At 69.8% G+C, this 99,100-nt stretch carries 90 protein-coding genes and 1 riboswitch (1 of these 91 only partly in view); of the genes, 45 read left to right on the forward strand and 45 right to left on the reverse strand.

Annotated elements, in window-relative coordinates; translation table 11 throughout:
• From WG923_RS17785 to WG923_RS17835, 11 genes are all read right to left on the reverse strand, one after another.
• Window positions 1-2,474 carry the 5' portion of an efflux RND transporter permease subunit gene (locus tag WG923_RS17785; protein ID WP_340352319.1) on the reverse strand. Its footprint begins 766 nt before the window's first position, so only the first 2,474 of its 3,240 coding nucleotides appear in the window; it begins with the start codon at window positions 2,472-2,474; its stop codon lies off the left edge, out of view.
• Window positions 2,471-5,629, reverse strand: a complete 3,159-nt coding sequence (locus WG923_RS17790) for an efflux RND transporter permease subunit (RefSeq protein WP_340352320.1) — start codon at window positions 5,627-5,629, stop codon at window positions 2,471-2,473. Before WG923_RS17790 ends, WG923_RS17785 begins: the two co-directional genes overlap by 4 nt.
• 58 nt (window positions 5,630-5,687) lie before the next feature.
• A complete protein-coding gene (locus WG923_RS17795; RefSeq protein ID WP_340352321.1) occupies window positions 5,688-7,394 on the reverse strand; it encodes an efflux RND transporter periplasmic adaptor subunit in 1,707 nt (568 codons plus the stop codon).
• Window positions 7,395-7,620: 226 nt separating this feature from the next.
• Entirely contained in the window at window positions 7,621-8,262 is a 642-nt protein-coding gene (locus tag WG923_RS17800) for a class I SAM-dependent methyltransferase (protein ID WP_340352322.1), read from the reverse strand.
• A gap of 17 nt (window positions 8,263-8,279) precedes the next feature.
• Window positions 8,280-8,717 carry a universal stress protein gene (locus WG923_RS17805; protein WP_340352323.1) on the reverse strand — a complete coding sequence of 146 codons (438 nt, stop codon included), beginning with the start codon at window positions 8,715-8,717 and terminating at the stop codon, window positions 8,280-8,282.
• Window positions 8,718-8,839: 122 nt separating this feature from the next.
• A complete protein-coding gene (locus WG923_RS17810; protein ID WP_340352324.1) occupies window positions 8,840-10,294 on the reverse strand; it encodes a cobyric acid synthase in 1,455 nt (484 codons plus the stop codon).
• Window positions 10,291-11,067 (reverse strand): ABC transporter ATP-binding protein, encoded by a 777-nt coding sequence (locus WG923_RS17815; protein WP_340352325.1) that lies wholly within the window; start codon window positions 11,065-11,067, stop codon window positions 10,291-10,293. Before WG923_RS17815 ends, WG923_RS17810 begins: the two co-directional genes overlap by 4 nt.
• Complete coding sequence (locus WG923_RS17820; protein ID WP_340352326.1) at window positions 11,064-12,053, reverse strand: FecCD family ABC transporter permease; 990 nt, start codon at window positions 12,051-12,053, stop codon at window positions 11,064-11,066. The genes WG923_RS17815 and WG923_RS17820 overlap by 4 nt, the downstream gene beginning before the upstream one ends.
• Window positions 12,050-12,940 (reverse strand): ABC transporter substrate-binding protein, encoded by an 891-nt coding sequence (locus WG923_RS17825; protein ID WP_340352327.1) that lies wholly within the window; start codon window positions 12,938-12,940, stop codon window positions 12,050-12,052. Before WG923_RS17825 ends, WG923_RS17820 begins: the two co-directional genes overlap by 4 nt.
• A complete protein-coding gene (locus tag WG923_RS17830; RefSeq protein ID WP_340352328.1) occupies window positions 12,933-13,763 on the reverse strand; it encodes a cobalamin-binding protein in 831 nt (276 codons plus the stop codon). The genes WG923_RS17825 and WG923_RS17830 overlap by 8 nt, the downstream gene beginning before the upstream one ends.
• A 4-nt stretch (window positions 13,764-13,767) precedes the next feature.
• Window positions 13,768-15,597 carry a TonB-dependent receptor domain-containing protein gene (locus tag WG923_RS17835; protein WP_340352329.1) on the reverse strand — a complete coding sequence of 610 codons (1,830 nt, stop codon included), beginning with the start codon at window positions 15,595-15,597 and terminating at the stop codon, window positions 13,768-13,770.
• 79 nt (window positions 15,598-15,676) lie between these two features.
• Window positions 15,677-15,924: riboswitch (cobalamin riboswitch) on the reverse strand.
• Window positions 15,925-15,957: 33 nt separating this feature from the next.
• Here WG923_RS17835 and WG923_RS17840 point away from each other — a divergent pair.
• From WG923_RS17840 to WG923_RS17855, 4 genes are all read left to right on the forward strand, one after another.
• Complete coding sequence (locus WG923_RS17840) at window positions 15,958-16,170, forward strand: cell division protein ZapB (protein ID WP_201693096.1); 213 nt, start codon at window positions 15,958-15,960, stop codon at window positions 16,168-16,170.
• Window positions 16,167-16,511 carry a cell division protein ZapA gene (locus WG923_RS17845; protein WP_340352330.1) on the forward strand — a complete coding sequence of 115 codons (345 nt, stop codon included), beginning with the start codon at window positions 16,167-16,169 and terminating at the stop codon, window positions 16,509-16,511. Before WG923_RS17840 ends, WG923_RS17845 begins: the two co-directional genes overlap by 4 nt.
• A gap of 555 nt (window positions 16,512-17,066) precedes the next feature.
• On the forward strand, window positions 17,067-17,867 hold the full coding sequence (locus WG923_RS17850) for a sulfite exporter TauE/SafE family protein (RefSeq protein ID WP_340352331.1): 801 nt from the start codon (window positions 17,067-17,069) through the stop codon (window positions 17,865-17,867).
• 39 nt (window positions 17,868-17,906) lie between these two features.
• Complete coding sequence (locus tag WG923_RS17855; protein WP_340352409.1) at window positions 17,907-18,848, forward strand: methionyl-tRNA formyltransferase; 942 nt, start codon at window positions 17,907-17,909, stop codon at window positions 18,846-18,848.
• On the opposite strand, the gene WG923_RS17860 is transcribed toward WG923_RS17855, so the two are convergent.
• Window positions 18,799-19,761, reverse strand: a complete 963-nt coding sequence (locus WG923_RS17860; RefSeq protein WP_340352332.1) for a LysR family transcriptional regulator — start codon at window positions 19,759-19,761, stop codon at window positions 18,799-18,801. The genes WG923_RS17855 and WG923_RS17860 overlap by 50 nt on opposite strands.
• Before the next feature lie 112 nt (window positions 19,762-19,873).
• Here WG923_RS17860 and WG923_RS17865 point away from each other — a divergent pair, with 112 nt between their 5' ends.
• From WG923_RS17865 to oxlT, 6 genes are all read left to right on the forward strand, one after another.
• Window positions 19,874-20,098, forward strand: coding sequence for a hypothetical protein (locus tag WG923_RS17865; RefSeq protein ID WP_340352333.1), 225 nt, complete (start codon window positions 19,874-19,876; stop codon window positions 20,096-20,098).
• A gap of 402 nt (window positions 20,099-20,500) precedes the next feature.
• Window positions 20,501-21,487: a Bug family tripartite tricarboxylate transporter substrate binding protein gene (locus WG923_RS17870; protein WP_340352410.1), complete on the forward strand. Its 987-nt coding sequence runs from the start codon at window positions 20,501-20,503 to the stop codon at window positions 21,485-21,487.
• Window positions 21,488-21,588: 101 nt separating this feature from the next.
• Entirely contained in the window at window positions 21,589-22,113 is a 525-nt protein-coding gene (locus WG923_RS17875) for a tripartite tricarboxylate transporter TctB family protein (RefSeq protein ID WP_340352334.1), read from the forward strand.
• Window positions 22,114-22,146: 33 nt separating this feature from the next.
• Window positions 22,147-23,676, forward strand: coding sequence for a tripartite tricarboxylate transporter permease (locus WG923_RS17880; protein WP_340352335.1), 1,530 nt, complete (start codon window positions 22,147-22,149; stop codon window positions 23,674-23,676).
• A gap of 27 nt (window positions 23,677-23,703) precedes the next feature.
• Entirely contained in the window at window positions 23,704-24,537 is an 834-nt protein-coding gene (locus WG923_RS17885) for a cytidylate kinase family protein (RefSeq protein WP_340352336.1), read from the forward strand.
• A gap of 1,009 nt (window positions 24,538-25,546) precedes the next feature.
• A complete protein-coding gene (gene oxlT / locus WG923_RS17890; protein WP_445322943.1) occupies window positions 25,547-26,764 on the forward strand; it encodes an oxalate/formate MFS antiporter in 1,218 nt (405 codons plus the stop codon).
• A gap of 187 nt (window positions 26,765-26,951) precedes the next feature.
• On the opposite strand, the gene WG923_RS17895 is transcribed toward oxlT, so the two are convergent.
• Window positions 26,952-27,560, reverse strand: coding sequence for a Crp/Fnr family transcriptional regulator (locus WG923_RS17895; protein ID WP_340352338.1), 609 nt, complete (start codon window positions 27,558-27,560; stop codon window positions 26,952-26,954).
• A gap of 129 nt (window positions 27,561-27,689) precedes the next feature.
• Between WG923_RS17895 and oxc the strand changes: the two genes are divergently transcribed.
• The 6 genes from oxc to WG923_RS17925 all read left to right on the forward strand — a co-directional run bounded on the left by oxc (window position 27,690) and on the right by WG923_RS17925 (window position 38,075).
• The gene (oxc, locus tag WG923_RS17900; RefSeq protein WP_340352339.1) at window positions 27,690-29,420 is read left to right on the forward strand and encodes an oxalyl-CoA decarboxylase; all 1,731 of its coding nucleotides are present in this window, start codon (window positions 27,690-27,692) and stop codon (window positions 29,418-29,420) included.
• Between the two features lie 154 nt (window positions 29,421-29,574).
• A complete protein-coding gene (gene frc, locus WG923_RS17905; RefSeq protein ID WP_340352340.1) occupies window positions 29,575-30,822 on the forward strand; it encodes a formyl-CoA transferase in 1,248 nt (415 codons plus the stop codon).
• Between the two features lie 45 nt (window positions 30,823-30,867).
• Entirely contained in the window at window positions 30,868-33,015 is a 2,148-nt protein-coding gene (locus tag WG923_RS17910; protein WP_340352341.1) for an acetate--CoA ligase family protein, read from the forward strand.
• Window positions 33,016-33,025: 10 nt separating this feature from the next.
• The gene (locus tag WG923_RS17915; RefSeq protein WP_340352342.1) at window positions 33,026-34,744 is read left to right on the forward strand and encodes an NAD(P)H-dependent oxidoreductase subunit E; all 1,719 of its coding nucleotides are present in this window, start codon (window positions 33,026-33,028) and stop codon (window positions 34,742-34,744) included.
• A gap of 156 nt (window positions 34,745-34,900) precedes the next feature.
• Window positions 34,901-37,735, forward strand: a complete 2,835-nt coding sequence (fdhF, locus tag WG923_RS17920; protein WP_340352343.1) for a formate dehydrogenase subunit alpha — start codon at window positions 34,901-34,903, stop codon at window positions 37,733-37,735.
• Window positions 37,736-37,856: 121 nt separating this feature from the next.
• On the forward strand, window positions 37,857-38,075 hold the full coding sequence (locus tag WG923_RS17925) for a GDCCVxC domain-containing (seleno)protein (protein ID WP_340352344.1): 219 nt from the start codon (window positions 37,857-37,859) through the stop codon (window positions 38,073-38,075).
• Between the two features lie 49 nt (window positions 38,076-38,124).
• On the opposite strand, the gene WG923_RS17930 is transcribed toward WG923_RS17925, so the two are convergent.
• On the reverse strand, window positions 38,125-39,318 hold the full coding sequence (locus WG923_RS17930; protein WP_340352345.1) for a M20 aminoacylase family protein: 1,194 nt from the start codon (window positions 39,316-39,318) through the stop codon (window positions 38,125-38,127).
• 105 nt (window positions 39,319-39,423) lie between these two features.
• Between WG923_RS17930 and WG923_RS17935 the strand changes: the two genes are divergently transcribed.
• The 3 genes from WG923_RS17935 (at window position 39,424) to WG923_RS17945 (ending at window position 41,649) form a co-directional block, all read left to right on the forward strand.
• Window positions 39,424-39,912: a GNAT family N-acetyltransferase gene (locus WG923_RS17935; RefSeq protein WP_340352346.1), complete on the forward strand. Its 489-nt coding sequence runs from the start codon at window positions 39,424-39,426 to the stop codon at window positions 39,910-39,912.
• 214 nt (window positions 39,913-40,126) lie between these two features.
• Entirely contained in the window at window positions 40,127-40,351 is a 225-nt protein-coding gene (locus tag WG923_RS17940; RefSeq protein WP_340352347.1) for a cold-shock protein, read from the forward strand.
• A 413-nt stretch (window positions 40,352-40,764) separates the two neighbouring features.
• Window positions 40,765-41,649: a transglutaminase-like domain-containing protein gene (locus WG923_RS17945; protein ID WP_340352348.1), complete on the forward strand. Its 885-nt coding sequence runs from the start codon at window positions 40,765-40,767 to the stop codon at window positions 41,647-41,649.
• A 36-nt stretch (window positions 41,650-41,685) separates the two neighbouring features.
• Here the strand turns inward: WG923_RS17945 and WG923_RS17950 are convergent, their stop codons facing one another.
• The 6 genes from WG923_RS17950 to WG923_RS17975 are packed head-to-tail and all read right to left on the reverse strand — an operon-like array spanning window position 41,686 to window position 49,446.
• On the reverse strand, window positions 41,686-42,648 hold the full coding sequence (locus WG923_RS17950) for a tripartite tricarboxylate transporter substrate binding protein (protein ID WP_340352349.1): 963 nt from the start codon (window positions 42,646-42,648) through the stop codon (window positions 41,686-41,688).
• A gap of 32 nt (window positions 42,649-42,680) precedes the next feature.
• A complete protein-coding gene (locus WG923_RS17955; protein ID WP_340352350.1) occupies window positions 42,681-43,676 on the reverse strand; it encodes a Bug family tripartite tricarboxylate transporter substrate binding protein in 996 nt (331 codons plus the stop codon).
• A gap of 14 nt (window positions 43,677-43,690) precedes the next feature.
• Window positions 43,691-44,899, reverse strand: coding sequence for a CaiB/BaiF CoA transferase family protein (locus WG923_RS17960; protein WP_340352351.1), 1,209 nt, complete (start codon window positions 44,897-44,899; stop codon window positions 43,691-43,693).
• Window positions 44,896-46,080: an acyl-CoA dehydrogenase family protein gene (locus WG923_RS17965; RefSeq protein WP_340352352.1), complete on the reverse strand. Its 1,185-nt coding sequence runs from the start codon at window positions 46,078-46,080 to the stop codon at window positions 44,896-44,898. Before WG923_RS17965 ends, WG923_RS17960 begins: the two co-directional genes overlap by 4 nt.
• 13 nt (window positions 46,081-46,093) lie before the next feature.
• Entirely contained in the window at window positions 46,094-47,290 is a 1,197-nt protein-coding gene (locus WG923_RS17970) for an acyl-CoA dehydrogenase family protein (RefSeq protein WP_340352353.1), read from the reverse strand.
• Between the two features lie 23 nt (window positions 47,291-47,313).
• Window positions 47,314-49,446 carry a 3-hydroxyacyl-CoA dehydrogenase NAD-binding domain-containing protein gene (locus tag WG923_RS17975; RefSeq protein ID WP_340352354.1) on the reverse strand — a complete coding sequence of 711 codons (2,133 nt, stop codon included), beginning with the start codon at window positions 49,444-49,446 and terminating at the stop codon, window positions 47,314-47,316.
• Between the two features lie 105 nt (window positions 49,447-49,551).
• Between WG923_RS17975 and WG923_RS17980 the strand changes: the two genes are divergently transcribed.
• A complete protein-coding gene (locus WG923_RS17980; RefSeq protein ID WP_340352355.1) occupies window positions 49,552-50,442 on the forward strand; it encodes a LysR family transcriptional regulator in 891 nt (296 codons plus the stop codon).
• Between the two features lie 9 nt (window positions 50,443-50,451).
• Here WG923_RS17980 and WG923_RS17985 read toward each other — a convergent pair whose 3' ends face one another.
• The 9 genes from WG923_RS17985 to WG923_RS18025 form a co-directional block, all read right to left on the reverse strand.
• Window positions 50,452-50,796 (reverse strand): antibiotic biosynthesis monooxygenase family protein, encoded by a 345-nt coding sequence (locus WG923_RS17985; RefSeq protein ID WP_340352356.1) that lies wholly within the window; start codon window positions 50,794-50,796, stop codon window positions 50,452-50,454.
• Between the two features lie 126 nt (window positions 50,797-50,922).
• Entirely contained in the window at window positions 50,923-51,717 is a 795-nt protein-coding gene (locus WG923_RS17990) for an alpha/beta fold hydrolase (protein WP_340352357.1), read from the reverse strand.
• A 15-nt stretch (window positions 51,718-51,732) separates the two neighbouring features.
• A complete protein-coding gene (locus WG923_RS17995) occupies window positions 51,733-52,002 on the reverse strand; it encodes a hypothetical protein (RefSeq protein WP_340352358.1) in 270 nt (89 codons plus the stop codon).
• Window positions 52,003-52,107: 105 nt separating this feature from the next.
• Window positions 52,108-52,884 (reverse strand): enoyl-CoA hydratase/isomerase family protein, encoded by a 777-nt coding sequence (locus WG923_RS18000; RefSeq protein ID WP_340352359.1) that lies wholly within the window; start codon window positions 52,882-52,884, stop codon window positions 52,108-52,110.
• Between the two features lie 25 nt (window positions 52,885-52,909).
• Window positions 52,910-54,196: a TRAP transporter large permease gene (locus WG923_RS18005; RefSeq protein WP_340352360.1), complete on the reverse strand. Its 1,287-nt coding sequence runs from the start codon at window positions 54,194-54,196 to the stop codon at window positions 52,910-52,912.
• 10 nt (window positions 54,197-54,206) lie between these two features.
• Window positions 54,207-54,749 carry a TRAP transporter small permease gene (locus WG923_RS18010; protein ID WP_340352361.1) on the reverse strand — a complete coding sequence of 181 codons (543 nt, stop codon included), beginning with the start codon at window positions 54,747-54,749 and terminating at the stop codon, window positions 54,207-54,209.
• Window positions 54,750-54,766: 17 nt separating this feature from the next.
• On the reverse strand, window positions 54,767-55,750 hold the full coding sequence (locus tag WG923_RS18015) for a TRAP transporter substrate-binding protein (RefSeq protein ID WP_340352362.1): 984 nt from the start codon (window positions 55,748-55,750) through the stop codon (window positions 54,767-54,769).
• Window positions 55,751-56,002: 252 nt separating this feature from the next.
• Window positions 56,003-56,968: a Bug family tripartite tricarboxylate transporter substrate binding protein gene (locus WG923_RS18020; protein WP_340352363.1), complete on the reverse strand. Its 966-nt coding sequence runs from the start codon at window positions 56,966-56,968 to the stop codon at window positions 56,003-56,005.
• 57 nt (window positions 56,969-57,025) lie between these two features.
• The gene (locus WG923_RS18025; RefSeq protein ID WP_340352364.1) at window positions 57,026-58,255 is read right to left on the reverse strand and encodes a pyridoxal-phosphate-dependent aminotransferase family protein; all 1,230 of its coding nucleotides are present in this window, start codon (window positions 58,253-58,255) and stop codon (window positions 57,026-57,028) included.
• A gap of 115 nt (window positions 58,256-58,370) precedes the next feature.
• Here WG923_RS18025 and WG923_RS18030 point away from each other — a divergent pair, with 115 nt between their 5' ends.
• The 8 genes from WG923_RS18030 to WG923_RS18065 all read left to right on the forward strand — a co-directional run bounded on the left by WG923_RS18030 (window position 58,371) and on the right by WG923_RS18065 (window position 70,901).
• Window positions 58,371-59,051: a GntR family transcriptional regulator gene (locus tag WG923_RS18030; RefSeq protein WP_340352365.1), complete on the forward strand. Its 681-nt coding sequence runs from the start codon at window positions 58,371-58,373 to the stop codon at window positions 59,049-59,051.
• Complete coding sequence (locus tag WG923_RS18035) at window positions 59,048-62,170, forward strand: FAD-binding and (Fe-S)-binding domain-containing protein (protein WP_340352366.1); 3,123 nt, start codon at window positions 59,048-59,050, stop codon at window positions 62,168-62,170. Before WG923_RS18030 ends, WG923_RS18035 begins: the two co-directional genes overlap by 4 nt.
• Window positions 62,171-62,306: 136 nt before the next feature.
• Window positions 62,307-62,759 (forward strand): GNAT family N-acetyltransferase, encoded by a 453-nt coding sequence (locus tag WG923_RS18040; protein ID WP_340352367.1) that lies wholly within the window; start codon window positions 62,307-62,309, stop codon window positions 62,757-62,759.
• Complete coding sequence (locus WG923_RS18045) at window positions 62,756-64,999, forward strand: hybrid sensor histidine kinase/response regulator (protein WP_340352368.1); 2,244 nt, start codon at window positions 62,756-62,758, stop codon at window positions 64,997-64,999. The genes WG923_RS18040 and WG923_RS18045 overlap by 4 nt, the downstream gene beginning before the upstream one ends.
• Window positions 64,996-65,607, forward strand: a complete 612-nt coding sequence (locus tag WG923_RS18050; protein ID WP_340352369.1) for a hypothetical protein — start codon at window positions 64,996-64,998, stop codon at window positions 65,605-65,607. Before WG923_RS18045 ends, WG923_RS18050 begins: the two co-directional genes overlap by 4 nt.
• A 7-nt stretch (window positions 65,608-65,614) precedes the next feature.
• Window positions 65,615-66,886 (forward strand): 3-oxo-tetronate kinase, encoded by a 1,272-nt coding sequence (gene otnK / locus WG923_RS18055; protein WP_340352370.1) that lies wholly within the window; start codon window positions 65,615-65,617, stop codon window positions 66,884-66,886.
• Window positions 66,883-67,548, forward strand: coding sequence for a class II aldolase/adducin family protein (locus WG923_RS18060; protein ID WP_340352371.1), 666 nt, complete (start codon window positions 66,883-66,885; stop codon window positions 67,546-67,548). Before otnK ends, WG923_RS18060 begins: the two co-directional genes overlap by 4 nt.
• Before the next feature lie 557 nt (window positions 67,549-68,105).
• Window positions 68,106-70,901: a multicopper oxidase domain-containing protein gene (locus WG923_RS18065; RefSeq protein WP_340352372.1), complete on the forward strand. Its 2,796-nt coding sequence runs from the start codon at window positions 68,106-68,108 to the stop codon at window positions 70,899-70,901.
• Between the two features lie 69 nt (window positions 70,902-70,970).
• On the opposite strand, the gene WG923_RS18070 is transcribed toward WG923_RS18065, so the two are convergent.
• Together WG923_RS18070 and WG923_RS18075 are read right to left on the reverse strand one after the other, a co-directional pair.
• Complete coding sequence (locus WG923_RS18070; RefSeq protein ID WP_340352373.1) at window positions 70,971-71,600, reverse strand: response regulator transcription factor; 630 nt, start codon at window positions 71,598-71,600, stop codon at window positions 70,971-70,973.
• Complete coding sequence (locus tag WG923_RS18075) at window positions 71,597-72,958, reverse strand: ATP-binding protein (RefSeq protein WP_340352374.1); 1,362 nt, start codon at window positions 72,956-72,958, stop codon at window positions 71,597-71,599. The genes WG923_RS18070 and WG923_RS18075 overlap by 4 nt, the downstream gene beginning before the upstream one ends.
• A 212-nt stretch (window positions 72,959-73,170) precedes the next feature.
• Here WG923_RS18075 and pqqA point away from each other — a divergent pair, with 212 nt between their 5' ends.
• The 5 genes from pqqA to pqqE are packed head-to-tail and all read left to right on the forward strand — an operon-like array spanning window position 73,171 to window position 76,354.
• Complete coding sequence (gene pqqA / locus WG923_RS30435; RefSeq protein WP_445322944.1) at window positions 73,171-73,245, forward strand: pyrroloquinoline quinone precursor peptide PqqA; 75 nt, start codon at window positions 73,171-73,173, stop codon at window positions 73,243-73,245.
• 11 nt (window positions 73,246-73,256) lie between these two features.
• The gene (gene pqqB, locus WG923_RS18080; protein ID WP_340352375.1) at window positions 73,257-74,177 is read left to right on the forward strand and encodes a pyrroloquinoline quinone biosynthesis protein PqqB; all 921 of its coding nucleotides are present in this window, start codon (window positions 73,257-73,259) and stop codon (window positions 74,175-74,177) included.
• A gap of 22 nt (window positions 74,178-74,199) precedes the next feature.
• Window positions 74,200-74,943 carry a pyrroloquinoline-quinone synthase PqqC gene (gene pqqC, locus WG923_RS18085; protein ID WP_340352376.1) on the forward strand — a complete coding sequence of 248 codons (744 nt, stop codon included), beginning with the start codon at window positions 74,200-74,202 and terminating at the stop codon, window positions 74,941-74,943.
• A complete protein-coding gene (gene pqqD, locus WG923_RS18090; protein ID WP_340352377.1) occupies window positions 74,940-75,215 on the forward strand; it encodes a pyrroloquinoline quinone biosynthesis peptide chaperone PqqD in 276 nt (91 codons plus the stop codon). The genes pqqC and pqqD overlap by 4 nt, the downstream gene beginning before the upstream one ends.
• The gene (pqqE, locus tag WG923_RS18095; protein WP_340352378.1) at window positions 75,212-76,354 is read left to right on the forward strand and encodes a pyrroloquinoline quinone biosynthesis protein PqqE; all 1,143 of its coding nucleotides are present in this window, start codon (window positions 75,212-75,214) and stop codon (window positions 76,352-76,354) included. Before pqqD ends, pqqE begins: the two co-directional genes overlap by 4 nt.
• Here the strand turns inward: pqqE and WG923_RS18100 are convergent.
• The gene (locus WG923_RS18100) at window positions 76,333-76,470 is read right to left on the reverse strand and encodes a hypothetical protein (RefSeq protein ID WP_340352379.1); all 138 of its coding nucleotides are present in this window, start codon (window positions 76,468-76,470) and stop codon (window positions 76,333-76,335) included. The two genes, pqqE and WG923_RS18100, sit on opposite strands and share 22 nt — an antisense overlap.
• Window positions 76,471-76,726: 256 nt before the next feature.
• Here WG923_RS18100 and WG923_RS18105 point away from each other — a divergent pair, with 256 nt between their 5' ends.
• The 3 genes from WG923_RS18105 (at window position 76,727) to WG923_RS18115 (ending at window position 79,263) form a co-directional block, all read left to right on the forward strand.
• The gene (locus WG923_RS18105) at window positions 76,727-77,815 is read left to right on the forward strand and encodes a hypothetical protein (RefSeq protein ID WP_340352380.1); all 1,089 of its coding nucleotides are present in this window, start codon (window positions 76,727-76,729) and stop codon (window positions 77,813-77,815) included.
• A complete protein-coding gene (locus tag WG923_RS18110; RefSeq protein ID WP_340352381.1) occupies window positions 77,812-78,546 on the forward strand; it encodes a hypothetical protein in 735 nt (244 codons plus the stop codon). Before WG923_RS18105 ends, WG923_RS18110 begins: the two co-directional genes overlap by 4 nt.
• A 126-nt stretch (window positions 78,547-78,672) precedes the next feature.
• Window positions 78,673-79,263, forward strand: coding sequence for a hypothetical protein (locus tag WG923_RS18115; protein WP_340352382.1), 591 nt, complete (start codon window positions 78,673-78,675; stop codon window positions 79,261-79,263).
• A gap of 16 nt (window positions 79,264-79,279) precedes the next feature.
• On the opposite strand, the gene WG923_RS18120 is transcribed toward WG923_RS18115, so the two are convergent.
• Complete coding sequence (locus WG923_RS18120) at window positions 79,280-80,176, reverse strand: NAD(P)-dependent oxidoreductase (protein ID WP_340352383.1); 897 nt, start codon at window positions 80,174-80,176, stop codon at window positions 79,280-79,282.
• A 16-nt stretch (window positions 80,177-80,192) separates the two neighbouring features.
• Entirely contained in the window at window positions 80,193-81,092 is a 900-nt protein-coding gene (locus WG923_RS18125; RefSeq protein WP_340352384.1) for a LysR family transcriptional regulator, read from the reverse strand.
• Between the two features lie 77 nt (window positions 81,093-81,169).
• Here WG923_RS18125 and WG923_RS18130 point away from each other — a divergent pair, with 77 nt between their 5' ends.
• The 5 genes from WG923_RS18130 to WG923_RS18150 all read left to right on the forward strand — a co-directional run bounded on the left by WG923_RS18130 (window position 81,170) and on the right by WG923_RS18150 (window position 86,376).
• Window positions 81,170-82,408, forward strand: a complete 1,239-nt coding sequence (locus tag WG923_RS18130) for an alpha-hydroxy acid oxidase (RefSeq protein ID WP_340352385.1) — start codon at window positions 81,170-81,172, stop codon at window positions 82,406-82,408.
• A gap of 258 nt (window positions 82,409-82,666) precedes the next feature.
• Complete coding sequence (locus tag WG923_RS18135) at window positions 82,667-83,344, forward strand: RraA family protein (protein ID WP_340352386.1); 678 nt, start codon at window positions 82,667-82,669, stop codon at window positions 83,342-83,344.
• Between the two features lie 5 nt (window positions 83,345-83,349).
• Window positions 83,350-84,381: a hydroxyacid dehydrogenase gene (locus WG923_RS18140; protein ID WP_340352387.1), complete on the forward strand. Its 1,032-nt coding sequence runs from the start codon at window positions 83,350-83,352 to the stop codon at window positions 84,379-84,381.
• Between the two features lie 40 nt (window positions 84,382-84,421).
• Entirely contained in the window at window positions 84,422-85,411 is a 990-nt protein-coding gene (locus tag WG923_RS18145; protein ID WP_340352388.1) for a tripartite tricarboxylate transporter substrate binding protein, read from the forward strand.
• Window positions 85,408-86,376, forward strand: coding sequence for a Bug family tripartite tricarboxylate transporter substrate binding protein (locus WG923_RS18150; RefSeq protein WP_340352389.1), 969 nt, complete (start codon window positions 85,408-85,410; stop codon window positions 86,374-86,376). Before WG923_RS18145 ends, WG923_RS18150 begins: the two co-directional genes overlap by 4 nt.
• A gap of 32 nt (window positions 86,377-86,408) precedes the next feature.
• Here the strand turns inward: WG923_RS18150 and WG923_RS18155 are convergent, their stop codons facing one another.
• From WG923_RS18155 to WG923_RS18180, 6 genes are all read right to left on the reverse strand, one after another.
• Window positions 86,409-86,852, reverse strand: a complete 444-nt coding sequence (locus tag WG923_RS18155; protein ID WP_340352390.1) for a TA system VapC family ribonuclease toxin — start codon at window positions 86,850-86,852, stop codon at window positions 86,409-86,411.
• Between the two features lies 1 nt (window position 86,853).
• On the reverse strand, window positions 86,854-87,099 hold the full coding sequence (locus WG923_RS18160) for a CopG family transcriptional regulator (RefSeq protein ID WP_340352391.1): 246 nt from the start codon (window positions 87,097-87,099) through the stop codon (window positions 86,854-86,856).
• Between the two features lie 133 nt (window positions 87,100-87,232).
• Complete coding sequence (gene murQ, locus WG923_RS18165; RefSeq protein WP_340352392.1) at window positions 87,233-88,201, reverse strand: N-acetylmuramic acid 6-phosphate etherase; 969 nt, start codon at window positions 88,199-88,201, stop codon at window positions 87,233-87,235.
• A gap of 100 nt (window positions 88,202-88,301) precedes the next feature.
• The gene (locus WG923_RS18170; RefSeq protein ID WP_340352393.1) at window positions 88,302-89,612 is read right to left on the reverse strand and encodes an NAD(P)/FAD-dependent oxidoreductase; all 1,311 of its coding nucleotides are present in this window, start codon (window positions 89,610-89,612) and stop codon (window positions 88,302-88,304) included.
• Window positions 89,613-89,622: 10 nt separating this feature from the next.
• Window positions 89,623-91,041: a homospermidine synthase gene (locus WG923_RS18175; RefSeq protein ID WP_340352394.1), complete on the reverse strand. Its 1,419-nt coding sequence runs from the start codon at window positions 91,039-91,041 to the stop codon at window positions 89,623-89,625.
• Between the two features lie 74 nt (window positions 91,042-91,115).
• Window positions 91,116-91,838, reverse strand: coding sequence for a sulfite exporter TauE/SafE family protein (locus WG923_RS18180; protein ID WP_340352395.1), 723 nt, complete (start codon window positions 91,836-91,838; stop codon window positions 91,116-91,118).
• 100 nt (window positions 91,839-91,938) lie between these two features.
• Between WG923_RS18180 and WG923_RS18185 the strand changes: the two genes are divergently transcribed.
• Window positions 91,939-92,622: a c-type cytochrome gene (locus tag WG923_RS18185; protein WP_340352396.1), complete on the forward strand. Its 684-nt coding sequence runs from the start codon at window positions 91,939-91,941 to the stop codon at window positions 92,620-92,622.
• 19 nt (window positions 92,623-92,641) lie between these two features.
• On the opposite strand, the gene WG923_RS18190 is transcribed toward WG923_RS18185, so the two are convergent.
• Together WG923_RS18190 and WG923_RS18195 are read right to left on the reverse strand one after the other, a co-directional pair.
• Entirely contained in the window at window positions 92,642-93,121 is a 480-nt protein-coding gene (locus WG923_RS18190) for a HugZ family pyridoxamine 5'-phosphate oxidase (protein ID WP_340352397.1), read from the reverse strand.
• A 25-nt stretch (window positions 93,122-93,146) separates the two neighbouring features.
• Window positions 93,147-93,596 (reverse strand): hypothetical protein, encoded by a 450-nt coding sequence (locus WG923_RS18195; protein ID WP_340352398.1) that lies wholly within the window; start codon window positions 93,594-93,596, stop codon window positions 93,147-93,149.
• Between the two features lie 159 nt (window positions 93,597-93,755).
• On the opposite strand from WG923_RS18195, the gene WG923_RS18200 reads away from it, so the two are divergent.
• Window positions 93,756-95,417 (forward strand): sensor histidine kinase, encoded by a 1,662-nt coding sequence (locus WG923_RS18200; protein WP_340352399.1) that lies wholly within the window; start codon window positions 93,756-93,758, stop codon window positions 95,415-95,417.
• 28 nt (window positions 95,418-95,445) lie between these two features.
• On the opposite strand, the gene WG923_RS18205 is transcribed toward WG923_RS18200, so the two are convergent.
• Both WG923_RS18205 and hemN read right to left on the reverse strand, forming a co-directional pair.
• Window positions 95,446-96,126 carry a sulfite exporter TauE/SafE family protein gene (locus tag WG923_RS18205; protein ID WP_340352400.1) on the reverse strand — a complete coding sequence of 227 codons (681 nt, stop codon included), beginning with the start codon at window positions 96,124-96,126 and terminating at the stop codon, window positions 95,446-95,448.
• Window positions 96,126-97,511 (reverse strand): oxygen-independent coproporphyrinogen III oxidase, encoded by a 1,386-nt coding sequence (gene hemN, locus WG923_RS18210; protein ID WP_340352401.1) that lies wholly within the window; start codon window positions 97,509-97,511, stop codon window positions 96,126-96,128. The genes WG923_RS18205 and hemN overlap by 1 nt, the downstream gene beginning before the upstream one ends.
• A gap of 171 nt (window positions 97,512-97,682) precedes the next feature.
• Between hemN and fnr the strand changes: the two genes are divergently transcribed.
• Entirely contained in the window at window positions 97,683-98,405 is a 723-nt protein-coding gene (gene fnr, locus WG923_RS18215) for a fumarate/nitrate reduction transcriptional regulator Fnr (protein ID WP_340352402.1), read from the forward strand.
• Window positions 98,406-98,535: 130 nt separating this feature from the next.
• A complete protein-coding gene (locus WG923_RS18220; protein ID WP_340352403.1) occupies window positions 98,536-98,751 on the forward strand; it encodes a CsbD family protein in 216 nt (71 codons plus the stop codon).
• Window positions 98,752-98,881: 130 nt separating this feature from the next.
• Here WG923_RS18220 and WG923_RS18225 read toward each other — a convergent pair.
• A partial coding sequence (locus WG923_RS18225) for a hypothetical protein (RefSeq protein WP_340352404.1) occupies window positions 98,882-99,100 on the reverse strand: 219 nt, incomplete at its 5' end.

The following is a 99,100-nucleotide window of genomic DNA, read 5'->3' on the forward strand; positions in this document are numbered from 1 at the left end:
ACCATGTTCCTCGCCGCCGTGCTGAGCGCCTGGCCGCTGGAGACATCGCGCAGCCCGGGATTGACGCTGCTGCCGGTGACGGCCGCCGTCGTCGTGGCGGCGGTGGGGGTCGAGGCCTCCGCGTTCGTCGTCGCCGGCCCCGTGTTGCGCGCGGGCACGAAGATGTCCTTCAGCGCCTCGGGGCTGCGGATGTAGCGCGGCGCCAGCTGCATGATCACGCGGTACTGGTTCAGCTCGTCGTAGATGGTGGCGACCTGGCGCTGGCCGAAGGCGTTGTAGAGGGCGTTGTCGATGTCGCGCGAGCTGATGCCCATGCGCGCCGCGGTTTCCTTGTCGACGTCGACGAAGGTCTCGACGCCGTTTTCCTGCTGGTCGGTGTCGACGTCGGCCAGCGCCTCCTGGCGCTTCATCGCTTCGGCCAGCCGCGTCGCCCACAGCCGCAGGTCGGCGACGTTGTCGCTCTTGAGCGTGTACTGGTAGCTGCTGTTGCTCTGGCGGCCACCCATGCGCAGGTCCTGCACCGGGTTGAGGAACAGGCTCACGCCCGTCACGCGCGCCAGCTGCGGCCGCAGGCGCGCGATCACCGCCTGGCCGCGTTCGGCATTGCCGCCGCGCTTGAGGTTCACGAACATGAAGCCGCCGCCGGCGCGGCCGCCGCCGGTGAAGGCGACGACGGTGTCCACGGCCGGATCGTTGCGCACGATGTCCACCAGCTGGCGCAGCTTGTCCTGCATCTGCTGGAACGAGATGCTCTGGTCGGCGCGGATGCCGCCGTTGATCTGCCCGGTGTCCTGCTGCGGGAAGAATCCCTTGGGGATGCGCATGAACAGGAAGCCGTTCAGCCCGATCACCAGCACCAGGATCAGCAGCACCAGCCAGCGCGCCGCCAGCGCCCAGTCCAGGCTCGCCGCGTACGCCTGCTGCACCCAGCCGAAGCCGCGCTCGGCCCAGCGCGCGATGCGCCCCTGCCGGCGCTCGTGCGCCTCGGGATGCAGCAGCCACGCGCACATCATCGGCGTGGTGGTCAGCGAGATCACCAGCGAGATCATCACGGCGGCCGACAGCGTGATCGCGAACTCGCGGAACAGCCGGCCGGCCTGCCCGCCCATGAACAGCAGCGGGATGAAGACGGCGATCAGCGACACGCTGATCGACAGCACCGTGAAGCCGACCTCGCGCGCACCGCGCAGCGCCGCCTGGAAGCGATCCATGCCCGCCTCGATGTGGCGCGAGGTGTTCTCCAGCACCACGATCGCATCGTCCACCACGAAGCCGGTGGCCACCGTCAGCGCCATCAGCGACAGGTTGTTGAGCGAGAACCCCAGCAGGTGCATCACGCCGAAGGTGCCGAGCAGCGACACGATGGTGGCCACCGCGGGGATGAAGGTGGCGCGGGCGCTGCGCAGGAACAGGCTCACCACCAGCACGACCAGCAGGATCGAGATGCCGAGCGTGAGCTCCACCTCGTGCAGGGAGGCGCGGATCGAGTGCGTGCGGTCGGAGGCGACCTCCAGCGAGATGTCCCTGGGCAGGGCCTCCTGCAGCGAGGGCAGCAGCGATCGCACGCCGTCGACCGTCGCGATCACGTTGGCGCCCGCCTGCAGCGTCACCAGCACGATCACCGCGGGCCGGCCGTTGAACAGGCCCATGGTGTTGATGTTCTCGACACCGTCGCTCACCTCGGCGATGTCCGCCAGCCGCACCGCCGCGCCGTTGCGCCAGGCCACCACCATGTTGCGGTAGTCGGAGGCGGACTTGCCGTTGTTCGCCATGCCGGTGCCGGTGTAGATCTGCAGCCGCTGGCCTTCGATGTTGAGGTCGCCCTTGGGCCGGTTGGCGGTGCCGGCCTGCAGCGCCGCGCGCACGTCCTCCATCGCGATGCCGTAGCGGTTCAGGGCGAAGGGAATGAGCTCCACGCGCACGGCGGGCTGCGAGCCCCCGCCCAGTTCGACGTCGCCGACGCCGGGCACCTGCGCGATCTTCTGCTGCACGATGTTGGACACCGCGTCGTAGATCTGGCCCGGCGAGCGCGAGGGCGAGGTCAGCGCCAGGATCAGGACCGGCGCCGCGGAGGGATTCGCCTTGCGGTAGGTCGGGTTGCTGCGCAGGTTGGCCGGCAGGTCGGAGCGGGACGCGTTGATCGCGGCCTGCACCTCGCGCGCCGCCGCGTCGATGTTGCGGTTCAGGTCGAACTGCAGGGTGACGCGCGCATTGCCCGTGCCGCTGGTGGACGTGACCTCGTTGACGCCGGCGATGGTGGCCAGCCGCCGCTCCAGCGGGGTGGCGACGCTGGTCGCCATCGTCTGCGGACTGGCGCCGGGCAGGCTCGCGGAGACCGAGATCACCGGGAAGTCCACTTGCGGCAGCGAGGCCACGGGCAGCCGGAAGAAGGCGGCGATGCCGGCCAGCGCGAGCCAGACGGTGAGGAGCACCGTGCCGACCGGGCGGCGGACGAAGGGGGAGGAGAGGTTCATCGTGCCCCTTCGGGAGCGCCCCCACCCCTACCCTCCCCCAGAGGGGGAGGGAGATGTCTTGCTCCTTCCCCCTCTGGGGGAAGGCTGGGATGGGGGCTCTTGCGCCACCGCCGCCCCAGCCGGTCGAACCCGAGATAGATCACCGGCGTCGTGAACAGCGTCAGCAGCTGGCTCACGATCAGTCCGCCGAAGATCGCCAGGCCCAGCGGCCGCCGCAGTTCGGCGCCGGCGCCGAACCCCAGCATCAGCGGCACCGCGGCGAACAGCGCCGCCAGAGTCGTCATCAGGATCGGCCGGAAGCGCAGCAGCGCGGCCTGGTGGATCGCCTCGCGCGGCGGCTTGCCCTGCTCGCGCTCGGCGTCGAGGGCGAAGTCGATCATCATGATCGCGTTCTTCTTCACGATGCCGATCAGCAGGATGATGCCGATGATGCCGATCACCCCCAGGTCGTTGCCGGTGACCATCAGGGCCAGCAAGGCGCCCACGCCCGCCGAAGGCAGCGTGGAGAGGATCGTGAGCGGGTGCACGTAGCTCTCGTACAGCACCCCCAGCACGATGTAGACGCACACCACGGCCGCCAGGATCAGCCAGAGCTGGTTGCCCAGCGACGATTCGTACGCGCCTGCCGCGCCGAGGAAGGTCATGCTGACGGTGGGCGGCAGCTCCACGTCCTTCATCGCGGTGCGGATCACGTCGACGGCGGTGCCCAGCGCCACGCCCGGCGCGGCGTCGAAGCCGATGGTGGCCGCCGGGTACTGCGCCACGTGCGTGAGCTGCAGCGGCGCCCGCCGCTCGGAGATGCGCGCCACCGCCGTCAGCGGCGTGGGCTCGCCCGAGCTGCTGCGCAACTGGATGGAATCGAGCGCGTTGGCCTGCCCCGCGGTGTCGCCGCGCGCCTCCAGCACCACGCGGTACTGGTTGGTCTCGGTGAAGATGGTCGAGACGATGCGCTGGCCGAACGCGCTGTAGAGGGCCTCGTTGATGGTGGAGGCGTTGATGCCCAGGCGCGCCGCGGTGTCGCGGTCGACGTCGACGAACATGGCGGCGCCGCTGGCGCTGGCGTCGGTGGTGACGTTGGCCAGGCGCCGCTCCTGCCGCAGCCGGTCGACCACCCGGCGGGCGGACTCGTTCACGGTGGCCGCGTCGGCGCCTTCCAGCGAGAGCCGGTACTGCGTGGGGCCGCTCTCGGATTCGATCGTCAGGTCCTGCACCGGCTGCAGGAACAGGCGCACGCCCGCCACCTTCTGGCCGCGCTCGCGCAGCCCGTCCATCACCGCCTGCACCCCGGGGCGCGATTCCTTCAGGTTCACCAGCATGCGGCCGGTGTGCACCATGGTGTTGTTGGCCGCGTCCACGCCGACGAAGCTGGCGATGGATTCCACCGCGGGGTCCTCCAGCAGCACGCGGGCGACGTCCTGCTGCAGCGCCGCCATGCGCGGATAGGAGATCGACTGCGCCGCCTCCACGCGCACCTGCAGCTGCCCCGTGTCCTGGATCGGGAACAGCCCCTTGGGGATGGCGATGTACAGGATCACGGTGAAGACCAGCGTGGCGAGCGCGACGAGCAGCGTCGCCTTCTCCCGGTTCAGCACCCAGGTGAGCGCCGTGTCGTAGCGCGCGATCACGCGGTCGAAGCCGCGCTGGATGCGGCCGCCCAGGCCCTGCTCCGGCTCGTGGTGGCCCTTGAGCCAGCGGCCCGCCATCATCGGCACCAGCGTCAGCGAGACCACGGCGGAGATCAGGATGGTGATGGCCAGCGTGACCGCGAATTCGCGGAACAGCCGCCCGATCACGTCGCCCATGAACAGCAGCGGGATCAGCACCGCGACGAGGGAGACCGTCAGCGAGATGATGGTGAAGCCGATCTCCGTCGCCCCCTGCAGCGCGGCCTCCATGGGGCGCATGCCGTCCTCGATGTGGCGGGAGATGTTCTCGATCATCACGATCGCGTCGTCCACCACGAAGCCGGTCGCGATGGTCAGCGCCATCAGCGACAGGTTGTTGAGGCTGTATCCCAGCAGGTACATCACGCCGCAGGTGCCGATCAGCGAGATCGGCACCGCGAGGCTGGCGATCAGCGTGGCCCGCGGGCTGTGCAGGAAGAAGAAGATCACCAGCACCACCAGCAGCACCGCCAGCACCAGCTCGAACTGCACGTGGTGCACCGAGGAGCGGATGCCGGTGGTGCGGTCGGACAGCACGTCGACGCGGATCGATTCCGGCAGCCCCGCGGTGAGCTCGGGCAGGCGCTGCTTGATCGCGTCCACCGTGGCGATCACGTTGGCGCCGGGCTGGCGCTGCACGTTGAGGATGATGGCCGGCTGCAGGTTGGCCCAGGCGCCCAGTTTCACGTTCTCCGCGCTCTCGACCACCTGCGCCACGTCCGACAGGCGCACCGGCGCGCCGTTGCGGAAGGAGACGACCAGGTTGCCGTAGTCCTCGGCGGTGAGCAGCTGGTCGTTCGAGTTGATCGTGTAGGAGCGGGTCGGGCCGTCGATGCTGCCCTTGGCGGCGTTGGCGTTCGCCTGCCCGATCGACGTGCGCAGGTTGTCCAGCGTCAGGCCCAGGGTGGCGAGCGCGCGGCTGTCGGCCTGGATGCGCACGGCCGGCCGCTGCCCGCCCGAGAGCGTGACCAGGCCCACGCCGTTGACCTGGCTGATCTTCAGGGCCAGCCGCGTGTCCGCGATGTTGCGCACGTCGGTGAGCGGCAGCGTGTTCGAGCTCAAGGCCAGGGTGAGGACCGGCGCGTCGGCCGGATTGACCTTGGCGTAGACCGGCGGGGCAGGCAGGTCGGCGGGCAGCAGCGACGCGCCGGCGTTGATCGCCGCCTGCACCTGCTGCTCGGCGACGTCGAGCGCCAGGCCCAGCCCGAACTGCAGCGTGACGATCGAGACGCCGGCCGCGCTGGTCGAACTCATGCGCGACAGCCCCGGCATCTGGCCGAACTGGCGTTCCAGCGGCGCGGTGACTGTCTGCGCCATCACTTCGGGGCTGGCGCCCGGGTACAGCGTCTGCACCTGGATGGTCGGATAGTCCACCTGCGGCAGCGCGGACAGCGGCAGGAAGCGCAGCCCCACCAGGCCGGCCAGCACGATGGCCAGCATCAGCAGCGAGGTCGCGACCGGCCGCAGGATGAACGGGCGGGAGGGACTCATTCGCCCCCACCCCGGCCCTCTCCCGCCGGGAGAGGGTGAGAACGGCGCTGCGCGTGGCTCATGGCTGGTTGGGGGCGCCCGCGCCGGCCTCGCGCGCCTGGCGCCGCTGCTGCCGCCGCGCCTCGCGTTCCTCGGGGGAGAGCTTCTCGAATTCCGCCAGGCGCGCGGCACGCTCCTCGGGCGTCATGTTCTGGAAGCGGCGGCCGCCGGGGCCGGAAGCCGATGCGGTCGGCGAGGACGCGGCCGGGGACGGGGGTGCGCCGGCCGTGCGCGCGTTGACCGGGCCGGGCGCGCCGGCGAACGGGTTGGTCGCCTCGCGGGCGGGACTGGCGGCGGGGCGCCCCGCGCCAGGAGCCTGGGCGGCCGAAGCACCGGTGAAAGGCTGCGATGCCGCCGGCACCGCGCCGGACGCCGCACCGCCAGCCGGCACTGCGGCATCGCGCCGCCGCCGACCGCCGGCACCGCCCCCACCCGGCCCGGGCGCATCGCCCGGCAGCAGCACGCGCGAGCCGTCGCGCAGGCGGTCCGCGCCTTCGGTGATCACGCGCTCGCCGATCTGCAGGCCGCTCAGGATCTGCACCCGGTCGCCCAGGGGCTGGCCGCGCACCACGGAACGCTGCCTGACCGTGCGGTCTTCCTGCAGCACGAAGACGAACTCGCCGCCGCCGCCCTGCCGCACCGCGGTCACGGGCACCACGACGGCGTTCTGGATCGTGCGCACCTGCAGCTGCACGTTCACGAACTGGCTGGGAAAGAGCTGCTGGCGCGTGTTGTTGAAGCGCGCCTTGGCGCGCACGGTGCCGGTCTGCGTGTCGATCTGGTTGTCCAGCGAGGCGAAGGCCCCCGTATCGAGCAGCGTCGTGCGGGTGCGGTCGAAGGCGCGCACCTCCATGAAGGCGCCGGCGTTGTGCTGCAGCCAGGACGCGTGGTCCTGCGGGACCGCGAACTCGACGTCGATCGGCGTGATCTTGGTGATGGTCGCGATGCCGTTCGCATCGCCGGTGCTGACCTGGTTGCCCACGTCGACGGCGCGCAGGCCGACGCGGCCCTCGATCGGCGCCGTGATGCGCGTGTACGAGAGGTTCAGGCGCGCCGTGCCCTCGGCCGCCTTGTCCGACACCACCGAGGCTTCGAGCTGGTGCACGGTGGCGCGCTGCGTATCGACTTCCTGGCGCGCGATCGAGTCCTGCTTGAGCAGCGTTTCGAAGCGATCCAGCGTGACGCGCGCGGCGGCCAGCTGCGCCTCGTCGCGCATGCGCTGGCCCACGGCCTGCTGCAGCGCCATCTCGAAGGAGCGCGGGTCGATGGTGGCCAGCAGCTGCCCCTTGCGCACGGGCTGCCCCTCCTTGAACAGCACCTGCGTGAGCACGCCGCTGACCTGCGGCCGCACCCGCACCGTCGCCTGCGAGACCACCGTGCCGAGGGCCTCGAGGTTGACCGGGATGTCGGCCGCTTCGGCCGTCGCCACGCCCACGGTGGTGGCACCGCGCGCCCCCCCGCCACCCGGGCCGCCGGGACCTCCGCCGCCACCGCCGGCTCCGTTGCGGCCGCCGCCGCCACCGGGCCCGCGCTGCATCGCCGCGGTCTGCTCCGGCCGCGTCAGGTCCCAGGCCAGCCAGGCGAGTCCGGCCGCGACCACCAGCGCGATGACCGTGCCGATCACCGACGCACGGCGGCTCAGCTTGCGGCGCTGCGGCTGCGAGGGCCGCGGCGGCAAGGCACTGTCTTCGGGGGAGCTCGCCGGTGTGGCAGGCGGTGTGGGCATCGGCATCCTTGTCGTTCTGGCGCGGCGCGGGCAAGTTCAGCAGGCGCCGAGGGTGCCTGCGGATGGCTCATCCGGGCGACAGTGCCGGTCGCATGCCCGTGTAGGCGGGCTTCTGCTGTGCTCCGCCGCACGGCGCGACCCACAGCATGCGCCCGCCGCGTAACACCGCCGTGTGGTTTGTGTTGCGCGTGCGTGAAGTGTGCCGCATCCGCGGCCGGGCACGCCGCTACACCCGGCCGCAGGCGATGTAGAAGCCGCCGATGAGGGGCGAGCGCACCCGCACGTCGTGCAGCCGCGCGGTGAGCAGGCGCCAAGGCTGCTGCAGCCCGCCGAGGCAGCTGACCGAATACAGCGCGGCGCCCAGCACGAACAGGTTCACGGGCAGGCTCCAGGGCGGCCCCCATTGCAGGCCCGCGGCCACGACGCGCGCGCCGGGCTTGAGGTGCGCCAGCACGTTGTCCAGCGCCTCCTCGTCCTGCAGCACGTCGTGCGTGAAGTGGAACAGCGCGGCATCGGCGCGGCCGTGCAGCGCGGCGGCGTGCGCGGTGGCCTCCACCAGCGAGATGCCCGTCCAGTGATGGCGCTGGATGCGCAGTCGCGCCTGCGCCAGCATTTCCGGCGACGGGTCGATGCCGACGATGCGGCCGGCGGCGCCGATGCGTTCCTTCAGCGGCTGGAAGCTCAGGCCCGTGCCGCAGCCGACGTCGATCACCGTCGCACCCTCCGCCAGTTCGAGGCGCGCGATCGCGGCCCTGCGCACCGGCTCGAACGCGACCAGCTCGAAATCGTAGTGTTCGGCGCGCCGCCGGTACTGCGCGATCGCGAGGGCGGGGTCCGGCCGGCGGCCGGTGCCGCGGGAAAGATGCATGCGGCCGCCGTCGGGGCCTAGTGGATGATCACGACGAGCACGCTGCACGGCGCGTGCTCGATCAGCGCCCCCGAGATGGAGCCGCGCCACCAGCGCGCCGCCCAGCTGTCCAGGTGCTTGTGGCCGACGACGATCAGGTCGGCGCCGATCTTGCGCGCGTACTTGCCGATCTCGTCGATCGCCTCGCCGGTGACGACTTCGCCGCGGGCGGTGAAGCCCGCTTCGCTCAGGCGCCGCAGGCCGTCGTCGAGCACCGCGCGGTACTTCTTCTTCTCGCGCTCCTCGAGTTCCACGTCGTAGACGCCGCCCTCGAGCCCCACGAAGCTCATGGCCGACGGCATCACGGCGACGAGGTGCAGTTCCGAATTCGACCATTGCGCGAGTTCGCGCGACTCGAGCAGCGCCTTCTGGCCCGCATCGGAGCCGTCGTAAGCGAGCAGGATCTTCTTGTACATGTTGCAACGCCCCCAAAGACGCCGCGGCCCGGTGCCTTGGCTGGCCTAGTATGGACCGGGATTTCTTGCTTGGGTACCCCGCCGGATTACGGCGTTTCCCCTAGAAATCTGCCCCAGATCAATCAGCAGGCGATCAGGCCCGGCAACACGCCGGTGGCGAAATGGGCGTCGACGACATCCGCGAGCCGGTCGAACACCGTCTCCAGCGTCGGCACGCTCGCACCGAACAGCGCCTGCAGCACGCCCGCGTCCTCGAACAGGCCGTGCAGGTACACGCCCAGCACGTTGCCCTGCGCATTCGCCCAGCCCAGCCCCCGCGGCAGGGCGATGCGGCCGGCCGCCATCCCGGCGTGCTGCGCCGTCTGCCCGGTGTGGATCTCGTACCCCTGCACGTGCAGGCCGGAGAGCGCGGACCAGGCCCCGGCCAGCGGCTCGAAGGTGACCTCGGTGCGGCGCACGGTCTTGCTGCGCGCGAACTGCGTGACGAGCGGCAGCAGGCCGAGCCCCGGTGCATTGCCGGCGAAGTCGTCCGGATCGACGAGCGCTTCGCCCAGCACCTGCAAGCCGCCGCAGATGCCCAGCACCGGCCGGCCGGCATTCGCGTGGTCCGCGATGGCGCGCGCCAGTCCCCGCGCGCGCAGCCACTGCAGGTCGGCGGCGGTGTTCTTGGAGCCGGGCAGGATCACCCAGTCGGCGTCGGCCAGTTCGGCCGGCGTGCGCACCCAGCGCAGTTGCAGCCCGGGGATGTTCTTCAGCGGCTGGAACTCGTCGAGGTTGCTGATGCGCGGCCACGCCACGACCGCCACGCGCAGGCGCACCGCACCCGAAGCGCCACCGCGTTCCTCGAACACGCCGTCTTCTTCCGGCAGCCCGTGCTGCCACACCATGGGCAGCGTGGCGACCGTCGGCACGCCGGTCAGGCCTTCCAGCTGCGCCGGCCCCGGCTGCAGCAGGCCGGGATCGCCGCGGAAGCGATTGAGCACGAAGCCGCGCAGCAGCGCGCGCTGCTCCGGCGGCAGCAAGGCCCACGTACCGTACAAGTGGGCGAAGGCGCCGCCGCGGTCGATGTCGGTCACCAGCAGGCAGGCCGCCTGGGCGTGCGCGGCGACGCGCTGGTTCGCGATGTCGCTGTCCTGCAGGTTGATCTCCGCCGGCGAGCCCGCGCCCTCGATCACGACGACGTCGTTCTCCGCGCGCAGGGCATCGAGCGCGTCGCGCACCACCGGCCACACCAGCGCGCCGCGTTCGCGCCAGGGCATGGCGGTGAGCTGCGCATGCACCTGCCCGAGCAGCACGAGCTGGCTGTGGTCGTCGCGCTCGGGCTTGAGCAGGACCGGATTCATGCGCACATCGGGCGACGCGCGCGCCGCCAGCGCCTGGAAGTACTGCGCGCTGCCGATCTCGCCGAGGCCGCCCTCGAGTGTGGCGACGACGCGCGCGTTGTTGCTCATGTTCTGCGCCTTGAACGGCGCCACGCGCAGGCCCTGGCGGGCGTACCAGCGGCACAGCGCGGTGGCGAGCCAGCTCTTGCCGGCGCCGCTGCTGGTGCCCAGCACCATCACGCAGCGCGCCGTCATGGCGCCTCCTCCACCGGCAAGGCCACCCAGCGCCCCGCGACCGCATGCACCTTCAGCCGCCGCGCGAACACCGCCTCCAGCGCCCGGTGCGTGGCGGCATCCGCGGCGGCGCCGTGGTGCGCGACGCGGCCGGCCTCCAGCAGCACGATGTCGTCGGCCTGCAGCGCCAGCCCGATCTCGTGCAGCACGCTGACGGCGGTGCCGCCGCGGGCGACGTGCCGGCGCACGATCGCCAGCCAGTCGGCCTGGTGCGGCGGGTCCAGGTGCGACAGCGGCTCGTCCATCAGCAGCACGGGCGCCTGCACCGCCAGCGCCCGCGCGAGCAGCACCCGCTGGCGCTCGCCGCCCGACAGGTTGCCGAGCGCTCGCGCGCGCCAGTCCCAGCACTGCGTCTCCAGCATCGCGGCCTGCACCGCCGCGAGGTCGGCCGCGCTGGCGCCGCCCAGCCAGTCCTGGTGCGGCAGCCGTCCCAGCATCACGACGTCGTGCGCCAGCAGGTCTTCGGCGCCGGCGTCCCCCTGCCCCAGCCAGGCGATGGCGCGGGCGCGCTCGCGCACCGGCCAGCGCGCCGCCGGCCGCCCGAGGATGTCGATGCGCCCCTGCGCGGGGAGCAGTTGCGCCAGCGCCTTCAGCAAGGTCGTCTTGCCGGCGCCGTTGGGGCCCGCCAGCGCCGTCCAGCGCCCGGCCGGCAGCGCGAGCTCCACGTCGTGCAGCACCTCGCGCTCGCCCAGGCGCACGCGCAGGCCGCTGCAGCGCAGCGCCGGTTCGTTCACCGCGGCCTCCGCTGCATCAGCGCCAGCAGGTAGCCGCCACCCAGCACCGCGGTCACCACGCCCACCGGCAGCTCGCGCGGGGCGAGCAGCCAGCGCGCCAGCACGTCGGCGCCCAGCAGCAGCATGCCGCCGGCCAGCCCCGACAGGGGCACCAGCCAGCGATGGGTGGGCTTCGCGAGCGCCCGCACGAGATGCGGCGCCATCAGACCGATGAAGGCGACCAGGCCCACGTGCGCCACGGCCGCGCCGGTGCCCAGCGCGATCACGCCGACCAGCAGCAGCCGCACGCGCTCGAGCGGCACCCCGAGGCTGGCCGCCGTCGTCTCGCCGAGGGCCAGCGCGTCGAGCGCGCGGCTGGCGCCCAGCGCGACTCCCGCGCACCCCAGCAACACCACCACGAGCACGCCGGCGCTGGCCCAGCCCAGGAAGCCGGTCGTTCCCAGCAGGAAGGACTGCATGGTGCGCAGCAGCTCGGGCGCCAGGAAGATGACCAGCGAGGCAAGCGCGCCGAACACCATGCCGACGATCACGCCGGCCAGCAGCAGCCGCAGCGTGTGCTGCACGCCGCGCGCGAGCGCCAGCGTCAGCATCACGGCGCCCACCGCGCCGGCGAAGGCCGCGCCCGTGAGGCCCAGCGACGTCACCCACGGGGCCGAGGCCGCCGGTGCGGCGCCCAGCAGCACCAGCAGCAGGGCGACCCCCAGGGCGGCACCGGTGGAACTTCCGAGCAGGTAGGGATCGGCGAGCGGATTGCGGAACAGGCCTTGCGCCACGGCGCCCGACAGGCCCAGCAGCGCCCCCGCCGTCCACGCGCCCAGCGTGCGCGGCAGGCGGATCTCCCAGAGGATCATGAGGCCGGCGCCGGTCTCGTCCAGCAGGGGCTCCCAGCCCATGCTGCCCACTGCAACCCCCAGGGCCAGCAGGCCCGCGCTCGCGGCCAGCAGCCAGGCGGCCAGCCCCGCCGGCGCGCGCGGCGCCTGCGTCATCGACCGGGGCTCCCGGCACCGAGCCGGCCCTGCAGGCAGTCCGCCAGCAGGTGCGCGGCTTCGCCGAGCCGCGGGCCGGCGCGCATCAGCACGTTCATCTGGTCGGTGTCGAGCGCGCACACGCGGCCGCGGCGCAACGCCTCGATGCGCTGCCACGCCGGCCGCCCGCGCAGCGAGGCCGCATCGCCGCGGGCGACGATGATCACCTGCGGATCGGCCCGCACCACGAACTCGGGGTTGAGCTTCGGGAAGGGACCGAGCGTGGCGGGCACGATGTTCTCCGCGCCGAGGCGCACCAGCAGCTCGCCGATGAACGATCCTTCGCTCGCCGCGAAGGGCGCGCTGCCGACCTCGACGTACACGCGCGTGCCGCGCAAGGCCGGCGGCAGCTTCTGCGCCGCCACCTGCACTTCGCGGTTGATCGCCTGCCACACCGCCTCCGGATCGCCCGCCTCCAGCACGGGGCCGAGCACCTGCAGCACCCGCCGCACGTCGCGCAGCGTGCGCGGCTCCAGCGCGAGCACGGGCAGCCCCAGCGTCTGCAGGCGCGGCAGCACGCGCGAGGAGGTCGGGACCAGCACCAGGTCCGGCCGCAGCGCCACGATGCTCTCCACGCGCGCGTCCTCGAGTCCGCCCACGTGCGGCAGGGGAGCCACCGGCGGCGGCCAGTTGGAATAGTCGTCGACGCCCACCAGCCGGCCGCAGGCGCCGAGGGCACAGACGGTCTCGGTCAGCGAAGGCATGAGCGAGACGATGCGCTGCGGCGGCCGCGGGATCTGCACGCGCAGGCCGCGGTCGTCGATCGCCTCGACGGCGTGCGCCGCCGCCGCCGCGAGCGCCAGCAACAGCACGGCGAACCACGCGGCGACCCTCGAGCGTTCACGCATGGTGCTGCCCCCAATCCATCATGATGCGATGCAATTGCTCCACCCCATCGGTCAATGCCGCCGGCCCGGGCTGCAGGATGTCCGCGGACTTGATCTCGAACAGCTGGCCGTCCCGGACCGCCGGCACCTCGCCCCAGCCCGGGCGCGCCGCGACCTTCTCGCGCCGGAACTTCTTGCCGCACCAGGAGCCGATCACGATGTCGGGCTGGCGGCGCACGATCTCGGTGCCATCCGCGATGATGCGGTCCTTTCCGAGCGGCTGCAGCGAGAGCTCCGTAAAGATGTCGTCGCCGCCGGCGATGCCGACCAGCTCGGAGACCCAGCGGATCGCGCTGATGTGCGGCTCGTCCCACTCCTCGAAGTACACGCGCGGGCGGCGCGGCAGGCGGCGCGCGCCGTCCTCGATCTCCAGCAGCCGCGCGCGCATGCGCTCGAGCAAGGCGAGCCCTTCCGCGGCGCGGCCGACCATCGCCGCGACCTGGTAGAGCATGGAGAAGATCTCCTCGACGCTGCGCTGGTTGAAGATGGTCACCTGCACGCCGCGCCGGACCAGCGCGGCGGCGATGTCGGCCTGCAGGTCGGAAAAGCCGAACACGCAGTCCGGCTGCAGCTCCAGGATGCGCTCGATCTTCGCCGAAAGGAAGGCGCTGACCCTGGGCTTTTCGTCGCGCGCGCGGCGCGGCCGCACCGTGTAGCCGGAGATGCCGACGATGCGATCCTCCTCGCCAAGCAGGTACAGCCACTCGGTCGTCTCCTCCGTGAGGCACACGATGCGGCGTGGGCCGCGCGGGATGGCAGGCAGGGCGGGCTCTCCGTTCTTCATGCGTTCAGAGCTTCGGTTGCCACGTCACGCCCACGAAGACACCGCGGCCCGCCTGCCGGTACCCGAACACGGTTTCGTGGGCGCGGTCGAACACGTTCTCGATGCGGCCGAACGCCTTCACCTGCGGCGACACCGCGTAGGCCGCCGAGAGGTCCAGCACGCCATAGCCGGCCAGGCGCACCGGCGTGCCCTGGGCGCGGTCCTCGCGGTTGCCGCTGGCGCGCAGGTTGCCGCCCCATTGCCAGGCACCGAGCTCGCGCGTGACGCCCAGGTGGCCGAAGACGCGCGCGCGGCGCACCAGCCGCGCGTCGGTGTCGAGGTCGCGCGGGTCCTGCGCCGTGAGGCCGGCACGCACCGCGTAGTCGCGGACGCGGCCCGCATACGCCAGTTCCAGGCCGCGGTTGCGCGCCCGGCCCACGTTGATGCTGTGGAAGGCGGAATCGAAGCCGATCAGGTCGTGGAAGCGGTTGCGGAACAGCGTGGCACGCACTTCCTGCCCCCGCACCGCGTACTGCAGCGCGAGCTCCGTCGAACGCACGCGCTCGGGCCGCAGGTCGGGGTTGCCGATGCCGAAGGGGAAGAACAGGTCGTTGAAGCTGGGCGCGCGAAAGCCGGTCGAGACCGAGGCGCTGGCGCGCCAGGCCTGCGTGAGCTGGTACCCGTAGGCCGCGAGCCAGGTGTTCGCGCTGCCGAAGTCGCTGTAGCGGTCGTGCCGCGCGTTGAGCTGCAACTGGTGCCTGTCGTGGTCCAGCGCGTAGCCCAGGCGGGCGCTGTCGACGGTGCGCCGATCGCGGTCGTAGGGCGTGTCCGCGGCGATGTGCTGGCGCGTGTGCTCCAGGCCGGCGGTGACGCGGTGGCCGGGCGCGGCCTCCCATTCCGCCGCGAGCTGCCCGGCGTCGGAGCGCGAATTCACGAAGAACGGGAACGCGCCCTCGTTCGCATCGAGCTTGTCGACGGCACGCGTGAGCGCCGCGTCCACCCGCAGCGTGGGCGCCAGCCGCAAACGCGCGTCCAGCGTGCCTACCTGCTCCACGAAGCGCGAGGCGTCGCGCTGGGTCGCCGGCCCGAACTCGTTGTCGTATTCGATGCGGCCGCGCGCATCGCGCAGCCTCAGGCCGACGACGTGCGCGCCGACGTCCTGCGTGAGGGCCACGGACGCCGAGCGCCGCCGGTAGCCGTCGCGGTCCGGGTTCGTGCCGGGGATCTCCTCCTGCCGGATCGCGTTGAAGCCGCGGTCCCGCAGGCCGCCGACGCTGGCGCGCAGGCCGGTGCCGGAGGCGAGCTTGACCGAGCCGGTGGCGTTCGCGTCCACGAGCCCGCGCGAGCCCGCCTGCGCCGTCACGCTGGCGAACGGCGTGCCGGTGGGTTGCCGCGTGAAGACCTGGATCACGCCGCCGATCGCGGCGCTCCCGTACAGGCTGGAGACGTTGCCGCGCACGACCTCGATGCGCTCGACGTCGGCCAGCGGGATGTGCTCGATCGCCCCCAGGCCGAAGTTGAGGTTGTTGATCGGCACGCCGTCGACCAGCACCAGCGTGTGGCGCGGCTCGGCGCCGCGCAGGAACACGCCGGCGACGCTGCCCTGCGGGCCGGTCTGCGTCAGCTCGGCGCCGGTGAGCCGCCCCAGCAGCGTGGGCAGATCGGGCGTCTGCGCCTGTTCGATCTCGCGCCGCGTGATCAGCGTGGTGGCGGGCAGCGCGTCCTGCACGGCCTGTTCGGTGCGGGCGGCGGAGACGACGACCTCGCGCAGCGCGGACTGCGCGCCGGCACCGGAGGCGGCAAGGGCCAGGGCCAGCGGCAGGCCGGCGCGGGAAACCAGTTTCTTGGGGACCATGGTTGGATGACAGGGATGCATGCCCGCGCCGGCTTCCCCGCCTGCGCCCTGGGCGTCACGGCCCGCGCGCGTTGCAGGCGTGCGGGCCACCTCGTTGGCCGGTATCCGGGCTGGCGGAAGAACTCCCGTCGCCTTCCCAGGGCCGCTGTGTCGGGCGGTTCCCAGTGGCTTGCGAGGACGAAAGTCGCGTGGAGGAATCCACACGTCCGCTTACCGTTGCGGGGGCAGCGCAGGTTGGCCATTCGCGTTTGCGCGGCAGGCGCCCTGCTTCCCGTTGAACTGCGGCATGCGAACCACACCGCGAGCACCAACCCCTTGATTCTAAAGCGGCAATGGACACAAAACCCTACAATTCGCGCCATGGCCAATGGCTCCCAGATCGACCAGCTCGTCGACCGCGTCGAACGCCTGCTCGTTCGCTACGAGGAGCTTCAGCGCACCAACGCGCTGCTGGCCGAACAGGTGGAGCTGCTCACGACGGAACGCGATTCGCTCCGGTCGCGCCTGTCCGCCGCCCGCGCGCGCGTCGACGCGCTGCTCGAACGCCTGCCCGACCTGAACACCCCCGCATGAAGCAGCTCGAAGTCCAGATCATGGGCCAGAGCTACCTGCTCGGTTGCCCCGAAGGCGGCGAGCAGCGGCTGCTGGAAGCGGTGGAAAAAGTCGACACGGCGATGTGCCGCATCCGCGACGCCGGCAAGGTCAAGGCCCGCGACCGCATCGCCGTGCTCGCGGCGCTGAACCTGGCCTTCGACGTGGCAGGAAAGGCGTCGCAGCAACCGCTGCACGCGGCCAGCTTCGCCAACGGCGACAGCACCGTCACCAGCATGCGCAACCTCGCCGACGAAGTGAAGCTGGCGCAGCTGCTGGTGCGCGTGGACAAGGCGCTGGGCGACGACGGGCGGCTGCTTTAAATCCAAGACCGAACTGCCGGACGCAGAGGACGCGAAGGGTACGCAGAGGGCGCAAAAGGAACAAAGAAAACTTCAGAAGGTTTTCTTTGCGTCCTCTGCGTACCCTTTGCGCCCTCTGCGTACGGCTGTCTGGTGTTTCCCGCCGCACACGCAAAGCAGTTGAGCTTAGCCGCTCGCGTGTCAAGTCCGAAATTCCTTGATGCCTTCACGCTGGCATTGCACACGGGCGCGATTTGCGTCCTAGAATGGCTTCGTCTGCAGTGCGTATCGGGCTTTATATTTCCTTGAACCAATGCTCATTGAGCAAGGGCTTGGAACATCGCCTGGTGAGCGTGAACATCTCGCGTCAGATGATCCCAACGCCAGCAGCTGACCTCGCCCACCTGAACCCCGGTTCAGGATGCGGTCCGGTGGCACTACAGACACCTTCTCCCGACCGGCCGCCTCGCGCGGCCGGTCCCCTTTGCGCAGCCCCCCTGCCCGACTGAGCCACAATGGCGGCCTGCCCGCCGCGGAAAAGGCGCGGGCCGGCGCGCGTCGCGCGCGACAAGAACAATGCTGCTGCAACCCGTCCTGATCCTCGAACTGCTGCTGGCCGGCGTCGGCGCCGGCCTGCTGTCCGGCCTCCTCGGCATCGGCGGCGCCATGGTGCTCGTCCCGGTGCTCACCTTCGTGCTGGGGCACACGGGCATCCCGGCGGAATACACGGTGAAGATGGCCGTGGCCACCTCGCTGGCGACCATCATGTTCACCTCGATGTCCTCGGTGCGCGCGCACCATCGCCGCGGCGCCGTGCGCTGGGAGATCGCCCGCGTGCTCGCACCGGGCATCGTCGTGGGCTCGCTGGCCGGGGCGCAGGTCGCCGTGGCCCTGCCCGCGAAGACGCTGGGCATCCTGTTCGCGATCTTCATCGCGTTCTCGGCGACGCAGATGCTGCTGGATCGCAAGCCCTCGGCCACGCGCACCATCCCCGGTGCGCTCGGCACCTTCGGCGTCGGCATCGTGATCGGCCTGCTGTCGGCACTGGTCGGCGCCGGCGGCGCCTTCGTCTCGGTGCCCTTCATGACCTGGTGCAACGTGAAGATCCACGAGGCGGTGGCGACCTCCGCCGCCCTGGGCTTCCCGATCGCGCTGGCCGGCACCGCCGGCTACATCTGGGCCGGGCGCGACCTCGCGCAGGCGCCGCCCGGCTCCATCGGCTACATCTTCCTGCCCGGCCTGGTCATCATCTCGCTGGCCAGCATGACGCTGGCGCCGCTGGGCGCCCGCATCGCGCACGGCATGCAGATCCGGCCGCTCAAGCGGATCTTCGCCGTGGTGCTGTACGGCATCTCGGCATACTTCCTCCTGCGCTGAACGACTTCCAAGGAGCCCGCCATCGCCCGCATCGCCTTCATCGGACAACAGGAATTCGGCAAGGCCGTCCTGGAAGCCTTCCTCGCCCGCGGCGACACCATCGCCGGCGTGTTCTGCATCCCCGACAAGCCGGGCGCGAAGCCCGACGCGCTCAAGGCCGACGCGCTGGCGCTGGGCCTGCCCGTGTTCACCTTCGCCAGCCTGCGCAGCCCCGAGGCCGAGGCCGCCATGCGTTCGCTCGATGCGGACATCGGCATCATGGCCTACGTGCTGCAGTTCGCGCCGCAGTCCTTCGTGAACATCCCGCGCCACGGCACGATCCAGTTCCACCCCTCGCTGCTGCCGCTGCACCGCGGTCCCTCTTCCATCAGCTGGCCGATCGCGCTCGGCGCGAAGCGCACGGGACTGACGATCTTCCGCCCCACCGACGGCCTCGACGAAGGCCCCGTCATCCTGCAGAAGACCTGCGAGATCGGGCCGGACGAGACGCTGGGCGAGGTCTACTTCAACAAGCTGTTCCCCATGGGCATCGCCGCGCTGCTCGAAGCCACGGACATCGTGATGGCCGGCCGGCACGAGGAGCAGGTGCAGGACGAATCGCAGGCCACCTACGAAGGCTGGCTGCAGGACGCCGAGGCCGAGATCCACTGGTGGGGCCACGTGGACACGATCTACAACCTGATCCGCGCCTGCAACCCCGCGCCCGGCGCGTGGACGATGATCGAAGGCGTGAGGGTGCGCGTGTACGACTGCCGCAAGCACGTGGTGGGGCGCTTCGTGGCGCGCGGCCACAAGCCCGGCGACGTGGCCGGCGTGAGCGAGGACTCGATCGTGCTCTGGGCCCAGGGCGGCCTGATCGAGATCCTCAAGCTGCGCCCCGAAGGCGGCGGCAAGATGGCCGCCGGCGAGTTCGCGCGCCAGCAGGGCCTGGCTATTTCGGACGCGTGGAAGTCCTGGGTGCGCCCAGCCGCGACGACCTGATGCCCAGGGCCTGGTCGATGAGCCCCGCGCCATCGGCCAGCAGGAAGTTCTTGAAGGCCTGCGCCACCGGCGGCAGCCGCTTGGTGCGCCGGTGCACGACGAACCAGTTCAGCATCAGCGGGAAGCCCTGCACGTCCAGGATGCAGAGGCTGCCGGACTGCAGTTCGCGGCTCACGGTGTGGGCGGACAGGAAGCTCACGCCCATGCCCGCCATCACCGCCTGCTTGATCGTCTCGGTGCTGCGGATCTCCATCGCGATGTTCAGCCCCGGCAGCTGCGTGCCGAAGCCGTCGACCATCGAGTTCCAGGTGTCGGAGCCCTTCTCGCGCACGACGAAGGGTTCGCGGATCACGCGCGAGACGGATATTCGCGGTGTCTTCGCCAGCGGATGCGTGGGCGCCGCGACGATCACGTAGGGGTGCGGCGCGAAGGGCTCCGCCACCGTGTCCTCGTCCTCCGGCGGCCGCACCATCACCGCGAGGTCGGTCACGTTCTCCTTCATCTGCGCCAGCAGCTCCTCGCGGTTGCACACCCCGAAGTTGAGCGTGACGCCCTCGTGGCGCTGCGCGAATTCGACCAGCAGCCGGGGAAAGAAGTAGTCGCCGGCGCTGATCACCGAGACGTTCAGCCGCCCGCCCGACACGCCCTTGTACTGGGCCATCGCCTCCTCGGCCTCCTGGAACTTCTGGATGATCTCGCGGCTGGACTGCAGCATCTGCGCGCCCGCGGGCGTGAGATGGATCTTCTTGCCCAGCTGCTCGAACAGCGGCAGCCCGGCGTGTTCCTCGAGCTTGCGGACTTGCGTCGACACCGCCGGCTGGGTCAGGTGCAGTTCCTCGGCGGCGCGCGAGAAGCTGCGGTGGCGGGCGACGGCTTCGAAGACCTTGAGCTGGCGCAGGGTGGCGTTCTTCATGGCGCCGCCGATCATAACTCCGGGATGATGAAGATGATCAAATACTTTCACTATCATTAATCGTGAGCGGGACCTAAAGTGGCTCCATCGCAGCACGCAACAGGAGACCGCCATGCGCCAGCAGACCACTTCCACCCCGGCCACCGCCCGCCCCCACAGCTACACCGGTGACGAGGAACTGGACCTGTCCTGCACGTGGGAACCGGCCCGCCACGGCGAGGGGCGCGAAGCGATCCGGGCCTACGTCGAGAAGGAGATGCCGCACCTGCTGCGCTCCTACGACCCCGAATTCCTGCTGGACGCCGTCGAGAGCACGCGCGCCCGCCAGGGCCGCTGAAGCCGGCCCGCGGGGCCCGGCCCTGCGATGCGGCCTCGCCCGGCGCGGGGCACGCTCTCCTTCGTCTCCCTCGCGGCGCCTCGTGCGCCGCGTTGTCATTGGGCCTTCGCAAAACTTCACCGTGCGGCAACATGCATCGCTCGCGCATGCATCGCCACCGTCGCGCCACGCTGCGCGCCGCAGTAGTCCTTCGGCTTTCACTGCCCACCTGGAAGGCCCCGGACTTTCCCTAGACGAACAAACTCCTTTTGGAAAAATTGACCGCAGTCAAGAGAATTCGGGGGTTCATCGTCCGACCATCCGCCGCAGCCCCGCGATGAACGTTCCTTCCGACGACAGAGGGCGCGGGCGGCGCAAAAACTCAGGAGACAACGCGTGAAGACAAGCAAGGTCATGTTCCGCATGGCGGCAGGCATCGCCGCCGCCGCATCCGCCGCCCTGTTCGCGGCCCCCGCGCTGGCGGCGTGGGAGCCCGGCAAGCCGGTCGAATTCATCGTGCCGGCCGGCACCGGCGGTGGCGCCGACCAGATGGCCCGCCTGATCCAGGGCGTGGTGGTCAAGCACAACCTGATGAAGCAGCCGCTGATCGTGGTGAACAAGTCCGGCGGCGCGGGCGCCGAGGGCTTCCTCGACGTCAAGAACTCCAAGGGCGATCCGAACAAGATCATCGTCACCCTGTCGAACCTGTTCACCACCCCGATGGCGACCGGCGTGCCCTTCAACTGGCGCGACATGACGCCGGTGTCGATGATGGCGCTGGACAACTTCGTGCTGTGGGTCAACGCCGAGACCCCGTACAAGACCGCCAAGGAGTACCTCGACGCCGCCAAGGCCGCGGGCCCGGGCAAGATCAAGATGGGCGGCACCGGCTCCAAGCAGGAAGACCAGATCCTGACCGTCGGCCTCGAGAAGGCCACCGGCGCCAAGTTCATCTACATCCCCTTCAAGGGCGGCGGCGAGGTCGCGGTGCAGCTGGTGGGCAAGCACGTGGATTCGTCCGTGAACAACCCGATCGAGGCCGTGGCCCAGTGGCGCGCGGGCAAGCTGCGCCCGCTGTGCGTGTTCGACGCCCATCGCATGCCGTACAAGGCGAAGATCACCGACACCATGTCCTGGGGCGACATCCCGACCTGCAAGGAAGCGGGCGTGCCCACCGAGTACACGATGCTGCGCGGCATCTTCATGCCGCCCGGCGTCTCGGCGGAGCAGAAGCAGTTCTACATCGACCTGCTCAAGAAGGTGCGTGAAACCCCCGAGTGGAAAGACTACATGGAGAAGGGTGCCTTCAACCAGTCCTACATGGACGGCGAATCCTTCAACCAGTGGCTCGGCAAGGCGGAGCAGCACCACCGCGAACTGATGAAGGAAGCAGGCTTCCTGGCCAAGTGAGCGTCCCCACGCCCCCCGCCACGCGGGGGGCGTTTTTCTTTCCGACCTTCCCCCCGAGAACATTCACGGAGATGCCGGCAGTATCGGCAGGAGACAAGCGCATGGATATCGCACAACAAGAGCCCGTCGCCGAGGAGCGCTCGGGCGTTCCCACTTTCGCGGTCGAGGCCGCGGTCGCGGCCCTGGTGCTGCTCATGGGCCTGGTCGTCACCACGGCGAGCTGGAAACTCGGCGCCGGCTGGATGAGCGACGGTCCGGGCGCCGGCTACTTTCCCTTCTACGTCGGCCTCATCCTGTGCATCTCCGGCGCCGGCACGCTGTACCAGTCGCTGCTGGGCAAGAAGCGCAACCACGAGATCTTCGTCGACGGCGAGCAGATCAAGCGCGTGCTGATGGTGCTGGTGCCGGCGGCGATCTACGTCGGCGCGATCCAGCTCGTGGGCATGTACATCGCGTCGGCCGTCTACATCGCCATCTTCATGATCGTGCTGGGGAAGTTCTCGCGCATCAAGAGCGTGCTCCTGGGCGTGGCCATCGCCGTCCTCTTCTTCGCGATGTTCGAGATGTGGTTCAAGGTGCCGCTGGAAAAGGGCATGCTGAACCCGACGGGCTTCCTGGGCTACTGAGCCCCTTCCCATGAACCAGGACGGATTCTCGTCATGACCGAACTCAGCGCACTCTTCCATGGCTTCAGCGTCATCCTGACGCCGATGAACATGCTCCTCATGCTGGTGGGCATCACCCTCGGGGTGCTCATCGGCGTGCTGCCGGGGCTCGGCGGCGCCAACGGCGTCGCCATCCTGCTGCCCCTGACCTTCACGATGTCGCCCACGTCGGCGATCATCATGCTGTCCTGCATCTACTGGGGCGCGCTGTTCGGCGGCGCCATCACGTCGGTGCTGTTCAACATCCCCGGCGAACCGTGGTCGGTCGCAACCACCTTCGACGGCTACCCGATGGCGCAGAAGGGACAGGCGGGGCAGGCGCTCACGGCGGCCTTCACCTCCTCCTTCGTCGGCGCCTTCGTCGCGGTGCTGATGATCACCTTCCTGGCGCCGCTGGTCGCCAAGTTCGCGCTCGAATTCGGCCCGCCGGAATTCTTCGCGGTCTACCTGCTGACCTTCTGCAGCTTCGTCGGCATGGGCAAGGGCTCGCCCTTCAAGATCCTCGCCTCGATGGCGATCGGCTTCGCGCTCGCCGCGGTGGGCATGGACACCGTCACCGGCCAGCTGCGCCTGACCTTCGGCTTCGAGGAGCTGATGCGCGGCTTCGACTTCCTGATCGCGGTGATCGGCCTGTTCGGCATCGGCGAGATCCTGCTGTCGATGGAGGAAGGCCTGGCCTTCTCCGGCAAGTCCGCGAAGATCAACCCCAAGGTCGTGTTCGAGACCTGGAAGCAGCTGCCCAAGTACTGGATGACCTCCGTGCGCAGTTCGCTCGTGGGCATGTGGATGGGCATCACCCCCGGCGGCGCCACGCCCGCATCCTTCATGAGCTATGGCCTGGCGAAGAAGATGTCCAAGGACGGCGCCAAGTTCGGCACCGGCCAGATCGAGGGCGTGATCGCGCCGGAGACCGCTGCGCACGCCGCCGGCACCAGCGCCCTGCTGCCGATGCTGGCACTGGGCATCCCCGGCTCGCCGACGGCTGCCGTGCTGCTCGGTGGCCTGCTGATCTGGGGCCTGCAGCCCGGGCCGCTGCTGTTCGTGGAACAGAAGGACTTCGTCTGGGGCCTGATCGCCTCGATGTACCTGGGCAACCTGGCCGGCCTGATCGTCGTGCTGACCACCGTGCCGCTGTTCGCGTCGATCCTGCGCATCCCGTTCTCGATCATCGCGCCGGTCATCGTGGTGATCTGCGCGATCGGCGCCTTCACCGTGCACAACGCGATGATGGACGTGTGGCTGATGCTGCTGTTCGGCGTGATGGGCTACGTGTTCAAGAAGCTCGACTACCCGCTGGCGCCGCTGGTGCTGGCGCTGGTGCTCGGCGACAAGGCCGAGGACTCGTTCCGCCAGGCCATGCTGGTGTCCCAGGGCGACCTGTCGATCATGGTGTCCAATCCGCTGGTGGGCACGATCACGGGCCTGGCGCTGCTGCTGCTGGCGTGGCCGGTCATCTCGAAGATCATCCACAAGCTGCGCCCGCCCAAGGGCAGCAACTTCGCGGCCGAACAGCCGGTCGATTGAGAATGACGCAGAGGAAGGGGACCTGACATGCCCGTGATCGCACTGACCCAGGAAATGGGCTCGCTCGCCAAGGACGTCGCCGAGCGCGTCGCCGCGGCCGGCGGGCTGGCCGTGATGCGCAACGAGGTGATGGAGAACGTGGCCGAACGCATGCACGTGCCGCCCAGCCTGGTGCGCCGCGTGCGCGAAGGCAAGGCGGGGCTCGTCGAGCGCCTCACCACCGACAAGCAGCAGTTCGCGCTCTACACCGAGGAGGAGATCCTGCACCAGGCGGCCCGCGGCAACGTGGTGCTGCGCGGCTGGGGCGCGACGCGCGTGCTGCATGCCGTGCCGCACGTCGTGCGCGTGCGGGTGACGCGCTCCTTCGATGCGCGCGTGCGGTGGGTGATGGAGGACATGGAGACGGACAACCGGGACCAGGCCGAGGCCGAAGTCCGCCGCAGCGACAACGCGCATGCCGCGCGCATGAACGCCACCTACGGCGTGACCTGGGGCGACCCGCTGCTGTACGACCTGGTGATCAACACCGACCGCGTCTCGGTGGAAAGCGCCGCGCAGACGATCCTGCAGCTCGCCGCCCGACCGGAATTCCAGGAGACGTCGGAGTCGCGCGCGATCCTCGCCGGGCTGGCGCTGGCGGCCAAGGTGCGCGCCGCGCTCAAGGCCAACGATTCGACCCGCCACACCGACGTGCAGATCGAGGCGCGCGGCGCCGGCGTGGTGCTCAGCGGCATCGTGGTCAACGAGCAGGAGCGCACGGAAGCCGAGCGCGTCGCCAGCACCGTCGTGGGCCTGGGCAACGTGGAGAACCGCCTGCACCTGATGGCGATCACGCGCAAGTTCACGTACGCGAAGACGTGAATTGTTCGTCACCCCCGCGCAGGCGGGGGCCCAGGCGAAGCGGCCCACGGGCCGCTTTTTCTTGGGGGCCGTGTCCGGTGGGCGTCGCGCCAGGTACCGCTTGGCAGCCGCGTAAAGTGGACGCCGCGCCGCTCGGGCCGGACCAGTCCGTGGCTGTCCGTCTCAGCGACTGTCCCCCGGCGCGGATGAGAACCGTTGCCCGTGCTGGCGCCGCGCCCGCGCCTCCTCCTTGATGTCACTGAGCCGGACAGCCACGGACTGGCCCTGCAGCGTGTAGACCGCAAGGGTGTGGCTTCGCTTGGCGCTGTCCCCGACGCTCGAGCGAGCTCGCCGACGGACGCTGCGCTCGCACCCGCGCGGGGGAGGACCAGGGCGTGACCGTCCGACTCGGCGACATCAAGGAGGAGGCGCGGGCGCGGGGCCAGCACGAGCAACGGTTCCCATCCGCGCCGGGGGACAGTCGCCGAGGCGGACGGTCACGTCCTGGTCCGGGTCTGAGGCAACGGCGAACAGTGGTAGCCGTCGGCCGGCCTCTTTAGGTCATCTTCATTGCTTCGCAATGCTCTGGTTCCCCGCCTGCGCGGGGATGACGCAACGGTGGCGCAGGGGGATGACGCAAGCGTGGCGCAGGGGGATGACGATGTGTGAACGCTATGTTCGCTTATGGTTTCCAAAAGCGATGCGTGATGCATCGCGAACGCGCGCACCTGACCGCATCCTGACCTGCGTCAAACAACTTCCCGCGCTGCGAAACGAGTGCTTAGGGGCTTACCCGAGTTCATGACCGCGGTCAATTTTCCGGCGCGGGGCACGCTCCGAGAATGCGTCGCCCACCCGCAAAAAACGGCGCGGAGCAAGAACCAAACTCTCATCGGCGGCAGCCCAGGTAACCAGGAGACATCGGATGGAAAAGACAGTTGACGCGGTCGTGCCCGCGTCCAGCGCGTCGATCGGCGGCGCGCATGCGGGCGCAACCCACGGGGCGGGATTCCGCTGGGCCCAGCTTGTCATGGGCATCATCTGCATGGCGATGATCGCCAACCTGCAGTACGGCTGGACCCTCTTCGTCAACCCGATCGCGGACAAATACCACTGGACCCGGGCGGCCATCCAGGTCGCCTTCACGATCTTCGTGCTGACGGAGACGTGGCTGGTGCCGATCGAGGGCTGGCTCGTCGACAAGTACGGCCCGCGCGTCGTCGTCATGGGCGGCGGCATCCTGGCCGGCATCGGCTGGGTCATCAACGCGCACGCCGACACGCTGACGCTGCTGTACATCGGCGCGGCCGTGGGCGGCATCGGCGCCGGCGCCGTGTACGGCACCTGCGTGGGCAACGCGCTCAAGTGGTTCCCGGACCGCCGCGGCCTCGCCGCCGGCCTGACCGCCGCCGGCTTCGGCGCCGGTTCCGCGCTGACCGTGGTGCCGATCTCGATGTACATCGCGTCGCACGGCTACGAAGCGGCCTTCCTGTACTTCGGCATCGGCCAGGGCCTGATCATCTTCGTGCTGTCGTGGTTCCTGGCCCGCGCGCCGGAGCACAAGAAGTCCTCCGTCTCCACCAACGCCCGCGTGCAGCAGACCCGCAAGGAATACTCCACCGGCGAGATGGTGCGCAAGCCCGTGTTCTGGGTCATGTACCTGATGTTCGTGATGGTCGCGGCCGGCGGCCTGATGGCCACCGCGCAGCTCGCGCCGATCGCCAAGGACTTCAAGATCGACGGCGTGCCGGTGAACATCATGGGCCTGGTGCTGCCCGCGCTGACCTTCGCGCTGGCCATCGACCGCGTGCTCAACGGCCTGACGCGTCCCTTCTTCGGCTGGGTGTCGGACCAGATCGGCCGCGAGATGACGATGTTCATCGCCTTCGCCCTCGAGGCCGTCGGCATCCTGGCGCTGTACAAGTTCGGCAGCAACCCGGTGCTGTTCGTGATCCTGACCGGCATGGTGTTCTTCGCCTGGGGCGAGATCTACAGCCTGTTCCCCTCCACCTGCGCGGACACCTTCGGCTCGAAGTACGCCGCCGCCAACGCGGGCCTGCTGTACACGGCCAAGGGCACGGCCTCGCTGCTGGTGCCGCTGTCGAGCGTGCTGACCGCCGCCACCGGCAGCTGGCATGCCGTGTTCATCGTGGCCAGCGTGATGAACGCGATCGCCGCCGCGCTTGCCTGGTTCGTGCTGCGCCCAATGCGCCGCGCGCACATGGAGCAGTCCGCACGCGAAGCGTGAAGCGGTCGTGACAAAGCGAAACGGGCGCCTCGGCGCCCGTTTTTCTTTGATGCGAACTTCCGGACGCAGAGGACGCGAAGGGTACGCAGAGGACGCAAAAAAGACAGAGAAAACTTTAGAAGGTTTTCTTTGCGTCCTCTGCGTACCCTTTGCGTCCTCTGCGTCCGGCTGTCCGCTTTCTCCCCGTTCAGATCTTCCCGCGCGACTTCAGGCGGCTCAGCGTCTCCGCGGACAGGTTCAGGTAAGACGCAAGTTCCTTCTTCGGCAGCCGCTCTTCCAGCTCCGGGTGCTTGCGCAGGAAGCGCTTGACCCGGCCCGGTGCATCGAGCAGGTGCAAGGTGATGGTGTGCGCCATGATGTCGCTCATGTGGTGCATCACCTCGTACTCGAAGGTCTGCTTCACGCCCGGGTGGCGCTCGATGAAGGCCACCCACTCGCGCAGCGGCAGCTTGGCCACGCGGGCCTTGGTCACGCACACGATGCTGTACGGCGCGGGCGTGCCCAGCCGCCAGGCGGCGTAGCTCGTCTCCATCTGCCCTTCCTCGGCGAAGCGCAGGATCATCTCCTTGGCCTCGCGGTTCGCCACGACGCGCTTGAGGATCCCCTCGAGGATGAAGTACTGCTCCATCTCGTGCACGCCCTGGTTCAGCAGGGCTTCGCCCTTCTGGCAATCCACCACCACCAGCAGGGGTTCCAGCTCCGCGATCTGGGCCGCGGTCATTCCCTTGAGCACCACGTTGTGCGCGAGCTGCACCCGGATGACGTTGCGCTCGGGATGTTGTTCTATCGATGACATGGGCTGGTAACCGAGGGAATCCCCTCAATGCATTTTTTCGAAACTTGACCGCAGTCAAGCGGGTTTCCGGAGGGCGACTTCTACCATTCTCGCACTCCCAAAACCCGGACCTTCACTGGACGCTTGACCATGACCACCGATACGCAGGATCGCGAAACGACCGACGGCTTCCATCTCGTCATCGACGCGCTGAAGCTCAACGACATCGACACGATCTTCGCCCTTCCCGGCATCCCGATCACCGATTTCCTGCGCATGGCGCAAGCGGACGGCCTGAAGGTCATCTCCTTCCGCCACGAGCAGCACGCCGGCAACGCCGCCGCCGCCGCGGGCTTCATCACGGGCAAGCCGGGCATCTGCTTCACGGTGTCCGCTCCCGGCTTCCTCAACGGCCTGACCGCGCTGGCCAACGCCACCACCAACTGCTTCCCGATGATCCTGATCTCGGGCTCTTCCGAGCGCGAGGTCGTCGACCTGCAGCAGGGCGACTACGAGGAGATGGACCAGCTGGCCATCGCCAAGCCCCTGTGCAAGGCCGCCTTCCGCGTGCTGCACGCCGAGGACATCGGCGTGGGCATCGCGCGCGCCATCCGCGCCGCCGTCTCCGGCCGCCCCGGCGGCGTCTACCTCGACCTGCCCGCCAAGCTGTTCGCGCAGTCCATGGACAAGGAAGCCGGCCGCAAGTCGCTGATCAAGGTCGTCGATCCCGCGCCGAAGCAGCTGCCCGCCCCCGACGCGATCAAGCGCGCGGTCGACCTGCTCAAGGGCGCCAAGAAGCCGCTGATCATCCTGGGCAAGGGTGCCGCCTACGCGCAGGCCGATGCCGAGATCAAGAGCTTCGTCGAGAAGAGCGGCATCCCCTACCTGCCGATGTCCATGGCCAAGGGCCTGCTGCCGGACAACCACAACCAGTCCGCGTCCGCCGCCCGCTCCTACGTGCTGGCCGAAGCCGACGTGGTGATGCTGGTGGGCGCGCGCCTGAACTGGCTGCTGTCGCACGGCAAGGGCAAGACCTGGGGCGCCGGCGCTTCCAAGGAAGCCGGCAAGCAGCAGTTCATCCAGATCGACATCTCCCCGACCGAAGCCGACAGCAACGTCGCCATCGCCGCGCCGCTGGTGGGTGACGTCGGCTCCTGCATCTCCGCGCTGAACCAGGCCATCGCCTCCGGCTGGAGCAAGCCGCCGTCCGACTGGACGGGCGCGATCGCCGAGCGCAAGGACAAGAACCTGACCAAGATGCAGGAGACCCTGTCCAAGAACCCGCCGGTGATGAACTTCCACAGCGCCCTGAACGTGATCCGCAACACGGTCAAGGACAACCCGAAGGCCTACCTGGTCAACGAAGGCGCCAACGCGCTGGACTTCACCCGCTCGATCGTCGACATGTACGAGCCGCGCCGCCGCCTCGACGTGGGCACCTGGGGCATCATGGGCATCGGCATGGGCTTCGCCGTCGCTGCCGCCGCCGTCACCGGCGAGCAGGTGATCGCGGTGGAAGGCGACAGCGCCTTCGGCTTCAGCGGCATGGAAGTCGAGACGATCTGCCGCTACAACCTGCCGGTGTGCGTCGTCGTGATGAACAACAACGGCATCTACAAGGGCACGGACGTCAACCCGCGCGGCGACGCGATGGCGCCCACGCAGTTCGTGAAGAACGCGCGCTACGACATGATGATGCAGGCCTTCGGCGGCGTCGGCGTGGTGGCGAAGAACCCCGAGGAACTCGACCGCGCGCTGAAGGAGGCCATCGCCTCCCGCAAGCCGACGCTGATCAACGCGATGATCGACGAATCGGCCGGCACCGAGTCCGGCCGCATCACCAGCCTGAACCCGGCCGCGGCGAAGAAGAAGACGGCCTGAGCACACGACGGACCACCACGACGTCATTCCCGCGCAGGCGGGAATCCAGGGCTCCCGATGCTCGCCGCGCGCGGCGAGTTCCCCGAAAGCCCCGGGTCCCCGCCTCTAGCGGGGACGACGGAACCGAATTCAAAACTCGATAGGACTCACAGACATGGGTAAAGCACTCGACGGCGTCAAGATCCTCGATTTCACGCACGTGCAATCCGGCCCCACGTGCACGCAGCTGCTGGCGTGGTTCGGCGCCGACGTGATCAAGGTGGAGAAGGCGGGCGAAGGCGACGCCACGCGCGGCCAGCTGCGCGACATCCCCGACGTGGACAGCCTCTACTTCACGATGCTGAACCACAACAAGCGCTCCATCACCCTGGACACCAAGAACCCCAAGGGCAAGGAAGTGCTGATCGAGCTGATCAAGCAGTGCGACGTGCTGGTCGAGAACTTCGCCCCCGGCGCGCTGGACCGCATGGGCTTCAGCTGGGAACGCATCCAGCAGATCAACCCGCGCATGATCATGGCCTCCGTCAAGGGTTTCGGCCCCGGCCCGTACGAGGACTGCAAGGTCTACGAGAACGTCGCCCAGTGCGCGGGCGGCGCCGCCTCCACCACCGGCTTCGACGACGGCCCCCCGCTGGTGACCGGCGCGCAGATCGGTGACTCCGGCACCGGCCTGCACCTGGCCCTGGGCATCGTCACCGCCCTGTTCCAGCGCGAGAAGACCGGCCGCGGCCAGAAGGTGCTGGCCGCCATGCAGGACGCCGTGCTGAACCTGTGCCGCGTGAAGCTGCGCGACCAGCAGCGCCTGGAGCGCAAGAAGGTGCTGGAAGAGTACCCGCAGTTCCCCGAGGGCGAGTTCGGCGAGGCCGTGCCGCGTGCGGGCAACGCCTCGGGCGGCGGCCAGCCGGGCTGGATCCTCAAGTGCAAGGGCTGGCAGCACGATCCCAACGCCTACATCTACTTCATCACCCAGGCGCCCGTGTGGGCCGCGATCTGCAAGGTGATCGGCGAGGAGACCTGGATCACCGATCCGAGCTACTCCACGCCCAAGGCGCGCCTGCCGCACCTGAAGACCATCTTCTCGCGCATCGAGGAGTGGACCAAGACCAAGACCAAGTTCGAGGCGATGGAGATCCTGAACAAGTACGACATCCCCTGCGGCCCGATCCTGTCGATGAAGGAAATCGCCGAGGAACCGGCCCTGCGTGCCACCGGCACCGTGGTGGAAGTCGACCACCCGACCCGCGGCAAGTACCTGTCGGTCGGCAACCCGATCAAGCTGTCCGACAGCGAGACCGTAGTGACGCGCTCTCCCCTGCTGGGCGAGCACACCGAGGAAGTCCTGGCGCAACTGGGCTACAAGCCCGACCAGATCGAAGAACTGCGCGCGGCCAAGGTCATCTGACCGCCGCCTCGAAGCAACAAATTTCAATTTTTCAAGGGGCACAACATGGCCAACTTCCAAGGTGACAAGAGCAAGGTCCGCGCGATCCTGGACGCGGTGAAGAAGGAGGGACGCGATTCCCTCACCGCTCCCGAAGGCAAGCTGATCTGCGACGCGTACGGCATCAACGTGCCGAAGGAAGCGGTCGTCTCCAGCGCCAAGGACGCGATGAGCACCGCTGCGTCCATGGGCTTCCCGGTCGTGATGAAGATCGTCTCGCCCGACATCCTGCACAAGACCGAAGCGGGTGGCGTGGTGGTGGGCGTCAAGAGCGCCGACGACGCCGCGACCGCCTACGACCAGATCATCGCCAACGCCAGGAAGTACAAGGCCGACGCGAAGATCGTGGGCGTGCAGGTGCAGCAGATGATCAAGGGCGGCCAGGAAACCATCATCGGCGCCATGACCGATGGCAGCTTCGGCAAGCTGGTCGCCTTCGGCATGGGCGGCGTGCTGGTCGAAGTCCTGAAGGACGTGACCTTCCGCCTGGCGCCCGCCACGCAGGAAGACGCCGCCTCGATGCTCGATGGCATCCAGGCCGCCGAGATCCTCAAGGGCGTGCGCGGCGCCAAGCCGGTCAACCGCGAAGCGCTGCAGGACACGATCGTGCGCGTGTCGCAACTGGTGTCGGACTTCCCGGAAATCTCCGAGATGGACCTGAACCCGGTGTTCGCCTCCGACGAGGGCGCGATCGCCGCCGACGTGCGCATCGTGGTGAACTTCAACCAGAAGGAAGCGCGCTTCCGTCCCGACGAGAAGAGCGTCGTGGCCTCGATGAACCGCATCATGAAGCCCAAGGCGGTGGCGGTGATCGGCGCGTCGGACCAGGCCGGCAAGATCGGCAACTCCGTGATGAAGAACCTCATCAACGGCGGCTACCAGGGCAAGATCTACCCGATCACGCCCAAGGGCGGCGAGATCATGGGCCTGCAGGCCTACAAGAGCGTGAAGGACGTGCCGGGCGAGATTGACACGGCGGTGTTCGCGATCCCCGCGCCGCTGGTCGCCGGCGCGCTCAAGGAGTGCGGCGAGAAGAAGATCGCCGGCGCCGTGCTGATCCCCTCCGGTTTCGGCGAGACGGGCAACGTCGAAGGCCAGGAAGAACTGCAGCGCATCGGGCGCGAGTACAACATCCGCCTGATGGGCCCGAACATCTACGGCTTCTACTACACGCCCGCCAACCTCTGCGCCACCTTCTGCACGGCCTACGACGTCAAGGGCTCCACCGCCCTGTCCTCGCAGTCCGGCGGCATCGGCATGGCCATCATCGGCTTCTCGCGCAGCGCCAAGATGGGCGTGTCGGCGATCGTCGGCCTGGGCAACAAGTCCGACATCGACGAAGACGACCTGCTGATGTTCTTCGAGCAGGACGAGAACACCAAGGTGATCGCCCAGCACTGCGAAGACCTGAAGGACGGCCGCGCCTTCGCCGAAGTCGCCAAGCGCGTCTCCAAGAAGAAGCCCGTGATCGTGCTCAAGGCCGGCCGCACCGAGATGGGCGCCGCCGCTGCCGCCTCGCACACGGGCGCCGTCGCCGGCACCGACAAGATCTATGACGACATCCTGCGCAGCGCCGGCGTGATCCGCGCCAACAGCCTGCGCCAGATGCTGGAGCTGTCGCGCGGCGTGCCGATCCTGCCGACGCCCAAGGGCGAGAACGTGGTGATCATCACCGGCGCCGGCGGCTCCGGCGTGCTGCTGTCCGACGCCTGCGTCGACAACGGCCTGAAGCTGATGAAGCCGATGCCCGACGACCTGGACGCCGCCTTCCGCAAGTTCATCCCGCCGTTCGGCGCCGCGGGCAACCCGGTGGACATCACCGGCGGCGAGCCCCCGATCACCTACGTGAACACGGTGCGCCTGGGCCTGGAAGACGACCGCATCCACGCGCTGATCCTCGGCTACTGGCACACGATCGTGACGCCCCCGATGGTCTTCGCCCGCAACATGGTGCAGGTCGTCAACGAGATGAAGGAAAAGGGCAAGATCAAGCCCGTGGTGGCTTCGCTCGCCGGCGACGTGGAAGTCGAGGAAGCCGCGCAGTACCTGTACGAGAACGGCATCCCGGCCTACGCCTACTCCACCGAGCTGCCGGTGGAAGTGCTGGGTGCGAAGTACAAGTGGGCCCGCGCCGCCGGCCTGCTGAAGAAGTAAGGCGAACGAGATGGCAGGTCAACGCGTCATCCCGATCGCAGCGGCCACCGCGCTCCCCCTGCGGGAGCGCAAGCGCCAGGGTCCGAAGGGGCGCAAGCCCACGGACTCGGCCCTGGCCGAGGTGCGGCAGCTGCTCGGTGACGCGTCGCGCCAGCGCGACCTGCTGATCGAGCACCTGCACAAGCTGCAGGACCACTTCGGCCACCTCTCGGCGGCCCATCTCTCGGCGCTGGCGCAGGAGATGCGGCTGGCCCAGTCGGAGGTGTACGAGGTGGCCTCCTTCTACCACCACTTCGACATCGTCAAGGAAGGCGAGGAAGCGCCGCAGGCCCTCACGGTCCGCGTGTGCGACTCGCTGTCCTGCGAGATGGCCGGCTCGCAGCAGCTGCTCGCGAAGCTGCCCGCCATCCTCGGGCGCGACGTGCGCGTGATTCCCGCCCCCTGCATCGGCCGCTGCGAACAGGCACCGGCCGTCGCCGTGGGCCAGAAGCCCGTGGCCTGCGCCACCACCCAGAAGGTCGCGGAGTGCGTCAAGGAGTCCCTCAAGGAGGGCGACGCGAAGCACGAGCCGCAAGGCTACACGGGCCTGTCGCAGTACAAGGCGGCGGGCGGCTACAAGCTGCTTCAGGCGTGCCTGGCGGGCCAGCGCGACGTCGAATCGGTGATCAAGGTCATGGAGGCCTCGGGCCTGCGCGGCCTGGGCGGCGCCGGCTTCCCGGCCGGGCGCAAGTGGCGCATCGTGCGCAACGAGCCCGCGCCCCGGCTGATGGCCGTGAACATCGACGAGGGAGAGCCCGGCACCTTCAAGGACCGCGTCTACCTCGAGCGCGATCCGCACCGTTTCCTCGAAGGCATGCTGATCGCCGCCTGGGCGGTGGGCATCGCCGGCATCTACATCTACCTGCGCGACGAATACCACGGCTGCCGGCAACTGCTGGAGCAGGAACTCGCGCGGCTGAAGGCCGACCCCATCGCGAAGGACCTGCCGTCCATCGAGCTGCGGCGCGGCGCCGGCGCCTACATCTGCGGCGAAGAGTCCGCGATGATCGAGTCGATCGAAGGCAAGCGCGGCATGCCGCGGCTGCGTCCGCCCTATGTGGCGCAGGTCGGCCTGTTCGGGCGGCCCACGCTGGAACACAACTTCGAGACGCTGTACTGGGTGCGCGACCTCATCGAGAAGGGCCCCGAGTGGTTCTCCTCCAAGGGGGCCAACGGCCGCAAGGGCCTGCGCTCCTTCTCCGTCTCCGGCCGCGTGCGCGAGCCGGGCGTGAAGCTGGCCCCGGCCGGCATCACGATCCAGGAGCTGATCGACGAGCACTGCGGCGGCATGGCCGACGGCCACAGGTTCTATGCGTACCTGCCGGGTGGCGCCTCGGGCGGCATCCTGCCGGCGAGCCTGAACAACCTGCCGCTGGACTTCGACACGCTGCAGGCCTACGGCTGCTTCATCGGCTCGGCCGCGATCGTGGTGCTGTCGGACAAGGATTCGGCGGTGGGCGCGGCGCGCAACCTGATGCGCTTCTTCCGCGACGAATCCTGCGGCCAGTGCACGCCATGCCGCGCCGGCACGGCCAAGGCGCTGGCGCTGATCAACGCCCCGAAATGGGACCTGCCCCTGCTGGCCGAGCTCTCGCAGGTGATGCGCGACGCCTCGATCTGCGGCCTGGGGCAAGCGGCCCCGAACCCGGTAGATTGCGTGATCAAGTACTTCCCGCACGAGCTGGCGTGAACAACCGAACAGCCGGACGCAGAGGACGCGAAAGATACGCAGAGGACGCAAAAAAGACAAAGAAGACTCTAGAAGGTTTTCTTTTGCGTCCTCTGCGTACCTTTTGCGTCCTCTGCGTCCGGTAGTCCGTTTTCCGGTCTTTCAGGAACACACAACATGAACGCCGTCACCCGCGCCGAACTGGCGCAGATCGAAGCCCCCACCGTCAAGTTCTCCTTGAACGGCAAGCAGGTCGAGGCGCGCGCCAACGAGACGGTGCTGCAGGTCGCCGACCGCGAGGGCGTGGAGATCCCGCGCCTTTGCTACAAGCCGGGCCTGGATACCGCCGGCAACTGCCGCTGCTGCATGGTGGAGGTCAAGGGCGAACGCACCCTGGCCCCGAGCTGCTGCCGCACGCCCACGCCCGGCATGGAAGTCACCACCGACAGCCCGCGCGCCATCGCCTCGCAGAAGATGGTGCTGGAACTGCTGCAGTCGGACATGCCCGAGGCGGAGTACACCCGCAACAACGAGCTGGACCAGTGGTCCGCCAAGCTGAACGTCGGCAAGCCGCGCTTCGCCTCGCGCGGCAACATGGGGCCGGACCTCTCGCATCCCGCCATCGCCGTCAACCTCGACGCCTGCATCCAGTGCACGCGCTGCCTGCGTGCCTGCCGCGACGAGCAGGTCAACGACGTGATCGGCCTGGCCTTCCGCGGCGAGCACGCCAAGATCGTGTTCGACATGGACGACCCGATGGGCGTCTCCACCTGCGTGGCCTGCGGCGAGTGCGTGCAGGCCTGCCCCACCGGCGCGCTGATGCCCGCGCGCGGCGCTGGCCTGGTCGTCCCCGACAAGCAGGTCGACTCGGTCTGCCCGTACTGCGGCGTGGGCTGCCAGCTCACCTACAACGTCAAGGACAACAAGATCCTGTTCGTGGAGGGCCGCGACGGCCCCGCGAACCACGGCCGGCTGTGCGTCAAGGGCCGCTACGGCTTCGACTACGCGCACCACCCGCACCGCCTGACCACGCCCCTGATCCGCCGCGCCGATGCGCCCAAGGATCCGAAGATCGTGCTGGACCCGGACCGCGTGCACGAGGTGTTCCGCGAGGCGACCTGGGAAGAAGCCCTGGCGCTGGCCGGCAGCAAGCTCAAGGGCATCCGCGACACCAGGGGCCCGAAGGCGCTGGTCGGCTTCGGCTCCGCCAAGGGGTCGAACGAAGAGGCCTACCTGTTCCAGAAGCTGGTGCGCACCGGCTTCGGCAGCAACAACGTGGACCACTGCACGCGCCTGTGCCATGCGTCCTCGGTCGCCGCGCTGCTGGAAGGCATCGGCTCCGGCGCCGTGTCCAACCCCGTGATGGACGTGACGCAGGCCGAAGTGATCGTCGTCATCGGCTCCAATCCGACCGTGAACCACCCGGTGGCCGCCACCTGGATGAAGAACGCGGTGAAGAACGGCGCCAAGCTGGTGATCATGGATCCGCGCAAGGGCGAACTGACCCGCCTGGCGTGGCGCCACATGCAGTTCAAGCCCGACACCGACGTCGCCATGCTCAACGCGATGATGCACGTCATCGTCCACGAGGGGCTGGTCGACGAGGCCTTCATCGCGTCGCGCACCATCGGCTACGACGAGCTGAAGAAGAACCTGCTGGGTTACAGCCCCGAGGAAATGGCGCCCGTGTGCGGCGTGCCCGCCGAGACGCTGCGCGAAGTGGCGCGCACCTTCGCGACCTCCCGCGCTTCCATGATCCTGTGGGGCATGGGCGTGTCGCAGCACGTGCACGGCACCGACAACGCGCGCTGCCTGATCGCGCTGTCGCTGATGACGGGCCAGATCGGCCGTCCCGGCACGGGCCTGCATCCCCTGCGCGGCCAGAACAACGTGCAGGGCGCGTCCGACGCCGGCCTGATCCCGATGATGTTCCCCGACTACCAGAAGGTCGTGGAGCCCGAGGTGCGCGCGCGGTTCGAGCAGCACTGGAAGCTCAAGCCCGGCACGCTGGACGACAAGCCCGGCCTGACCGTGATCGAGGTGATGCACGCGATCGTCGAGGGCAAGGTGAGCGGCATGTACATCATGGGCGAGAACCCCGCGATGTCCGACCCCGACGCCGACCATGCGCGCGAGGCGCTGGCCAAGCTGGACCACCTGGTCGTGCAGGACATCTTCCTGACCGAGACGGCCGCCTTCGCGGACGTGGTGCTGCCCGCCAGCGCCTTCCCGGAGAAGACCGGCACCTTCACCAACACGGACCGGCTGGTGCAGCTGGGCCGCCAGGCGATCGACCCGCCCGGCGATGCGAAGCAGGACCTGTGGATCATCCAGGAGATCGCCCGCCGCATCGGCCTGGAGTGGAACTACCGCCACGTGTCCGAGGTGTTCGACGAAATGCGGCACACCATGCCCAGCATCGCCGGCATCACCTGGGACCGCCTGGAGCGCGAGCACTCGGTCACCTATCCCTGCACGAAGGAAGGCGACCCGGGCGAGTCGGTGGTGTTCATCGACGACTTCCCGCGCGAGGGGGGCAAGGCGCGCTTCGTGCCGGCCGACATCATCCCCGCGGCCGAGCGCCCCGACACGCAGTACCCCATGGTGCTGATCACGGGCCGCCAGCTCGAACACTGGCACACCGGCAGCATGACGCGCCGCGCCTCGGTGCTCGACGCGATCGAGCCGGATCCGGTGGCGCTGGTGCACCCGCTCGACATCGCCGGGCTGGGCGTCAAGCCCGGCGAGCTGATCACGATCGAGTCGCGCCGCGGCAAGGTCTCGCTGTACGCGCGGGCCGACGACGGCACGCCGCGCGGTTCCGTGTTCGTGCCCTTCTGCTACTACGAGGCGGCCATCAACAAGGTGACGAACGACAAGTTCGACCCGGTGGCGAAGATCCCGGAGCTGAAGTACTGCGCGATCCGGGTGACGGCGGGCGGAACGGCGCCGGAGCAGGTGAGCTTCGGCGGCGGCCAGATCCTGCGCAAGGTCGCGGAGCAAGCCGCGTAACGCGCGGCGCCACCGAGTTACCCCGTATGCCCGCGCAGCCGGGCATCCAGGGCTTCACCAGGCGCCGCACCGCGGCGCCTTTTTCATGGGCGCCCCGCGGGGCGGAGCAGGAGGAACCGACATGTCCGCCATCACCCTGCAATCCACCCTCACTTGTCCGCAGTGCGGCCACGCGAAGACGGAAACCATGCCCACCGACGCGTGCCAGTGGTTCTACGAGTGCGAGCACTGCCACGTGGTGCTGCGCCCCAAGCCGGGTGACTGCTGCGTGTTCTGCTCCTACGGCACGCAGAAATGTCCGCCGCGCCAGGCGGATCCGCAGGGCTGCTGCGGCCCGTAGGCGGCCCGCCTTCGCGATCTCGAAGCGGGGACGACGACATCAGGGGACGTCAGGGGTGGAAAGAGGCAAGCCATTCCCGCGCCATGCGGTCCCAGAACCGCGCCCCGAGCCCGAGGATGTCGTCGTTGAAATCGTAGGCCGCGTTGTGCAGGTTGATCCCCGGCTTGCCGTCCGCGCCATTGCCGATGAAGCCGTAAGCACCCGGCACCTCCTCCAGCATGAATCCGAAGTCCTCCGCCGTCATCGCCGGCAGCACGTCGTCGTGCGCCTGGCCCTTGCCGACCACGGCGCGCATCACCTGCGCCATGAACTGTGCTTCGCGCGGATGGTTCACGGTCGTCGGGTAGCCGGGCTTGATGATCACCTCCGCGCTCGCGCGGTGCGCCTGCGCCACGTGCGTCGCGATGCGCTGGATGCCTTCGACCAGCTGGTTGAGCGTCGCGCTGCCCAGCGTGCGGCAGGTGCCGTAGATGAACGCGTCGTCCGGGATGATGTTCTCCACCGTGCCCGATTCGATCTTGCCGACGGTGAGCACCGCGCTGTCCAGCGGATCGACGCCGCGCGAGACCAGCGACTGCAGCTGGCCGACGATCGCGCACGCGACCGGGATCGGGTCGACCGTGGTGTGGGGCTGCGCGGCGTGGCCGCCCTTGCCCCGGATGCGGATCTCGAAGCGGTTGGCCGAAGCCATGATGGGCCCGACGCGCACGCCCATCTCCCCGGCTGGCAGCGCGGGCCAGTTGTGCAGCGCGAACACGGCCTTCATCGGGAAGCGCTCGAACAGGCCGTCGTCCATCATCCGGCGCGCGCCGGCTCCGCCCTCCTCGCCCGGCTGGAAGATGAAATGGACCGTGCCGTTGAAATCGCGCTGCTGCGCCAGCAGCGTGGCGCCGCCCAGCAGCATCGCCGTGTGGCCGTCGTGCCCGCAGGCGTGCATGCGGCCCGGGTTGGCGCTGGCGTGCTCGAAGGTGTTGGCCTCCTGCACCGGCAGGGCGTCCATGTCGGCGCGCAGGCCGATCGAACGCGCGGGGTCGTCGGCATCCGGCCCCGTGCCGCGCAACGTGGCGACGACGCCGGTGCCGCCCAGGCCACGGTGCAGCGGCAGGCCGAGCGCCTGCAGCCACGCGGCGACCTGGTCGGCCGTGCGCGTCTCCTCGAACTTGAGTTCAGGGTGCGCGTGCAGGTCGCGGCGCAACCGGATGAGCTTGCCGATAGAGGGCGTGATGTCGGGAGGTGCTTGCATGGCTCGGGTGCCGCGCGACGACGGCTGCGCGGTGCCAGGGATCTTAGCCGCGGCCTGCGCGACACTGGGGAGCCGGGCTGGTCCACAATGGTTCACCGGACCCCCATGCTCGCCCGCCCCCTCATCCGCCTCGCCTTGCCCGCGGACGCGGCCGCCATCGCGGCGCTGTCGCGCGACCACATCGAGACCGGCCTGCCGTGGACCTGGCGGCCCGAGCGCATCGCCAACGCCATCCGCGACCCGGACACCAACGTGGCGGTGGCCGGCCCGCCGGACGCGCTCGCGGGCTTCGGCATCATGATCTACCGCGAGGAGGACGCCCACCTCGTCCTGTTCGCCGTGCATCCGTCCCGGCGCCGGCAGGGCATCGGCAGCGCCCTGCTCGGCTGGCTGGAGGATGTCGCGCGCACGGCCGGCTGCCGGCGCATCCGCGTCGAGGCACGGCGCGACAACGTCGCCGGCCGCAACTTCTACAGCGAGCACGGCTACCACGAGCAGGCCATCGAACGGAACCGCTATCACGCGGGCGTGGACGGCGTGCGGCTGGAGAAGTGGCTGCGGCCGCAGGTGCCGGGCACGCCCGACGGCGCCTGAGGCCGCGCACGCCGGGCCCGCAAGCACGAATCCGCCAGATCGGTTACCATGCCCTGGCTGACGTTACACAAGAGTCCGCATCTCCAGGTTTCTCTTCCCCTGCTCCCGCGTCCGCGGCGAGTCGTTGTCGAATCTCCCTCCGATGGTTTCTTGGCGTTTGCACCACGCGGCTGTTCTGCGCCGCGCGGAAATCTCCAGATGAAGGATCGACACAATGACGACCACCAACCAGACCGGTACCGTGAAATGGTTCAACGAGAGCAAGGGCTACGGCTTCATCACGCCCGATGGCGGCGGCAAGGACCTGTTCGCGCACTTCCGCGACATCCAGGGCACCGACCAGTACAAGACGCTCGCTGAAAACGCCCGCGTGCAGTTCGTGGTGACCCAGGGCGCCAAGGGCCCGCAGGCCACCAACATCAGCCCGCTGGCTGCCTGAACCCCGCAGCAGCAACACGGAGGGCCCGCGAGGGCCCTCCTTCCTGGTCGGCGCCCTTCGTGCGTCCGCCGACGAGAGCGGCAGCGCATGCCGCTCCTCAGGTCTTCCCTCCCAAGCACCTCTGGAGCCCTTCATGCGAAAACTGACCCCCCGCACCGCACCGGTGCCGGCCTTCCCCCTTCCTTCCGCCTCCCGCCGCGCCGGTCACCGGTCCGGCGAGGGGTCCGAGTCCGCGCTGCCCGGCCTGCGCGAAGATGCCGCGCAGCGCCCCGAGCAGGCGCCGGATCCCGCGGAACATCCCGCCGATCAGTGCACGCCCGCCGCCGCCCCGCTGGCAGCCCGCCTCCCCCGCACACCGGGCAGCTCCCGCGTGTCCCGCGTGCGCCTTGCCCGGGCCCCATGGACGTCCTGACATGGTGATGTTCGACCCGGTGCGCCTGCAATGCCAGGTGGACCTGCGCTACCAGGTGAACAGCGCCGGCTCCGACTTCATCTTCAATGTCCAGGTCGCGCGCACCAGGCAGCAGATGGTGCTGTGGGAATCGCTGACGATCAACCAGGGCGTGGCGCTGCAGGAATACTGCGACCCCGCGACCTCCGGCCGCTTCCTGCGGCTGCGCGCCGTGGCGGGCGAGCTCGTGCTGCGCTATGCGGCGCTGGTGGAGCAGCGGCCCGTCGGCGAGCTGCCGGCGAACATCGCCGAGACCTGGATTCCCAATCTCCCCGGCGAGGTGCTGCCCTACCTCTATCCGAGCCGCTTCTGCGAGTCGGACCTGCTGGCGCCGGTGGCCATGGCGCACTTCGGCGGGCTGTGGCAAGGCTACGGCCGCGTGGAGGCCATCTGCGCCTGGGTGAACAGCCACGTGAAGTTCACCTCCGGCAGCTCGTGCAGCACCACCACGGCGTCGCAGACCCTGGCGTCGGGGCGCGGCGTGTGCCGCGACTTCGCGCACCTGATGATCGCGATGTGCCGCGCGATGAACATTCCGGCGCGCTTCGTCACCGGCTTCGACTACGGAGCGGACCCTGCGCTGGGCCCCCCGGACTTCCACGCCTACGTCGAGGCGTACCTGGGCGGCCGCTGGTACATCTTCGATCCCTCGGGAACGGCGATCCCCATGGGCTTCATGCGGCTCACCTCGGGCCGCGACGCCGCCGATTGCGCCTACTGCTCGATCTTCGGCGACGTGCGTCCGCTGGGCCAGACCATCGAGGTGCACGCCGTGTCCGCCGGCAACGGCCTGCCGCCGCTGGAGCCGTACCGCGTCAGCGGCGCGATCTCCACCGCGGCGGACTGACCGCCAGCGGCAGCGCCCGCGCGCCGGGCCGGCGCATCAATCCAGGGACACCTTCGCGTCCCGGATCACCTTGCCCCACTTCGCCGTCTCGGCATCGATGAACGCCTGGAACTCCGCCGGCGTGGTGCCGGCCGGGATCGTGCCCATCGCATCCAGCCTGGCGCGCACCTCGTCCGTCCGCACGATCGCCGCGATCTCGTCGGCCATGCGCTTGACGATCGCGGCGGGCGTGCCCGCGGGGGCCAGCACGCCGGCCCAGGTGCTGGCGACGAAGCCCTTGACGCCCTGCTCCACGAAGGTGGGGACCTCGGGCAGGACGGGCAGGCGCTTCTCGCTGGCCACGCCGATCAGGCGCACCTTGCCCGCCTTGCCGGGGCCGATCAGGCCCTGCGCCGCATCCATGAACAGGTGCGTCTGGCCGCCCATCAGGTCGGTCAGCGCCGCAGCGGAGCCGCGGTACGGGATGTGGACCATGTGCGTGCCGGTCAGCGACTTGAGCAGCTCGGTCGACAGGTGCACCGCGGAGCCGTTGCCGCTGGAGCCGTAGCTGATCTTGCCCGGGTTGGCTTTCGCGAACGCGATCAGCTCCTTCGCGGACTTGTACGGCGCGTCGTTGTTCACCGCCGCTAGCAGCGGCGACTGGCCGATCAGCGACACCGCGACCAGGTCCTTCTTCGGGTCGTAGGGCAGCTTCTTGTACAGCGAGGTGTTGGCCGCATGCGCGGCGATCACCACCGCGAAGGTCTGGCCGTCCGGCGCGGCCTTGGACAGCATGTCCACGGCGACGATGCCGTTGGCACCCGGCTTGTTGTCGACGATCACCGGCTGGCCGAGGCGCTGCGTGAGCTTGTCGCAGATCAGGCGCGCGGTCACGTCGGTGAAGCCGCCGGGCGGGTAGCCCACCAGGACCTTGATCGGGCGCGCGGGCCAGGCCTGGGCGCGGACCAGGGGCGCCGCGACGGTGGCGGCGAGGGCGGCGGTGAAATGACGGCGTTGCATGGAGTCTCCTCGGTGTTGTTATCGGTCGTTGCTCATTCGGCGCTGATGCCCTTGTCGCGGATCACCTTGCCCCACTTCTCGTAGTCGGTCTTCACGCGCTGGGCCATCTGCTGCGGCGGCTGGAAGTTGGCGATGGCGCCGGCATTCAGCAGCTTTTCCTGCACGGCCTTGTCGGCCAGGATCTCGCCCACTTCCTTGCTGACGCGATCCACGATCTCCCTGGGCGTGCCGGCGGGCGCCAGCAGGCCGCCCCAGGACACGGCGTCGAAGCCCTTGAAGCCCTGCTCCGCGATCGTCTTGACCTCCGGCAGCATCGGCACGCGCCTGGGCGAGCCGACACCGATCGCGCGCAGCCGGCCGGACTTGATGTGCGGCAGCGCCGCGACCAGGTCGGCGTACATCATGGGCACCTGGCCGCCGATGGTGTCCGTGATGGCCGGCACCCCGCCCTTGTAGGCGATGTGCTGCATGTCGAAACCACCGAGCTGCTTGAGCAGCTCCATGCTCAGGTGGCCGAAGCTGCCGGCGCCGGAGCTGGTGTAGCTCAGTTGCCCGGGCCGCGCACTGGCATGCGTGATCAGCTTCTGCACGTCGGTCACGGTGGGCATCAGGGCGGGATTCACCACCATCACGATCGGCAGGTCGTAGACCGAGGCGACCGGCACGAAGTCCGTGAGGATGTCGTAGCCGGCCTTCTTGTACATGTGCGGGGCCAGCAGCGTCGGCGTGGCCAGCATCATGAAGGTGTAGCCGTCGCCGGGCGTCTTGGCCACCTGCGCGGCGGCGATCGCGCCCGAGGCGCCCGCCTTGTTCTCCACCACCACCGGCTGCTTCAGGCGCTCGGCCAGCTGCAGGCCCACGATGCGCGAGGCGGTGTCGGTCGGCCCGCCGGGCGGGAAAGGCACGATCAGCTTGATCGGCTTGGCCGGCCAGGCGTCGGCGGCGAAAGCAGGGGCGCCCAGCACGGGCAGCAGGCACAGGAACAGGGCGCGGCGGGTCAGCCGGGCGAGGGACAGGGAAGCACGCATGCGGAAAATCTCCTTCAGTGTTTGCGGATCACGCCATGGGCCACGAGCGTGGCCAGGCGGTCCTCGTCGTATCCGAGCAGGCCGGTGAGCACCTCGCGCGTGCCCTCGCCCAGCACGGGCGGCGGCAGGCGCACGGGCAGGCGCTCGCCGTCCATGCGGTAGGGGGGCGCCATCACGTGCATGCTGCCGGCCACGGGATGCGGCTGCTGCGTGACCAGGCCGGCGGCCTGCGCGCGCGGCGAGGTCAGGGCCTCGTGCAGACCCAGCACTTCGCCGCAGGGGATGCCGACGGCGCTCATGCGCTCCAGCAGCTCCCTGCGCGGGCGCGCGCGCATCTCCGCCAGCAGCAGCGGCACCAGCGTGTCGCGGTTCTGGCCGCGCACGAGGTTGGTCTTGTAGCGTTCGTCGGCCAGCACGTCGGGCCGCTCGATCACCTCGGTGCAGAAGCGTTCGAACTGCGCGTTGTTGCCCACCGCCACGATCAGCGGCCCGTCCTGCGCATCGAACACGCCGTAGGGCACGATCGAGGGGTGCGCGTTGCCGTAGCGCGGCGGGTCCTTCTGCAGCAGCAGCGCTTCGAGGCCGTAGTAGGCGCTGATCATCAGGCCGCAGTCGAACAGGGCCATCTCGACGTGGCGGCCGCGGCCGGTGCGCTGCCGCTCGAACAGGGCGGCCAGGATCGCCTGCGCGGCGTACATGCCGGTGAACATGTCGACCGCCGCGACGCCGAACTTCAGGGGCGGCTGCGTGGCCTCGCCGTTGATGGCCATCAGCCCGGCCTCGCCCTGGATCACCAGGTCGTAGCCGGGCCGCGTCGCTTCCTCCCCGTGCCGGTCGTAGCCGGAGACGGAGCAGTAGACGACGTCCGGCCGCACGGCCTTCACGTGCTCGTAGCCCAGCCCCATCTTCTCGGCCCCGCCGAACTTGAAGTTCTGCACCACCACGTCGCACTGCTTCGCCAGTTCCAGCACCAGCGCCTGGCCTTCGGGGCTGGCCAGGTCCACCGTCACCGAGCGCTTGTTGCGGTTCATGCTGTTGAAGTACGCCGTCTCGGTCTGGCCGACGCGCAGGCCCCAGTCGCGCGTGTCGTCGCCGCGCCGGGGATGCTCGATCTTGATCACCTCGGCGCCGAAGTCCCCCAGCACCTGCGCGCACAGCGGGCCGGCGAGGACGCGCGACAGGTCCAGCACGCGCACGCCGGCCAGCGGCAGGGCGCCCGTCATGCCGTGGCCGCCGCTTCGCGCTGCGCGGCGCGCACCACGGCCGTGGCGGCGTCGGCCGCCGTGCCCAGCGCGATGAAGCGCGCCAGGTGGTGGTCCTCGTCGCCGAGCTGGTGGTCGATCATCACCAGCCGCTTGGCGTAGTGCGGCAGCGGCAGTTCCCAGGTCATGCCGATGCCGCCGTGCAGCTGGATGCTCTCCTCGGCCACCAGCGCGCCGATGCGGCCGATGCTGAACTTGGCGGCGGACAGCGCGCGCTCGCGCGTGACGCGGTCGGCGTCCAGCGCCGCCGCGGCATTGATCACCGCGGAGCGTGCCTGCTCGATTTCCAGCAGCACATCGGCCATGCGGTGCTGCAGGGCCTGGAAGCTGCCGATCGGCTTGCCGAACTGCTTGCGCGTCTGCAGGTACTCGATGGTCATCGCCTTGGCCGTGTCCATGGCACCCACGGCTTCGGCGCACAGGGCCAGCACGCCGCGGCCCACCGCGTGTTCCAGCAGCGCCAGGCCTTCGCCCTCGGCGCCGAGCAGCGCGCTCGCCGGCACGCGGACCTGGTCCAGGAACACTTCGGCCGCCTGGCCGCCGTCGATGGTGGGGTAGGACCGCACGCGCAGGCCCGCGGTCGCCGCCGGCACGACGAACAGCGAGATGCCTTCCGCATCCGCGACGTCGCCCGAGGTGCGGGCGGACACGACCAGCAGGTCGGCCTGGCCGGCCAGCGGCACGACGGCCTTGTGGCCGCTCAGCACGTAGTCGGCACCGGCGCGGCGCGCGCTGGTGGCCACGCGCTGCAGCTCGTAGCGCGATTCGGCCTCCTCGCAAGCCAGGGTGGCGACGGATTCGCCGGCAATCAGGGCCGCGACCGCCTCGGCCCAGCGCTCGCCGCCTTGCGCGAGCGCGCTGCCCGCCAGCAGCGTGGGCAGGAAGGGTTCCAGTACCAGGCCGCGGCCCAGCGCCTCGAACACCACCGCGATGTCGAAGCCGGCGCCGCCGAAGCCGCCCTGCTCCGCGTCGAACAGGGCGCCGATCACGCCCAGCTCGGCGAACTGCTTCCACTGCGCGCGGCTGAAGCCCTCGGGCGAGGCCGCGATGGCATGCCGCGCCTCGATCTTGTACTGCTCGGCGACGTAGCGCTGCAGCAGGTCCGCCAGCATGCGGCGGTCGTCGGTGTGGTCGAAGTCCATCGTCGTTCCTTCCTTACAGGCCCAGGATCATCTTGGAGATGATGTTCTTCTGGATCTCGTTGGAGCCGCCGAAGATCGACAGCTTGCGGTTGTTGAAGTACTGCAGGGCGGCGAAACTCGCCTCGGCCGGGCCGACCGGCTCGCCCTCGTAGCCTTCGTCCAGCGCCTCGTCGATGACGGGCAGCGCGTACGGGCCCATCGCGCGGCGCGTGAGCGAGTTCAGCTCCTGGCGGATCTCGGTGCCGCGGATCTTGAGCATCGAGCTCTCCGCGCCCGGCACGCCGCCGCCGGCCACCGCCGCGATCACGCGCAGGTTGGTGGTCTTCATGTTCTCCAGGTCGATCTCCACCTTGGCCAGCCGCGCCGCGAACAGCGGGTCCTGCGCCAGCGGCTTGCCGTTCTTGCGCACGCGCGACGCGATCGCCTTCAGCCGCTCCAGCGCGGCCACCGAGAAGCCGACGCCGGCGATGTTGGTGCGCTCGTAGGTCAGCAGGTACTTGGCGCAGGTCCAGCCCTTGTTCTCGCCGCCCACCAGGTTCTCCACCGGCACCTTCACGTCGGTGAGGAACACCTCGTTGACCTCGCGCTCGCCTTCCAGCGTGACGATGGGGCGCACCTCGACGCCGGGCGCGTTCATGTCGACCAGCAGGAAGCTGATGCCCTCCTGCGGCTTGGATTCGCGGTCGGTGCGCACCAGCGCGAACATCATGTTGGCGTGCTGGCCCAGCGTGGTCCAGGTCTTCTGGCCGTTGACGATGTAGTGGTCGCCCTGGCGCACCGCCGTCGTCTTGACCGAGGCCAGGTCCGAGCCGGCACCCGGCTCCGAGTAGCCCTGGCACCACCAGTCCGCACCGGCCAGGATGCGCGGCAGCCAGTAGCGCTTCTGCGCTTCGTTGCCGTACTTGATCAGCACCGGGCCCAGCATGTTCACGCCGAAGGGCACCGTGCGCGGCGCATAGGCCAGCGCGCAGTCGTGCTCGAAGATGAACTTCTGCACCGCGTTCCAGCCCGGGCCGCCGTATTCCTTGGGCCAGTGGTTCGCGAGCCAGCCGCGGGCATTCAGCAGCGCGTGCCACTCTTCCAGGTCGGCCTTGGTCAGGCGCTGGCCGGCGCGCACCTTGGCCGTGAGGCGCGCGGGCACCTCGTTGGCCAGGAAGCGCTGCACCTCGGCGCGGAACGCCTGTTCTTCGGGGGTAAAGCTCAGGTCCATGATGTGTCCTTGCGTCCTTGCCTTCAGTCGGCGGGGTGGTTCAGGCTGTCGAAGTTGCGGCCCTGCGTGACCAGCTCGACCAGCAGCGGCGAGGGCTGCCAGAACAGCGGGTCTTCCTGCGCGAACTCGCGGATGTCCGCCAGCACGCGGTCGAGGCCGATGGTGTCGGCGTACTTCATCGGGCCGCCGCGGAAGCGCGGGAAGCCGTAGCCATAGAGGAAGGTCACGTCGACGTCGAGCGGCCGCAGCGCGATGCGCTCGCGCACGACGTTGGCGCCTTCGTTCACCATCGCGGCGAGGTAGCGGCGCAGGATGTCGTCGGCGCCGAAGCGGCGCGGCTGCACGCCGGCGCGCTGGCGTTCCGCATCGATGATGGCCAGCACCTCGGGGTCGGGCACGCCGGTGCGCGCGCCCTCGGGATAGAGGTAGTAGCCGCGGCCGGTCTTCTGGCCGAACCAGCCGCGCTCGCAGATGCGGTCGGCGATCTGCACGTAGCGCGCGCGGGGGTCGCGCGTGGGCGCCTTGCGCTTGCGCGTGGCCCAGCCGATGTCGCCGCCGGCCAGGTCGCTCACCTGGTACGGGCCCATGGGGTAGCCGAAGGCGCGCACCGCCTCGTCGATCTGGTAGGGGCTGGCGCCGTCTTCCATCATGTAGTCGGCGGCCTGGCGGTACCTGGCCAGGATCCGGTTGCCGATGAAGCCGTCGCACACGCCCGCGCGCACCGGCACCTTCTTCAGCTTCTTCGCCAGTTCGAAGGCGGTGGCGACGACGTCGGCCGACACCTTGGCCGGCACCACGATCTCCAGCAGCTTCATGATGTTGGCCGGCGAGAAGAAGTGCAGGCCGATGACGTCCTGCGGCCGCGAGATGCCCGCCGCGATGGCGTCGATGTCGAGGTAGGAGGTGTTGGTGGCGAGCACCGCGCCGGGCTTCGCCACGCGATCGAGTTCGGCGAACACCGCGTGCTTGACGGCCATGTCCTCGAAGACCGCCTCGATCACCAGGTCGGCCCCGGCCAGCGCGTCGTAGGAGGTGCTGCCCGCGAAGCGCGCCAGCACCGCCGCCTTCGCCTCGGGCGTCATGCGCCCGCGCTTGACGAGCCCGTCGTAGACCTTCTCCACGTTGGCGCGGCCGCGCGCGAGGGAGGCTTCGTCGCGCTCCACCATCGTCACGGGCAGGCCGGCGTCGAGCACCGCCACCGCGATGCCGGCGCCCATGGTGCCGCCACCGACCACGCCCACCGAGGCGAGGGGGCGCGGCTTGGCGCTGCGCGTCTCCGGGGCCTTCGCCACTTCGCGCTCGGCGAAGAAGGCGTGCACGAGGCCGGCGCGCTGCGGGCTGTCGATGCACTGCAGGAACAACTGGCGCTCGTTGCGCAGCGCTTCCGCGAACGGCAGGTCCAGGCCGGCTTCGACGGCCTCGACGATCTTCAGCGGCGAGAACAGGCCGCGCGTCTTCTTCGCGGTGTCGGCGGCAATGCCCTTGAGCGTCGCGCGGGCGGACTCGATGTCGGCGGCCAGGACGCCTTCGCCCGTGCGGCGCACCGGGGCCCGCGTGGCGAGCAGTTGCAGGGCGTACGCCAGGCCGGCGGCCAGGGCGTCGTTGCCTTCGGCGACGCGGTCGACCAGCCCGCATTCGAGCGCTTCCTGCGCGTCCAGGTGGCGGCCGCTGAGCATCAGCTCCAGGGCCGGCTGCAGGCCCATGAGGCGCGGCGCGCGCTGGGTGCCGCCCGAGCCGGGCATCAGGCCCAGCTGCACTTCGGGCAGGCCCAGCTTCGCATCGGCCAGCGCCACGCGGTAGTGCGCGGCCATCGCGACTTCCAGCCCGCCGCCCAGCGCGGGCCCGTGGATCGCGGCGATCACCGGTTTGCGGCAGGCTTCGATGCGGTTGCAGACTTCGGGCAGGCTGGGCGGCAGCGGCGGCTTGCCGAATTCGCGGATGTCGGCGCCGGCGATGAAGCCGCGGCCCTCGCCCACCAGCAGCAGCGCTGCGATCTCCGGATCCGCGTCGGCGGCTTCGGCCGCCTGCAGCAGGCCCCGGCGCACCTCCACGCTCAGGGCGTTCACCGGCGGATGGGCGATGGTGGCGACGAGGACGGCGCCCTCGCGGCGCGTGCGGACGGCAACCGCGGCGGTGCCGGAACTGGAAGCGGGCATGGGGGTTTCCCTGGAAGATGACGCGCTCCGGATTCTGGGTTCATCAATCCGGCTTGACAATTCCCAATAGGCTGGACAGACTGTCAAACTTGGCTTGACAATCAAATGGAACTGGCCGCCCTCACCTTGCTGGTCGAGATCATCGACGCCGGCAACCTCAGCCTCGCCGCCCGCAAGCTGCGGATGACGCGCGCCAACGTCAGCTACCACCTGGCCCAGCTCGAAAAGGACGCCGGCGTGCAACTCGTGCGGCGCACCACCCGGCGGGTGGAACCCACCGAGGTGGGCCGGCGCCTGTACGAGCATGGCCGGCGCGTGCGCAACGAGATGCTGGCCGCGCGCGAGACCATCGCGACCTTCGGCCAGGGGTTGCAGGGCCGCGTCGGCCTCTCGGTGCCGAGCGGCTTCGGCGAGCTGGTGATGTCGCAATGGCTGATCGAGTTCAAGCGCCAGTTCCCGGGCATCGTGCTGGACGTGCTGTTCGAGAACCGCGCCGACGTGCTGCGCGACGAGGTGGACATCGCCGTGCGCGTGATGGCGGAGCCGCCGCCCTCGCTGGTGGCGCGCGACCTGGGCAACGTGCGCTACATCGCCTGCGCCTCGCGCGAGTACGCGGCGCAGCACGGCGTGCCGACGCAGCTCGCGCAGCTGGTGACCTCGCCGGTGATCACCTCCGGCGTGCAGGGGCGGCAGCTGCGGTTGCGCGCCTACCGGGAGGGCGAACGCGAGGACGCGATCCTGGAGCCGACCCTGATCTCCGAGCACTTCCCCTTCCTGCGCAAGGCGATCCTCGCCGGGCTGGGCGTGGGCATCGTGCCGGACTACGTGGTGAAGGACGCCGTGGCCAGCGGCGAGGTGCTGACCGCGCTGGACGACCATCGCCTGAGCATCTTCGGCACCAGCATGTACCTGCTGTACATGCCGGACCGCCACCAGATCCGCGCGGTGCGCACCTGCATCGACTTCCTGCTGGAAAAGGCACGCTCCCTGGACTAGCCCAGGCTCCTATCCATGCAGCCGGCGCGAGTCCTCCGGCGCCTGCGCTCGGTCCTCGAGGCCGTAATCGCGGATCACCGAAGCGATGCGCAGGTGGTAGTCGCGGAACATGGTCCTGCGGCCCGCGGCCTGCGCGGCGCGGTGCGCCTCGAGCTGGCGCCAGCGCGCCAGGCATTCCTCGTCGCGCCAGAAGGACAGCGACAGCAGCTTGCCCGGCGTGGTGAGGCTCTCGAAGCGCTCGATGGAGAGGAAGCCCTCCATCTTCTCCAGCTCGGCCCGCAGGCGGGCAGCCCAGTCGAGATAGGCCTGGCGGTGTTCCTCGTGGGGCCAGACTTCGAAGATGACGGCGATCATGGGGGGGACTCCTCGCGCTGAGAGGGGAAGTGTAGGCTGGCGCTGACGCGCGAAGCGGAGGAAGCCCAGCGATCGCGAGCGCCAGCGCAGCGCTGGGGTTCACGCGCTTCGCGGTTCACCACCAGCCTACGAAGTCCGCACCTGCGCCAGCAGTTCCTCCAGCACCCGCAGCACCAGCTGCGGCTGCGTCATCTGCGGGAAATGCCCGCTCCTCTGCGCGATCACCTGCTGCCCCAGCGGCGACAGGCGCGCCAGCTCCTGCTGGTTGGCGCGGCGCGCGCCCACCGCACCGGGCGACATCATCCCCGCCCTCGGCGTGAGCCCGCCCGTGATCACGCGCAGCGGCACGTCCGGAAACGGCCCCGCGGCCTCCAGTTCGCGCACCGTGTCCTCCACGCCGGCCAGCTCGGCGTGCAGGTTGCGGCGGAAGAACGCGTTCGGCAGCGCCAGCAATCGCGCCAGCGCCCGCTCGATCTGCGTCTCGTGCTTCTTCAGGGCCACGTGATCGCCGGGATGCGTGGCCTCGATCAGCACCACGCCGGCGACTTCCCGCGGATACAGGCGCGCGTACAGGTTCGCGAACAGGCCGCCGAGCGAGTGCGCCACCAGCACGTAGGGGGGACCCAGGCCGGTGGACGCCAGCAGCTCGCGCAGCGATCCCAGCACGAGCGTTCCCGTCTGGCGGCCGCGGGGCGCATCGCTGCCCTGCAGCCCGAAGCGGTTCCATCCCAGCACCCGGCCGATGCGCTCGATGCCGGGATAGAGCGCCTCCCAGCCCTTCAGGCTCATGCCCGCGCCGCTGAAAAGGACGATGTGCGCCGGGCCGTGCCCGGACAGGATGTAGCCGAGGCGGCCGCTGCGCGTCTGCCGAGCACGGAGCGCAGGAAGCCGCGCACGGAGCGTCGGGGCGAACTGCGGCATGCCCCGCTGGCCCGCTCAGGCCCCGCCGTTGCAGGCGTCCACCTTGCCGGTGGAGGGCTTGTCGATGGGCGCCTGCTCACCGGGACGCAGGGTCCGCGGCCCGTCATCGGGCTGCACGTTCGCGTGCCCCGCGGGCGGGTCGGAGCGGCCTTCGCTGCCGCTGGGTACATCGAAGGAGGCGCCCGGGTCCTCCTCGCCTGCCACCGACTCCTGCAGGTCGAGGGGATCGCCGGGACGCGCGTGGGCCCTGGAGCCCGTCGTGGAATCTTGCTGCTGGCCGGCCATTTGCGCCCTCGTGAGTTGCGTCCATCCTAGGCAGCACCTGCACTGGGCCGCGTAGGACGGACGCCCAGCTTGGGCGCAACCCGGCGGCGCAAGGAGCCTGGGCTGCTACCGCCCCTGCCAGGCGGGCGGGCGCTTCTGCACGAAGGCCTGCACCCCCTCGCGGAAGTCGGCGCTGCCGTAGGTGCGGCGGATCAGGTCTTCCCCCTCCGGCAGGTCGTGGCGCAGCAGCCGGTTCAGGGCTTCCTTGCTGACCTGCTGGGTCACGGGCGCGAGCGATGCGAGCTTCGAGCAGAGCTTCTGCGCGGCGGCCTCGATGCCCTCCGCGGCCACGACCTCCAGCACGTAGCCGCAGGCCTGCGCCTCCTCGGCGCCGACCATGTCGGCCAGCAGCAGCAGGCGCTGCACGCGCGGCCGCCCGAACGAGGCCACCAGCCCCGCCACGTTGGCGATCGACAGGCAGTTGCCCAGCGTGCGCGCGATCGGCACGCCGAACTTCGTGCCCGGCGTGGCGATGCGGAAGTCGCAGGTGCTCGCGATCGCCAGGCCGCCCCCGATGCACCAGCCCTGCACCACCGCCACCGTGGGCATGGGCAGGCCGGCCAGCAACTGCATGGTGCCGTCGATCTGGCGTTCGTAGGCCACGCCGCGCTCGCCGTCGAAGTCCTGGAACTGGGCGATGTCGGTGCCGGCCACGAAGGCCTCGCCGCCCGCGCCCTGGAAGCGCACCACGCGCACCGCGCGGTCCTCGCGCAGCTGCTCGCAGATCGCGCGCAGCCGCTCGTACATCGCCCAGGTCATCGCGTTGCGCGCCTCGGGGCGGTCGAAGGTCACCGAGGCCACGCCGCCCTCGATCGCCAGGTGCACCTGGCCCTTGTTCTCCATGTCCTGCAATTCGTCTTCCTTCCTTCTACCGGTAGAACAGGTTCACCAGCCCCATGCCCGTCACGGGCACGTAGGTCACCAGCCCCAGCACCGCCACGAGGACGCCGATGAACCAGATGTTGACGCGCGTGACCTCCCACACCGAGGCCTTGGCGATCGAGCTGGCCACCATCAGCACGCTGGCGACCGGCGGCGTCTGCTGGCCGATGCCGAGGTTGATGGTGATGATGAGGCCGAAGTGCACCGGGTCGATCCCGGCCGCGCGCACCAGCGGCATCACGATGGGCACGACCAGGATGATGGCCGCGGCGGAGTGCAGGAACATCCCGAGGAACAGGAACAGCACGTTCAGCAGCAGCAGGATCGCCCACTTGTTGCTGGTGAATTCGGAGACGGCGCGCGCCAGCGCCTGCGGCGCCTGCACCTCGGTGAGGTAGGTTCCGAGCAGCGCGCTGGTGGCCACGAGCAGCATCACCACCGCGGTCTGCACGCCGCCTTCCATGACGGCGGCGCGCAGGTGCTTGAGGTCCAGCTCGCGGTAGATCACCAGGCCGACGAACAGCGCCGCGATCACCGCGAGCGCCGCGCCTTCGGTGGCCGTCACGATGCCGCCGAAGATGCCCCCCAGGATGATGATCGGCAGCAGGAAGGCCCACAGGGCCTCGCGGGCCGTGCGCCGCACGCGCTGCCACGAGAAGCGGTCCTCGCGCGGCAGGTTGTAGCGATGGGCCAGGAAGCTCGCCACGCCCATCAGGCCGGCGGCGCCGAGCAGGCCCGGGACGATGCCGGCCACGAACAGCTGCACCACCGAGCTTTCCGCCATCACCGCGTACAGGATCATCGGGATCGAGGGCGGGATGATCACGGCGAGCGTGGCCGCCGAGGACATCGCCGCCGCCGCGTACGGCGCCGGGTAGCCCTTGGCCTTCATGCCGGGGATCATGAGCGAGCCGAGCGCGGCCACGTCGGCGACGGCGGAGCCGGAGATCTCCGCGAAGAACAGCGAGGCGCCGATCGAGACATGCGCGAGCCCGCCGCGCACCCATCCGAACAGCGCGGCCGCGAAGGCGATCAGGCGGCTGGAAATGCCCGACGCATTCATGATCGCCCCCGCCAGGATGAACAGCGGGATCGCCAGCAGCGGGAAATTGGTGGCGCCGTTGTAGATCACCACCGGCATGTTCGGCAGCGAGGAGACGCCGTGGGTGGCCAGCATCGCCAGCACGGCGACGATGCCCAGCGACACCGCGATCGGCACGTTGATCAGCACCAGCCCCAGCACGGCGCCGAACAGCGACAGCATCGTTCCCATCGCGCCGCCCTCAGTGCAGGCCGTCGGCCAGGGCCGCGGCGCTCACGGCACGCGGGCGGGCCAGCCAGAGATCCACCAGGTGCGTGAATTCCGCGACGACGATCAGGCCCGAGGAAATGGGGATCACCGACTGCACGACGTTCATCGGCACGTCCGGCAGGCTCACCATCGTGTCGCTGGCGAGCACGCCCATGATCTGCACCCCCATCCATCCGAGCAGCGCGAAGAACGCGATCACCAGCAATTGCGTGACGATGGCCAGCCAGCGCTGCCAGGCCGCGGGCAGTTGCTCCACCACCTCCGGGCAGCCGATGTGCGCCCGCTTCACCGAAGCGAGCGCGGAGCCGTAGAACGTCAGCCACGCCAGCATCACCGAGGCGACTTCGTCGTACCACACGAGCGACTTGCCGGCGGCGCGGAACACCACGCCCAGCGTGACCTCCACCGCCAGCAGCACCATGAGCGCCATCACGACCCATTCGAGCAGGGCGCCGTAGCGGCGGCGGAAGGTTTGCATCGCCGTGAACGGCGCGCCCGTGTCGGTGTGCTGCATGGCGGGGTGCGTCCTGCCTACTTGCCCAGGGCCACGGCCTTGTCGATCAGCGGCCGGGCCGCGGGCACTTCCTTGGAGAAGTCGTCGTAGATGCCCTTGCTGGCGGCGATGAAGGCGTTCTTGTCCACTTCGTTGACCTGCATGCCGGCGGCCTTGAGCTTGCCCAGCAGCTCGGTTTCCTGCTTTTCCGCGGTGGCGTAGACGAAGGCCTGCGTTTCCTTGGCCGTGTCCTCCAGCACCTTGCGCACGTCGGCGGGCAGCTGCTCGTACTTGGTCTTGCCCACCAGCAGGTAGGCCGGCGTGTAGACGTGGCCCGAGAGCGACAGGTACTTCTGCACCTCCTGCAGCTTGGCCGAATAGATCTGCGTGAACGGGTTCTCCTGGCCGTCCATCACGCCCGTCTGCAGGGCGGTGAACAGCTCCGAGAACTTCATCGGGCTCGGGTTGGCGCCGTACTCCTGGAACATCTTCACGCGCCACTTGCCCTCGGGCACGCGCAGCTTGAAGCCCTTCAGGTCCTCCGGCACGCGCACGGGGCGCTTGTTGTTCGTGATGTGGCGATAGCCGTTCTCCCACAGCGCCAGGACCTTCAGGCCCTTCTTCTCGGTGGCCGGCTCGAGCGCGCTCCAGAAGATGTCCCTTTCGATGCGCTTCATGTGCTCGCGGTCCTTCACCATGTAGGGCAGCTCGAAGATCCCGTACAGGTCGACCTCGGAGCTCATGACCGTGGACGGCACCGCCATGTCCACGGTGCCCAGCTTGAGCTTCTGCACCAGTTCCTTGTCGCCCCCCAGCTGGCTGGAGCCGTAGGTGACGATCTTCACCTTGCCCGCGAGCTTCTGGTTCACGCGCCTGGCGTATTCGTCGGCGCTGATCTGGAAGATGGAACCCGGCTCGCCCACGTGGCCGAGCTTGAGTTCGATGGGCGCCTGCGCGGACGCCGGTGCCGCGAACGCCAGCGCCGCGACGCCGGCGCAGAGGATGGTGAGGAACGCCTTCATGCCTTGTCTCCTGTGGGAACGCATACCGCGAGCATTCGGCCTGCGGGGACTGGTGCTGTCAATGAGGTCTGGTCCCGACACCTTTCGGTTCAGCGGCGCTCGCGATCCGCATCGGCATCGGCATCGGCAGGATGGCGATGGAACGGCAGCGCCCCCGCTGCACCGCGTGCCGCGGGCGCAGTCCGCCGGGGTTCGCCCGGCCCACCGGCAGCGGCCGCCCCCGGTCCGTGGGAGGCCGCCGCCGCATCGCACTCAGGCGTCGGCCTTGACGCCGGCCTCCTTGATGACCTTGCCCCACTTGGCCTGTTCGACGTGCATGAACTGCGCGAACTTCTCGACCGAGCCGCCGCCCTCCTCCGCGCCGGAAGCTTCGAGTTTCTCGATCACGTCCGGCATCAGCAGGGCCTTGTTCACGTCCTCGTTCATGCGCCGGGCCAGGGCCAGCGGCAGCTTGCCGGGGCCGACCAGGCCGTACCACGTGGTGGCCTCGAAGCCGGGGAAGCCGGACTCGGCCATCGTCGGCACGTTGGGGTGGCCGGAGGCGCGCTTGAGGCGCGTCTGCGCGATCGCGATGGCCTTGCCGTTCTTCACGTGCGGCGTGGCGGCCGTCATCGTGTCGAAGCTGTATTGCACCTGGCCGCCGATCAGGTCGGTGAGCATCGGGCCCGAGCCCTTGTACGGCACGTGGATCGCCTTGACGCCGGCCTGCAGCATGAACATCTCCAGCGCGAGGTGCTGGGCCGAGCCGCTGCCGGCGGAGCCGAAGCTGATCTTGCCGGGGTTGGCCTTGCACAGCGCCACCAGGTCCTTCACGGTCTTGGCCGGCTGCATCTGGCCGCAGATCAGCAGGTTGGGGGTGACGCCCACCATCGCGATCGGCTGGAAGTCGCGCTCGGCGTCGTAGTTCAGGCGCTGCAGGTGCGGCACGATCGCGTGGCTGTTGATGTGCGCCATGTGCAGCACCGTGCCGTCGCCGGGCTGCTTGGCCACGTAGTCGGCGGCGATGGTGCCGGAAGCGCCCGCCTTGTTCTCGACGATCACCTGCGTCTTCCACATCTCGCCCAGCTTCTGGCCGATGACGCGCGCCAGCAGGTCGGTGCCGCCCCCGGGGGCGAAGCCCACGATGATGCGCACCGGCTGCGTGGGCAGCGACTGGCCGTAGGCCATGGGCAGGGCCACCGATGCGGCGGCGCCTGCGATGAATGTTCTGCGTTGCACTACTCTTGTCTCCTGTACCGACGAAAAAAGAGGCTCCGCTCGGAGCCTCGGACTTCCTTACGCCGCCTTCTGCAGGGCGACGGGCGCCGGGTGCCCGGCGAAATACTCCATGGCGGCGGCAACCCCCGAGCCTGCCAGCTTCACCCCGGCGAGCTTCAGGCCCATCTCGCATCCGGACAGGGCGGCCATCAGCGTGAGGTCGTTGCAGTCCCCCAGGTGCCCGATGCGGAACATGCGGCCCTTCACCTTGCCCAGGCCCGTGCCCAGCGACAGGTCGAAGCGTTCGTAGATCAGCTTGCGCACCGCATCCGCGTCGACACCCTCGGGCGTGACCACGCCCGTGAGCACCGGCGACTGGCTCGCGACCTCGGTGCACTGGATCTCCAGGCCCCAGGCCTTCACGCCGGCGCGCACGCCCTCGGCCCAGCGCCGGTGGCGCGCGAACACGCCCTCGAGCCCGCCCGAGGCCGGATCGAGCAGCATGTCGCACGCTTCGGCCAGCCCGTACAGCAGGTTGGTGTTGGGCGTGTAGGGCCAGTAGCCGCCCTTGTTCATCTCCACGATCTCGTCCCAGGCCCAGAAGGCCTTGGGCAGCTTCGCGGACTTGCTCGCTTCCAGCGCCTTCGGCGACAGCGCGTTGAAGCTGATGCCCGGGGGCAGCATCAGGCCCTTCTGCGAGCCGCTGACGGTGACGTCCACGCCCCACTCGTCGTGCTTGTATTCGGCGGAGGCCAGGCCCGAGATGCTGTCGACCAGCAGCAGCGCCGGGTGCCTGGCCGCATCGATGGCGCGGCGCACGGCCAGGATGTTGCTGGTGGCGCCGGTGGAGGTCTCGTTGTGCACCACGCACACGGCCTTGATCGAATGCTCCTTGTCGGCCTTCAGGCGCTCCTCGATCATGTGCGCCTGCACCCCCCGGCGCCAGCCTTCCACGCCGGGCAGGCCGAGGAACTCGGTCTTCAGGCCCAGGCGGGTGGCCATCTTCTGCCACAGGGTGGCGAAGTGGCCGGTCTCGAACATCAGCACGTGGTCGCCGGGGCTCATGGTGTTGGCCAGCGCCGCTTCCCAGGCGCCGGTGCCCGAGGCGGGATAGATCGCGACCGGGTGCTTCGTCTGGAAGATGTGCTGGATCCCCTTGAGCACGCGCTTGCCCAGGACGGCGAACTCCGGCCCGCGGTGGTCGATGGTGGGCAGGCTCATGGCCCGCAGGATGCGGTCCGGCACCGGGGAAGGCCCGGGAATCTGCAGGAAGTGGCGGCCGGTGGGATGGAAGTCGAGGGTGAGCATGGAGGGCGCTTCGTTGGAGGTGGGCGCCATTTTTTGCATACAAAATTCGCTTGTCAATGGCCCCGACCCTTAGGCAACAATTGCGCTGGGGCCTTTTTGCATACAAAATCCAGCCATGTCGGCTGAAGTCATCCCCATTCCCCGCGCCGCGCTGCACGAGCAGGTGGCGCAGCGCCTGCGCCAGATGCTGGTGGAAGGCCGCATCGCGCCCGGCGCCAAGCTCAACGAACGCGAGCTGTCCGAGCGGCTGAAGGTCTCGCGCACGCCGCTGCGCGAGGCGATCAAGATGCTGGCCGCCGAAGGCCTGGTGGAACTGCTCCCCAACCGCGGCGCCGTCGCCGTCTCGCTGACGGAGGAGGACATCCTCCACACCTTCGAGGTGATGGGGGCCCTGGAGGCGCAGGCCGGCGAACTGGCCGCCGAGCGCATCACGGAGCAGGAGTTCGCCGAGATCCAGGCCATGCACTTCGAAATGATGGCCGCCTACACGCGGCGCGACCTGTCCGCCTATTACGGCCTGAACGCGCGGATCCATTCGGCGATCAACGCGGCCGCCAAGAACCCGGTGCTCGCGCAGGTGTACCAGCAGGTCAACGCGCGGCTGCAGGCGCTGCGCTTCCGCTCCAACCAGGACGGCGAGAAATGGAAGAACGCGATGCAGGACCACCAGAAGATGATCGAAGCGCTGGCCTCGCATGACGCCGGCGCCATGCGCGAGGTGCTGCTCACGCACCTGCGCAACAAGCGGGAGGTGGTGCTCGACCAGCTGCGCGCCGCCCGCAAGGAAGCCTCATGAACGCACCCCTGCCGATCACCGTCGCCCGCCAGGCCGAGGGCGCTGCCTACGACACCGTCGCCCAGGCGAGCAACGAGGTCGCCGGCCGGCTGGCCCAGCGCCTGGCCGCCGAGACCCAGGGCGAAGTCCTGTTCTCGCCGGCCGACCGCGGCCGCTATGCCACCGATGCCTCGATCTACCAGGTGACGCCGGTGGGCGTGTTCGTGCCGAAGTCGGCCGAGGACGCGCGCATCGCGCTGGACATCTGCCGCGACCTGAAAGTGCCGGTGGTGCCGCGCGGCGGCGGCACCAGCCAGTGCGGCCAGACCGTGGGGGCCGGCCTCGTCATCGACTTCGCCAAGCACGTGCGCCAGGTGCTGGAAGTCGACACCGCCAACCGCACCGCCACGGTGGAACCGGGCATCGTGCTGGACCACCTGAACGCCCACCTGAAGAAGACCGGCCTGTGGTACCCGGTGGACGTGTCCACCGCGGCCCAGGCCACGCTGGGCGGCATGGCCGGCAACAACTCCTGCGGCAGCCGCAGCATCGCCTACGGCAACATGGTGCACAACGTGCTGGGCGCGCAGGCCTGGACGTCCGACGGCGCCCTGCACACCTTCGGCCGCTTCGACGAAGCGACCGGCGCGGTGCGCGCCTATGGCGAGCGCGTGCGCGAGCTCGCGCTGGCGCTCGCGCCGGAGATCGACGCCCACTGGCCCAAGGTGCTGCGCCGCGTGGGCGGCTACAACCTCGACGTCTTCCGCAACCAGAACGAGAAGCCGTACACGAAGGACGGCAGCGTCAACCTCGCGCACCTGCTCGTCGGCAGCGAAGGCACCCTGGCCCTCACCAGGAGCCTGAAGCTGCAGCTGGCCGAGATCCCGCGCCACAAGGTGCTGGGCGTCGTGAACTTCCCGACCTTCTACCAGGCGATGGATTCGGCCCAGCACATCGTGAAGCTGGGTGGGGACGGCACGCTCACCGCGGTGGAACTGGTCGACCGCACGATGATCGAGCTGTCGCTGCAGAACCCCGCCTTCGCGCCCACCGTGCGCGCGGCACTGATCGGCCAGCCGGATGCGGTGCTGCTGGTCGAATTCGCCGGCACCGACAGGACGGCACTGGTGCGCAAGCTGGCCGAACTCGAGGCGCTGATGGGCGACCTGGGCCTGCCCCGCTCGGTGGTGCTGATGCCCGACGAAGGCCCGCAGAAGGCGCTGTGGGAAGTGCGCAAGGCCGGCCTCAACATCATGATGAGCCTCAAGGGCGACGGCAAGCCGGTCTCCTTCATCGAGGACTGCGCGGTGCCGCTGGCGCACCTGGCCGAATACACCGACGAACTCACGCAGGTGTTCCGCAAGCACGGCACCAAGGGCACCTGGTATGCCCACGCGTCGGTCGGCACCCTGCACGTGCGGCCGATCCTCGACATGCGCCGCGAAGGCGCGGCGAAGATGCGCGCGATCGCCCAGGAGGCTTCGGCCCTGGTGCGCAAGTACAAGGGCGCCTACAGCGGCGAGCACGGCGACGGCCTGTGCCGCGGCGAATGGATCCGCTGGCAGTTCGGCCCGAAGATCGATGCGGGCTTCGGCGAGATCAAGCGCCTGTTCGATCCGATCGGGCTGCTCTCGCCCAGGCGCATCATCGATCCGCCGCGCATGGACGACACGCGCCTGATGCGCTTCCCGCCCACCTACCAGGTCATCCCGCTGCAGCCGGCGCTGGACTGGACGGCCTGGGACGTGCAGAACGACCCCGCCACCGAGAAGACCACCGCGCCCGGCACGGGCGGCGACCCCGCCCGGGGCTTGGCCAAGGCGGTGGAGATGTGCAACAACAACGGCCACTGCCGCAAGTTCGACGCCGGCACCATGTGCCCCAGCTACCGCGTCACGCGCGACGAGAAGCATTCGACACGGGGACGTGCGAATACCTTGCGCCTGGCTCTGTCCGGCCAACTGGAGCCCCTCCCCTCGAGGGGAGGGGTTGGGGGTGGGGGGAGCAACAATACGCACACGCAGATGTCCAAGGCGGCCATGACGGAAGTCATGGAAGCCCTGGAGCTCTGCGTGAGTTGCAAGGGTTGCAAGCGCGATTGCCCCACGGGCGTGGACATGGCCCGGATGAAGATCGAGGTCCTGCATGCGGATCGCCAGCAGAACGGGTATTCGCTCAAGGACAAGGTGATCGGCCGGTTGCCGGACTACGCCGCCACCGCAAGCCGCTTCGCGGGGCTGATGAACCTGCGCAACCGCGTGCCGCTGCTGGCGAAGCTGGGCGAGAAGATGCTGGGCATCTCGGCACAGCGCAGCCTGCCCGAATGGGAGAAGTGCCACTTCTTCCAGTCCGGCGTGCCGGGGGCCTCGCGCGAGGAAGTGCTCGCGGCGCAAAAGCCCGTGGTGCTGTTCGTCGACACCTTCAACGCCTTCTTCGAGTCCGCGAACGCCAAGGCGGCCTTCCACGTGCTGTCCGCCGCCGGCTACACGGTGCACATCGCCAGCAAGGAAACGCCGGACGGCAAGCACCTGTGCTGCGGCCGCACCTACCTGGCCAGCGGCATGGTGGAAGAAGCCAGGCGCAAGGCCGGCGAGATGGTCGATGCGCTGCATCCGCTGGCGGCCAGGGGCATTCCGGTGGTGGGCCTGGAGCCCTCCTGCCTGCTGTCGCTGCGCGACGAGGTCACCGCGATGGGCTTCGGCGAACGCGCCCGGGTGCTGGCCGGGCAGGCGCTGCTGCTGGAGGAATTCCTGGCCCGCGAAGCCGCGGCCGGCCGGCTGGAGGAGCTGCGGGGCAAGCTCAAGCCCCTGGGCAAGCCTATCCTGGTGCACGGGCACTGCCACCAGAAGGCCTTCGGTGCGATCTCGCCGGTGCTCGACGTGCTCAAGCTCGTGCCGGGTGCGCAGCCGCAGCTCATTGAATCGAGCTGCTGCGGCATGGCGGGCAGCTTCGGCTACGAGGCCAGGCACATGGACGTGTCCATGCAAATGGCCGAGCTGAGCCTGCTGCCGGCGGTGCGCAACGCGCCCGACGCGATCATCGTGGCCGACGGCACCAGCTGCCGCCACCAGATCCACGACGGCGCGCAGCGGCAGGCGCTGCATGCGGCGGTGGTGCTGGAGATGGCGCTGCGGGCCTGAGGCTGCCGCCTGAGGCTGCCACCGGGGCGTGCCGTGGCGTGCCGGGGCGTGTGGGCGCGGGGCCGGCGCGTCGCCCTCGCGTCGCATCCCGCGCACCTGTCAGGCGGATGCGGCCTTGGCCGGGCACAATGGGCGGGTGACGACGCCCTGCATCATCCGCGCCGCCCTGCCCTCGGACGAAGCTGCCTGGCGCCAGCTTTGGCGCGCCTACTGCGACTTCTACCGCGCGCAGCTCACCGAGGAAGTGACCCGGCGGACCTGGAAGCGCATCCTCGACCCCGATTCCGCCGTGATGTGCGTCGTGGCGGAGGTCGACGGCCAGGTGTACGGCTTCGCCAACTGCGTGGTCCACGAGAACACGTGGGAGACGCAACCGGTCTGCTACATGGAGGACCTGTTCGTCCTGCCGTCCGCGCGCGGCCACGGCCTGGCCACGGCCCTGATCGAGTGGCTGCGCAATGCGATGCGCGCCGAGGGCTGGGCCCGCCTGTACTGGATGACGAAGGCGGACAACGCCGCCGCGCGGCGCCTGTACGACCGCTTCACGCAGGCCGACGGCTTCGTCCGTTACGTGATCCGGCAGAAATGAGGGGTGGCGGGCCGGGCCGGTCGCTGCGCTTCCGGCTGTTCCTGCTGGCCGCGAGCGGCCTGCTGCCGCTGGCGATCGTGGCCGGCGTGGTGCTGGCCTACCTCACCTCCGAGCGGCAGCGGGATGCGCGCGACACCGCGCTGGCCGTCTCGCGGGCCCTGGGCACGGCGGTGGACGCCGAGCTGCGCGCCACCGTCGGCGTGCTGCAAAGCCTGGCGCTGACCGACGAGCTCGAACCCGGCCGGCTGCGCGAGTTCCATGCGCTCGCGCGCCGCATCGCCGATGGCCAGGGCTGGCGCACGATCATCCTCGCCGATGGCTCGGGCCGCATCGTGCTCAACTCGGCGGCGCAGCCGGGCGCGGCGAACCCCGCGCCCGTGGATGCGGCCAGCATGCGCCTGGCGATCCAGACCCGGCAACCCGTGGTGGGCGGCGTGGCCCGCGGCCCGGGCGGCACGCAGGCCTTCGCGGTGCGGGTGCCGGTCGAGCGCGGCGGGCAACTGCAGTATGTGCTGTCGGCGGTCATCCCCGCCGAACACATCCTGGCGGTGCTGCTGCGCCAGCAGGTGCCGGCCACCTCGGTCGTGTCGGTGTTCGACCGCGACCTGCGGCGCGTCGCCCGCTCCAAGGCCTTTCCCGGCGACCGCCCCTCGCCGTCGCTGCAGGCGCTGCTGGCACAGGGCCGCATGGAAGACACCGCCCTCACCACCACGCTGGAGGGCACGCGCAGCCACACCGGCTATGCGCGCCTGCCGCGCTGGGGCTGGGTGGTGGCCACGGGCATCTCCGCCGACGATGCGGACAGCGGCCTCTACGGCGTGCTGGGCGCCGTGGGCGCGGGCCTGCTCGCCTCGCTCGGGCTGGCGGCGTTCCTGGCCTGGTATTTCGCGCGCGACGTCACCGAGCCGATCGACGCCCTGAAGGCCGCCGCCGGCGCGCTCGGGCGCGGCGAGCCGGTGCGCCTGCCGCACCTCGATGTCGCCGAACTGGACGACGTGGGCGCGGCGCTCGCGCGCGCCTCCGCCGACCGCGAACGGGCCGCGCAGGAGCGGCGCGCGGCCGAAGCCGAACGCGAAACCCTGCTCGCGCGCGCCACCGAGGCGCTGCAGCGTGCCGAGGAGGCGGGCCGCAGCAAGGACGAATTCCTGGCGATGCTCGGGCACGAGCTGCGCAACCCGCTCGCGCCCATGGCCACCGCGCTGCACCTGATGGCGCGCAAGGGCGACCCCGCCACGAGCCGCGAACGGGAGGTGATGGAGCGCCAGGTGGCGCACATGAAGCGGCTGGTGGACGACCTGCTGGACGTCTCGCGCATCACGGGCAAGCGGCTGGAGATGCGCATCCAGCCGCTGCACCTGGCGGACCTGGTGCGGCACGCGGCGCAGGCAGCGCAGCCGGGGCTCGGCCTGCGCCGGCTGGAACTGCAGCTGGCGGACGACGCGGACACCCTGTGGGTGCTCGCGGACGAAGTGCGGCTCGCGCAGGTGCTCCACAACCTGCTGGGCAACGCGATCAAGTTCACCGGCCCGCAAGGCACCGTCACGCTGGCGCTCGCGCGCTCGGGCGACGCGGCTGAGGTCTCCGTGGGCGACGACGGCGTCGGCATGCCGCCCGAGGTGCTGGAGCACGTGTTCGACCTGTTCTACCAGGCGCCCCAGGGCAGCGACCGCTCGCGCGGCGGCCTCGGCCTGGGCCTGGCGATCGTGCGCAGCCTGATCGAGATGCATGGCGGCCATGTGGACGCGTCGAGCCCCGGCGAGGGCGGCGGCAGCACCTTCACCGTGCGCCTGCCGCTGGTGGCGCCGCCGCCCGAAGCCGCCGCGGCCACCACCCCGCGCGTGACCGAGGGCGCGCAGGGCCGCATCCTGCTGGTCGACGACAACCAGGACGCCGCGGACACCGCCTCCGCACTGCTCGAGCTGTCGGGCTACCAGGTGCAGGTGGCGTACGACCCCGGCGTCGCGCTCACGCAGCTCGATGGCTTCACGCCCGACGTGGCCGTGCTCGACATCGGCCTGCCCGGCATGAGCGGCTACGAACTCGCGGCACGGGTGCGGGTTCATCCGAACGGCAGGAACTGCTATCTTGTGGCGCTGACCGGGTACGGCACCGCGGCGGACATCACCCGTGCGCGCGCGGCCGGCTTTCGCCAGCACCTGGTCAAGCCCGCGGCACCGGATGCGCTGCTCGAAGCGATCCGGCAGGGCCTGCGGGACAACACAGACAGGAGCGCCCCATGACCTTGCACCGCCGCCGGTTTCTCCACGTCCTGGCCGCCACGGCGGCCGCTCCCGGCCTCGTCGCCGCGCAACCGGCCAGGACCGTGCGCCTGCGCGGCACGATCGAGGCCGTGAACGACAGCAAGCTCACGCTGCTGGAACGCAGCGGCCAGCGCATGGAGCTCGCGCTGGCGCCGAACTGGAGCGTCACCGAGGTCTATCCGGTGACGCTGCAGGACGTGAAGGCTGGCAGCTTCGTCGGCGTGGGCGGCCTGCCGCAGTCCGACGGCAGCCAGAAGGCCATCGCCGTGGTGCTGTTTCCCGAGAACATGCGCGGCACCGGCGAAGGCCACTACCCGTTCGACTTCCTGCCGCAAAGCACGATGACGAACGCGACCGTCGCCGACGTCGCGAAGTCGCCCAACGGCGAACGGCTCGAACTGCGGTACAAGGACGGCAGCAAGACGATCATCGTGCCGCCCGAGGCGCCCATCGTGAGCCTGCGCCCGGGCGACCGCGGCATGGTGCAGGCAGGCCAGCGCGTGGCCGCGATCGTGCAGGAAATCAACGGCACCCCCACTGTCGTGCGCGTGAATGCCGGCAGGAACGGCTTCGCGCCTCCCTATTGAAAGAACGATGACCCGCTCCCTCCTCCTCGGCTGCATCGCGGACGATTTCACCGGCGCCACGGACCTGGCCAACAACCTGGTGCGCGCCGGCATGCAGGTGGTGCAGACCATCGGCGTGCCGCGCGCGCCCGTGTCCGACGTCGACGCGGTCGTCGTCGCCCTCAAGTCGCGCACCATCCCCGCGGCCGAGGCGGTGGCGCAATCGCTGGCGGCCCTGCGCTGGCTCAAGGCGCAGGGCTGCGGCCAGTTCTACTTCAAGGTCTGCTCCACCTTCGACTCGACGCCGCAGGGCAACATCGGGCCGGTGGCGGAGGCGCTCCTGGAGGCATTGGGGGCGGACTTCTGCTGCGTGACGCCGGCCTTCCCGGAGAACGCGCGCACCGTCTACAAGGGCCACCTGTTCGTGGGCGACGTGCTCCTGAGCGAGTCGGGAATGCGGCAGCACCCGCTCACGCCGATGACCGACGCGAACCTGGTGCGCGTGATGCAGGCGCAGTCGCGCGGGCGCGTCGGCCTGGTCGATCACGCGGTGGTGCGCGGCGGGCCGGAGCGCATCCGCGCGCGCATCGCGCAGCTGCGCAGCGAAGGCGTGCGCTTGGCCATCGTCGACGCGGTGGCCGACGCCGACCTGCTCGCGCTCGGCGCGGCCTTGCGCGACGCGCCGCTGGTGGTCGCCGGCTCCGGCGTGGCCATCGGGCTGCCGCAGAACCACGGCCTCGCCCCGCGGCCGGAAGCGGCTGCCCTGCCCGAGCCCACCGGCCTGCGCGCGATCGTGTCCGGCAGCTGCTCGGTCGCCACGCAGGGGCAGGTCGCGGACTTCCTGGCCTGCGGCGGCGCCGCCCGCGCGATCGATCCGCTGCAGCTCGCCGACGACCGCGAAGGCCTCGTCGCCGCGACGCTCGAATGGGCCGCCGGCGAACTGAAGGAAGGGCCGGTGCTGGTCTACTCCACCGCCGACCCCGGATCGGTGCGGGCGGTGCAGCAGCGCCTGGGGGTGCAGCAGGCCGGCGCGCTGGTGGAAGACGCCCTGGCCGCGATCGCGAAGGGGCTCGTGCAGCGCGGCGTGCGCCAGCTCGTGGTGGCCGGCGGCGAGACCTCCGGCGCGGTGGTGCAGGCGCTCGGCGTCGAGCAGATGCGCATCGGCCGCCAGATCGATCCCGGCGTGCCGTGGTGCCATGCCGCCGCGCCGGCGTGCGACGCGCAATTGCACCTGGCGCTGAAGTCCGGCAATTTCGGCAGCGCCGATTTCTTCCGCAAGTCCTTCGCGATGCTGGCATGAACGAATCCCAGCTGCGCGACGAGATCTGCCGCGTGGGCCGGAGCCTGTTCGAGCGCGGCTACGTGCATGCCACCGCCGGCAACATCAGCGTGCGCCTCGACGACGGCTTCCTGATCACGCCCACCGACGCCTGCCTCGGCTTCCTGGAGCCCGACGCGCTGGCCCGGGTGGACGCTTCGGGGCAGCAGGTGGGCGGCGCGCCGGCCAGCAAGACCCTGGTGCTGCACCGGCGCATCTACGCCGCGCATGCGGCGCTCGGCGTGCCGGTGCCCCGCTGCGTCATCCATACGCACAGCACGCATTGCGTGGCCCTGACGCTGGGCGATCCGCACGGCGAGCTGCTGCCACCCATCACGCCCTACTTCGTGATGAAGGTGGGCCATGTCCCCATCGTGCCCTACCACCGCCCCGGCGCGCCCGAAGCAGCCGAAGCCATCGCATCGCTCATCACGCGCTACACGGGCCAGGGCACGCCCCTGCGCGCGGTGATGCTCACGCGCCTGGGCCCCAACGTGTGGCACGACTCCCCGGCGCAGGCCATGGCCGTGCTCGAGGAGCTGGAGGAGACGGCGCGCCTGTGGATGCTGGCGCAGCCCCGGCCACAGCCGCTCGGCGAGGAAGCGCTCAACCAGCTGCGCATCGCGTTCGGCGCCCGCTGGTAGGCCGGCGTCCCGCTCCATTTGCACAAATCCGGTTTGCAGGCAGCCCCAGGGGGTCGTACTGCAGGGGACGTGCGTGCAGAATTAAATCGAACGTTCTCATACCCACCACAGGCGATTACATCTTCCTGACTTTGGTGGGAGTCGCTTCGGCACCTTCGTTCATCGGTGCGCCGCGGGCCTCGTGCCTACACTTCCCACGCGCCTGAAAACTGCGCGCACCACCGCCCTCCTGCCCCGGCCGCCCACAGCGGCCGGGCGCGCTCCAACTTCGACTTAAGAGCCGCGCATTCCTATGCAACGCGGGCGTGCCCGCCCACGCCCCTGTTGCATGCTTCAGGCTTGGGTAAATTTCCCCCATTCCCGGGGGCGGATTCCCCATTCCTAGTGATGTTTCCCCAGTGATACATCGCTCATCCGTAGGAACGACCCGCAAATCCTCGGCCAACCTGGGTCGGGCGGCTATTTCGCGCGCTGGCACGCTCACTGCGTTACGTTTTTTGCAGGAATAAAAACCAGCGTTGCCCCCGCAGCGCGTTCAAGCCAACCCAGGAGTTTGAATGAAACCCACCCTCGTCCGTCCCCACGGAGTCCAGCCAGTCGCAAAGTTCGTCCTGACCGCGGTGGCCATCGCCGCGATCGCTTCCACCACCCTCAGCGCCCAGGCGGCCCTCGACGTCACGGGCCCGCCGCCGGCCACCGATCCGTCCCACTACACCGACCAGCCCGCCGATCCCACGCAAGCGCTCCAGGACCTGCTGGGCGCCAGCCCGGCCAACGATGGCTCGCTGGAACTGCCCGGTGGCGTGTTCATGGAGAACAAGCGGATCGTGAACGTCGAGAACGTGATCCAGCGCGATGCGCTGTATCCGTACAACTACCCCACCAACGGCCTGCCCAGCCCCATGTTCGGCGCCCTGCCGTTCACGCAGAAGCTGCTGATGTTCGAGGAGTTCGGTCCCGAGAAGCTGGACCCCGCCGTCCAGGCCGGCACCCTGCCCTTCCCGCGCCCGAGCGCCGGCGTCGCGCCGGAGCAGGAGGCCGTCGTCTCGCGCAGCGGGCCCGCGAGCGCGGACCTCGATGCCTTCCTGAAGCAGGCCGGCATCTCCCCCTTCCCGCAGCGCGAGTCCAATACCTCGCTGCAGAACCCCTGGAAGCCGGACATCGAGCTCTTCCTCGGCCGCTTCCTGACCGATCCGCCGGCCGAAGGCCGTCCGCCGGGGGAAGGCTGGGCCCACCAGCGCTGGAACGAGTTCTACCCGCAGGCCTACTACAAGACCGTGCAGGCGGGCAGCCGCGTCAACGGCGGCTTGCGTGACAGCAAGCAGATGCACGGCTACAAGGTGGGCGAGTTCGGTCCCGGCGGCCTGTACTACAACACCGCGGACAACGCGAACCCGGCGTTCAACGGCACGACCAGGGGGATCCCGATCAAGATCCACCCGAACATGCCGACGCAGGACCACAAGTCGATCTGGACCTTCGACGGCACGCTGCCGCCCAAGCTGCTGATGGCGCGCTACGGCCAGCCGCTGTTGATGCGCCACTACAACGCGCTGCCGATCGACCCGCAGGCCAACATGGGCTTCGGGCTGCACACGATCTCGACCCACGAGCACAACGGCCACTCACCGGCCGAAAGCGACGGCTTCGCCAACGCCTTCTTCTTCCCCGGCCAGTTCTACGACTACCGCTGGCCCCTGCAGCTCGCCGGCTACGACACGATCAACACCACGGCGAGCGACCCGCGCGCGGCCTTCCCGTGCGCCGCCGGCGAGAAGCTGTGGGTCAACGATGCCACGCCCGGCCTGAAGGACTGCGTCAACGGCTCGATCAAGATCCGCGGCGACTGGCGCGAGACGATGTCCACGCACTGGTTCCACGACCACATGCTCGATTTCACGGCCCAGAACGTCTACAAGGGCAACGCCGTGATGATGAACTACTACTCGGCGCTGGACCGCGGCAACGAAGCCTTGAACGACGGCGTCAACCTGCGCCTGCCCTCGGGCCAGAACATGGCCTGGGGCAACCGCGACTACGATGTCAACCTGGTGATCGGCGACAAGGCCTGGGACCAGACCGGCCAGCTGTGGTTCAACCCCTTCAACACCGACGGCTTCATCGGCGACCGCCTGCTGGTGAACTGGCAGTACGCCCCGGTGCTCGACGTGCGGGCCCGCAAGTACCGCTTCCGGATCCTCAACGGCTCGGTGTCGCGCTACCTGTCGCTGGCGCTCGTGGCGGAAGTCAAGGGCAGCTCGGGCGAGTACCCCGGTCCCGCCGGTTCGGGCCTGACGTACAACCGCGTGCCCTTCCACATGGTCGCCAACGACGGCAACATCCTGGAGCACGCGGTTCCGTTCGACGGCTCCATGGACCTCGATGGCAACGGCAACGCCAACGAGCACAAGGGCTGGCTGCCGACCCAGGCGATCGCCGAGCGCTACGACATCGTCGTCGACTTCTCCAAGTTCAAGGCCGGCACCAAGCTGTACTTCGTCAACACGATGCACCACGACACGGGCATCGTCGCCAAGTACAAGGTGGCGCTGCAGGACATCCTGTCGGAGAAGTACAAGGCGGTGCTCACCCCGGGCAAGGAAAGCTGGGACAAGGGCGACCCCGCCGTCGGCAAGTTCATGCAGGTGGTCGTGCAGCCCTACACCGGCACCGACCTGAGCATGAACCCCGTCGACTACGAGCCCGTCGCGTCCGGCAAGGGCCTGCACAAGAAGATGATCCCGCTCTGGCTGGATCGGACCAACCCGACGCAGATGGCCGCCCTGGGCAGCGCCCGCTACCGCACCTTCGACTTCGGCCGCTCGGGCGGCACGGACCTCGATCCGTGGACCGTCAAGACCGACGGCGGCGTGTCGTACTGGGCGGATCCGCGCCGCATCAGCGCCGCCCCGCAACTGGCGAACGGCCCGACCGACGCCGGTGCAACCGGTGACGGCACCACGGAAGTGTGGAAGATCACCTCCGGCGGCGGCTGGAGCCACCCGGTGCACATCCACTTCGAGGAGGGCATCATCCTGGACCGCAACGGCAACCCGCCGCCGGAATGGGAGAAGTGGTCCCGCAAGGACGTGTACCGCGTCGGCGGCGACAGCGAGAGCGGCGGTTCCCTGACCCTCGCGATCAAGTTCCGCGAATTCGCCGGCACCTACGTGGAGCACTGCCACAACACGCAGCACGAGGACAACGCGATGCTGCTGCGGTGGGACATCGAGCACCCGGGCCAGTTCCAGGTGATGCCCACGCCGCTGCCGACGTGGGACGGGGTGGAGTACGCGCCTTCGGTGGGCATCCCCACCTTCCGCACGGGCTCCGGCACGCTGGCCAACCACTGAGCCGGGCGCGGACTGGCAGTCCGCAAGGGGGGCGGCGACCGCAAGGCGCCGCCCTTTTTTCATGGCAGGTCAGGGCTGGATCAGTCCCCAGCGCAGCCCGATCAGCGTCAGCTCCGCCTGGTTCGCCACCCGCAGCTTCTGCTTGATGTTGTACAGGTGCGTGCCCACGGTGCTGCTCGCGAGCTTGAGCTGCTCGGCGATCTGCGGGACGGTGCAGCCCTGCGCCAGCTGGATGAACACGGCGAACTCGCGCTCGGTGAGCACGTCGGAGGGGTTGGCCTCGCCTTCCACCTGCGCGAGCGCCATGCGCCGCGCGATCGCCGCATCGATGTAGCGCTCGCCGCGCGCCACCGCGCGCACCGCCTCGATCAGTGCATCCGGCGCGCTGCGCTTGGAAAGGTAACCCAGCGCACCGCCGGTGAGCGCGCGCTGCGCATAGGGCGTTGCATCGTGGGCGGAGAGCGCCAGCACCCGCGCCTCGGGGCTGTGCGCCAGCAGCCGGCGCATCGCTTCCAGCCCGCCCATGCCAGGCATGGAGATGTCCATCACCACCACGTCCGGTTGCACCCGCGGATAGTCGCGGCAGGCCTCCTCGCCGCTTTCGGCTTCCGCCACCACTTCCATCTGCGCGGTGGCCAGCAGCATGCGAAAGCCCATGCGGACCACCGCGTGGTCGTCGACGAGCATGACGCGGATCATGCGGCTTGCGCCTCCGCGGGCACGATCGGCAGCCGCGCGCGCAGTTCGGTGCCGCCTTCGGGCCGCGCCGCCAGGTCCAGTTCGCCCCCGAGCGCATCGGCGCGCTCGCCCAGCCAGCGCAGGCCGAAGTGCCCCGGCCGGCTCCAGTCCTCGGGCGGGCCAACGCCGTCGTCCAGCACCCGCAGCACCAGCGCGTCGTCCTCGCGCGCCACCTGCACCCGCACGCGCCGCGCCGACGCATGCTGCAGCGCGTTGGTCAGGCCTTCCTGCACGATGCGGTAGGCGGCCAGGGTGGCGGCCGGCGAGAGGCCGGCAGGCAGCTCGCGCAGGTCCTGCTCGATCGCCACGGCGGGGTGCGCGGCGCGCGAGCGCTCCAGCAGTTCGCCGATCGCCTCCGCCAGGCCCAGCGTTTCCAGCTCCATCGGCGCCAGCCGCGGGATCATGCGATGCATCGCGTCGTACAGCCGGCCGGCCTCGTCGGCGATCACGCCGGCGGCCTGCGCCGCCTGTGGATCGGACGTGCCGCAGCGGTGCGCCACCGACAGCGCCAGGCTGCGGATCGCCGTGACGGACTGCCCCAGCTCGTCGTGCAGCGAGCGGGCGATCTCGTGCCGCTCCGTCTCGATGTGCGTCTCGATCAGGCCGGCCAGCTCGCGCGAATCGGACAGCCTGCGCTCCGCCTCGAAGGCGCGCTGGCGGTTGGCCATGTTCTCCTGCAGCACGGCGGCCATGCGGTTGAAGGCGGCGCCGATCGCGGCCGCCTCGCGGCCGGCGAGCGGGGGCAGCGTCACGTTGAAGTCGCCGGCCTTCAGGCGATCGAGCGCCGACACGATCTGCCCGAAGGGACGCAAGGCACGCCCCATCGCCCAGAACACCAGGGCGTTGATGACGAGCAGGCCCGCCGCACCGATCGCGGCCAGCGTCACCACCTCGTCCCAGCCATCGAGCACCGCCCGCGAAGGCTCCGCGTCGATCGTCATGCGGCCCCACGGCAGCTCGATCACCTGGTGCGACGGCGCGGGCAGCACCAGCGCCTTGAACCAGGCGGGCGCCTCGCGCCCGAGCTTGTAGGTGGAGGGCGGCGAGCGGTAGAGCACCTGGCCGGAGGCGTCGGTGACCGTGATGTCGTTCGCGCGCACGCGCCCCAGGCGCTCCAGGAAGCGCACCAGCGCATGCGGGCCGTTCTCGGCGTACACGCGGGCGACGCGCTGCAGCAGCTGCGTGCTCACCCGGTTGGTGGCGACGATCTCCTCGCGCACGGCGCTGCGCAGGTTGTCGAGCTGCAAGGCGAGCGTCGACGCGACCAGCACGGTGATCACGCCGGCCACGATCAGGTTGATGCGCAGGCTCAGGCTCATTCGGCAGGTTCCCCCCAGGCGCTCCGGCATTCGGCCTCAAACGCCCGCGCTTGGCAAGGCGCGCAGATTCATGAAAATCTGGAGGCCGATCTAAGCCGCGTGCTCTAGCCGCCGCCCGCCGGCGACCCTAAGCTTCCCGCCGGAAGGGGCTCAGCGCCGCTTCGCCGGGGGGCGGCGGACCTCTTTCCCCGGTGCAACTTCGAGGAGAGAGCATGACCTGGACCACCCCCCAAGCGGTCGATTTCCGCTTCGGTTTCGAAATCACGATGTACGTCGCCGCCCGCTAGCGCGGGTCCTCATGCGCGTGCATGTGCTCGGGGCGGCCGCCGGCGGCGGCTTCCCGCAATGGAACTGCAATTGCGGCAACTGCGCGCGCCTGCGTGCCGGCCTCCTGAAGGGACGGCCGCGCACGCAGTCCTCCATCTGCGTGCAGGGCCTGCCGGGGCCGGACTGGGCCCTGGTCAACGCCTCGCCCGACATCCTGTCCCAGGTCCGCGCGACGCCAGCGCTGCAGCCGAACCGCGGCCAGCGTGACAGCGGCATCGCCGCGGTACTCCTGAGCGACGGGCAGATCGATCACACCACCGGCCTGCTGATGCTGCGGGAAAGCACCCGCCCGCTGCCCCTGTGGTGCACCGACCCCGTGTACGAAGACCTCACCCGGGGCCATCCGATCCTCGGCGTGCTGGGGCATTTCTGCGGTGTGGAGCGGCGCGCGGTCCCCCTCGACGGCCGCACCTTCACGATCGAGGGCGTGCCCGGCCTGCAGGTGGCGGCGCTGCCGCTGGCCAGCAAGGCGCCACCCTACTCCCCGCACCGCGAGCACCCCGTGCCCGGCGACAACATCGGCCTGGTCTTGACCGATACGGCGAGCGGCCGCAGCCTGTTCTACGCCCCCGGCCTCGGCGAACGCAGCGAAGCCGTGGAGGCGGCCATGCGCGCCGCCGATTGCGTGCTGGTCGACGGCACCTTCTGGACCGACGACGAAATGATCGCGCTCGGCTTGAGCCACAAGACCGGCCGCAGCATCGGCCACCTGCCGCAGTCCGGCCGCGGCGGGATGCTCGAATGGCTGGCGGAACTGCCGCAGGCCACCCGCAAGGTGCTGATCCACGTGAACAACACCAACCCCATCCTCGACGAGGACTCGCCCCAGCGCGCCGAACTCGTTGCGCGAGGCGTCGAAGTCGCGTGGGACGGCATGGACATCGAACTCTGAAGTAGCCAAGGAAGGACCTGCCATGGGCACCCCGATCGATCCCGCGCTGGCCCCTCCCCGCGCCCCCGAGACGCGGCCGGCGTGGAGCCGCGAGGAATTCGAGGCGCAGCTGCGCGACAAGGGCGCGGCCTACCACATCCACCATCCCTTCAACGTCATGCTCAACACGGGCAAGGCGTCGAAGGAGCAGGTGCGCGGCTGGGTGGCCAACCGCTTCTACTACCAGATCGCCATTCCGGTGAAGGACGCCGCGGTGCTCTCCAACTGCCCCGACCGCGAGGTGCGGCGCGGCTGGGTGCAGCGCATCCTGGACCACGACGGCAGCGGCGCGGACCCCGGCGGCATCGAAGCCTGGATCCGCCTCGGCATCGCGGCCGGCCTGCAGCGCGAGGAGATCACCGACCTGCGCCACGTGCTGCCGGCGATCCGCTTCGCCGTCGACGCCTACGTGAACTTCGCGCGGCGCGCGCCCTGGCAGGAGGCCGTGTGTTCGTCGCTGACCGAGCTGTTCGCGCCCGAGATCCACAAGCAGCGGCTGGCCGGCTGGCCCGAGTACTACCCGTGGATCGAAAGCGATGGCCTGCAGTACTTCCGCAACCGCGTGAGCCAGGCGCGCCGCGACGTGGAGCAGGGCCTGGCGATCACGCTCTCGCACTTCGCCACGCGCAGCCAGCAGGAGCGCGCGCTGGACATCCTGCAGTTCAAGCTGGACATCCTGTGGGCGATGAACGACGCGATGGCGCAGCACTACGGGGTGCGCGCATGACGCCGGCGAGCGTGGACAGCCGCCCGCGCGTGGCGCCGGGCTTTCGCCTGCAGTGGGAGCCGGCGCAGGAGTGCCACGTGCTGCTCTACCCGGAGGGCATGGTGAAGCTCAATCGCAGCGCCGGCGAGATCCTCAGCCGCTGCGACGGGGCGCGCAACGTGGCCGAAATCGTCTCGCAGCTCGAGGAGGCCTTCCGCGCGATCGACCTGCAGGACGACGTGCTGGCCTTCCTCGCCATCGCGCAGCAGCAGCGCTGGGTGGAGCTCGAATGAGTACGCAGCCGGCCGGCCCCCCTCTTTGGCTGCTGGCGGAGCTGACCTACCGCTGCCCGCTGCATTGCGCGTTCTGCTACAACCCGGTCGATTTCGCCAGGTACGAGGACGAACTGCCCACGGCCGACTGGCTGCGCATCCTGCGCGAGGCACGCGAGCTCGGTGCGGTGCAATGCGGCTTCTCGGGCGGCGAGCCGCTGCTGCGCGAGGACCTGGAGGAACTCGTCGCCGAAGCGCATCGCCTGGGCTACTACACCAACCTGCTCACGTCGGGCGTGGGCCTGACGGAGGCGCGCGCCGCGGCGCTCAAGCGTGCCGGGCTCGACCACGTGCAGCTGTCCTTCCAGGATTCCAGCCGCGAGGTGAACGACTTCCTCTCGCACACGCGCACCTTCGACCTGAAGCAGAAGGTGGCCCGCATCATCCGCGCCCAGGGCTGGCCCATGGTGATGAACTGCGTGATCCACCGCCTCAACATAGCCCACGTGGGCCGCATCATCGAGATGGCCGACGCGATCGGTGCCGAGTACCTGGAACTCGCCAACACGCAGTACTACTCGTGGGCCTTCGAGAACCGCGAGCACCTGCTGCCCACGCGCGAGCAGTTGCGCGAAGCGGAGGCAGTCACAGACCAGTGGCGCGAGCGGCTCGCGGGGCGGATGCGGCTGTTCTTCGTCGCCCCCGATTACCACGAGGGGCTGCCCAAGCGCTGCGTCAACGGCTGGGGGACCACCCTCCTGACGATCGCGCCCGACGGCGTCGCCCTGCCCTGCCACACCGCGCGCATGCTGCCGGGGCTCGCGTTTCCCAACCTGCGCGAAACCAGCGTGCGCAGCGCCTGGCTGGAATCCGATGGCTTCCAGCGCTATCGCGGCACGGGGTGGATGAAGGAGCCGTGCAGCAGTTGCGAGCACCGCGAGCAGGACCTGGGCGGCTGCCGCTGCCAGGCCTTCCTGCTCGCAGGCGATGCGGCGGCCGCGGACCCGGTGTGTCCCAAGAGCCCGCACCACGGCGTGGTGCAGGAGGCCGTGCTGCGCGCGGAACGCGGCGAGCCGGCGGTGCGGCCGCTGGTCTTCCGCGATCCGAAGGCCAGCCGGGCCGCCTCGGGCGCGCGGCTTCAGGTTCCGCGGCCCCAGTAGCCGCAATAGCGGCGCGCGATGAAGGGCAGGCCGGCGGAATAGCCGGGCCATTCCTCGTAGCCTGGCAGCCTGAATTCCTTTTCGGCCGTGTCCCAGCACTTGCCGTCCTGCGCCACTTCTTCATCTCGGAAGACGCCGTCTGCAGCAGCTTGAGCTGGTCCGCCGCATCCTTCTTCGTTCCGAGCCGGTCGCCCACGCCGGGATGGCCGGGGATGAAGCGGTCCCAGTCGAGCGCCATGGTCCGGCGGATGAACTCCTCCGCCTCGGCGGGATAGATCGCCCAAAGAGACGAGCCGGGCCAACGCACCCCGGGGGCACGATATTGCACCGGCGCGGGTCCGGGCAGATACTTTGCCGCAGGAGGTGGGGCCGATGGCGCAGGCACGGGAGCTCGCGAAAGCGATCGCCGGCGAAGGCGGACGGGCTCCCCTCGGCTATGTGTGCGCCTTCCAGTCCTCCGCCGCACCCATTGCCAAGGACGTGTTCGGCACCCACGCAGGCCTGCAGGCCATCCAGTCGGTGCGCGTGCAGGATGGCACCACGATGCACCTGGCGTTCTGGAACAGCCGGGAACACCACGACCTCGGCGCCAGGGCCCTGATCGCTACCGCAGGGGCCGAAGAGGTCTTCCACGGTGTCGCGGCGCCGCTGGCCGTCAAGCCGCCTCGCTGGTACCAGCGGATCCGGCTTTCCACCTGGCTCCTGTCGGCTGTGGCCATCCTCGGTGCGCTCGACGCACTGGCCCACCGGTACGAGCAGCTGTTCACGGCCCCGAATGCGCTCGTGAAATTCAGCCAGCGCAAGTACGAGATCGCGCAGGACGAGAAGCTCGCCGCGGCCATCACCGTGGAGAACCTGCTCGGAGTGGCGGACCTGCGGGACGTGGAGCTCGCCCTCAGCCTGCAGCCGCCGGCGCCGAAGTCCGTGCTGGCGCTGCCGGACCAGGCGAAGCCCTCCATCCTGGCGACCAAGGAACGCACCTTCGCTTTCGAGCTCGAACGGCTCCCCCCGGGTAGCTATACGCTCCAGGCCCGGGTCACCGCCAACGGCGGCTACCTGCGCTGGTGGGGCGATTCGTTCGTGCAAACGGCGCAGGTGCGGGTGTTCCCGCTCCATCCGAAGGGAACCCTCGTGGCCACGGGCACCGGCCCGGTGGCGAACGCCCTGGCCGTGATCCCGACGGGCGTTGCACTGCGGCCCAACGCCGTGTGCGAGGTTTCCTTCGCCCCCGGCCCGCGCTTCCAGTTCGAAGCCATGTACACGGGCGACCGGGCCGTCTGGGATTCGACGGTCGGCGAGGACGGGCTGATGCGCGCGGTCGTGCGCTGGAAGCCCGGCGCGACGGCCGCCAAGACGGAAATCAGGCGTGCGTTCCGCTTCGCGGCCCCCGGGCCGCTGGATTGGGCGAAGGTCTCCGCCGCCGCCACGGTGGCATGCTCGCAGGAACAGGAGGGGAAATGAAGATCGCTTGCGCCATCGTCGCCCTGCTGGGCGCGCTTCTCCCCGCGGCCGCCGGCGCGGATTTCATCGTCTCCGGCGCCGTGATGGAGGGCAAGAACTTCAACACCGGCATCTACAACGTGCTCGTCGAGGTCGTGAAAGGTGAACGCGTCGTCACCAACGGCCGCACCAGCGAGAAGGGCACGTTCTCGCTGAAGGTGCCGGCGGGCGTCCCGTTCACCGGCGTCGTCCGCTACAGCAAGCCGGGGTACAAGGATTTCCCGACGCAGATGCCGCTGCAGGTCAAGGCCACCTCGGTGGCCCTGTCCCGCGTGTTCCTGGTCTCCGACGACACGACCGACGAAGACATGGTGCAGCTCGCCGAGTTGCTGCTCAAGGACAAGAAGGGCGGCAACGAGCAGGAGGTGAAGGGACTCATCCCCGCCCTGGTAGCCCTGCCCGCCAGCCGCAAGGCACTGGTCATCGAGCACCTGCGCAACAAGGACAAGGATCTGTACACCATGGTGGCACAGGCCAATCTGGCGCAGGCCGCGGCGGACGACCTGCAGGTGCAGCTTCGCAAGAAGGACCCCATCGCCCTGGTATGGCCGGACTATTCCGCCGCGGGCAAGGACAAGTTCCTGGTCTACAACACCCCTTCGTCGGGAGCGGAGCCGCGCATCACGCTGCAGCCCCGCAACGCGGTGATGCACTTCAACAAGGGCGGCAATGCGGGTGCCGGGGGCCAATAGGGAACTGTCTTTTCGCCGTACTCCAGGGTGCTGCAGGCAGAGTTGATGGAGTGGTTGAAGCGATAGAGCCTTGCCGTCCGTGCCCCATTGGGGCAGCATGGCATTCCCCCCTGACGGGAGCAAGCCATGGCAAGGCTGGCCGCATGCGCTGTTCTGCTGCAATGCATCGTCGCAGCGGGCCTCCTGGCCGGCTGCGGCGGCGGAACGGCAGGCCCTTCCTCGCTGGAAGACGGCCGAACCTGCGCCGACGGCCCCTGCGTCAGCACCCTGGCCGGCTCCGGCGAATTCGGTACCGCCGACGGCATGGCCGCCAGCGCCAGTTTCTTCATGCCGCACGCGGTGGCCGTGGATGCCTCCGCGCAGGTGCACGTGGCGGACTACGGCGGCGGCAACCGCACGCGGCTCGTCGCGGGCGGCATCGTGTTCACGCTGGACGACGACACCATCGACTTCCCGTATCCGAGCGATACCGTCACCGATGCGCAAGGCAACCGGTACCTGGCCGACCTCTACGGCCACAGGATCCTGAAGATCACGCCCGAGGGCGAGACATCCGTCCTGGCAGGCACGGGCGCCTCGGGCGACCAGGACGGCCCTGGCGCGTCGGCCAGCTTCAGCCTGCCGGCCGGACTGGCCTTCGATGGTGACAGTTCGCTCTACGTCGCCGACATGGGCAACCGCAAGATCCGCAAGATCAAGCTGGGACGCGCGGACTGACCACGCAAGAGCGGCTTCAGCTCCCGCCCTTCTCCTGCACCAGCAGCCCGAGCGCCGCCCAATCCAGCTCGCCGCGCCCGCTCCCGCACAGCTCGTTCACCAGTTGCTCCGCGAGCACCGCGCCCTGCAGCTTGGCGCCGCCGCTGCGCGCCGTCTCCAGCGCGATGCGCAGGTCCTTGCGCATCAGGCGCGCCCGGAAGCCCGGCTTGTAGTCGCCGTCGATCACGCGCTGGCCGTGCTTTTCCAGCACGAAGCTGCGCGCGGTGCCTCCGAGCAGCACGTCGCGCATCACCTTGGGGTCCACACCCTGCGAGCGCGCCAGCGCGATCGCATCGGCCACACCGAGCAAGGCGCCGGCCACGGCGACCTGGTTGCAGGACTTCACCGTCTGCCCCGCGCCGACGTCGCCGACGTGCGTGATGGCCTTGCAGAAGGCGCCCATCACCTCGCGCAGGCTCGCGACCGCTTCCGCCGCGCCGCCGATCATGCAGGCCAGCGTGCCCGTCTCCGCGCCCTGCTGGCCGCCGCTGATGGGGGCATCGAGGAAGCCCACACCCTGCGCGGCGAGCCGCTGCGCGTACGCGCGGGCCGAGGTGGCTGCGATCGTGCTCGTGTCCACCACCACGCTGCCGCGCGCCAGCCCCTGCGCCAGTCCGGCCTCGCCGAACAGCACCTGCTCCACTGCCGCATCGTCGGACAGGCACAGGAACACGACGCGGCACGAGCGGGCCAGCGCCACAGGCGAAGCCATGCGCTGCGCGCCCGCTTCCACCAGCGGCCGCGCGGCCTCCTCGCGCCGCGCGAATACGTGGAGCGTCCAGCCCTGGCGCAGCAGGCAGTGCGCCATGCCGCTGCCCATCACACCCAGGCCGATGAAGCCCACCGGCTGCCGCTTGTCGATCTCTTGCATCATGAACCGGGATGATGCCTCAAGCCTTCGCCAGGCCCGCAACCACGTCCTGCGTCACCTTGCGGAACGAGCGGATCGCCGGCGTCTCCTGGCCGCGCCGCCACGCCAGCGCCACGTGCACCGGGTCGGCCTTGTCGGCGATCTGCACGAAGCGCACCTGGCGCGGATGCAGGTTGCGTCCGCTGGCCGGCACCACCGCCACGCCCAGGCCCGCGCCCACCAGTCCGACCACCGTGTGGATCTGGGTGGCGTGCTGCACCACGTTCGGGGTGAAGCCCGCCTGCCGGCACAGGGCCTGCACGCGGTCGTACAGCAACGGCGCCTCGGCGGCGGCGAACATCACGAAGGGGTCGCCGGCCACGCTGCGCAGGCGCACCCGGGTGCGAGTCGCCAGCGGGTGGTTCGCCGGCACCGCCAGCACGAAGGGATCCGACAACACCGGCTGCACCTCCAGTTCCGCCGGCGCCTGCTGCACGCGCAGCAGGCCGACATCGATGGTTCCGCGCAGCAGCGCCGCGTGCTGGTCCGTGATCGGCATCTCGTGCAGTTGCAGTTCGATGTCCGGATAGAGCTGGCGAAAGCGCCGGATCAGGGTCGGCAGCAGGCCGTAGGTGGACGAGTGGATGAAGCCGAGCGACAGGCGCCCCAGCTCCCCCGCACCCGTGCGGCGCACGTCGCTCACCGTGCGCGCCAGCTCCTGCTGGATCGCCCGGCTGCGTTCCAGCAGCAAGGCGCCGGCCGGCAGCAGTTCGACCCGCCGCTGCGTGCGCCGCAGCAGGGGCGTGCCCAGTTCCTCCTCGATCTGCTGGATCTGGCGCGACAGCGCGGGCTGCGCGATCGCCAGCCGCGCGGCGGCCCGGCCGAAGTGGAGTTCCTCGGCGACGGCCTGGAAGTAGCGCAGCTGGCGCAGGTCGATCATGGCGATGCCGTGCAGGTATCAATGAGCGCTCAATTATGTATTGGACGCGCACCCTGCGCCCGGGCGACACTGGCGGCATGCAGCTCGAGTCTTCCGCCGACGGCGCCGCCGCGGCGCAAGCGGTCCCTCCCCGCAGCCCCGCCATTCCCCAAGCCCTGCCCGCCCGCCTGGGCCCCATCCTGTCCCTCGACGACTTCGAGACCGCCGCACGCCGCCACCTGCCGCGCCCGGTGTTCGCCTACATCTGCGGCGCGGTCGAACGCAACCACTCGCTGGAAGCGAACCGGCTTTCGTACGCACGCTACGAATTCGTCACCCGCGTGCTGGTCGACGTCTCGCGGCGGTCCACCGCGGCCCCGCTGCTCGGGCGGCGCTATTCGGCCCCCTTCGGCATCGCGCCGATGGGCATCAGCGCCCTTTCCGCCTACCGCGGCGACCTCGTGCAGGCGCAGGCGGCAGCGGCCGAGAACGTGCCGATGGTCATGAGCGGCTCTTCGCTGATCCGCATGGAGGAAGTGGTCCGCGCCAATCCGGACGCCTGGTTCCAGGCCTACCTGCCCGGCGACGAGGCTAACATCGTGGCGCTGATCGAGCGCGTGAAGGCGGCGGGCTTCCGCACGCTGGTGATCACCGTCGACACGCCGGTCACCTCGAACCGCGAGAACAACGTGCGGGCCGGCTTCTCCACGCCGCTGCGCCCCAACCTGCGCCTCGCGTGGGACGGCCTCAGCCATCCGCGCTGGCTGTTCGGCACCTTCTTGAAGACGATCGCGCTGCACGGCATGCCGCACTTCGAGAACAACTACGCGCAGCGCGGCGCCCCCATCCTGTCGAAGAACGTGGTGCGCGACCTGTCCGAGCGCGGCCACCTCGACTGGCAGCATTTGCGCACGATCCGGCGCATGTGGCCGAGGCAGCTGGTGGTCAAGGGCATCCTCGACGCGCGCGATGCCCGCATCGCGGTGGACGAAGGCGCCGACGGCATCATCGTCTCCAACCACGGTGGCCGCCAGCTCGATGGCGCGGTGGCGCCGCTGCGCGTGCTGCCGCGGGTCGTGGCTGCCTGCCCCGAGGTGCCGGTGATGATCGACAGCGGCATCCGCCGCGGCAGCGACGTGCTCAAGGCCCTGGCGCTGGGCGCGAAGTTCGTGTTCGTGGGCCGTCCGTTCAACTACGCCGCATCGGTGGCCGGCGAGGCGGGCGTGCGCCACGGCATCGCCCTGCTGCGCGAGGAGGTCTCGCGCAACATGGCCATGCTGGGCGTGAATTCGCTGGCCGAACTCGACGCCAGCTTCCTGCTGCCGGCCGGCGCCTGAGAAGCTGTGAACGAATTGCTCACGCCCACGCGAGCCTCTTTCGACGCAGTGGCTTCACCCAGATCGCGTCGAGGCTCGCCCCTCGGGCCGGGGTGCCTCAGGGCGCAGGCGGGTGTTGCGGCCCTTGTCCAGGCGGCCAGCCTGGACTGCGGACCGCGCCTACGCCTGCACCCTGATGCACCCCGTCGTGGGCGCGATCAATTCATTCACAGCTTCTGAGCATCCCGTACATTCCATCCTTTCCTCGAGAGACAAACCATGGTCGGACTCCAGATCCTCAAGCGCCAGCGCGCCGTGGCCGAGCGCTACGTGCAGGCCTTCGCCGATATCCCGGTGGCGAACATCAGCGACTGCATGACACGCATGACGGCGGGGGGTCCGCGCCTGCGCCCGATGCACAAGGGCGGCCGCCTCGGTGGCCCGGCCCTCACGGTCAAGTGCCGGCCCGGCGACAACCTGATGATCCACAAGGCGCTGGACATGGCCGTGCCGGGCGACATCATCGTGGTGGACGCGGGCGGCGACCTCACCAACTCGCTGTTCGGCGAGCTGATGGTCTCCTATGCCATGCAGCGCAAGCTGGGCGGCATCGTCCTGAACGGTGCCGTGCGCGACATCGACGTGATCGCGGCCGGCAGCTTCCCGCTCTACGCCGCGGGCGTGACGCACCGCGGCCCCTACAAGGACGGCCCGGGCGAGATCAACGTGCCCATCGCCCTGGACGGCATGGTGATCGAGCCCGGCGACCTGATCCTCGGCGACGCCGACGGCCTGCTGTGCGTGCCCTACGACGACGTGGAACAGGTGCTGGCCGCCTCGCGCGAGAAGGTCGCGCTGGAACTCAAGACCATCGCCAACATCCGCGCCGGCACGCACGACACCTCCTGGGTGGACGCGCGCCTGAAGGCGATCGGCTGCGACCCCACCCCGCGCTGAAGACCATGGCGAACGGCAAACGCGTGGTCCGCTCGGACCTCTGGCTCAATCCCGTGTTCGACGAGCGCATCGCGCGCGAGCAGGACATCGCGCTGGGCATCTTCCCGGTGCGCGGCAACGATGCCGCGGCGTGGGACATCCTTGCCGGCGCGCACGTGTACCACGTGTCGGCGGCCAAGGACGAACTGCCGACGCAATGGTTCGCGACCGGCGAGCTGGTGGCACGCTGCCCGGACCTCCTGTGCGTGTCCTCCAGCGGCGCCGGCTATGACACCGTGGACGTGCCGGCCTGCACGGCCGCCGGCATCGCGGTGGTGAACCAGGCCGGCGGCAACGCCGACTCGGTGGCGGAACACACGCTGGCCATGCTGCTGTCGCTGCAGCGGCACATGCTGCAGTGCGACCGCCGCATGCGGCGCGAGACCGGCTTCACCCGCGAGGCGATCATGGGCCACGAGGCCAAGGGCTGCACCATCGGCCTGGTCGGCATCGGCAACGTCGGCACGCGCGTGGCGCGCCTGGCGCGCGCCTTCGGCATCGAGGTGATCGCCACCGACCCCTACGTGCCGCCCGAGGAGATCGAGCGGCGCGGCGCGAAGCCCGTGTCATTGCAGCAGGTGCTGGAGCAGTCCGACTTCGTTTCGCTGCATTGCCCGCGCGACGCCAGCACGCTGAAGATGATCGATGCCGCCGCGTTCGCGCGCATGAAGAAGGGCGCGATCTTCATCACCACCGCGCGCGGCGGCATCCACGACGAAGCGGCCCTGGTCGCCGCGCTGCAGTCCGGCCACCTGGCCGGCGCCGGCGTCGACGTGTGGGACCGCGAGCCGCCGCCGCTGGACCACCCGCTGCTGGCCATGGACAACGTGTACGCCACCTTCCACAACGCGGGCGTCACGCACGAGGCGCGCCGCAACGTGGCGGCCATCGCGGCGGACCAGATCGTGGACCTGCTCGCCGGCGGCAAGCCGCCGCGGCTGGTGAACCCCGAGGTCTGGCCCGCCTACCAGGAACGACGCGCCCGCATCCTCGGCTGAGGCGCGCAGAAGCATTCGACAAGAGACGGAGACACCCCACATGACACGCATTCCCCCCCTCCTGCAGCGCCTGCTGCCGCTGCTGGCGCTCACCGCCGCGGCCGTGGCCCCCGGCGCCGCGCGCGCGGCCTATCCCGAACAGCCGATCAAGATGATCGTGGCCTACGCCGCCGGCGGCGGCACGGACATCATCGCGCGCGTGCTGGCCCCCTACATCGGCAAGCACCTGGGCAACAACGCCAGCATCGTCGTCATCAACCGCGCCGGTGCGGGCGGTGGCATCGGCTTCGCGGAACTGGCCAACGCGCAGCCGGACGGCTACACGATCGGCTTCATCAACACGCCCAACGTGCTGACGATCCCGATCGAGCGCAAGGTGAACTACCACTGGAGCGGCTACGACCTCCTGGGCAACGTGGTCGACGATCCGGGGAACTTCTCGGTGCACAACGACACCCCGGTGAAGAACCTGGCCGAGCTGGTCGCCTATGCCAAGGCCAATCCGGGCAAGGTGAGCTACGGCACGACGGGCATCGGCTCCGACGACCATCTCGCCGCGATGATGTTCGAGCGCGCCGCCGGCGTGAAGCTCACGCACGTGCCCTTCAAGGGCGCGGCCGAAGTGCACCAGTCCATCGTCGGCAAGCAGATCTACATGGCGTCGATGAACATCGGCGAGGCGCTGCAGTACGAGAAGGGCGGCTCGCCCATGCGCAACCTGGGCCAGATGAGCACTTCGCGCAGCACGCTGGCGCCGAACCTGCCCACCTTCAAGGAACAGGGCTTCGACATCGTGATGGCATCGCTGCGCGGCGTCGCCGCGCCCAAGGGCCTGCCGCCCGCCATCCGCGAACAACTGGTGAGCGCGGTGCAGAAGGCCGTGGCCGATCCCGAGTTCCAGCAGAAGGCCGCGACCTACTTCGCGCCCCTGCGCTACCTGCCGCCGGCGAAGTACGACACGGAACTGCGCGAGACCGAAGGGGCCTTCAAGCAGCTCTGGAAGGATATGCCGTGGGGGGAGAACAAGTGAGGACGAAGCTGACCCGGCGCACCCTCGCCGCCTGCCTGCTGGCGCTGTCCACGCCGTGGGCGCTGGCTGCCTGGCCCTCCGATGACCGCCCCGTGAAGATCCTGGTGCCCTGGCCGGCCGGCGGCGCAACCGACCAGATCGGCCGCATGCTGGCGCAGCCGCTGTCGCAGGCGCTGGGCGTGCCGGTGGTGGTGGAGAACAAGGGCGGTGCCGGCGGCGTGATCGGCACGCAGCAGTTCGTCAAGGAAAAGGCCGACGGGCACACGATCCTGCTGGCCACCAGTTCGACCAATGCCGCGGCGCCGCACCTGTACGCGAAGCTGGGTTACCACCCGATCGAGGACTTCACGCCGGTGGTGTCGCTGTGCGAGATCCCGAACGTGATGGTGGTGCCGGCGAAGTCGCCGTGGAATTCGCTCAGGGACATCGTCTCCGCGGCGAAGAAGGACCCGGGCAAGTACACCTACGGGTCGGCCGGCATCGGCGGCTCGCAGCACCTGGCGGGCGCGCAGTTCAAGACGGCCGCGGGCGTGGACGTGCGCCACGTTCCGTACAAGGGCAGCGGCCCGGCGGCGCAGGACCTGATCGCGGGCCACATCGACATGATGATCGACACCGGCTCGCTGGGAAGCATCCGCGGCGGGCTGCTCAGGCCGCTGGCGGTGGCCTCGGACAAGCGCCTGCCGGCGCTGCCGAACGTGCCCACCTTCAAGGAGGCGGGGACGCCGATGATCGCGTCGGCGTGGTACGGGCTGATGCTGCCCGCCGGCGCGCCGGCGGAAGTGGTGGCCCGGCTCAATACCGAGATCAACAAGATCCTGAAGAACCCGGAGATGCACGCGAAGCTGACCGGGATGGGCGCGATCGTGATGGGCGGCACGGCGCAGGAGTTCGCTGCGTTCACCGCGTCCGAGGTGAAGCGGTATGAGGGGATCGTGCGGGATTCGGGGGCGCCGAAGGAGTAACGGTCTGCCATCCCCGCGAAGGTGAGGAACGCTCAGACCTCCAGCAGATGCTTCCTGCTCGCGCCCCGCACCGCAGTCACCGGCAACGCGGTATCGAAGGACGCGATCACGCCGCCGCGGCGGACCGCCAGGGCAAGCAGGTAGGCGTCCGTTACCTGGCGGTGTCCGTGCAGCCGGCTGAAGTCCACGAGCGTTTCGTCCAGCATCGAAACGTCGTCGGCCCAGAACTCGTGATCCACCGCCTCGGTCAGGGACCTGAGGCCGTCCGCGATCTGCTCCGGGGTGGCGCGATGCGAGACCGAGTACGCAGGCGCGCTCATGATCCGGATCACGCCGTTCTCGACGATCGGGCAGGTGGCAATCCGCCGCGGCGCCGCATCGAGCCACTCGTTGGCGCGCCGCGAAAAGACGTGCGCGTCGTCGAGCAGCGCGATCAGGACGTTGACATCGAGCAGGATTCGCGCGGCAGCGGCCAAGTCATACCCCCTCCGCGTCCTGCAAGCCGCGCACATGTTCGAGCGTGACGACCTCGTCGCGCTGCGGAAGCACGGCGAAGCGCCCGCCCCGCCTGGTGGTGGCGCGACGGCCGCCGGGCTGCGCAGGCCGCCGCAGGGATTCACGCGCGAGTTCCGAGATCACGGCCCCGAGCGACTTGCGTTCGCGCGCCGCATGCTCCTTGGCCGCGAGCAGCACGTCTTCGTCGATGTCGAGCGTGGTGCGCATGGTGGAAATTGGTGATGCGATCGCATCATAGCATCGCGGCGGGCTGCGGCGACGTTTCGCCCGTCTGGAGCGAACCGGGCGCGCCGGAGCGCCCCCGCCCCGACCCTCCCCCGGAGGGGAGGGAGGAAGACGATTACTTCCCGATCAAAGAGGCGATCGAGCCGTCCGCGCGCTCCAGGCGCTTGCGCGCGGCTTCGGCATCCAGCCCCAGCCGCGACATCACGATCGCGGTCTTCACGTGGCCGCCCGACGCATCGAGCAGCCGCGTCGCCTCGTCGCGCGACACCCCCAGCGTCTCGATCAGGATCCGCTCGCCGCGGTCCTGCAGCTTCTGGCAGGTCACCTGCAGGTCCACCATCAGGTTGCCGTAGACCTTGCCGGTCCTGACCATCGCGCCGGTGCTGATCGTGTTCAGCACCAGCTTGGTCGCGGTGCCCGCCTTCATGCGGGTGGACCCGGTGATCACCTCCGGCCCCACGAGCGGCGCGATGACCACGTCGTTCGCCCGCAGCTGTTCCTCGGTGGGGTAGGTGCACAGCAGGAAGCCGGTGCGTGCCCCCCGCTCGCGCGCGCGCTGGAGCGCGCCGTGCACGAAGGGCGTGGTGCCCGAGGCCGCGATCCCCAGCACGAAGTCGCGGCCGTCGATCGAGCGGTCGTCCATGGCCTGCGCGCCGTCCTCCGGGATGTCCTCGGCGCCTTCCTGGGCGCGCAGCAGCGCCTCGTAGCCGCCGGCCATCACGCCCTGCACCAGGTCGGGTTCGGTCCGGTACGTGGGCGGCATCTCGGAGGCATCGAGCACGCCCAGGCGCCCGGAGGTGCCGGCGCCGACGTAGATCAGGCGCCCGCCCTTGCGGAAGCTCTCGACGACGAGGTCGATGGCGCGCGCGATGCGTTCGCGCTCGTCGCTCACGGCGGCGGCGACCAGGCGGTCCTCCGCGTTGATCAGGTCGACGATCTCGAGCGCCGACATCTGGTCGATGCGCAGGCTGCGCGGATTGCGCTGCTCGGTCAGCCGCGCGTCCAGCGGCGGCTTCGCGCCGGGGTTCGGCTTTCGCGCAGCGTCCATGGTCTTGGGAGCGGACTCCAGCTTCATGTCAGGCATGTGGATGTCCCATGGTAGAGGTGATGCGATCGTCGCGCCACCGTAGGGACAAAGCTGTAGGACCCCGGACCCAATCCTTGTGCGGCCAGTGGTGGCTCAGCTACAACGCGTCGCGCAAACGGTAATACCACATTCCCAGCACGAGTGCGGGCGTGCGCATGAGCGCCCCGCCGGGGAACGGCAGGTGCCGGATGCGCGCCAGCAGGTCGAAACGCTCGGCCTGGCCGGCGATGGCCTCCGCCACCATCAGCCCCGCCATGCCGGAGAGCGCCAGGCCGTGGCCCGAGAAGCCCTGCACGAAATAGACGTTGGCTCCCAGCCGGCCGAAATGCGGCGCCATGTTCATCGTGATGTCGACGAAGCCGCCCCAGGCGTGCGCCACCTCCAGGTCCTTCAGCTGCGGGAACACGCCCATCATGCTGCGGCGGATCTGGCCGATCAGGTTGCGCGGTGTCGTGCCCGTGTAGCTGTCGCCGCCGCCGAACAGCAGGCGATGGTCGTCGCTGAGGCGGAAGTAGTCGAGGATGAAGTTGGTGTCCGAGGCGGCGCAGCGGCTGGGGATCAGTGCCGCCGCGCGCTGCGGCGCCATGCGCTCGGTGGCGATCATGTACGTTCCCACCGGCATGATGCGCGAGCACACCTCGGGCGCGATCGCGTCGCCGTATTCCCCGAGGTACACGTTGCCCGCGAGCACCACGAAGTCGCAGGCGCATTCGCCCTGCGCCGTGCGCACCACGGGCCTGCGTCCGCGCTCCACCACGAACACCGGCGAGTTCTCGAAGATGCGCGCGCCCGCCCCCCGCGCCGCGGCGGCCAGGCCCAGGCAGTACTTCAGCGGATGCAGGTGGCCCGAGCCCGCATCGAACACCGCCGAATGGAAACGCGCGCTGTCCACCCACTGCCGCAGGGCGCCGTTGTCCACCCACTGCAGCGGATAGTCGTAGGTGGACTGCACGCGGTCCATCCAGCGGCGCAGTTCCTGCGCCTTGCGCGGCTTGGTCGCCAGGCTCAGGTAGCCGGTGCGCCATTCGCACCCGATGCCGTAGCGCGCGATGCGCCGCTGCAGCAGCCGGATCGCATCCACCGAGATGTCCCAGGCGCGCCGCGCGTCCTGCAGGCCGAACTGCCGCTCGATCGCCTCCTCGCCGTCGCTGCCGAAGCCGACGATCACCTGGCCGCCGTTGCGCCCCGAGGCGCCCCAGCCCACGCGCTGCGCCTCCAGCAGCACCACCGAATAGCCACGCTCGGCCAGCTCCAGCGCCGCCGACAGCCCCGCATAGCCGCCGCCCACGACGCACACGTCGGCCTGCAGGCGCTGCGTCAGCGAAGGCTGCGCTGGCGGCCGCGTGACGGTCGCTTCGTAGTAGGAGTTCTCGACGACGCCGAGCTCTTTCTTCAGCAGGACTGGCACGGCTGCCGCGTCAGGCGACCCGGAAGTTGATGAACTGCCAGGGGTCGTCCGCGTCCTTCGGTTCCGGGAACAGGCGGCTGCGGTCCGCCAGCGGCGTCCAGTCGCCCCACATGCCGACCACCTCGCCCAGCCAGGGCCGCGCCGCATCCAGCATCAGCACGTGGTCCATCTCGTCGGCCTCCACCACGCCGCGGTCCGGATGGCGCAGCGCCCAGGTGATCGCGCCCACGATGCCGGCCACCACCTGCAGGGTCGTGGCGTTGTTGTACGGCGCGAGCGCGCGGGCCTGTTCGATCGCCAGGCGCGAGCCGTACCAGTACACGCCGCGCGCGTTGCCCATGAGGAGCACGCCCAGTTCGTCCATGCCCGAGACGATGTCGTCGCGGATGATGCGCCGTCGCGGCTGCAGCCGCCAGTTGCGTCCGGCCAGTTCGTGCAGCGAGGCGACGGTGTCGTCGCACGGGTGGTAGGCGTAGTGCACGGTGGGGCGGTAGACCACCGCGCCCTCCTCGCGCAGGGTGAAGTGGTCGGGAATGGAGATCGCCTCGCCATGCGTGACGAGGAAGGCGTGGAACGGCCCCTGCAGCGGCGTCCAGGTGCGCACGCGGGTGGCGATGCCCGGGCGATTCAGCATGATGGCGGCTTCGCAGCCGTACCCGTGCCGCAGCGCGTCGGCGGGCCAGTGCCGCTCGTGCGTGCCCCAGCCCAGCTCGGAGGGCTGCAGGCCTTCGTCGACGAAGCCGTCGACCGACCAGGTGTTGATGAACTCGCCGGGCTGCTTGCGCGGGGCGGCCACCTGCGTGTCACGCTCGGCGATGTGGATCACCTTCACGTCGAGCCGGCGCGCGAGGGCGGCCCAGGCCTCGGGGGTGGACGGTGGCTCGATGGCCAGCCGCAGGTCGGCCGCCATCTGCAGCAGTGCGACCTTGACGAAGCACGACACGAGGCCCGGATTGGCCCCCTGCGTGATGCAGGCCGTGGGGGCGCGCGGATGCTCGCGCCGGAACGCCAGCAGCTCCTCGCGCAAGGCGTAGTTGGAGCGTTGCGTCGGCGGCAGGTCGGGATTCATGTAGCGCCCGGCCCAGGGCTCGCAGCAGGCGTCGAGGTACAGCACGCCGCGCGGCGCGCAAAAGCGCACCAGGGCCAGGCTGGACACGTCCACCGAGACATTGAGCAGGAGGTCGCCGGGACCCAGCAGCGGCGCCAGCACGGCCTCGTGGTTCTGCTGCGTGAGCGCCTGCACGCGCAGGGCGACCCCGAGCGCGCGGGCGATCTCGGCGCCGTTTTCGCCGGCCGTGACGATGCGCACCTGGGAGGGCGCGATGCCGAAGCTGTCGAACAGCAGCGGCAACACCGCCTGGCCGATGCTGCCGAACCCCAGCACCACGACCCGGCCCGTGAAGGACCCCAGCCTGCGCGACAGACCCACTGCAGCTCCCTTGCGCTACGCGGTTTGCACGAGCGTACCGCAAGCGTGCCGGCTTGCGGACCCCGGCGCGCGCCCTACTTCACGGCGGCCCAGAGCAGCGTGAGACCGGAGCAGAGCATCAGGCCGTCCACCAGCGTCCGGTAGGCCCCGGGCGTGAGGGCGAGCACGATCGCCCGGCCAAGGAAGGATCCGGCCATGAGCGAGGAACCGACGATCAGCCCGTCGAAGACGACCGAGGCCGGCAGCGCCCCCAGCGCCTGGAAGGCCGCGACCTTGGAGCCGTACATGCCGATCGACGCGGCCGCCTCGGTGCCGAGCAGGCCGCCGCGCTCCAGCCCGTAGAAGGTGAACAGCGGCACGGTCAGCGGCCCGGTGGAGACGACCAGGCCGGTCAGCACCCCCAGCGGCCCCCCGAGCAGCGCCAGGTGCAGTTGCGAGAGCCGGAACTCGCGCTGCGCGAGCCAGCGCCGCAGCGGGATCAGCGACAGGAAGAACACGCCCAGCGCCAGTTCGGCCACGCCGGGCGGGATGGCCAGCAGCAGGCTGGCGCCGAGCACCGCGCCCGGGACGGCAGTGGCGCAGTAGGCGAAGCAGGCGCGCCAGTCGATGTGGCGCCACCAGGCGATCACGCGGCCGGCGTTGCCCATGATGGCCGCGATGGCCATGATCGGCACCGCCTGGCGCGGGCCGAACAGGAGGACCAGCACGGGCATCAGCACGATCGAGGAGCCGGTGCCGATCACGCCGCCCAGGGTGCCGGCGCCCAGGCCCACGACAAGGACGAAGAGGTATTCCAACGGCGGCGATTCTGGAGCCCCGCCGCCCGGCCCGCAAGGCGCGAAGGGCACTTGACGTGTCTCAAGCGTGCCACGCGTGCCGGTCTGCATCATCTCGGCCATGAAATTTCCCGCACTGGCCTGCCTGCTCGCGTTCGGGCTGGCCTCCACTTGCTGGGCCCAGCCGGCCGCCACGCCGGCGCAGCCGGCCGCCTCCAACCCCGCGGCCGTCCTGCCGCAGTGGGCGCAGGACAAGCTCGCCGCCGCCAAGGCCGACCCGAAGCTCCACGAGCAGGCCTACAGGCAGGGCGCCAAGCTCGCCACCTTCTGCGCCAACTGCCACGGCCCCTCGGGCCAGAGCGTGCGGCCGGACGTGCCGAACCTGGCGGGCCAGAACACGATCTACGTGCTGAACCAGTTGAACAAGTTCCACGACGGCCGCCGCAAGGGCGCGTTCTTCATGGAAGGCCTGGTCAAGGCCATGAGCAACGACGAGCGCTTCGCCGTGGCGGTGTACTACACCAGCCAGGAGATGCCGAGGTCGCAGGCGGCAGGCGACGCCCGGCTGGCCGCGCAGGGCAAGGCGGTATACGAGAACGGCTGCAGGAAGTGCCACGGCGAGAACGGCGCCGGCAGCGAGAAGAACTCGCGCCTGGCCGGCCAGCAGCCCGCCTACCTGGAGATGAGCATCCGCCGCTACCGCGACAACGACGTGCGCGCCGACGAGAAGATGTTCAAGTACACCAAGGGCCTGACCGACGCCGACATCAAGGCGCTGGTGGCGTACATCGCCACGCTGCGCTGACCCCGCGCGCAGCGGCGCGTCAGCCGCCCTCTCCCATGAAGCGCACGAAGTCGGCCGCCGTGACCGACCACGCCTGCGCGAAGCCGCCCACCACGCGCAGCGAGCGCGGCTCGATCACGAACAGCGAGAAGTCGGCGAAGCCGAACATCTCCTGGCTGTTCGGAAAGCGCGAGAGATAGGCCTCCTTCGCCGCCGCGTACAGGGGTGCGTCGGGCGCGCAGGGCTGCGCCTGCCCCTGCACCGTGACGCGCGGCAGGGCCTGGGGCGGGACTTCCGGCGTGCGTTCGTCCATCACCAGCAGGCTCACGCCGGGATGCGTTTCCATGTCCTTCGTGTGCGTGGCCAGCCGGCTCACGTGGATCACGAAGCCCTGCCCGTCGGGCGCGAGCGCGTAAGGGACCATCGAGACGAAAGGTTCGCCGTTGTGCAGCGTGCCGAGCGCCGCGACGTCCTGCCGCTCCAGCAACTGCCGCATGGCCTGGGCCTGGATCGCGTTCATGGGGACTCCCTTGCCGGTGCCGGGCTCAACCCCTGGCCTTGGGACGCAGGGCAGCGCACTGGCGCGCGAGCTGCTCCGATCCCGCCGGGTCGGTGCGGATCCAGCCGCCGCGGCGCAGCGCCGCGTCGGCCGGCAGGCCCTTGCCGTCCGCCACGCCCCTGGGCAGCGTCGCGAACAGCGGCGGCTTCGCCGGACTGCAGCCGGCGGCCGGCGTGCCGCCGCGGGAATGGCAGCCGCGCAGCAGCAGGTTGCCGTCCTTGTCCTTCGCCGCCGCGCCCTGCGCGCTGTCGGAAGCGCCCCAGCTCGCGTTCCACGCCCGCTCGCCCGGGCGCACCTGCACCAGCAGGTAGTTCTTTTCCGCGTTCCAGCGTGGCTGGCACTGGAACCACAGGCCGGCGTACGCCGCCTGCGCTGCCTGCGCGCAGGCGGCCAGCGCCACCAGGGCCGCGGCACGCCGCATCACTCCAATCGGCACGGATCCTTCCTTTCGCGGGTCCCGGCGGACCCGGCGCCGCAGATTACACGAGCCGCGACCACCACGAATGATCTTGCTCAAAGACGCGGGCCCCGCGCGCGTTGATGAGCGCACACCCGTCCAGTAGACTGGGAGCGTGACGACGTGCCGGGTGGCGCCATGCTGCGATCCCTGATGCGGGCCTTGCGTCCTGCGGGGGATGGACGTCCGTTCCAGCTGACGCACTACTTCACCGCCACCAGCCTGGTCGCCTTCGCCGTGCTGGCGATCGCCCTGTTCCTGCTGGAGCGCAGCGAACAGCGCTTCTTCGCCACCGCGCAACGCGAGCACGGCGCCTTCCTGGCCACCGTGCAGGCGCAACTGCTGCAGGAGCAGAAGGAGGCCGGCCGCGCCAACCTCGTGTCCGTGCACGAAGCCGGCCACGTCACGCTCGCCCACGTCTTCGCCAACGCGCTGTGGGACTCGCATTTCGCGCCGATCGTGGCGCGCGCCCAGGTCGTGCCGGTCGAACGCTGCCGGGCCCCGGCCCTGGAAGCCCAGGGCGGCGCTCCGGCGTTGCCGGGATGCGTGGCCGAACTGCGCCGGCAGGTGGCGGCCCTGCCCGGGTTCAGCGACATCGACGCGCCGGTGCGCTCGCTGATGCGGCGCACCAGCGTCTTCAAGATCAAGGTGTACGACCTGCGCGGGCTGACCGTGTACTCGTCGGAGCCGGCGCAGGTGGGCGAGGACAAGTCGGACAACCGCGGCTGGCGCTCCGCGGCCGCGGGCCGCCCCGCGAGCGAGCTGGTCCACCGCAACCGCTTCAGCGCCTTCGAGGGCGAGGTGGAGGACCGCGACCTGATCCAGAGCTACATCCCGGTGGAGATGCCCGGCGGCGGCCTCGGCGGCGTGTTCGAGATCTATTCGGACGTCACGCCGCTGCTGCAGCAGCTCGAATCCGGCACGGCCCGCCTGGTGGAAGTGACGGCGCGCAACCAGGAACGCGTGCAGCTGTCCGCCGAGCGCAACCAGGCCACCATGGCGCAGGCCTCGACGCGCCTGCTGATGGTGAGCGCGCTGGTGCTGGTGGCCGTGTACCTGGCCCTGCTCTACCTGATGCGCAACGCGCAGCGCATCATCGACACCGAGGCGCGCTCGCGCGAGGACCTGGCGCAGCGCGAGCAGGAATGGCACCGCGACAAGATGGCCACCATGGCGACCATGGCCGCCAACATCTCGCACGAGGTGGGCAATCCGCTCGCCATCATCTCCGGCCTGGCGCAGGAGATCGAGCAGTGGCACGCCCCGGCGGACGTGCAGCCCGCCGTGCCGAAGATGATCGTGGAGCAGACCGCGCGCATCTCCGCGATGACGCGGCGCATCAGCGATTTCGCCACCGCCGGCAGCGGCACGCCCGAGGTGCTGGACATCAACCAGCTGGTGCGCTCGGTCTGCGAGTTCCTGCGCTTCGACCGGCGCTTCCGCGGCACGCCGATCGAGCTGCGCCCCAGCGAGGGCCTGCTGGCCTGCGAGGCGATTCCCGACCACCTGACCGAGACGCTGATGGGGCTGCTGCACGCGCTGGAGGAAAACTGCGAGCGCTGCGGCGGCGCCGGCGGCACCCGCATCCTGGTGACCACGGGCGCCGAGGACGGGCAGGTCCGCATCCACCTGTCCTGCGAGTGCGGGCCCGAGCACGTGGCCTGCCGGGTGCCGCCGGAGGGGCCCCGCATGGCCTCGGCCCGCCGCCGCATCGAGCCCCTGGGCGGGAAGGTGGAGCTTTCGCTGACGGGCGTGGAGATCCGGCTGCCGGCGTGGGTGCCGCCTGCGGGCGCAGCCTAGGAGTCTGCGCGGCAGAGAAACACCCGCCTCAGGCCAGCCCGCACCATTCGGCAACCCGGTGCGCCACGTCCATCCACAGCGCCCACGCGGCGGTGGCGGCCAGCAGGCCACCGGCGATGCGCGTGCCCCAGTCCTTGCGCAGGCGGTTGCCCAGGTCCTGCAGCTTGCGGAAGGCCGCCGGGGCGAGCCCCAGCGAGATGCCGCCGCCGACGGCGAACAGCGCCATGCTGAGCGCGCCCTCGAGCGGGCCGCCCGAGAGGGAGGCGACGAGCAGCGCCGAATACAGCAGGCCGCAGGGCATGAAGGTCCACAGCGCGCCCGTGACCACCAGGCCGCCGGGGCGTTGCGCCCAGGGCCGCACCTTGCGCCACAGGCCGCGGCCGGCGCTCTCCACCCACTGCGGCTGGCGCGCCTGCGCGAGCAGCATCAGGCCCCAGGCCAGCACGGCGAGGTGGAACAGCGTCCAGGCGGGGCGCAGGGCGGCGGTGTGCGAGGACAGCCAGGCGAAGCTGTGGACGGCGAGGCCGGCGGCCGCACCGGCCAGGCTGTAGCCCAGCAGGCGCCCGCCCTGGAAGGTCCACATCCCGCGCGCCGGCTTCGCGCCGACGCCGCGGATCACGCCGCCGCAGGCGGCGCCGCACATGGCCAGGCAGTGGGGCCCCCCGACCAGCCCCATCAGGAAGGCGGTGCCGGCGAGGGTCGGGGACATCAGATGATCCGGGAGAACTTCGTCCGGTTGCGGTCGGCCTGCAGGTACTTGTCGAACTGCATCGCGACGCCGCGCACGAAGAACCAGCCCTGTGCCGTGACCTGGATGCCCTCGTCGTCGATGACGACCATGCCCTGCTCCTGCAGCTGGCGCATCTGCTCCATCTCGGGGGCGAAGTAGGCCTTGAAATCCAGCAGCCAGGCCAGCTCGATCGACTCGAACACCACCTGCCCCTGGCACATCAGCGCCATGATCACGGCCCGGCGGGCCAGGTCGTCGCGGGACAGCGCCAGGCCGCGCACCACGGGCAGCTTGCCCTGGTCCAGCATGTCGCAGTATTCGTCCATCGTCTTGGCGTTCTGGCTGTAGGTGGCGCCCACCTTGCCGATCGCGGAGATGCCCAGTCCGATCAGGTCGCAGTCGGCCTGCGTGCTGTAGCCCTGGAAGTTGCGGTGCAGCCGGCCCTGGCGCTTGGCGACGGCGAGCGCGTCGTTCGGCAGCGCGAAGTGGTCCATGCCGATGTACACGTAGCCGGCGCTGATGAAGGCGGCCAGCGCCTGCGACAGCATCGAGACCTTGTTGGCCGCACCGGGCAATTCGGCGGCAATGATGCGGCGCTGCGGCTTGAAGCGCTCCGGCAGGTGCGCGTAACCGTACAGGGCGATGCGGTCCGGCCGCAGCGTGGAGACCTGCTGCAGCGTGCGCGTGAAGGACTCCGGCGTCTGCTTGGGCAGGCCGTAGATCAGGTCCACGTTGACGGAATCGAAGCCGATGCGGCGGGCGTCCTCCATCAGCGCCGCGACCTGCTCGTAGGGCTGCACGCGGTGCACGGCCTTCTGCACGTCGGGGTCGAAGTCCTGCACGCCGTAGCTGATGCGGTTGAAGCCGATGTCGTGCAGGAACTGCAGCCGCTCGCCGGTCACGGTGCGCGGATCGATCTCGATCGAGCATTCGGCGCCCGGCGCGACGGCGAAATTCCGGCGCAGCATCGCCATGAGCTGGCGCAGTTCGTCGTCGGTCAGGAAGGTCGGCGAGCCGCCCCCCAGGTGCAGCTGGCTCACCGGCTGGCCGGTGCCGAGCACTTCGGTGTGCAGTTCCACCTCGCGGGTCAGGTAGCGCAGGTAGGGCGCGGCCCGCTCGTGGTGCTTGGTGATGATCTTGTTGCAGGCGCAGTAGTAGCACAGCTGCTCGCAGAACGGGATGTGCACGTACAGCGACAGGGGCGCGGCCATCGCGGCGGGGCCTTCCCGGCGCTGGGCCAGGGCCTGCACGTAGTCGTTCGGCCCGAATGCCTCGACGAAGCGATCCGCCGTCGGATAGGAGGTGTAGCGCGGGCCGGGAACGTCGTACTTGCGCAGCAGATCGGGGGAGATGGTGGTGGTCATGGTGCGTCTTCTCTGGCGGCAATCGTGCGGCCCGCCACCCCCGGGCCAGTTGATCTGAGTCAACCGGGGGGAAAACCCGGCCCTGACAATTTGGACCACGCCACCAGCACCAAAGCGCCGAAAGTGTCAATCCTCATGTCCCCTGTCGCCAAAGAAGACGCGCCGTCCAAGTTGAACCCCGCTTCCATCAAGGTCGCGTGCTCCAACTGCAACCTGCGCGAACTGTGCATGCCGATCGGCCTGAGCGACGAGGACCTGGCCCGCCTCGACGAGGTGATCAGCTCGCGGCGCAAGGTGCGGCGCAAGACGGCGCTGTTCCGCAACGGCGAGAAGTTCCACGCGCTCTACGCGATCCGCACCGGCGTCTTCAAGACCTGCGTGACGGCGGAGGACGGGCGCGACCAGGTGACGGGCTTCCAGATGGCGGGCGAGATCGTCGGGCTCGACGGCATCGTGAACGACCACCACACCTGCGACGCCGTGGCGCTGGAGGACGCCGAGGTGTGCGTGCTGCCCTTCGACCGCATCGGCGAGCTCTCGCGCGAGGTCGGCGCGCTGCAGCACCACCTGCACCGCGTGATGAGCCGCGAGATCGTGCGCGAGCACGGCGTGATGCTGCTGCTGGGGACCATGCGGGCGGAGGAGCGCCTCGCGGCCTTCCTGCTGAACCTCGTGCAGCGCCTGCAGGCGCGCGGCTTCTCGCGCAGCGAGCTGGTGCTGCGCATGACCCGGCAGGAGATCGGCAGCTACCTCGGCCTGAAGCTGGAAACGGTGAGCCGCACCTTCTCGCGCTTCGCCGAGGAAAACATGATCGAGGTCCACCAGCGCCACGTGCGCATCGTCGACGTGGACCGCCTGCGCGGCCTGCTGGCCCAGCCGGGCACGGGCTTCTGAGCTTCGGGCGCGATGCCCGCGCGTCCTCTTCTGTAGGAATCAGCGCACCGCCGTTGCCGCGCTGGTCCCCTATGCCGGGCGCTCCATGCACCCAAGATGGGAGTCATCGATGACTCACAGGAGCGAATGCATGAACAAGCAGCAGATCAAGGGCGTGACGAACGAGGTCACCGGCAGCATCAAGAAGGAAGTGGGCCGCCTGACGGGTGACAAGAGCACCGAGGTGCGCGGCCAGGCCACCGAGATCAAGGGGCGCGTGCAGAAGGGCGTGGGCGATGCCCGCGAGGAACTGCGCGACGACCGCGAGATCGAGCGCGATCGGACGACGACGCGCCGCGATATCTGACCTGACGTTCCCCAGAACGAAGAAAGGCCGGGACCTCGTCCCGGCCTTTTTCTTGGGTTCTTCCATCGGTTGGGGCCGTGTTCGGTGGACGTCGCGCCGCTCGGGCCGGACCAGCCCGTGTCTGTCCGTCTCAGCGACTGTCCCCCGGCGCGGATGAGAACCGTTGCTCGTGCGAGCGCCGCGCCCGCGCCTCCTCCTTGATGTCGCTGAGCCGGACAGCCACGGACTGGTCCTGCAGCGTGTCGACCGCAAGTGTGTGGCCTCGGGTGGCGCCGTCGCCGACGCTCGAGGCGCGCTCACTGATGAACAGTTCGCTCGCACCCGCGCCGGGGAGGACCAGGGCGTGACC

This window comes from Ramlibacter sp. AN1133, from assembly GCF_037890035.1.
Classification (GTDB): Bacteria; Pseudomonadota; Gammaproteobacteria; order Burkholderiales; family Burkholderiaceae_C; genus Ramlibacter.

What these genes read in the sequence shown, in the direction of transcription:
- WG923_RS17790 (WP_340352320.1), bottom strand. Translation starts at nt 5,629, where the DNA reads ATGAGTCCCTCCCGCCCGTTCATCCTGCGGCCGGTCGCGACCTCGCTG.
- WG923_RS17795 (WP_340352321.1), bottom strand. Translation starts at nt 7,394, where the DNA reads ATGCCCACACCGCCTGCCACACCGGCGAGCTCCCCCGAAGACAGTGCC.
- WG923_RS17800 (WP_340352322.1), bottom strand. Translation starts at nt 8,262, where the DNA reads ATGCATCTTTCCCGCGGCACCGGCCGCCGGCCGGACCCCGCCCTCGCG.
- WG923_RS17805 (WP_340352323.1), bottom strand. Translation starts at nt 8,717, where the DNA reads ATGTACAAGAAGATCCTGCTCGCTTACGACGGCTCCGATGCGGGCCAG.
- WG923_RS17810 (WP_340352324.1), bottom strand. Translation starts at nt 10,294, where the DNA reads ATGACGGCGCGCTGCGTGATGGTGCTGGGCACCAGCAGCGGCGCCGGC.
- WG923_RS17820 (WP_340352326.1), bottom strand. Translation starts at nt 12,053, where the DNA reads ATGACGCAGGCGCCGCGCGCGCCGGCGGGGCTGGCCGCCTGGCTGCTG.
- WG923_RS17825 (WP_340352327.1), bottom strand. Translation starts at nt 12,940, where the DNA reads ATGCGTGAACGCTCGAGGGTCGCCGCGTGGTTCGCCGTGCTGTTGCTG.
- WG923_RS17830 (WP_340352328.1), bottom strand. Translation starts at nt 13,763, where the DNA reads ATGAAGAACGGAGAGCCCGCCCTGCCTGCCATCCCGCGCGGCCCACGC.
- WG923_RS17835 (WP_340352329.1), bottom strand. Translation starts at nt 15,597, where the DNA reads ATGGTCCCCAAGAAACTGGTTTCCCGCGCCGGCCTGCCGCTGGCCCTG.
- WG923_RS17840 (WP_201693096.1), top strand. Translation starts at nt 15,958, where the DNA reads ATGGCCAATGGCTCCCAGATCGACCAGCTCGTCGACCGCGTCGAACGC.
- WG923_RS17845 (WP_340352330.1), top strand. Translation starts at nt 16,167, where the DNA reads ATGAAGCAGCTCGAAGTCCAGATCATGGGCCAGAGCTACCTGCTCGGT.
- WG923_RS17850 (WP_340352331.1), top strand. Translation starts at nt 17,067, where the DNA reads ATGCTGCTGCAACCCGTCCTGATCCTCGAACTGCTGCTGGCCGGCGTC.
- WG923_RS17860 (WP_340352332.1), bottom strand. Translation starts at nt 19,761, where the DNA reads ATGAAGAACGCCACCCTGCGCCAGCTCAAGGTCTTCGAAGCCGTCGCC.
- WG923_RS17865 (WP_340352333.1), top strand. Translation starts at nt 19,874, where the DNA reads ATGCGCCAGCAGACCACTTCCACCCCGGCCACCGCCCGCCCCCACAGC.
- WG923_RS17870 (WP_340352410.1), top strand. Translation starts at nt 20,501, where the DNA reads ATGGCGGCAGGCATCGCCGCCGCCGCATCCGCCGCCCTGTTCGCGGCC.
- WG923_RS17875 (WP_340352334.1), top strand. Translation starts at nt 21,589, where the DNA reads ATGGATATCGCACAACAAGAGCCCGTCGCCGAGGAGCGCTCGGGCGTT.
- WG923_RS17880 (WP_340352335.1), top strand. Translation starts at nt 22,147, where the DNA reads ATGACCGAACTCAGCGCACTCTTCCATGGCTTCAGCGTCATCCTGACG.
- WG923_RS17885 (WP_340352336.1), top strand. Translation starts at nt 23,704, where the DNA reads ATGCCCGTGATCGCACTGACCCAGGAAATGGGCTCGCTCGCCAAGGAC.
- oxlT (WP_445322943.1), top strand. Translation starts at nt 25,547, where the DNA reads ATGGGCATCATCTGCATGGCGATGATCGCCAACCTGCAGTACGGCTGG.
- WG923_RS17895 (WP_340352338.1), bottom strand. Translation starts at nt 27,560, where the DNA reads ATGTCATCGATAGAACAACATCCCGAGCGCAACGTCATCCGGGTGCAG.
- oxc (WP_340352339.1), top strand. Translation starts at nt 27,690, where the DNA reads ATGACCACCGATACGCAGGATCGCGAAACGACCGACGGCTTCCATCTC.
- frc (WP_340352340.1), top strand. Translation starts at nt 29,575, where the DNA reads ATGGGTAAAGCACTCGACGGCGTCAAGATCCTCGATTTCACGCACGTG.
- WG923_RS17910 (WP_340352341.1), top strand. Translation starts at nt 30,868, where the DNA reads ATGGCCAACTTCCAAGGTGACAAGAGCAAGGTCCGCGCGATCCTGGAC.
- WG923_RS17915 (WP_340352342.1), top strand. Translation starts at nt 33,026, where the DNA reads ATGGCAGGTCAACGCGTCATCCCGATCGCAGCGGCCACCGCGCTCCCC.
- fdhF (WP_340352343.1), top strand. Translation starts at nt 34,901, where the DNA reads ATGAACGCCGTCACCCGCGCCGAACTGGCGCAGATCGAAGCCCCCACC.
- WG923_RS17925 (WP_340352344.1), top strand. Translation starts at nt 37,857, where the DNA reads ATGTCCGCCATCACCCTGCAATCCACCCTCACTTGTCCGCAGTGCGGC.
- WG923_RS17930 (WP_340352345.1), bottom strand. Translation starts at nt 39,318, where the DNA reads ATGCAAGCACCTCCCGACATCACGCCCTCTATCGGCAAGCTCATCCGG.
- WG923_RS17935 (WP_340352346.1), top strand. Translation starts at nt 39,424, where the DNA reads ATGCTCGCCCGCCCCCTCATCCGCCTCGCCTTGCCCGCGGACGCGGCC.
- WG923_RS17940 (WP_340352347.1), top strand. Translation starts at nt 40,127, where the DNA reads ATGACGACCACCAACCAGACCGGTACCGTGAAATGGTTCAACGAGAGC.
- WG923_RS17945 (WP_340352348.1), top strand. Translation starts at nt 40,765, where the DNA reads ATGGTGATGTTCGACCCGGTGCGCCTGCAATGCCAGGTGGACCTGCGC.
- WG923_RS17950 (WP_340352349.1), bottom strand. Translation starts at nt 42,648, where the DNA reads ATGCAACGCCGTCATTTCACCGCCGCCCTCGCCGCCACCGTCGCGGCG.
- WG923_RS17955 (WP_340352350.1), bottom strand. Translation starts at nt 43,676, where the DNA reads ATGCGTGCTTCCCTGTCCCTCGCCCGGCTGACCCGCCGCGCCCTGTTC.
- WG923_RS17960 (WP_340352351.1), bottom strand. Translation starts at nt 44,899, where the DNA reads ATGACGGGCGCCCTGCCGCTGGCCGGCGTGCGCGTGCTGGACCTGTCG.
- WG923_RS17965 (WP_340352352.1), bottom strand. Translation starts at nt 46,080, where the DNA reads ATGGACTTCGACCACACCGACGACCGCCGCATGCTGGCGGACCTGCTG.
- WG923_RS17970 (WP_340352353.1), bottom strand. Translation starts at nt 47,290, where the DNA reads ATGGACCTGAGCTTTACCCCCGAAGAACAGGCGTTCCGCGCCGAGGTG.
- WG923_RS17975 (WP_340352354.1), bottom strand. Translation starts at nt 49,446, where the DNA reads ATGCCCGCTTCCAGTTCCGGCACCGCCGCGGTTGCCGTCCGCACGCGC.
- WG923_RS17980 (WP_340352355.1), top strand. Translation starts at nt 49,552, where the DNA reads ATGGAACTGGCCGCCCTCACCTTGCTGGTCGAGATCATCGACGCCGGC.
- WG923_RS17985 (WP_340352356.1), bottom strand. Translation starts at nt 50,796, where the DNA reads ATGATCGCCGTCATCTTCGAAGTCTGGCCCCACGAGGAACACCGCCAG.
- WG923_RS17990 (WP_340352357.1), bottom strand. Translation starts at nt 51,717, where the DNA reads ATGCCGCAGTTCGCCCCGACGCTCCGTGCGCGGCTTCCTGCGCTCCGT.
- WG923_RS17995 (WP_340352358.1), bottom strand. Translation starts at nt 52,002, where the DNA reads ATGGCCGGCCAGCAGCAAGATTCCACGACGGGCTCCAGGGCCCACGCG.
- WG923_RS18000 (WP_340352359.1), bottom strand. Translation starts at nt 52,884, where the DNA reads ATGGAGAACAAGGGCCAGGTGCACCTGGCGATCGAGGGCGGCGTGGCC.
- WG923_RS18005 (WP_340352360.1), bottom strand. Translation starts at nt 54,196, where the DNA reads ATGGGAACGATGCTGTCGCTGTTCGGCGCCGTGCTGGGGCTGGTGCTG.
- WG923_RS18010 (WP_340352361.1), bottom strand. Translation starts at nt 54,749, where the DNA reads ATGCAGCACACCGACACGGGCGCGCCGTTCACGGCGATGCAAACCTTC.
- WG923_RS18015 (WP_340352362.1), bottom strand. Translation starts at nt 55,750, where the DNA reads ATGAAGGCGTTCCTCACCATCCTCTGCGCCGGCGTCGCGGCGCTGGCG.
- WG923_RS18025 (WP_340352364.1), bottom strand. Translation starts at nt 58,255, where the DNA reads ATGCTCACCCTCGACTTCCATCCCACCGGCCGCCACTTCCTGCAGATT.
- WG923_RS18030 (WP_340352365.1), top strand. Translation starts at nt 58,371, where the DNA reads ATGTCGGCTGAAGTCATCCCCATTCCCCGCGCCGCGCTGCACGAGCAG.
- WG923_RS18035 (WP_340352366.1), top strand. Translation starts at nt 59,048, where the DNA reads ATGAACGCACCCCTGCCGATCACCGTCGCCCGCCAGGCCGAGGGCGCT.
- WG923_RS18045 (WP_340352368.1), top strand. Translation starts at nt 62,756, where the DNA reads ATGAGGGGTGGCGGGCCGGGCCGGTCGCTGCGCTTCCGGCTGTTCCTG.
- WG923_RS18050 (WP_340352369.1), top strand. Translation starts at nt 64,996, where the DNA reads ATGACCTTGCACCGCCGCCGGTTTCTCCACGTCCTGGCCGCCACGGCG.
- otnK (WP_340352370.1), top strand. Translation starts at nt 65,615, where the DNA reads ATGACCCGCTCCCTCCTCCTCGGCTGCATCGCGGACGATTTCACCGGC.
- WG923_RS18060 (WP_340352371.1), top strand. Translation starts at nt 66,883, where the DNA reads ATGAACGAATCCCAGCTGCGCGACGAGATCTGCCGCGTGGGCCGGAGC.
- WG923_RS18065 (WP_340352372.1), top strand. Translation starts at nt 68,106, where the DNA reads ATGAAACCCACCCTCGTCCGTCCCCACGGAGTCCAGCCAGTCGCAAAG.
- WG923_RS18070 (WP_340352373.1), bottom strand. Translation starts at nt 71,600, where the DNA reads ATGATCCGCGTCATGCTCGTCGACGACCACGCGGTGGTCCGCATGGGC.
- WG923_RS18075 (WP_340352374.1), bottom strand. Translation starts at nt 72,958, where the DNA reads ATGAGCCTGAGCCTGCGCATCAACCTGATCGTGGCCGGCGTGATCACC.
- pqqB (WP_340352375.1), top strand. Translation starts at nt 73,257, where the DNA reads ATGCGCGTGCATGTGCTCGGGGCGGCCGCCGGCGGCGGCTTCCCGCAA.
- pqqC (WP_340352376.1), top strand. Translation starts at nt 74,200, where the DNA reads ATGGGCACCCCGATCGATCCCGCGCTGGCCCCTCCCCGCGCCCCCGAG.
- pqqD (WP_340352377.1), top strand. Translation starts at nt 74,940, where the DNA reads ATGACGCCGGCGAGCGTGGACAGCCGCCCGCGCGTGGCGCCGGGCTTT.
- pqqE (WP_340352378.1), top strand. Translation starts at nt 75,212, where the DNA reads ATGAGTACGCAGCCGGCCGGCCCCCCTCTTTGGCTGCTGGCGGAGCTG.
- WG923_RS18105 (WP_340352380.1), top strand. Translation starts at nt 76,727, where the DNA reads ATGGCGCAGGCACGGGAGCTCGCGAAAGCGATCGCCGGCGAAGGCGGA.
- WG923_RS18110 (WP_340352381.1), top strand. Translation starts at nt 77,812, where the DNA reads ATGAAGATCGCTTGCGCCATCGTCGCCCTGCTGGGCGCGCTTCTCCCC.
- WG923_RS18115 (WP_340352382.1), top strand. Translation starts at nt 78,673, where the DNA reads ATGGCAAGGCTGGCCGCATGCGCTGTTCTGCTGCAATGCATCGTCGCA.
- WG923_RS18120 (WP_340352383.1), bottom strand. Translation starts at nt 80,176, where the DNA reads ATGATGCAAGAGATCGACAAGCGGCAGCCGGTGGGCTTCATCGGCCTG.
- WG923_RS18125 (WP_340352384.1), bottom strand. Translation starts at nt 81,092, where the DNA reads ATGATCGACCTGCGCCAGCTGCGCTACTTCCAGGCCGTCGCCGAGGAA.
- WG923_RS18130 (WP_340352385.1), top strand. Translation starts at nt 81,170, where the DNA reads ATGCAGCTCGAGTCTTCCGCCGACGGCGCCGCCGCGGCGCAAGCGGTC.
- WG923_RS18135 (WP_340352386.1), top strand. Translation starts at nt 82,667, where the DNA reads ATGGTCGGACTCCAGATCCTCAAGCGCCAGCGCGCCGTGGCCGAGCGC.
- WG923_RS18140 (WP_340352387.1), top strand. Translation starts at nt 83,350, where the DNA reads ATGGCGAACGGCAAACGCGTGGTCCGCTCGGACCTCTGGCTCAATCCC.
- WG923_RS18145 (WP_340352388.1), top strand. Translation starts at nt 84,422, where the DNA reads ATGACACGCATTCCCCCCCTCCTGCAGCGCCTGCTGCCGCTGCTGGCG.
- WG923_RS18160 (WP_340352391.1), bottom strand. Translation starts at nt 87,099, where the DNA reads ATGCGCACCACGCTCGACATCGACGAAGACGTGCTGCTCGCGGCCAAG.
- murQ (WP_340352392.1), bottom strand. Translation starts at nt 88,201, where the DNA reads ATGCCTGACATGAAGCTGGAGTCCGCTCCCAAGACCATGGACGCTGCG.
- WG923_RS18185 (WP_340352396.1), top strand. Translation starts at nt 91,939, where the DNA reads ATGAAATTTCCCGCACTGGCCTGCCTGCTCGCGTTCGGGCTGGCCTCC.
- WG923_RS18190 (WP_340352397.1), bottom strand. Translation starts at nt 93,121, where the DNA reads ATGAACGCGATCCAGGCCCAGGCCATGCGGCAGTTGCTGGAGCGGCAG.
- WG923_RS18200 (WP_340352399.1), top strand. Translation starts at nt 93,756, where the DNA reads ATGCTGCGATCCCTGATGCGGGCCTTGCGTCCTGCGGGGGATGGACGT.
- WG923_RS18205 (WP_340352400.1), bottom strand. Translation starts at nt 96,126, where the DNA reads ATGTCCCCGACCCTCGCCGGCACCGCCTTCCTGATGGGGCTGGTCGGG.
- hemN (WP_340352401.1), bottom strand. Translation starts at nt 97,511, where the DNA reads ATGACCACCACCATCTCCCCCGATCTGCTGCGCAAGTACGACGTTCCC.
- WG923_RS18220 (WP_340352403.1), top strand. Translation starts at nt 98,536, where the DNA reads ATGAACAAGCAGCAGATCAAGGGCGTGACGAACGAGGTCACCGGCAGC.